A 115,343-nucleotide genomic window follows, 5' to 3' on the forward strand; every position below is an offset into this window, starting at 1 on the left:
AGCATCTTCTAAGGAAGGCTCGGTGACAAAAATGGGTTGGAAACGCCGTTCTAACGCGGCATCTTTTTCAATATACTTTTGATATTCATTCAGAGTAGTCGCCCCAATGCAATGCAAAGTCCCCCGAGCTAAAGCGGGTTTTAATAAATTTGCAGCATCCATAGCTCCGTCGGTAGCTCCAGCACCTACGAGAGTATGCACCTCATCAATAAATAAAATACTTTCCCCATCCACAGATTCTACATCTTTAAGCACACTTTTTAAGCGTTCTTCAAATTCCCCGCGATATTTTGCTCCCGCGATTAATGCCCCCATATCTAAAACATAAAGATGTTTACCTTTTAAGCTTTCGGGAATATCGCCTTGAACTATGCGTAAAGCCAAGCCTTCCGCTATTGCTGTTTTCCCTACTCCTGGTTCACCTATCAGCATGGGGTTATTCTTCGTTCTTCGTGATAGCACTTGCACTGTACGACGAATTTCTTCATCTCTGCCAATGACAGGATCCAGCTTCCCTTCTTTCGCTAATAAAGTTAAGTTCTTACAATACTTTTCTAGGCCCCGGAGATTATTTTCCGCACTAGGAGAGTCCATACGATTGCCACGCCTTATATTAATAATGAGTTTTTTAAGATCGTCTAAGGATATTTTTACCGTGTTTTTCCAAGAAGCAAACGGCTCCTTGTTGGATTTCCAAAAAGCTAATAATACATGATCTCCAGAAAGGTAAGTATCTCCGAGATCTTTTGCCTCATGTTTGGCATCTAGAAGTAAACTTTGCAGCCCTGAAGAAGGTTTCGGCATAGCGTCTCCTTCAACAACTGAAGGTTCTAACGATAGAGCCTTATCGACTGCAGAAATCAGCAATTTAGGATTGCTTTGAATCTCTTTAATAATTAAATAAAATAGTGATTCAGTATTTTCTAATAGACATTTAAGGAAATGGTTTTCGCTTACGTAAGGATTTTTTTGTGATTTCGCGAGCTCAAAAGCCTTTTCTAGAGCTTCGCTTACTGCATCCGATATCTTATCCATAAAACAGCCCTAATACTCTTTTGGAACATTTTATTCATTACATAGACAAAACAAAAAATCTATCTATTTTCCAAAGCGACTTCTTGATTCTGTAACAAGTGTTTTTTCTTATCTTTTATTTTTTGCTGTTTTTTCCATTGCGAATTGTATTGATATAATAATCCGTAATCTTTCACGATGCCGGCGATCTCCCGACAGTCACTCATTAGCCCATCGAAACGGGCAACACGCTCACCGTCTAAGCAATCCGCTAATCTGTTAGCACTTTTGTGTATAGACTCTGTGACTAACCGAGCCTGCTGGATGAATGAAGAGTCTTTATCGTCATCAATCAAGGAAGATAATTTTTCATAAATATGAACAGTTTCTGTTTCGAGTCTCCCCAAGGCTTTGTCAGCCTTATCGACAAACTGTATCAACTTCTCAATAGGATCAATATGATTACCGTAGACTAAATCCTGAGAGCACAAGCGGTTGTCTTCAGTTCTTATCTTTCCAGGAAGAATATTGACTATAGATTCTCCTATAATTTTAGGAGAGTACATAGCAAAAGTATCGTCTTTATAAAGAGTAATTCCCGAATCAATTTTCAAAACGAGTTCGTAGCAATATAACTGTCTGGTATCTCGGGAAATTCCCTTATCCATAATATTGTGCACAGAAGCTACAGAACCGATAATCTGACCTGCTAGACACACATTCATTCCTTTACTTACTCCACTGAGGTGAGTAAAGGCGACATGGATTTCTTGTTTTCCATCTCCACGACTTTTGGGAGTGAATAGCATGACAGAAAATAAACCGAGCATGCCTACACAAAGAAATACTCCAAAAAATATTGATTTACGATCTTCCTTAGACATTAGCCCTCCTTAATCAGCATTTCACCATGCTGATGACCGGCAAAGAATTGCCTAACCAAAGCATCGTTTGTCTTTATAAATTCTTCCTTTGTATAGATACGGGGTATAGTGCCTTTATCATGGATAGCAATGCGATCTGCAAGCGCTAATGCTAATGTAATATCATGAGTAATGACTATACCCCCTATTCCTTGTTCTTTTCGCAATTGGAAAATTAAGTGTGTCATTTCTCGACTCGTCATAGGATCTAAACCTGCTGTAGGCTCATCATAAAGGACAAGCTTAGGAGAATAGACTAAAGATCGGGCTAAGGCGACGCGCTTTACCATACCCCCAGATAATTTACTCGGCATAAAATCCGCAGCGTAACTTAATCCTACATTAGACAAAGCTTGATCCACCTTAGCGTTGATCTCTTGTGGGGAAAATATTTTATGCCGGTCATTATAAGCATGAAGACCGAAAGCGACATTTTCTCGAACAGAGAGAAAATCAAAGAGAGCTCCTCCCTGAAACACCATACCAATAGTAAAATCTTTTAAACGCCCTTTATGAGTCAGTTCTTTAGCATAGCGCACTTCTCCAGAGTCTGGGACCTCTAACCCTATAATATGCCGAAGAAGCACGCTTTTTCCTGTGCCTGATTTTCCTAGAATGACCAACAACTCATCAGGAAATACCTGCAAAGAAACCCCCTGCAGTACCGTATGGCCTTGACCTTCGTTATTGCAATAACTCTTATAAATGCGATCGACAGAAATCCAGGGTTCTACCATACCTCTCCCTAGTAACCTAGAACATGAAAGAATGCTGTAATCACACAATTAGCGAATAGAATAGAAATATATGAGGTTACAACTCCTGCAGTAGTCACCTTAGCCACATCTGTAATGCGGCAATGCTTCCCTAATCCCTGATAACAAGCTAAAGATGTGATAATAAATCCGAATACTAAGGACTTCACAATGACCATCACAATATCGGATATGAATACATTCCCAGAAACCATATGTAAATATACTTGTGCTGGCAATTGAAAAGCATAACGACAGAGTAAATAACCACCAAAGATCCCTGACCAGACTGCGGCAATGACCAAAGCAGGCATAGCAATAGTGCCTGCGATAATCCTGGGTAAGGCGAAGTATGCTAAAGGATTCACTCCTAAAGTTTCCATTGCGCTCACTTGTTCGGTCATACGCATAGTGCCTAAAAAAGCAGAAATAGCTCCTCCGACTCTTCCAGAAAGAGCGAGGGCGGTAAGAACAGGACCTATTTCTACTAAAATACTTTTTACTACGAAAAATCCTATAGCACAGGACAATCCATGGATTCCCAATTGATAGCAGGACTGCAAAGCCAAAACGATTCCTGTTACAGCTCCAGTAAGAATCACTACGGGTAAAGAAGCTACACCGATATCATAACCCTGAATATTTACAGATCGAAATAAGCTCTTCTTCCATGATAAGCTTTTTATCACTGCACAAGTGAACCCCATCCATCTGCCTAATTCCAAAGGAAAAACACAAAGTATTTGGAAAATACGAGCACGTTTTTTTGCCTCCATATTCCACATCCTCAAAATTTTGAGAAGCCCTTGTATTTTAAAGGCTACCGAATGTTTTCATTAAACTATCAATAAGCACATTTTGCGTATAGGCTAGATTTTCCTTACTGTGTACAGAAGAAAGAAAGCTTGCTTCCATGGGAGCTGGAGATAAATACACTCCTTGAGCAAAGACATGACGATAAAATACTCCGAACATTTGGTGATCACATTCCTGCACCTCACGGAGATTTGTCGGGGGTGTTTCTCTAAAGAAAAATGAAAACATCGACCCTGCTCTCACTAAAGATACGGGGAAACCTTGATGACAAATTACCTCTTCTATAGGAGCAAAGAAACTTTGGGCAAGATTCTCTAATTTAGGGTAAAAATCTACTTCACGGCATAACTCTAGGGAAGCTTTTCCTACAGCCATAGCAATAGGATTCCCAGAAAGTGTTCCCGCTTGGAATACCTGTCCTAAAGGAAGTAAATGATCCATAATCCTGTGGTGAGCGAGGAAAGCAGCTACCGGCATACCTCCTCCTAAGATTTTCCCATACACAGTAATATCAGAATCTACATCCATTATAGAGCGGACACCGCGGATTCCCATGCGGAATCCAGTCACGACTTCATCCATAATCGTTAGAGCTGCAAACCTGCGACTTATAGTTATCACCCCCTCAATAAATCCAGGTTTTGGGAGAACAACCCCCATATTGATAGCTATAGGTTCAAAAATTACACAGGCAACGCGTTCCCCGACCTGAAGCATAACTTCTTTGAAAATCTGTATATCGTTGTAGGGCAAGATCAAATTCAAAGGCAAATAAGGATTTCCCGAAAAGTAGGTATCTACAATATGAGGAACTTGGTGGATATTGCTCTCATCTATAGAGATACCTTTTAACAAAACATCGGCATGTCCATGATAGCATCCTAAAAATTTAATCATTATGGAACGCCCCGTAGTGGCGCAAGCAAGACGCACAGCGGTCATGGTAGCTTCCGTACCTGATGAGACAAACCGCACCTTATGGTCCTCGAACTCCAAACAGGAAAATAATGTTGCTGCTAAAGAAATTTCATTTTCTGAAGTTAGACCATACGAGGTACCTTGAGATGCTGAATTACAAATAACATCTAAAATTTTTGGATGGCCATGACCGTGTATTAATGATCCCCAAGACCCACAAAAATCTATAAATGTCTTACCAAAACTATCTATGAAAATATCACGGTGAGCACTAGAGACAATGGGAGGAAGAATCCCCACAGGAATACACGCACGTATCGGAGAATTGACTCCTCCAGGAAAATAGCGACAAGCCTCCGCGTAAGTCATAGTTGACTCTTCAATAATCGGCATATAACCCCCTAAAAAAATCCGGGGTTATTTTGAAACATGACAACTTTAAAACCTAGGAAAAGACTGAGCTTATAATAAATAAACACTAGAAGCTAATTTAACAAAAGATTCTCCGGGACTGTAGACAGCGAAGCATACTTACCCCCTAAATCTTTCAGAATCATAGACCAAAGATTTTCAGGAGAATCGGTAAAGACATATTCATAACTTGCAGGAGCTAAAAACCAATTCCCATCAAGGAATTCTCTTTCCAATTGTCCTGCTTGCCAACCACTATAACCAAAACATAGATTGATCATAGGTCCTGCCTCACTAGAAGCAATCTCTTGTAAAAAAGACAGATCCCCCCCTAAATATACGGAAGGGCAAATTTCTAAAGTTTGTTCGGGAATTTCTGAACAGGAATGCAAAAGCATCATCTGATTCGCTTGTAAGGGACCTCCCATACAAAAACGGATATTGTTATTTGATACTTTATCGACAGGAAAAATATCGTCGGATATTTCTAAACCCAAGGTCTTATTTAAAATGAGACCAAAAGAACCATTGAGGCTATGCTCACATAACAAAATTACACTACGAGCAAATACTCCCTGATCTGTATCAGGAGAAGCTAATAGTAACGAACCTTTCTCTAAAATAGCATAGGGAATTTTGGCCATAAGATACCATGGGATTTTCTTCTATTCTTCATAAGCTACAGCAGCATCAAACACCGACTTCACACAAAGAATAGGAACTTTGTGTGTCAGCGCTAAAGGGATGCTATCGCTCGGACGGGCATCAACATCGGTAATATAGAGAGAATCCCCTTGTTTTTGCTCTAAAAACATACGCGTATAAAAAATGTTATCCTTGTAATCGCTAATCACAACACGCAATACCTGAATATCAAAACCTGAAAAAACAAAATTGAGTAAATCATGGGTCAATGGTCTTGATAAAGCAAAGTGCGTGGGATCGGAATTTTGAAAAGCCTGCCCCATAGATACATGCCCATATATCGCAAATTTTTTTTCTTCGGTACCTAAGACTATTCCTGCGTAATGACAAAAGCTGACTAACTTATAAAAGTTAAGTAAAACCAAAGGGGTATCTTGGAGCAGCTCTTTTTCTATACTCATACTCTACCGGTGTTCTTTTTACCAATCTGACCGTTGGCATAACCAAACCATACTTCAACGCTCGCTATAACAAACCCGACTTCAATAATACCATGAATTTGTAGCAGCTTCAGCAGGTCTTCCTCGGGATGAGGATATACATTTGGAGTATGAATATCGTAAATATAATTTCTGTTATTGGTGATAAAAAATCCTCCATGAGAATTTTTTCTTAAATTTCCTAGATACCCCAAATTTTTCAAAGTAGCAATAATAGAAGATCTACCGAAAGGACTAATTTCTATAGGAAGACCAAACTTCCCTAAAACCTGCACATGTTTACTTTCATCTGCAAGTATCAACCGTCGCCGACTGGATTGTAATAAGATCTTCTCACGAAAAATGGCTCCACCTCCACCTTTAATCATGCGCAATTGAGGATCGATTTCATCTGCACCATCAACAGCAAGATCTATTTCCGTGAACTCTTCGTCATCAACCAAAGGAATTCCTAGACTCTTGGCTAGAGAATGCGACTCTTTTGAAGAAGCCACAGCACGAATATCTAAATTTTCTTGTTTATGCTTGTGAGCAACAGCTTTGATAAATTCTCTAGATGTCGAGCCACTCCCTAATCCCAAAAGCATTCCTGGCTCCACCAAGTTTGCCGCTTCAAGAGCTAACTGTTTTTTTACTTCTAAATAGGGATCTTTTTTCACAACACCTCTATGTGTTTTACCTTTCTCTATCCTTTAGCTAGAAAGTCTTCGTATTTTCACACAAAAACTAACCACCTAAATCATACTAATATAATTGTTTTTGTGAGGTCAAATGAGGATGTTCTCTAACAAAAAGATCAAATACACAGCCAGGTTTCCCTAAAATCTCAACAGCATAACACACCCCTGGCGAAGATCTCCCCAAGTTGTATAAGAAAGTTTAGACAGAAAATCCATACCATCCCTATCTATAATGAATCTAAAACACGATGCCAAATCTATTTTTCTGAAAATGTATTTAAGTACTGACCTTGGTGGTCACGAAGATTCTTAAATAAGAATTTAGCCGTTGTAGTTAACGAGAAAGTCTCTCAACCCACATGCAGCTAACACAACACCCTATAAACATCAGATCAAGACTGTGTTACCAAGACGTTATCTACTGAGCACATCGGCATTTCGTTTCCAGACACTATAGGGAACTCGATACCTCCCTACTTCTACAATGCTAATGAATATCGACGATTTATGAAGATGAATGAGAAGTTAACAGGCACCTATTGTGCATCGACCCACTTGAGAAACCTATCTCCCGTATCTTTATTGAGGATAGAGTAATTGAGATGCGCCCGTGAAAGGTTGCGTTTTTGTAATGTATGCCTACTACGTTTGTTAAAAAATTGCAGCACTCCTTTATGGAGACCATAAATGCGCTGGTCATCTCGATAATAGTAGTCCATCCACTCAGTCAAAGTAAGCAAGGCAATTTGGGGATCGAAATGTTCTACGTTCTCCTCATCAATGTAGCGAGAAACAACAAGCATTAATTCCATAAGCACCCCACTAACTCGTGCCCGATCAAATGCTTGAAGAAAAATTGACAAATTACAATCTATATCTCTAAATAACTGCAGTTGTGCCCAAGAAACTCCGTGTTTACACAATGCCAACAACCATGCCGTAGGAGCTTGATTTAGAGATTCTAATAACCATGTACGGTTCTCATCTTCGGTCATTTCCTCTAATGACTGCCTCATCCTCAAGTGTATCGATTGCACAAGATCGTGCACTCTATGCCAAGTCGAGTATCTTGCATGTTCTAATAATGTTGTGTATTCTTCCTCAGAAACAATGTGAGCTAATAGCCAAACACAAGGATGGAAAGCTATGAGGTTCACATCGGACAACCCCAGACGATTCACCCAATATATCTCAGGCTCGATCTGTTCTTCTGCAGGCAGTTCTCTAGAACCAAGCTGTATAAACTTATTTATGAAATATAAAGGACAATTCCTTAGCAATAGAGTTTCCAAATCAGGGATCTGCACTCCACGGCAAGCAAGTTGTACACGCTCAAAATCCAAGGCTGTTACTCTCTCCTTACAATCCTCAGGCAACATATCCAAACTCCCCGAAGACAAACATAAGAGTAGCGCTCGCAATTCTTTAAGAGTGAGTAGATTGTCAAAAACGAAATCACAAATAACTCAAGGATAGTTTTTCTCCAATACAGAGCGGAATCCTGAAGGAAGAGGATGGTTGAACTCATGCCAACAACGACGTAATACCAAAATCGCTGTTATGCTTACAATCAACAAAGAGAACACCATACCGAGAATAATCAAGGGATGAGAAAATCCATAGGCAAGTAAAAATACGAAAACGCCACTAAAGACAGAATAAACTATACTCATAATCGCCGTAGCATGGTGAGATAACTTATCTAACGGACAACGCTCTTTACTTCTCAAACTCGGAGAAATCAAAGAACTCCGAAGACGCTCATCTAGGGAGATACTATCGACACTCATAACATGTCCTATTATGATGATATTTTTAAGAAACAGAGCAAAGCCCGAAAGCTTTTAATTATATTCAAAATTAAAAACAATAAAAAACAGATCCCTTCTAAAGCTATTCCTCAATGAAACTCAAATGAAGAATACAAGAAAATGAGAAGAAAAGATGATGAAGATATAGAAAGGCAACGTGAGGGAAAAAGATGCTAATTCAGCGTTCTTTCTCCTGTCGTGCGATTTAAAGAGTAAATAGGAATATGAGAGAGACTGCGTCTCTCTACAAGCCCTTTCGTGCTTCTCTGGTTGAAGAAGGATAGCGTCTGGTTATAACAATGCCATATAGGGCTCTCTTTATTCTTCTTATAATCGTGAATCCACTCGTCCCAAGTGAGTAAAGCCAAGAAGAATCAAACTCAGGGCCTTCTTGATGCATATACGGGTATGTAGCCAGCATAAGGCGTGACAAATTCATGCCTCCATTTTCCTCATTAAATAAAGAAAGGAAGACCATATGTTGACATTCTACCTCTTGAAGTAACTGTAATTGCTCCCAAGAAACACCATGTTTACATAAGAACAGTAACCAATCTAATGGGTAGGTAGTTAAACAACAGGACACCCAACCACGATCAACATGAAAACTATCAACAAACTCATGGGGAAGAATACCTAGAAGTCGAGAACGAATGCTTTCAACTATAGGCTGCGCTTCATTCCAAGTCCCGTGGTGAGCATGATTGAATAGACTTTGGTATTCAGATTCAGTAACTACTCGAGCAAAAAGCCAAGTATAATGATGAAAAGCAGTATCTAAGCAACTAGATAATCCTGTACGACATACCCAATACACTTCAGGTTCCATGCCCTCGGCACTAGGAAACTCTCTAGAACCCAAATCGATAAACTTACCCAGAAAGTACAAAGGACAATTCTTTAATAATAATTTCTCTAAATCAGGAAGATGTCTTCCCTCACAAGCGGTTTGTAAACGCTCAAGACCAAACTTCTCTACCTTTTCTTGACACTTGTGTGATGGAAACACAAACTCTCCAGAAGATAGTCCCGATATCACTGCACGCAACTCTTGTAGAGATACCCTTTCCCTAACAACGAAATCATGAATAACCGAAGGGAATTCATGTTGAATTATAGAAGCAAAACCTTGCGGAATAGAGGGTTTAAGCTTGAACGTATCCCTACGATAAATCCATAAGCCGAAAGAGACACCTAAAAGAATGATAGAGATGACCAAACCCAGGATAATCATAGGCTGAGTCAATCCACAAATCATCAAAGTTGCGAAAGTAGTAACTAAAGCAAGAGAAACACTATTCCCTATAGCTAAAGCATGTTTACGTAAACTATCCGCAATACAAGTCTGTGCCTTACGTTCTTGTATTACTAATAGCGCAGCAGCATTAGATCCCAAATGCGAAGGTGACTGTAAAGGATGCACGCTATACTATCCAATAAAAATACATTTGAGAAAATATACGCCTGTTTAGAAACAAAAAACAATGGAGAAATCTTGGAATTTTTACGTGTAAAATAACTAGAATCAAACTCTGAAATACAATTGAATGACTCTTAACCATATAGCAATGTAAGGTTGGCCATGCTAAGGAAAAAATACATGGTTTCACACAACAGTCTTCTCAGAGTTAGAAAATGGATCCTTCCTTCTCAATGGAGGTCATAGTGTCCAGCCTCTGCGACGTTTGCATAGCAAGTTGAAGAATACATTCCTAAAATTCTGTTCGTGCATTGTGCAACACACTAGTCGGATTTCCTTCTAGCTCCTGTATTCAGGTCATAATCATAATACGGTTGTCCGACAAACAATTCATGATCCATGGTGATGGCTTCCAAAGGCTCTCGTTCATCCCGTCTACGATTTAACAATGTGACTGTTGATTCATGGGCTCTCCATCTCTGATCTCTCCTACAGCTATCCTGATAGTCTTCTATCCATTCCTCCCATGTAAGTAATGTCACATGAGGATCAAAGCTCGTTTCCGCTTCTTGGATATACCTAGAAGTGGCAATCATGCTCCTACATAGATGTCCCCCTCGACTTTGCGATTCAATTTCGCAAAGAAAATCGATATAACGACTATCTAATTTTGTAAATAACTGTAACTGCTCCCAATTGAATCCGTGTTTACATAAATGCAGGAAGGGACTAGATTTCCTTGTCTCCCATTTGACATGAGATTTTTTCAATGAGAAACTTGGTTGATACACGTTATCTATATAACTGATCATACGACTTTGCAGTTCAACAATTAGAGCCTTAGTTTGGGACCACGTTTCATTCTCAGCATGGTCAAGAAGCATGAGGTATTCTTCTTTAGATACTATTCGAGATAAAACCCAAACAAAAGGCGTGAAGATTGTATCATAACAACTCGCAAATCCCCTACGGTTTGTCCAATAAACTTCAGGAGATAATCCTTGTGATTCAGGAAATTTCCTATCTCCCCTGGCAATCAATCTATTGATAAAGTAAAAAGGACATTCTTTTAATAAAACATCATCCAGAGGGAGTAATCCAGCATGAACACATGTGCTTTGCAAATTGGGAAAGGAAAAATTCTGCAACTTTATTTTTAGGTGATTAGGGTAACTGTCAATGGAGTTTCCTTGATTGAGTCCTTCTATAAGAAGACGGAATTCTTGAATTGTGAGATTCTCCTGAACACACAATTGGTGAATCATTTCAGGGTAATGTCTACCAATTGCGCCGTGAAAGCTAGCGGGAATGAATGCTTCTGCTCTGCCATCACCCTCAGCATCAAAAGTAGCTTCCGTATCTACGGCCGATGCAGGGTCAAACAACAAACCTAAATCACAATCTACGGCGCCAGTTGCTTCTGTAATAGAGGGGGCATCCGTACTAGAATACGATAATTGAAAGGCAGTATCTAAAATAGAAGTTGACTCCTCATCTCTAGACTCCTCTCTAGCAAGATGAAAATCTGACGCAGCCTCGGCAACACTTACTAACGACTTGTCCTCAACTCTATCTAAAACTACAGGCACCTCCTCTGCCAATACGTTTCCAATAGCATCAGAATCTAATGTAAAAGTGGTCTCAGAATTTAAGCCTGCCATCATTTCTTGATTAGAGCCGCCGACCCCCCACCCGCATCTATTTCTCCATCCACTATCTGCGACACGACAGCATGAGAGCACCTAGAATAATAGACATTCACTACTAATAGCACTCCACAAAGTACTAAAGAAATAACTAAACCTAAAATCACTATCGGTGCAGAAGTCCCACTAACAAGAAAAGCCCCGCAAACAAGAGCAAGAATCGCGAAGCAAATGTTAGAAATCGCTAAAACACATCTATATAAACGCTGCGAATTACAAGTATGTGAACTATCATCAACTACAGATGATTGAGAACAACAAAAAGAAGTACTAAAGCAAGTCATGCCTCTCCCTAATCAATTTAACCATCAAGAATCATTTTCTCTTGAGCAAAGGGAGGACAATAAGTGAAATAACAAGCCCTGACACATTGGCAGAAGCAGTATATTGACAATTAATTAGTAAATCTACATTTCAATTAAACAAGTATTCCTCCTCAACCCATAATGTAAATCATTAACAAACAAAGTCGTTAAAAAATACGGATATAATAACGATGATAAATTGAAAAATCCAAGAACGCAAATACTCACTACATCGTCTGCCCCCCCGCAACCTAAGCACTGCGTAAAGATTGTCAGGAATTTTCATTTGTGAATTAATAATAAAAATAAATTCTCATAACTATTGTTATCGTACATGAAAGTTGCTGATCTTCTCGTCTACTTAAACGATCTACTCTCTCCGGAAACATTTCCTGATTACTGTCCTAATGGACTGCAAGTAGGTAGCCCAAATTCTGATATTCAGAAGATAGCCGTTGGCGTCACCGCTGATTTGTCCACGATACTCGCCACGATTGAAATGGAAGCGAATGTCTTGATTGTGCATCACGGCCTATTCTGGAAAGGCATGCCGTATCCCATCACAGGCATGCTCCATGAGCGAATACAATACTTGATCAAACATGACATACAATTATTAGCCTATCACCTCCCCCTGGATGCTCATCGCATGATTGGGAACAACTGGAAGGTAGCTCATGATTTACAATGGACCCATCTTCAACCCTTCGGGAGTTTTCTTCCCCATCTTGGAGTTCAAGGATCGTTCTCTCCTACGCCCATAAAACTATTTATAAAAAACTTATCCGACTACTACCAAACTCCAATAAAAGCTCAAGTACTTGGCGGAAAAGAAATCATTTCCTCTGCAGCACTGATTTCTGGAGGCGCTTATAAAGAGCTATCTCAAGCGATTCTTTGCAACGTAGATTGCTTTATTACGGGAAATTTTGATGAGCCCGCATGGTCTACTGCCATGGAAAATCATGTGCACTTTCTAGCTTTTGGACATACCGCAACAGAAAAAATAGGACCAAAAGCTCTTGCTCATGACTTACAAACCCACCTACAAATTTCCTCAACATTTATTGATACGGACAATCCATTTTAATCTACAGCAATGCGCGTGATCGTTCTTGGCTTTTTCTTAGAACTTATTTTATAGTAAGTTCTTTTTACTATTTCAAAAATCTATAGACTGTCATGAGCGTAGAATTCAACAAGCAACAAGTCCGTCCAAGAAGTGAAATTTCCCCTCAAGATTGTTGGGATATCACCCCCTTATATCTAAATAGAAAAGCATGGAAAGCAGATCTTGATTCTTTCGGATTAAAAACAGACGGCTCACCTACGTGGCCCGCTCTTCAAGCAACGCAATACCAACTGGACAACTCAGAATCTCTACTATCCTTATTAACTACTCTCTTCTCTATTGAGAGAAAATTAAACAAACTCTACGTTTACGCTCATCTGACTCATGATCAGGATATTACAAATCAAGAAGGCATCGCAGATCTTAAATCTATCACGCATCTACATACCTTATTTGCCGAAGAAACCTCTTGGGTACAACCCGCTTTAACCAGCCTATCGGAATCTCTCATTGCTCAGCACCTATCAGCTCCCTGTTTAGCTCCTTATAGATTCTATTTAGAGAAAATCTTTAGACTATCTATACACACAGGCACTCCTGGAGAAGAAAAAATTCTCGCTTCCGCCTTTACTCCTCTTGAAGTAGCCAGTAAGGCATTTTCTTCTTTAAGTGACTCTGAAATTCCCTTTGGGCAAGCTACAGACTCAGAAGGAAACTCTCACCCGCTTTCTCATGCACTGGCTTCATTGTATATGCAATCCACAGATCGGGAATTACGAAAAACATCCTACCTAGCACAATGTGAAAGATATCATAGTTACCGACATACCTTTGCTAACTTACTCAATGGGAAAATCCAAGCCCATGTATTTTACGCAAAAAATAAACGGTATAACTCCTGCTTACAAGCCGCGCTATACCACAATAATATCCCGACAACCGTGTACACAAACCTTATTGATATCGTGAAGAAAAATTCTTCACTAATCACGAAGTACTTTTCCATCAAACAACGATGCTTAAATCTAAAAGATTTCCATTTTTATGATGTTTATGCTCCCCTAAGTCAGTCCAAAGAGAAAAAATATACGTTCCAAGAAGCTGTGGATCTTATCTATACTAGCCTTTCTCCTCTAGGAACGGAATACATTGATACCTTAAAACAGGGGTTAACAACTCAAGGCTGGGTAGATAAATACGAAAATCTTAATAAACGCTCCGGAGCCTATTCTTCGGGATGTTACGATAGCCACCCTTATGTCCTCCTAAACTATACAGGCACCCTGTATGATGTATCCGTCATTGCCCACGAAGGCGGACACAGTATGCACTCGTATTTTAGTAGGAAGCATCAACCTTTCCATGACGCTCAATATCCTATTTTCCTTGCTGAAATTGCTTCTACCTTAAATGAAATGCTTCTTATGGATTCCATGCTGAAGGAGAGCGACTCAAAAGAAGAGAAAATCACCATTCTGACACGATGTTTGGATACCATCTTCTCTACACTATTCCGTCAGGTATTATTCGCCTCTTTTGAATACGATATTCATCACGCAGCAGAACATGGGGTTCCTCTAACTGAAGAATACCTATCCTCAACTTACAAGAATTTACAAAATGAGTTTTACGGAGAAATTATCACATTTGATGTCCTGTCGAACATAGAATGGGCAAGAATTCCTCATTTCTATTACAATTTCTACGTATACCAATATGCAACGGGCATTATAGCCGCCCTGTGCTTTTTAGAAAAAATTCTTAACAACGAAGATAACGCTCTTAACTCCTATCTCAACTTTTTAAAAAGTGGTGGATCAGATTTCCCCTTAGAAATCTTAAAAAAATCAGGATTAGATATGGGCACAGTTGAGCCAATCCAAAAAGCTTTTTGCTTTATCGAGAAAAAAATCCAGGAGCTATCATCTTTAATTTGAAACAACTAAAAAAAATGGCGCTTGATATTATTAAGTGCTAAAATCATTGCCAAAAACATGGGGCTCTGCTATCGTTTTCGAGAAACGGCAAAGTCTCTTAGAATATGAAACACAAGGAGCTTACAATATGTCAGATCAAGCAACGACCCTTAGGATTAAGCCCCTGGGTGATAGAATTTTAGTGAAAAGAGAAGAAGAAGATTCTACACCGCGCGGCGGCATCATTTTACCTGATACAGCAAAGAAAAAACAAGACCGAGCAGAAGTGCTAGCCCTAGGAACAGGGAAGCGTGATAAAGACGGTCAAGTCCTACCTTTTGAAGTTAAAGTAGGTGATACTGTTTTAATAGATAAATACGCGGGACAAGAACTTACCATCGATGGTGAGGAGTACGTCATTGTTCAAGAAAGCGAAGTTATGGCAGTTCTCAAGTAAGACTGATAATTATTTATAGATTGCAAAAAGTTAAGGAGCACAAAAAACAATGGCAGCAAAAAATATTAAATATAACGAAGACGCCAGAAAAAAAATCCACAAGGGAGTGAAAACTCTTGCAGAAGCTGTAAAAGTAACCTTAGGTCCTAAAGGACGTCATGTGGTTATCGATAAAAGCTTCGGTTCTCCTCAAGTTACAAAAGACGGTGTAACTGTCGCTAAAGAAATTGAGCTCGAAGACAAACACGAGAACATGGGAGCTCAAATGGTGAAAGAAGTTGCTAGCAAAACTGCAGATAAAGCTGGTGACGGAACTACCACAGCTACTGTTCTTGCTGAAGCTATCTACAGTGAAGGATTGAGAAATGTGACTGCAGGCGCCAATCCTATGGACCTCAAAAGAGGTATTGATAAAGCTGTCAAAGTCGTTGTAGATCAAATCAAAAAAATTAGTAAACCTGTACAGCATCACAAAGAAATCGCTCAAGTAGCGACGATTTCTGCTAACAATGATGCTGAAATTGGTAATCTCATCGCCGAAGCCATGGAAAAAGTGGGGAAAAACGGCTCTATTACTGTTGAGGAAGCTAAAGGTTTCGAAACTGTTCTCGATGTTGTTGAAGGTATGAATTTCAACCGCGGGTATCTTTCTAGCTACTTCACTACAAATCCTGAAACACAAGAATGTGTGTTAGAAGAAGCTCTTGTGCTTATCTACGACAAAAAAATTTCCGGAATTAAAGATTTCCTTCCAGTTTTACAACAGGTAGCAGAATCCGGACGTCCCCTATTAATTATTGCTGAAGATATCGAAGGCGAAGCTTTAGCAACTTTAGTCGTCAACAGACTACGTGCAGGATTCAGAGTGTGCGCAGTTAAAGCTCCTGGATTCGGTGATAGAAGAAAAGCTATGTTGGAAGACATCGCTATCTTAACCGGTGGCCAATTGATCAGCGAAGAGCTGGGTATGAAGCTGGAAAACACCACTTTATCCATGCTAGGAAAAGCTAAGAAAGTCATCGTTTCTAAAGAAGATACCACAATTGTTGAAGGCCTCGGAAACAAAGAAGATATCGAAGCTCGATGCGAAAATATCAAAAAACAAATCGAAGACAGCACCTCGGATTATGATAAAGAAAAACTCCAAGAACGGTTGGCAAAACTCTCCGGAGGCATAGCTGTAATCCGTGTAGGAGCTGCTACAGAAATTGAAATGAAAGAGAAAAAAGATAGAGTAGATGACGCTCAACACGCAACTCTTGCTGCAGTTGAAGAAGGAATCTTACCAGGTGGTGGTACAGCTTTAGTACGCTGCATCCCTACTTTAGAAGCTTTCATTCCAGTTCTTACAAATGAAGATGAGCAAATCGGAGCACGTATTGTTCTTAAAGCTCTATCCGCTCCTTTAAAACAAATCGCAGCAAATGCTGGTAAAGAAGGTGCTATCATCTGCCAGCAAGTACTTGCTCGCTCTTCTAACGAAGGCTACGATGCTTTGCGCGATGCTTACACTGATATGATCGAAGCAGGAATTCTTGACCCAACTAAAGTAACACGTTGTGCTTTAGAAAGTGCAGCTTCTGTAGCTGGACTTCTATTAACAACAGAAGCTTTAATTGCTGATATTCCTGAAGAAAAATCCTCTTCTGTTCCAGCAATGCCAGGCGCAGGAATGGATTATTAATCCACGATATAGAGAACTTTTTCTCTATTCTTACAAGGTCTCCCTTCATCTATCTCAAGAGGAAGGGAGACCTTTTTCATTTTGTAATATTTCTTTCTTCATCTATGTTAGAAACTAAGATAAACACAATCTCATCATGCATGCTTAAACTTTTAAAGAATTTATTTTTGTTAGCATTCTGCATTGCTGCCTACTTTTGGATTCGTAAAGAAAGCATTGTCGAGCACTGGTTATCTGCAAAATTACATACTCAAGTAACTGTAGGAAGGGTTTCCCCTAGAACTTCAGGAATGAAAATCCGTTACTTATGTATTCATAACCCCATGCCTTCGGAACGTTTCCCCTATGCCATGGAAATCGAATATGTAAACCTACGCTTCTCTCTTATTTCTATGCTTCTGTCGAAAAAAATAGAAATATCCGATCTTCTCATCCACGGAGCCAACTTCACTATACTTCCATATGATAGCCAATCTTCAAAAACCAACTGGTCGCTGTTATGGAAAAACTTCACTCCAGAAGCCCAAGAAAATCGCGCCCTATCTTCGTCATACTCCTTCTCATCAAGACTCGATGATATTCCTGTGCTGATCAAACGCTGCTTGTTCGTGAATACCCGCATTCATGGCATAAAATCAAACAACAAAGACATCCCCTATCTTGCTGTGCCCTCCATGGAATTCCATAGCAACATAAGTAAACATCACTCTCTTCCTAACCTAGCTACAGCACTCACCTCCATTCTTTATCTAGCTGTGGAAGAAACCCTCTACCACGTAAATATCCCCGGAGATATTGTCAAAACTCTATCTAAGCAATCACATGACTACTTCAACTCTGCCTATCCCATCTTCACACAAAAAGAAGAAGGCGAAACTACAACAACATCAAAAAAGTCCACAGATGAAATCGTCGAGTTTGTCAGAGAACTCTTCTTCCATTAAAAATGCACACACAATAAAACTCTTAGCCTTTCTCCGTGACTTCCAAGCGTGCGAATTTACCTCACTCCAACTCAAAAACATATTTATACAGAAAACCTATTGACTTTTTTGCTATTTCACTTAAAATTGTCTTTTTTTAGTGTTCCGGAGTAGCTCAGCGGTAGAGCAGTGGACTGTTAATCCATTGGTCGTTGGTTCGAACCCATCCTCCGGAGTTTTTTCTTTATTAAGGTTCGCATGACATAGAGAGGAAATAAGGTCTGTGGCCTGTAATATCCCCCAAGAAAGGATTTCTGAAAACGGGTCTCAAGGAAGTTATCTTCTTCCTGTGAAGTGTCCTATCTCTTCCTCCGTCTTGGGTGTCCTCATCAGCATAACTGCAATTTTTTCTACAGCTGTCATTACCTCTTTAAGTTTAACTTGCTCTCCGCCAATCCTTGTCATCGTCACAGCACTAGTCTCAGCTGTCCTTGCTATCCTATGCTTCCTGCAAATTGTTTTTCATATCCATGGTAAGAAAACACGTATTTTAGAACTGACACATGATGAGTCACCTCCCGCGGTTGCCAATTTACCCGCTATCTCTATAGCTCCTCAACTATCAGACACACTATCCGATGAATTACAACAACAGCTATCTAGAGAATCAGGTGTAGACACAATAGAATATATCACACATGTTAAAGCTAACGATTTCATGACAGATAGAGATGCGTGGCAGCGCGTTTTCTTAAAAAATCCTCTATTTTTGCTACAAAGCGCCCTCTCTTCATGGCAAAACGAATATGTTGTCCTCTCTAAAGATTACATAGGGTTTCGTCTTGTCTTCACGGAATGTGATTTTGAAGAACTTGAAACAGAGACTTTCATTACCCAACAACCATAACGCTGTTACATACATCAAGTTCTTGACACCGATCTACCCGAAGAAATGAATAACAATCGCGTCATAAGAACACAGTTGGACAATCTAGATTATGTGCTCCCTGTTATTCCAAATTTCGTAACAACCAATGTAGAGACTCATCCCAATAGCACGGAAAATGCGGATGCTGTTCTTTATGAAATTTTTAAAACGTTCTTCACAAACTACTATATCGCTTTAAACAGCTCTGTCACTCACAACAAAATAATCACGCTACAATTATTGCAATCTGACTATCCTGACCCCAGAACTCGTCAGTTGGAAACTCTTGCTTTACTCTGCGCCATTGAACAAATGCGTTATACACAGACTCCCCAAACTCCCATCGTTCATCAAATCAGAACAACAGAGACGCCTCTTCATCCAGCCGCAGAACATCAACAGAACTCGATACCTTTTGCTTATAGATCTAGAGAAGGTTCTATAACACCTATAACAGATAGGTATGCATCTCCCTATGGTCTACTACGATCTCTCCAACCTCAAGCTCCTCTGCACACGATGTTGAATACGCGAGATTTCCCTCCCCTAGTTCCTGGACATAGAGAAAGCGTTCCTACTCCCAGTTTTGATGAAATGCAAGAATTCTTAGTTCACCAAAGTGCAGAACGCAACATACCTTCAGATCCAAAGCAAACTTCTGTCTATATTCTATCTCCAGAAGACTATTGGCAAATATTTGTAACGAAAGACACGGCATCATTCCCCAGAGAATCATCTCCATTTGGCCTCCTTTCTCATCCTCAAGGAAGCCCAGAAAACTCCAGGTTCAATCTGAATCGGGAGCGCTTCATGGAAACACAATTCATGATCGTAGCCAACCTAACGCAGTCGGAAGTTCATGATCTCAGCAGCCTCTGCAAGGAAACAACTCCTAGACCCTCTCAGGGGGATACGGATGAACAACTTTAAGTCACACAGCGGTCAATGTTGGATTACGCAGTAAGCGTGACAAAAGAGATGTACGGTACTGATGCAACACTGCAGTATCTGCTGATAAAAGCTCGCGCGCCTCGACAACGTTCTCCTCTGACATTTGACAGCACTCAGGAAGATACTCTATATGCAATCCAGAAAGGACCACCAAACCTTTTTCTAAACGTCGGGAAATAATCGCGGCGGGTTGGTTAGGGAGATCCTCATAACGTGCTTCAATGCAAATGTCTGGGTAGGTATCGGCATGTTCAAAATAGGGGCCACCATTAAATAAAGCCCACCCACGCCTAGGAAAATTAGAGAAAAGTAGAGGGGAAGCACGAACACCTATGGGACTGGTATAAGAAAATACTTTCCCGTAAGCTGGGCCTACAGCTCTGCCAGGGAAAAAACCCAATCCTCTATCTGCTTCATAAAGAGAACCGTCAGGCTCATTAAAACTCAAGCGCCTACACGCAAAGTAAGCTCCTGCACAAATCCCTAGATAACTGCCCCCCTCACGAATATAATTATCAATTCTTGCTGTTCCTAAACCATGAAGGATCTTATGATAAGCACGATCCGCACCCCCAGGGACAATTAACAATTTCGCAGAGAGTTCCCATAGAGGATCGTAAAGAAGAAAGTTCCCATTTACTCGACAAATGTCTAGATTTTCTTCAGTAGAGAGGCTATTCCTTAACCAGCGCATCAGATGACGTAAGTAATAAGGAGAAACCCCCTCATCAGAGTAAACGAGTATTTTTGTTCTCATAACAAATAAACTAAGGATTAGTACTTGGAATAGAATCACTCAAATATTATAAAGTGTTTAATCCATTAAAATGTTGTTTCTGGTAAAATATTTATTTTATTTCCTGTACAACTACGTTATTTTTCAAAGACACCTATGTTTGTTAATCATTCTCAAACAAAACAATCGCGGAATTTCGCTCTAGGGCTATTCCACAGCCTTTTGGCGTGCCTCTACTGGGGAATCGTCTTCGTTATTCCTAATTTGTTAGAATCTTTTCAAGAGCTTGACATTGTCTTAACTCGTTATACCATTTTCGGGATTTTTTCTCTGATACCTGTTCTATGGAAACGACAAAATATCTTTAAAAATATCACTTTGAAGATTTGGGGGCAAAGCTTCCTCTGGGCTTTCCTTGTCAACGTAGTGTACTATTTCGGCATAGCGCTAGCTATCCGTTATGTAGGAGCCGCAATCACCATTATTATCGCCGGATTAGCACCCATCGCCGTTCTCTTCCACTCAAATATAAAGAAAAAAGAGCTTTCCTATAGCCTACTTTCCGCTATTAGTTGTGTGATATTCTTAGGAGTCGTCCTCACCAATCTCTCAGAGTTCCATGCCACAACAGCAACAAACCCACTACACTATTTCCTCGGCCTTGCCTGTGTCATCTTCTCTACAGGCATCTGGGTGGCTTACATCATTTGTAATTATGACTTTTTGCTAAAAAATCCTAACATTTCCCCAGAACTATGGTGCACCATGTTGGGAATATCTTCCTTGGTTATCTGCCTGCCCTTGATTATCATTTTTGATTGTCTGAATATTACACACATAGCCCAGAATTTCATCACTCATACTCCTATATCCGAACGGTTACTCTTTATCCTTCTATGTTCGGCCATGGGGATCTTGTCCTCATCTCGAGCCATTCTATCATGGAATAAGGCAAGCCTCCATCTATCCCCCGCGCTTTTAGGAGCCATATTGATCTTTGAACCCATTTTTGGTTTAATTTTATCCTATCTTTATGAAAGGAGCCTCCCCTCCCTACAGGAAGGGATCGGTATTTTCCTCATGTTAGGGGGAAGCCTAGTCTGCTTGATTCTGTTCGGAAGAAAAACAAGTCAAAAAGAAGCAGAAAATAACAAAGTACTTCCCTTTGTTGATTAAGCAATTTTTATACTCATTCTGTGTAATCTACTTTCTTATGATAAAAAACTTTTAAGACAAGAGGTCTTTTCTGTTTCTAAAAGTAAAAGCACATCTTCAAAAATACTCATCGAATAAAAAATTTATCTTCAGCTAAACTCACCTTACTATCTTAATCAATAAAACTTGATGAAGATTAAATCACGACCTCGCATTTGAAAGTGTAAAACAAAACTACATCATGCGGATTCTGGGTGAGAAAAAAACTGTATCAGTGTTCTTATGGACACATTGGAAATACTAGTGTATAGGTGTCTTTTGTTGTTACGCTTAAATACCAGAGAGTTTTCGCCTCTCCTATAGATAAAAATATTGGAGAAGGGTAACGAGCGTTCCCCAGGAGGCAAGCAACTTGAAAAAAGTTACATCCCCAAATTCCATAAAATATAACAGTGGGAATATATCAGTTCATTCTCCTGGGACACCCACCCCTCGAAATTAGATTTAAGAATTCTATGGAGAAAATTTCCGGAAAATTAGAAAGCGTGCTTTTTGAAGATCATGATTCAAAGGAAACTGCTGCACGCATGAGAATACCCTACAAGGGTACCATGATCGTTATCAAAGGACAATTCCCCGATTCTTTTTTGCAGCTCGGTATGCAACTACATCTATACGGCAAGTGGTCAGAAAATCCCCACCTAGGGAAGTACTTCCAAGTATATAGTTGTGATTCTCAAGAAATGCGGGATAATCGCGGGATAATCAACTACCTTACCTCTAGACTTATCAAAGGCATCGGGCCAAAAATTACAGAAAAAATCATCGAGAAATTCCGAAATGACACCGCAGATATTCTCGATAATCAACCCGAAAGATTAATAGAAATCCCAGGGATTAGTCAAACGCGCTGTGATAGCCTCTGCGAACAACTACGCGAACAAAAAAATCTTCGGACGACATTACTCTTCCTACAACAGTACAACATTGCCATTCATTATGGTGTAAAAATCTATAAAAAGTATAAAGAGAACTCCATAGAAAAAATATGTGAAGATCCTTTTCTTCTTGCTAGAGAAATGGAAGGGATCGGATTTAAAACTGCTGATCTTATAGCAACACGTCTTGGTGTACCTTTAAACTCACAAAGCCGATTATGTGCTGGCATACAGTATTCTCTGGAAGAACTCCAAGAAGATGGTCATACTTGCTACCCCTTACAAAGTCTGGCTCAGTTAGTAGAGAAACTACTCAATCAAGATATTCCAGAAAAACTCATACGCATTGAAGAAATCATTTCTCAAGTGTACACCATGCAAGAGAAAAATCTTCTTCACATCCAAGAGTTAGAAAACACTCCGTACGTATGGGCAAAGCATATTTACCTAGCAGAAAAAACAGTAGTTTCTGATTTAAAACGCATTTTATTTTCCTCAAGAAAAATCCGCCCTATAGATAGCAACAAAGCCATTCAATGGGTTGAGGAAAATTTAAGTATACATTTAGAGCACAACCAGAAAGAAGCTATTCGTGCGTGTTTTTCGGAAAAAATTCACATCATTACTGGAGGACCGGGAACAGGGAAAAGTACGATCACTAAGGCTATACTCAAGATATTTGAGCAAGTGACTTATAAAATCATTTTAGCGGCTCCTACAGGGAAAGCTGCAAAACGCATGACAGAAATTACTGGAAAACACTCAGTAACTATCCATGCTCTGTTACAATACGACTTTAAAACACGGTCTTTCCGTAAGAACTATGAAAACCCTATAGATTGCGATCTGATCATTGTCGATGAATCTGGAATGATGGATACCTATCTTTTGTATCATTTCTTAAAAGCTCTTCCTGATCATGTGATCGTGATATTCATTGGAGATGTACATCAACTTCCGAGTATTGGCCCTGGCAATATCCTCAAAGATATTATCAATTCTAAAAAGATTACCGTAACGCAGCTAAATAAGATTTTCCGTCAGGTCCACGACTCCAACATCATTATCAATGCCCATAAAGTCAATGAAGGTGAGTTCCCTATCTTATATTCTGAATCTGGCCGGAAAGATTTCCTATTTTTCCAAAAAGAAGATCCTCAAGAAGCTGTGGACCATATTGTCCATCTAGTGACACAGTTCATCCCTAAGAAATACCATATCTATCCCAAAGATATTCAAATTCTTGCTCCAATGAAAAAGGGTGTCCTAGGAATTCATAATCTTAATAGAGTCTTAAAATCCGCTTTAAATCCTAAGCAGGCTACTCTCCACGGGAGATTTCATTCCTATGCTGTAGGAGATAAGGTCATGCAAATCCGCAACAACTATAATAAAGAAATATTTAATGGAGATATTGGTTATATCTCTATGATTAACTTTGAAAATAAGCGCGTTGTAGTCAACATGGAAGGCAAGTATGTCGTCTATTCCTTTTCTGAGCTTGATGATCTGGTTTTAGCCTATGCTACCTCAGTGCATAAATACCAAGGAAGTGAAAGTCCGTGCATTATCCTACCTATACACACTTCACATTTTATGATGCTGTACAGGAATCTACTCTACACAGCCATCACTAGGGGGAAACAACTCGTCGTCTTAGTCGGAACGAAAAAAGCTATTGCTATAGCCACAAGAAATGATAAAGTGCAACACCGCTGTACGGGACTCTTACAAGCCCTTGAACAACTGACTCAACCCCAATCGTCAGGAACATGACCATGAAATAAACATCTAGTCCACGATCGTGAATAATAACTGAGGGGCTGTTAAGGAAAATACCTCTTCAGAAAAATTCAACAACTCTCTATTCCAAAGATCCACAACGCGATCTTTATCCAAACTGTCCAGTTGTAAAGATTTTGGAGAAAGCATGCGCCATATTTCCCAAGCTGTTCCTGGAATAATGGGATAAGAAATCAATGCCAATAACTTTTGACAATAACATGCACAAAAGAGTACGGCCTCTACACGATGGGAGAGACCTTCTTTCAGTAACTTCCACGGTGCCTGATCATTAAAGTACACATTTCCTAATGCTGCTAACTCCATAATTGCACAGCATGCCTTACGTAAGCTGTACTGACTATAGTGCTCCTGAGCATCCCGAACGATCTGCTGTGCACGATCTAAGAACTGTTTGTCTTGATCTTCTAAAAGATTTGCTGAATACGCTAATTCCTTAAATCCATTTTTCTCAGCAAATACAAGAACTCGATGAATAAAATTCCCGAACTTCCCTACAAGCTCTGAATTACATCGGGTTTTAAAATCCATAAAGGTAAATTCGCTGTCAGAGGTCTCCGGAGCTGTGGCTGCTAAAACATAACGCAGTTTATCCAGGGAATACGTATCTAAAAAAGTATCTATATCTATATAATTCCCTTCGGACTTACTAAACTGGCAACCTTCAAGCAGATAAAACTCAGAAGATACTAATGCATCCATCTTCTTGTAAGGGATACTCTGTCCTAATTCCATAGCGGGAAATATTGCCGCGTGAAAAGGAATATTATCCTTCCCGATAAACTGTACGTACTCTGTAGAGTCTTCCAACCAAAAATCTTTCCAAGCCTCAGGAGTATTCAAAGATGCAGCCCAATCCATAGTTCCGCTAATATAACCAATTGGAGCATCAAACCATACATAAAATACCTTGTTAGGAAAATCCGGAACGGGAATTCCCCAAGATAAATCTCTGGTAATCGCGCGTGGGCGTAAATTTTTTATATAATCTGTAACAAACTTACGAATATGCTCTGGTAAATAACACGTGTCTATGTATGCCAATAACGGCTCCACCATACGTTCTAAATGGAGAAACGCATGTTCGGTTTCTTTAAGAACAAGTTGAGACCCGGATAATTTAGATCGCGGATGCACTAAATCTGTAGCCTCATAGTCAGCTCCACATTTTTGACACTCATCACCACGAGCTCCATCAAATCCACATTTAGGACATGTGCCCTCTACATAACGATCAGCAAGAAAACGGTTCTCTTCTTCAGAATATAACTGAAGAGAAATCTGGTTTTCGATCAGACCTTTGGACTGCAATTCTGTATAAAAATCCTGGACTAGCTTCTTATGAAAAGGGTTGGTCGTACGGGAGAAGAAATCTATCGAAATCCCTAATTTATCAAAGGTGTCCTTATGTATCTTATGATACATATTCACATACTCTTGGTATCCCATACCTGCGCGTTCTGCATTCAATGTGATAGCTATTCCGTACTCGTCAGAACCACAAATATAAAGAACATCATCCCCTAACAATCTACGAAATCTAGCATAGACATCTGCAGGTAGGTATGCTCCAGCTATATGTCCAAAGTGCAGAGGTCCATTCGCATAAGGTAAGGCCGAGGTAATTAAGACACGCGAAGGCATTATTTCACGTCACTCCATGTATAAGCGGAAGGATCCTTTCTTCTTCCTGAAGTACCACCTTCTCGTTTCTTTTCAGGAGTTGGAGTAGGCACATGTTCGGCATCTTCTTCTATATAATCCGCTTGTACGCCTTCTTTTTCTAATAAAACTAAAGCTTCAATAGCAGCATTAGAAGAACGCACATCGCCTTTTGCTATCCTAATTTTTGCCTGCTTGATCGCGTAATTCACTAAATTAAACGGGCTATCAAACAACTGGTTTAACTTTTCATTGGTTAAACGATCTTTGTTAGTCATAATACGTTCCTATGTTCTTCTGCTATAAAAATACTTTTCAAAACCTCGTAAGATTTCTCCAAATCATCATTGATAATGACGTATTCAAATTTATCAGCTGCAGCTTGTTCAATAAGACTATGCTGCAACCGCTCTTGTCTTTGAGTATCTTGTTCTGATCCTCTTTGTTTTAGACGCCTTTCTAGCTCTTCCTGAGATGGTGCAGAAATAAAAATCGCCACTGTGGGAATTTTACTCTGTAAGACCAAAGCGCCTTCCACGTCAATGACCGCCACCGCGTGCCTTCCAGATTTCCAAATTTCATCAATCCCCAGACGACTTGTTCCGTAATACTCACCAAAAAGTGCTACCCACTCAAGAAAATCTTCATTGTCTAAGCGTCGTTGAAACTCCTCTTGAGAAACAAATTGATAATCTACTCCGGGAATTTCTTCGGGACGAGGTGCTCGTGTTGTCAGTGATAAAGTCTTCTGAAAAGAATCTGGGAATTCTCTAGCCAACATACGGACTAGCGTCGTTTTCCCAGCTCCAGCAGGAGCACTAATAGTGAATAATTTTGGTGCGCACAGGGGATGATCGGGAGAAAAAGGAACACGAACTTTATTTTTCATAAAATATTAGAATACCTGCCTTACAGGAGCAAAACTTTTTCTATGACAATCACAAGGGCCAAAAGCCTTCAATGCCGCTAAATGAGCGGCGGTACCGTATCCCTTATGCTTATCAAAACCATAATCAGGATAAAGCTGATGAAGCTCCCGCATTAAATCATCTCTATATTCTTTAGCTAGAATCGATGCCGCAGCTATAGATGCAGACTTGGAATCTCCTTTAATAATCTTCTTACACGGAATCTTATGGGGTAGATGCAAACCATCTACTAGAAGAAAATCGGGATGAATAGGTAGATTAGCTATAGCTGCTGCCATAGCTTCCTTGGTTGCTTCAAGGATATTAATCTCGTCTATTCGTTCTACAGAGACAACTCCAAGTCCATAATATACCTCAGAATCATTCACAAGAATATCGCGAATTTTGCCTCTTTCTTTAGGTGTTAGCTTTTTACTATCGTTCACTCCGGCAAACACCTTACCTCGAGGAAGAATACAAGCTCCTGCAACCACAGGTCCTGCTAGAGGGCCTCTACCGACCTCATCTATCCCAGCTATGAGAGAAAAACCTTCATGGAAAACTTCTTCTTCGAAGATAGTTTTAGATAAAAACAGCTGTTCTGCATCCATAGCTAACGTGTTCATAGATCGGTGTATCTTAAATAAAATCAGAAATCAGCTAAATTCAGTAGTTATAACTATTTCTTTGCAGATCTAGGACCAATATACTCTTTAACTTTAGCAGCTTTACCAGTTTTACCCTTCAAGTAGTACAGACGAGCCCGAGAAACCTTACCGCGTTTCACGACTTCAATGCCGACAATCTTAGGGCTGTGCAATAGAAAACTTTTTTCCATGCCTTCTCCATAAGCTACCCGATGCAAAGAAATCACTTCCCCTGCTCCTCCACCCTTACGGGCCATAACTGTACCCTGAAATGTCTGTGTTCGTTCTTTACCACCATCTACAATTTTTGTAGCTACACGAATGGTATCCCCAACACAAAAATCCGTAAGAATTTCTTTTCGAAGTTGTTCTTCTTGCAATTCCTTTATTAAGTTCCCCATATACTTCACCTACATTCTCTATTTCTATTCTGCTTGTTTGCAAGAGATAGCCCATACATGGCCGTCAAAATCACGAACTAATCTCACCTCTCCACGATCGTCAGCTTGCTCTAGAGTGCCTCCAAGCATTTTCCATCGTCCTAAAAAACTAAAAAAGTCGTCTTTACAACCTAGTCGAAGCGACAAAAGGACTATATTTTTACTTTTTAATCCTACCTCTTGCAAATGTATTGTCATTTGCGTCTTCCCAGGAATATGCAGTCTATTATTGACAGGTTGATTTAATCTAAACATCTTAGAATAAAATTTTCGCGACCGGTGGAGATCTTCAACCTCTAAAATTACCGCACTTTCCCCTTCCAACATCGACTGTTTGAGATCAGTCTCCTGCTGAGTTACTTCCTCGTTTTCCCGATCATAAAGATAACGGATATATAGATCAGGACGCCTTTCTCTGGTTCTATCTAAACTTATTTGTTTTCTCCACTTGGCAATCGCTTGGTGATCCCCATGAAGAAGCACTTCAGGGACCTCTCGTCCTTCGAATACTCGCGGACGCGTATATTGGGGTCCCTCTAATAACCCGTTTTCCATAGAGTCCTTATCCGCACTCTCCTGATTCCCTAACACGCCGGGAATAAAGCGAGATAAAGCATCAATGACAACTAAAGCCGCAATGCCTCCGTTAGTTAAAACGTAATCCCCTATACTGATTTCTTCATCAACTTCACTTTCTAAGGCTCTTTCGTCAATACCTTCGTAATGCCCGCAGAGGAATATCAAATGGGAGCATTGTGCTAATTCACGGCTCTTTTTTGCTGTTAAAAGCTGTCCTTGAGGAGAAAGATACACTACCTTCGAATCACTTCTTTTCACATGCCGGATTGCCTTGACTACAGGCTCAGCCATAAGAAGCATCCCATCGTGATTAAAAGGAGCATCATCCACCTGCTTCCACTTACCCAATCCAAACTCTCGTATATCCCTGGATTGGATGTCTAACAGCCCTCTCTTAATAGCCCTCCCTAAAATACTAGAGCGCAAAGGACTATCAAAATACTCTGGGAATAAAGAAAGTATATCAATCTTCATCCCAAGACCACAAAGTTAGTTGACGACACTTTGTTTTGCTTCAGCTCTTTTTAAAGAACGACGCTGACGATAAGCACGGCGTTTTTGGCATACAGCAGCTTTACGAGCCATTCTCTTCGCCATTAATTCACAGTAAACTCCAGGAGCTCCTTGCTTAATCAAAATAGCAGCCTTCTCTGTAAGTTCCGCTCCTTGATTTAACCAGTGAAAAATTCGGTCGCTTTTCAATTGATAATTAACTGTACTGTGAGGATCGTACCAACCCAATAATTCGATATATCTACCATCACGAGGAGACTCAACGTCAGCAAGTACTAGTCTATAGACTACGTGATTTCTTCGCCCTTGTTGTCGTAAACGAATTTTTAACGCCACAGGTTTCCTCCAGACATTTTCTTTTTCATTTGTTCTATTCTCTCTTTACTCATATTTTTAAAAAACTTTTTAGATTGCATCATACGCTTCCGGAATTGATTCACATCACCTAAAGTCAATCCACAACCAGATGCTATTCTTTTCATGCGACTCATATCTAACTCGACTTCTTCTTTTCTCTCTTGAGGAGTCATAGAAAGAATGATCGCTTCTGTTTTTTTCATATGCTCTTCGGAATCCGCTATCTCTTTCTCACTAGGTTTAGCGCCACCTAAACTTGGCATCATTCCCATGAGCTTTCTAAGCGGACCCATTCGTCGAAACGCCTTAATCTGCTTATAATAATCTTCATAAGTAAAGGTCGATTCTATTAACTTCTTCCCAAGTTCTTCGTCTTCTTCTTCAGAAATACATTCACGCATTTTTTGTACAAAATGCACGGTATCTCCCATACCTAAAATGCGATCTGCCATCGATTCTGCATTAAAAGGTCGAAGATCTTGTATTTTCTCGCCGCATCCCTCAAATTTTATGGGTTTCCCCAATAAACTTTTCATAGATAACACGGCACCGGCGCGGGCATCGCCGTCTGTCATGGAGATAATCACTCCAGTCAAGTCTAAATAATTATCAAAGGCTTTTGCCGTAGAAACAGCGTCCTGCCCCATCGCTAAATTCATAACAAAAAGCCTTTCACTTGCATGGGATACTTTTTGTATGGAGGCTAATTCTTCCATTAACACTTCATCAACATGCAAACGACCTGCTGTATCAATCAAAACAAGATCATGCCGTTCCTGTTTAGCGTAATCTAGAGCCTGAGAAACTACTTTTACAGGATCTTGTCCTTCGCTATTGTAAAGCTCAGCTTTCGTTTTTGAAATTAAATTTCTTAATTGCTCTACCGCTGCAAAGCGTTTCAAATCGCAGGGAACAACAAGTACTTTCTTTGCTTTGCGTTCCTCTAAAACATAGGCTGCGAGCTTAGCGCAGGTCGTAGTTTTTCCCGTTCCTTGTAAGCCACAAAGCAAAATTACCCCGGGATTCCCAGAAGTATTTAAATCAGTTTTATCCCCCAGTAATTCTGTCAGTTCCTCGTGTAAATAACGAATGAATTGTTGTCCGGGAGAAACGTGTTTCCAAACTTCCTCTCCAAGAACTTTTTCCTTTACCTTGGCAATAAAACTTTTAACTACATGATAATTCACATCAGCGTCTAACAACGCCAACCGAACTTCCCGGATCGCTTCAGAGATATTTTCTTCAGTAATTCTACGTGAGGCAACCAGCGAAGAAAAAATTGAGGATAGTTTTTGCGATAAAGAACTGATCATCTACTGAGCAAAAATCAAGAATAACCTCATGAGGATACAGTATCACTTGCATGATTTTCAAGAAAAAAAATCCTATCGCATGCTGAGAGATCTTGGTGTATGGAGCCATGCACGCCGTGATTAGCAAAAATTCTTTTTACTCTCTCTCCTTGACTGTAACCAATTTCCAGCCAACCTACACCTCCGGGACACAAAATAGTGTCTAAATCCCGAGCGATTCTTTCATAGAACTCCAATCCTGAACTGCCTCCCACCAAAGCTTTCCAGGGCTCATGACAACGAACTTCTGGATCTGTCTGCATAATTTCATCGAAAGAAAGATAAGGGGGGTTGCAGACAAAAGCATCAGCTGGACAAGAAAAGGGGGCGAATAAGTCCCCTTCAAGAACGTCGACTTGTAGATGATTTTTAGAAGCATTTATTTTAGCTACAGCGACGGCTTTTGGGCAAATGTCTGAAAGAATTACTTGAACATTTGGACAATATTTTTTTATAGACAACCCCAAACACCCACTACCACAACACACATCATAAAAGGTTTGGATATGAGGATGCTGTGTTAAATATTGTATAATTTTCTCAGCGAGTAACTCCGTTTCCATTCTAGGGATCAGCACCCGAGAATCTACTTCTAGATCTAGTTGTAGAAAACGTACACTACCATGAATATAGGCTGTTGGGAAACGTTCGGCTCTTTTTTGAATCCGCGTCCAATACACATGTAGAGTATCAGCATTCAAACGCACAGATAATACTTGAGCTCTTGAAGTGATGCCAAGCACATCCATCAAAATATCCACGGCTTCTCTATCTGAGAAAACTACGCCACAATATTCTAAATAAGCAGCAGCTTCTTTAAGAATTTTCTTCGTTTCCATTTTGCAAAAGCTGGTGATAAGCGTGGCTAACCAAAGCTGAGGTAATCGTATCCAAATCACCTTCCATAACTTTATCCAAGCTATAAAGGGTCAACCCTATTCTATGATCTGTCACACGATTTTGTGAGAAATTATAAGTACGAATTCTTTCTGATCGATCTCCACTACCTACTTGAGCTGACCGCATAGCCGAAGCTTCTTTATGACGGCGCTGTATTTCTGCATCACGTATACGCGCCTTCAAAATACGCATAGCCTTAGCTTTATTCTTATGCTGACTGCGTTCATCCTGGCAAGTAACAACAACGCCTGTGGGCAGGTGGGTAATTCTCACTGCAGAATCCGTAACATTGACGTGCTGTCCTCCGGCTCCCGAAGCTCTAAAGGTATCGATTTTTAAATCTTTTTCATCGATAAAAACTTCTTCATCATCTTCTGCGGGCTCTGGCAATACAGCAACAGTAATTGCAGAAGTATGCACACGACCTTGAGTTTCAGTTTCAGGGACCCTTTGAACACGATGTGTTCCTGCTTCGTATTGAAGTAAGCGCTTAACTCCGGTTCCTGAAATCCCCATGACGTATTCTTTATATCCACCGATATCTGACTCGGAAGCGGACAGCACTTCATATTTCCATCCTTTAGCAGACGCATATAGGTGATACATCCTTACGCAGTCTCCTACAAATAGGGCGGCTTCGTCTCCTCCTGTACCCGCACGTAATTCCATAATGACATTCAGATCGTCATCTGGATCAGGTGGGACCAATAAATTCTCTAAAATTTTATAAAGTTTCTCAACCTCAGCCTTTCCCGATTGAATTCCCTCTTCTAGCATAGCTATCATCTCAGGATCTTTTTCTTGAGCTAAAGCTTGTTTATCATCACTCAGAACTTTTTCCTGAGCCATAACCCTATCATAGGTATTTTTCAACTCGGAAAGCCGCGCGTGCTCTTTACTTAAGAGGCTATACTCTTTAGGGTTATTAAAAATCTCTGGATTAGAGATTTCTACTTCCACTTCCTCGAGGCGTTTCAAATACTCTAGAATCTTTTTTTGCATGTATCACTTCTCTATCAAGAGTTCCTGACATGCTTCCCGCTAAGCATATCTAGGAGCTCTTAAGTTCATTTCTTAAATTATCTACCTGATGTAAGTAGGCTATCCTTTAATGAAAACATTCTATTATAGAGCCACTATAGCCTCGGATCAAACCCACTGCAAATAAAGCCTTTGATTACTTTATCAATTGGTACTTGGGTTATAGTTTTATCATATTTTGTCAATATGCGTCACTGCAAACAAAAAAAGGTTACTAGTTACTCGATTTGTTGAATAACGATGAGTGTTCCCGATAGGGCATGAAATGACAAAACACGTTTCAATACACCCTTATCACGGGGGAAATGACAACGTGTTTACAAAAACATTGAAACTTAAAAGAAGAAATTACTTCTTTTTCTTTATGGGAGCTTTTTTCTTAGATTTAACTGCAGGAGCTTCTTCAACAGCAGCTTGGGCGGGTTGTGCGGGCTTTACATTGCTGTAACGCTTTAAGAATTTATCTACGCGACCCTCAGCGTCTACAAGTCTCTTACTTCCTGTAAAGAAAGGATGTGAAGCTGAAGACACGCTGACGTAACATACAGGGTACTCTTGTCCTTCAAACACTTCCGTTTTATCGCTTTGATATGTAGATCCGCAAACAAATTTATATCCTGTAGAAGAGTCTACAAATAAAACTTGCTGATAGTTGGGATGGGTGTTCTTTTTCATATTGACAACTCCAAAATCACCATCTTATGGTATGTGGGTAACAACATCATGAAATACTAAGGAAAAAGAGTACAGTAATACTTTATGAAAAAGCAAGAAAAAACACGTTTATTTCCTCTATTTCAAAGACTTTTCATTCTCGTTATTTTCCTTTGTCCTTGTTCAGCTTTTTCGCAGTCTCCCCACTCTCTAAAAAAAAATTTGTTTCATGCTCAAGCCGGAGATTATGCCGTCTTTAGCAAAGGGGGGCAAAAGTTTTTTTTATTTGTGAAATCCATATCAGCAGAAACTGTATGGATAGAAATGACAGAATTCCCTCATTTGTCACAACAAGACCGCGCCCTATTGAAAAATACCCCATGGAAAACGGTAATTAGCCATCTACACTCACCCAGAAGAGTGTTTGTCATTTCTCTGTCAAAGCGAGACTTGCTAATCTTCTCTTTAAATCTAAAAACTCAGCAACTGCAGCAGATCCAGACAGACGATCTGCCTCTGTTTGCTACGCTTGTACAACTTTCTTTAAACGAAGCTCCTGTGCACCTAATAAAAACACAGGGGAAAAAGAACGACCCTTGGTCCCCTAGAATTACTCTAGAAGGAAATAGTTCGGTTAACATGCCTGTGCAAGCTTGGCATGCACATTGGCCCAAAGATTCTTCTATTTTATCAGAGAAAAACGTTCTTATGTATTTTACGGCCCCGGAAATCTCTGTTTTCCCTCTATGGACAAGTATAGAAACTCCGAAAGGTTCGGTTGTCTTACGCACTATTGATGTGGGCCATCATGCTATATCTCCATATTCCTATAGCATTCCCAAAATAGAAAATCCTTTCTAAAATTATGCCTGGACGTCTTCTATAGATTCAACTTTGAATAGCGAAAAAATTCTTAAATTTATCTAGAAAATATTTTTGATTGAAAAATCTAATAGAGTAAAATGGCTATCATGGTTTTTGTTAGACGTTCACATTTTAATTTTAATACTAAAATGAAATGTGTATGACTTTCGTCTACTCTGGGTGCGCTAAGTATGGCCACAATTCCGATTAGGGAAATTCCCTTTTCGAACCTCCATATAGGATTATGGAGAAATTCAAACTCAGAAAGCAATTAAGGGTTTCACTAGGCATCTTCATGAAAGATCGGTTTTCTTTAAATAAAAGTCGTCAAGTACTTCACTCAACATATAAATTACTCAAAAGTAAAAAACTTGCTCAAGATCCCGAATCTAAACAAGAGCTACAAAAGTTATTAGAACAACTTGAAGAAGCCATTTTTCAACAAGATCAGGAAGCAGCTAGTCAACTCGCACAACAAGCTCAGCAATTCAGCAAGCGGTACCCCGCTTCTTTTGCAAAAAAATCATGGGAACTGACTAAAGCCATTCTTTTTGCTGCCCTAGCAGCTTTTCTTATTCGCCAATTTTGGTTTGAACTTTACGAAGTTCCTACAGGATCCATGCGTCCAACTATTTTAGAACAAGACCGCATGATTGTTTCTAAAACTACTTTCGGCTTACATTTCCCGTTTAAGAAAAAGCCTTGGGGATTTCGCCCGGAAGCAGTGACTCGTGGTGGTCTTGTAGTCTTTACCGTTGGTGATCTTCCAATTCCCAACTCTGATACTAAGTATTTTGGATTCATTCCAGGGAAAAAACGTTATATTAAGCGCTGTATGGGGAAGCCAGGCGACACCCTCTATTTTTATGGTGGTAAAATTTATGGCTTAGATAAAGAAGGTGCTGTTATTCACTTTCCCAATGATTTTGGTCTCGAGCATCTCTATCACGTTCCTTACATATCTTTTGATGGGTCAGTCGAGATCGTAAATAGCAATAAAACTACCGCGTATTTTAAACAAATGTACCAACCGTGTGGGAAACTTTCCTTACCTCAAGAAGGTCCCTACGGCCAATTTTTCCATCAAGGTGTTTGGCACAATGACACCCCAAGTGCATTAAAAAAACCCCACTCTTCTCCTGTGAGTTATGCTGATCTTTTTGGTATAGGCAACTATGCCATGGTGCGTATTCTGACGCATAAACAAGCGAGCTTGTATCACACATTACCTAATGCAACAACTCAGGCATACTTAGAGATATCTCATACTCCGAACGTTTCCTATCCCACACCGAATCTTCAGCATTATAACAATCAGATTGTTCCTACAATACAACCGATGAAAACACTTCTTCCCTTACGTCAGGAACATATTCACCTGATTAGGAATAATCTAACCACATCGCGCTTTGTGATTTCGGATGGTGTTGCTTGTAAATACCAACCTTTTTCCACAGATCCCGAGGGAGCCGCCAAACTCTACGGTCTTCCTTTCCCCGGGGTAGATGATGGTTGTTACGAGTATTCAAAGGGAGAAGCTTACAAAATCGGTTTTGGGGGTATGCGTTATAAACTTAAACCTACGCATCCTTTAATGCAGTTAAATGATAATCAAGTAATTGATTTATTTAACTGTGGCATGAATTTTAGTTCTTTCTTTATCCCAAAAAATCCCAAATACAATCCTTTGCCTAACCGTTATGCATTTTATAATCAGGGGAATCTTTATGTTATGGACTCTCCTATTTTCATTAAAAATGATCCCGCTTTGCAAAAGTTTGTAGAATCTGAAAAAACGAAACAGGAAGAATCTACAGAAGATCGCCCTTATATAAGCTTTATTGACAGAGGCCCTCCTCCTCAAGATCCAGAACAATTCGCAGAGTTTATTCGCAATTTTGGAATACAAATTCCTGAGAACCACGTTTTGGTTTTAGGGGATAACTACCCTATGAGTGCTGATAGCAGAGAGTTCGGCTTTGTACCTTTAGAAAACCTCTTAGGATCACCTTTATGGATTTTCTGGCCTTTGGGACATTTTGGACGTTTAAAAAATGTTCCTGCGCCAACTACACTGCCGGGATATTTAGTCAATGGTCTGGCTTTAGGATTCTTTGTTTATATATTTGGGTATATACGTTATCAACGACGCCATCGTTTGTTTCCCAAGAATCATAAGAAAAAATAAAAAAGAAGACCCTCCTAACAGAGGATCTTCTTTTCTCTATGCAGCGAGAAAGCTAGAGCTTAATGTGGTCTAGCAGCTACTTCGATAGCGATAACTGTGGGATGACCGTTAATGTCCCACTCTTCTCCCTCAAGAACATCAGCAAATTCCGATTGCGTGGTTAACGTCTCCTCACAAATATAATCTGCATAGTGTAAAAAGGCTTTTCTGACCTCTTCTGATGTTTGCATACGCAAGACAATACGATCAGAAACATGAAGTTTCTGATTGCGACGCATCGTGTTGATTTTATTCACTAATTCTCGAGAAATCGCCTCAACAACAAGCTCCTCAGTCAATTGGCAATCAAGAACAACAGTAAATAACGAAGAACTACGAGCCACATAACCCGGATCGGTTTCCCAGGAAATCAATACATCCTCCATATGTAAAACGATCTCTTCAGAACCTAAATTAAGAGAGAGATATTCCTGTGTTAACAACTGCTGTATTTGTGCTTGAGAAAGAGAAGCCAAAGCTTTTTGTATATCCTTGATCTTCTCTCCAACTCTTCTACCTAAAGAACGAAAATTCGGTTTCACCGTGGTTTTTACAAAACTTGGTGCTTCCTTATAAAATACGATATTTTTGACATTCAGTTCTTCTGAAATCAGCTGCTTAAAAGAATCTAACTGGTCTAAACGATCTTTAGGACCTACGACATAGAAATTCGCCAAGGGTTGACGTACTTTTAACTTATGCTCTTTTCTTAAAGAATGCCCTAACCCAACAATCTCTCTAGCATCACCCATGCGCTGTTCTAAATCTGGAAATACCTTAGCAAGGTCAATGTATGGGAAATCACAAAGATGTACTGACTCTAAAGAATTTTCTGTTTTTATCTGCTGGTATATATCTTCTGAGATGAAAGGAATGAAAGGAGCTATCACTCTACAGAAAACAGTCAGCACCTCATAAAGTGTCGCAAAAGCTGCTCTTCTATCTGGGGTATCTGCAGATTCCCAAAAACGTCGACGACAACGACGAATATACCAATTTGTTAGATCATCAATAAAAGTAACAAAAGGATTCACAGCGGTATTCAGGTTGTAAGAGCTCATACTTTCACGAACCTTACCAACAACGGTATAAAGATTAGAGAGAATCCATCTATCAATTTCACTGTAGCTTATCTCTTCTTTATCGTAATTATTAGCATCAAAACCGTATAAATCTGTGTAGGTTTTGAAAAATGATAATACATTTGTTAAAGGTAATAGAACTTGCTTAAGGACGGATTCCACACCTTTATCAGAAAAACGCAAATCTTCTGCTTTAACAACAACACTATCCAATAAATACAACCGCAAAGCGTCGGCACCATAAGTATTCATTATACTCATAGGGCTCGGATAGTTATTTAACCTCTTCGACATCTTATTGCCGTCTTCAGCTAAAACAATACCATTCACTATCGCATTCTTAAACACAGGCTGATCGAATAAAGCTGCTGAAATAACAGTTAAAGTATAGAACCATCCTCGTGTCTGATCTAAACCTTCAGCAATGAAATCAGCGGGAAATCCAGATTCTGTCTCTTTTTGGTTTTCAAAAGGATAATGATTCTGTGCATAAGGCATAGCTCCTGAATCAAACCAACAGTCGAATACGTAAGGCACACGATGAAATGACTTCCCATCTTTTTCTATTTTTAATTGGTCAACAAAATGACAATGTAGATCTGAAACCTTCTCTCCAGTCAGCTTCTCAAGCTCTTCTACAGAGCCTATAACTAAGATGTCTCCGTCCTTACTTTTCCAAACAGGAATTGGCGTTCCCCAATAACGATTTCTACTGATAGCCCAATCTCTAGCTCCTTCCAACCACTTACCAAAACGTCCTTCTTTAATATGTTCTGGCACCCAATGGATTTTTTTATTGGCTTGCAACATTTTATCCTTGATCTTCTCAACAGAAATAAACCAAGAATTCACTGTTTTATAAATCAATGGTGTATCTGTTCTCCAGCAGAAAGGATACCTATGCACTACAGTACCGTGATAAAAAACCTTTCCTTGGTTTTTTAAAGACTTGATAATTCCCTTATCACAACTCTTAATGTATTGTCCTTGATATTCAGGTATTTCCTCAGTGAAACAGCCATGGTTATCCACAGGACAGACCATGGGCACGTGGTGCTCTTTGCATACAAAGAAATCCGCCTCACCGAATGCAGGCGCCATATGCACAACTCCCGTGCCCTCACTCTCTTCCACAAACGAACCAGGAAGAATTGTATAAGCTCCCTCTGCACGTTTCTGCTCAAAAAAGTTAAAAGGTGGCTCATAGCTTTTCCCAATCAATGCTGTTCCTGGGAAACTTTCGATAACTTCATATGTATCGGGATCGGAAAACCACCGCGATAGACAGCCTTGCCCTAAAATCCATTGCTCACCAGAAACTTTATCAGCAACACGTACGTAGGTGATTTCAGGCCCCACAGCAACGGCCATATTCGACACTAACGTCCATGGTGTCGTGGTCCATACCAATAAAGACCCAGGATCCCCGTGTAAAGCAAACTTGATCACTACAGAAGGGTCATCAACCTCCTTGTAATTTTGACCTGCTTCAAAATTTGATAAAGGTGTGCCCAATTTCGTAGAGAAAGGCACCACCTTAACACCTTCGTAAACTAACCCCTGATCATAAAGAGAACGGAACACCCACCAGACGCTTTCCATAAATGAGGCATCCATCGTTTTCCACGTAGCAGAAAAATCTACCCAGCGGCCTACGCGATATATATAGTGCTCCCATTCATCAACATAACGGAAAACAATTTTCCTGCACTCTTCGTTAAACTTAGCAACGCCAAAATCTTCTATGGCCCCTGGGGTGGTAAGATTTAAAGATTTTTCTACTTCATACTCCACGGGAACACCATGACAATCCCAGCCAAACCTTCTAGGAACATAGTACCCATCCATAGTCGCAAAACGCCCAACAACATCTTTAATTGTTCCGGCAAGAAGATGGCCGTAATGAGGTAGACCTGTAGCAAATGGTGGACCATCATAAAAAGAATACAGGGTTCTACCCTCTCTGTTTTTTAATGATTTTTGAAAAATTTCTTGAGTTTTCCAAAAATTCAATATTCTTTCTTCTCTACTAGCAAGACTTTCCTTGCTGCCTTCCCCTTCCGTATGCATACCTGTATCCGTTGAGTGTGTATTGATATAAAATCACTCCAAAAATAAGGATTTCCTTGGTTTTCGTCCACCTTGCCCTAGAGTTTGAGAAAAATTTTCCTTCTCTTGACAACATTTAAAATAGAGAGATACTTGAGTTGTGCAAAAGCACAGGAAAGCTTACAATAGACTCCGGGGGTGTATAGGTTTCGACTTAGGAATGAAGTGTTAATCGCATGCGGAGGGCGTTGGCTGGCCTCCTAAAAAGCCGACAAAACAATAAATGCCGAACCTAAGGCTAAATGCGAAATTATCAGTTTCTCTGAACTCTCTGAGCAAAGATTAGCTGCTTAATTAGCAAAAGTTGTTATTTAGATAACCTCTAGATAACCCGGTCTTCATGGACTCTACCAGAGGTTTGTGAAGTACCGTCATCTATCTGGTTGGAATCTACCTCCTCTAATTCTCAAGGGGGTTTATTCGAGATTATTGAGAATCGTTGGTTTCCATAGATGTTCTTAGCTGAGGAAATGCAACGTTAGACTACTAGGGACTAAGCATGTAGAAGTTAGCAGGGAGTTTACTAAGGACGAGAGTTCGAGTCTCTCCACCTCCATACTTTTCTAATGATAGAAAGGTCTGGCCTCCAAGCACGTATTCTTTTTTACCTAAAGAAATACATAATCCCTTGAAGTGCACAGTAACTTCAATCACTATCTATTTGGAAACAGACTTTTGCATTATGTTTCCCAAATACAGCTAACAATTGCAGACATCTGAACACAGCATGAGAATTGTAGAACACGCAGTCTTAATCATAAATCATTGTCATACTCCTACTGGTGAACTTGATCATTATTTTGACTCAAATAAACAATACGTACTTCAAAACCCTCTATACCGCTCCTATTTTGAATTATTCCTTAGCTACTTGCCAATTTTTAGTACTTTTACTGGGGTACGTGCTTTATTAGGAATTTCAAATATTGAAAATGTTTTGCTCATTCCAACAAGAGGCTACAGTACGATATGCTCCATTGGACCTTGTGTGGATATTCATGAGGCTGTGCCCAAGATCCGCAAACACGCTTGGTTGGAAATTTTTGGAATTAAAAGCTTTGCAACTATTTTCCAAGCAATTTTTCAGATTATACGCGTAGTTATTCGATACTTCAATATAGTCTGTGGGTGTGTACCTCCGACAAGCGCAGATAGTCATCTCGTCAATCTTCCACTTCCTCCTCCAAAATCTGCACAGGAGGAACTCGAAGATTTCTTAGGACCTATGCAACTATAAAATAGTGGCAGCCGCAGCAGCAAGTTTAGAGCGCTCGGTACGCGTCAGAAACATGTGGCCGTACAAAGATAAGTGATGAAACTTGCCGACTAAGTAAGTCAGACCATTGGAATTCTCATCAAAGTACAAACTATCAATTTGTGTAGGATCCCCAGTTAAAACAATTTTTGTTCCCTTACCTGCACGAGAAATAATGGTTTTAATTTCATGAGGAGTTAGATTTTGTGCTTCATCGATAATCATAAACACCTTGGGCAAAGACCGTCCACGAATATAGGTGAGCGCTTCCATTTCTAATTTTTTAGCTTCAATTAAAGACTGTAAAACTTCGGAAAAATCCCCCATCCCACCAATACTAAAAAGAAATTCCATATTATCATAGATGGGCTGCATCCAATGAAGAAGCTTTTCTTCCTTAAGGCCTGGAAGGAATCCAATATCCTTGCCCATGGGGATAATAGGACGACTGACCAATAACTTATTATAATTTCCCTTATCAAATACCTGATGCATAGCGGCAGCTAAAGCCAATACGGTTTTCCCTGACCCCGCTTGTCCCATCAGGGTAACTAACTTTATATCGTCTCTTAAAAGAAGATCCAACGCACATTTTTGTTCATTATTTAAAGGTTTTATCCCCCAAATTTTATCTGGAAGAGCTCTTAAAGAAACAATCCTTCCCTCAGTTTCATGATAACGACCCAGGGCAAAATAATTTTCTCCTCCAGAAATGAAAAAATATTCATTAGGTGATGGAGTGATCTCCAAAGGAACATCTAAATACCCATGTGTATAAAAGTTCTCTATATCCGATGTTGATACAGTTAACTCACGATAACCACGATATAGAGATCTAAAAGAAAATCTCTTATTTTCATAATCTCTGGCTTCTATGCCAAGGGCCTCGGCTCGCACTCTACGTCCCAGGCTTTTCGTAACAAAAACCATAGGTTCTCGTTGTGCGATCACTTGAAGAAGTTCTAACGTGAGGAGTTTTCTACGTTTTTCATCATTAGCTAAATTAGCAATGGAAGATACTTCTATACGCAATTCACTGCCATTAGGTAAAGAAATGCCTTCAGCATGGCTCCCAGACCTTTCAAGCAATAAACGAATATTGCTCAAAGCGCGCGAAGCATTTTTTGCCGATTCATCACGATCTTTAGCAAATGCCTCCAGCTCTTCAATTACAGTAAAAGGAATAATGATGCGTGTATTCTCAAACGATGATAGGGCTTCAGGATCATAAATAAACACACTCGTATCAATGACCATTGTCTTCTTCATTCAGCTAACTCCTAACGCAATGGGCTCCAACCCTAATCAAATCATTTTATAACGACAAATACCCTTAGTAGTGGAACTAGGAAAATACTTAAACAAATACCTCGAGAATCTTCGTCTACCTTGACAAAAATTTATTAGAAACTTCTTGACCCTTTTATATAATTCTAAGTAAAAAAAACTCTATTCTTATTCTTGGAAAAAGAAAAAACTGCCCACATCTTTAGGAAGTTAGGTCATGAATTAGCAATCAATAACACAAATTGCTAATTCGATTGTAAAAAAAACACAGCTTCCCTACAATGACGTTAAGCAACGACAGTAGAGTTTACCCATTGGAGGTCGTCATGAAAGTGAAAATTAATGACCAATTGATTTGCATCCCTCCCTATATTTCCGCACGATGGAATCAAATCGCTTTTATCGAATCACAAGAAGGAGAAGTTCAAGGTCGGCCTACCCTTAAGCTGCATTTAATTGACGGAAAAACCATTTCTATCCCTAACTTAGATCAGGCGATTATCGACATTGCTTTCCAAGAGCATCTTCTCCACTTAGAATCTTCCCAAACAATGCGCGATGAATCTAGCCGTGAAGACGACAAACTGGGGATATTAATCAATACCCTACAACAGTTATCCAAGGATACCGATGTGCAGATATTTGCACATAAAAGTCTCATATCTCCTCTATTTTCTGGAACGAGTCCAATGGAAATGATCTTACAACATACTCCAGAACATAAGGATCATCCGGACGCTCCTGCCGATATTTTAGAAAAAATGGTTACGGTAATCCGTTCATTAGTAGGAAATAATCAAAACCTTTTTCCTAAAGCAGAGCCTCATTGTAATTGCATGCACTGTCAGATTGCTAGAGTTCTTAGTGAAGAAGAAGAAGCTACTGTATCCGAACAAGATTTATCTTTTCGCACATGGGATATCAGTCCGACAGGGAACAAACTGTATCTTGTTACCAATCCCTTAAATCCGAATGAGCAATTTAGTGTATACTTAGGCACACCTATTGGATGTACGTGTGGGCAGGTAAATTGTGAACATATCAAAGCTGTTCTCTATACTTAAAGTTCTACCTAATCTCGTTTGGTAAGATAATTGACTTTTTCACTGCAGTCGATATAATTCTTTTTTCTAGGGACTACTTCCCCTAAAGGACTAGGTCACATCCTTGTATCGATGTCTAATGTGCATACACTGTAGGAGTAAAGCATGCGAACGCTATCGATTTCTATGCTTTTGTTTACCATCGGGTCAGGAATAAGTTCAGTAAGCTTGCATGCTGCACCTTCCACATCAAAGGCTCCCGCTGCGCAAACAGACAAGGCTTCCTTTTCTCCATTTACAGGAGAGATTAAAGGAAATCGTGTTCGTCTGCGCTTAGCTCCTCATGTGGACAGTTCTATTGTGAAAGAACTGTCCAAAGGTGATTATGTCGCTGTAATTGGCGAAAGCAAGGATTACTACATTGTTGCAGCACCGGAAGGTCTCAAAGGCTATGTATTTCGGACGTTTGTTTTAGACAATGTGATTGAAGGCGAGCAAGTGAATGTGCGTTTGGAGCCTTCAACATCCGCTCCTGTTCTTGCACGATTATCCCGCGGAACAGAAATTCAAGCAACATCCAGCCAACCACAAGGCAAGTGGTTAGAGATTGCTTTACCTGACCAATGTGCTTTCTACGTTGCTAAAAACTTTGTTTCTCAGAAAGGCCCTATAGAGATTTATAAACAGATGGAGGGTCAGAAAAAAATTGCTTTAGATTTGCTAGATTCCGCTATGAATTTTGCTAAAGCAGAGTTACAGAAAACGTTAGATGCGGTTGATCTAGAAGCTATTTATAAAAAGATTAACCTTGTACAGTCTGAAGAATTTCATGATGTCCCAGGTCTACAACCTCTAATACAAAAAGCTTTAGAGGAAATTCAAGATACGTACCTATCGAAGTCCTTAACAAATCAAGAGCATACCATAGGGAAACAACAAGCCTCCAACTCTTCTAATGTTATGGATAATGTCGAGAAACCTACAACAGGGTCTTTGTTATCTCGACACATCCGCAAGCAAACAACCATCAAAACTTCTCCGAAAACTCAAGGAAGAGAAAGCTTAGAATTGTCGTTGTTTAAAATCTGGGCAAGCATGCAACCCCAAGAAAATGCTAAAAAGCTTACTCAAGAAGCCTTCTATGAAGAAGAGAAAAAGAAAAAGCAAACTTTTGTTGGCGAGCTTGAAATTTATCCTCATGTCGTAAAAAACAATCCCGGGGATTTTTTACTTAAAGATAAAGAAAATACCATAGCATTCGTCTACGCAACAAAAATAGATTTAGAGCAATGGTTAGGAAAGAGGGTTTCTGTGGAATGCCTCCCTCGCCCCAACAACCATTTTGCTTTCCCTGCCTATTACATAATTAACATCAAAGAAGTAGTTTCTTAAATTATTCTTCCGTACTCTCTTGGACATCTTCCAGTATCCAGCATGCAGGACAATTGAGAAGTAGAGTATCTTCTTTGATTCTGTAGTATTTAATGCGCTGAGTCCCTTGGGCGTCTTTACTTGTGTACACATGATGCATGCATTCTTGTCTGTCCAAATATGTACTAGGATCTATGCTATAACCAGAGTCAATAAGCTTAGGATGATTCCAAGTTATTCCCTCATTATATGATGAGAAACATGTCAGCCTCTCTCCTGCAGGAGCACTATTCGCAAAAAGGTAGAGTTTTCCATTTCTTCCGGATTGAACAGAAATACTATTGTCATAGCTCCGCCAGGGAAGGTTCTTGAGTTTTGACCAAGAGATGCCTTGGTTTGTCGATACAGACAGACAAATATAACTCTCTTCTACAGAAGCATTCCGAAAAAACAATGCAAGCTTATTCGATGTGAGTTTTACAATTGCAGGTTCTATAGGAACTTGATTTCGCGAACCTCCTAAAATAGGACCCATACGCCCTTCCCAAGATCTAGAGAAGAAATTATAAATTTCCACCCAAGAATCTCCTATCAACTCTTGATCGGGACTTTCATAAACACTAAACGAGGGAATGTATACCCGATTTCTTATTCTATCAACGTAGGGAGGATTTCTAGTTGTTCCTTCTATTCCTGGCGGCAAGAGTCTATGCTCCAACCAATGCACCCCTGAATTAAAAGAAAAAGCCACATAAGGTTTACTTATACTCTCTCCTACCTGCTGCTTTCTGTAAAACAGCCAAATTTCTTGAGAGCTAATTCTTACCAGTACGGGGTGAGAAAATAGGCCGGAAGCTTGAGGGAAAATTTCATAAGGCTCTGACCATCTTCCTTCCCTGGTCACAACGCCTTCCTATTAGCTTGTTGCTATCGCAATCTTGCCAAACAACAAGAAGACGTCCCCCAGTCTCTACAATTGTCGACATTCCTGAAGTCCTGTTATCAGAAGATAACCAGCACTCCTCACAGGGCGGATAAGTTTCTCCTGCATGTAAACCTACAGGGAAAAAGAATATGAAACCAATCCAACCCTTCCACATAAATGCCACCTAAAAATAGAAAGTAGGCAGCATGTTATAAAAATTTTAGAGTTTTTTGTAATGTGTAAAAACACACCCTCTCTACAACGTCTTAATACACAGAAGGGAAATCTGTTTTCCCTCTGAAAACACGATAAATGTACACACCATAAGCAACAATAAACGGCAAGCCCACCAGTACAATGACTAATAAGCTTTGTAAAGTTTTTGTGCTTGCTGCTGCATTATAAATCGTATAGCTATTCTCAGGGTCTACCGTAGAAAATAAGATATTTGGGAAAACCAACGTCACGGAAGATAAGATTAAAAGAAGTAAATTCAACGAAGAATAGAGAAAAGCACAGCCATAACGTTCTCGAGATAGGCAAGTTTTAGTTGCAAAACAACAACCTAAGGTCATAGCCAATAAAAGAGTCAACAGAGGATATGTAGGGACACCAGAAAAATGACCTACTTGGAAAGAGTTTCCATGTATTTGCGGTATCATGGCAAGTGTAGCACTAATTAACAGGAGATAAACCACTAAAAATGCTGACAAAACATATGGAAAGTGTTTAACAATACGCTGTTGTAATTCACCGGTAGTTTTCATTGAAACGAAAGTGATACCGTGAATTGCAAAAGCACAAACAACAAGAGCTCCACACAACAACGTGTAGGGGCGGAAAAAGAGTACCCATGATAATGAAGAATACGGAGTGGTAGGAGAGAGAGGTAATCCTAAGACCATATTCCCTACTATGACACCTAGGAAAAAGCTAATCGCTATTCCTGATATGCAGAAGGTAACATCCCAAAAAGATTTCCATTTTGCTGACTCGGTCTTACTACGAAACTCTAAAGAACATCCCCGAAAGATATAAAGCAAAACTAAAGTCCATATTGGCATATAGAAAATAGATAATAATGCGCCATAAGCTGGGGGAAATCCTGCAAAAAGTCCGCCAAAAATAATAATGAGCCAAACCTCATTACCGTCCCAAATAGGTCCTATAGAGTTAAGTAATACGCGTCGTTCTTCATCTGCACGAGAGATATAATAGATGGTACTCAAACCTAAATCAAAACCATCTCCTAAAGAATAAGCAAATACTGCAACCACCAGTATAACATACCAAGCTATGGGCAACATCGAAGCTAATGAAAATTCCATGATTATACTCCCACCTCATTAAGATCGTTTTGATCTGGTCCTCGTTGTATTTTTTTACATAAAAGAAAGAGAAATAAAGATAAGAGACAAACAAACACCAAACTAAATAAAATCAGAGACTGAATGACTTGTTCTCCGCGGATTATAGGAGAAACAGCGTCCTTAGTTTTCAATAAGCCATAAACAACCCAAGGTTGTCTTCCCATTTCTGCAGCAAACCAACCCACTTCATTACATACCTCAGGGCAGAGAACAGAAAAGGAAAGTATGGATAAAAAGAAAGGTCGTACTGCCCAACGTCGTTTCTTATAGGCGAACCAGGAAATGACCGCCAAAATAACCATAAGCCCCCAAAGCATGACCATCAGATGGTAAAATTGGAACACAAGTTGTACGTTAGGCCACTCATCTTGTGGAATTTGATCTAAACCTGTTACTGGTGTCTTAGTATTTCTATGCACTAAGAACGAAAGACCTCCGGGAATAGGCAAGCCTATCACTCTTTGGTTTTTTACATCTACGTAACCAAACAAATAAATGGGGCTATATTCTTCCGTTTTGAATAAACCTTCAAAAGCAGCTAATTTTGCAGGTTGCCTTTTAGCAACACCACGTGCTGTAACATCCGCAGACCATAACTGCAAAATGAGTACGATAATACCCACCACTGCACCTAACTTTAATCCCTTACGGGCAAATTCTATGTGGCGTTGTTTGCGCAAATAATACGCACTTACGCTGATCACTAGGAAAATACCAGAGAGCCACGTGCCCAATACCACATGAATATAGCGCTCTATACTTGAAGGCGAGAAGACGACTTGCCAAAACGAAGTCATCATAGGAACTAGTTTTCCGTTATGCATGGCCATTTCATAACCGGAAGGCGTTTGCATCCAAGAGTTAGCACACACTATCCAGAAAGCACTCATGTGCGCTCCCAAAGCGACCATACACGTAGAGAAGAAATGCATTTTCTTAGAAACTTTATGACGCCCAAATAACAATATGCCTAAAAAACCTGACTCTAAGAAAAAAGCAAAAACGCCTTCACTACCTAAAAGTGTTCCAAACACGTTCCCCGTATATTCAGAAAACCTTGACCAGTTAGATCCAAAGGAAAAAATTTGCATGATTCCAGTGACAACGCCAATAACAAATGTTAAAGCAAATATACCAATCCAAAACCAAGTCATTTGTTTGTAGATATTCTTCTTCGTAATTAGATACAGGCCCTCCATTAAAATCAGCATCATACTGAGGCCCATACTCAAAGGAACAAACAGGTAATGAAATGCAATAAATAAACCAAATTGTATTCTAGATAAAATTACTGTATCCATCATGTCCACCAGAAATCCGAGAACAAATAAAAAAAGCTGTAATGTGAAGTATATAACAAACTATTGCAACTATAAAATACTTTGCTGTTAACCTTTTTCTCTATATGCTACAGTAGTATATTACCTTCTTTATAGAAAGCAGTCCATTGCCATTAAGGTGAGAATCTCTCCGAGTATTCTTAAGAAACTAGTAAAGCTATGCCCATAGATATTACTTACTATACAACACCCTTATTAGAGATTGTTCTGATTTGGGTAGTATTAAATTATCTTTTAAAGTTCTTTTGGGGAACTCGAGCCATGGACGTTGTCTTTGGTTTGCTAGCCTTTCTATTTCTCTTTGTTCTTGCAGACAAACTACATTTTCCCATTATTCGACGATTGATGCTACATGTCGTTAATGTTGCTGCTATTGTCGTTTTTATTATTTTCCAGCCAGAAATACGGCTGGCTTTATCTCGTGTACGCTTTCATGGGAGAAAGTTTGTCATTGATTTACAGGATCAATTTATTGAGCATCTGACTTCATGCATTTATCAAATGTCAGAAAGACAAATTGGCGCTCTTGTTGTTCTAGAAAATAAAGATTCTTTCGATGAATTCTTAAGCTTTTCTTCCGTAAAAATTAATGCGGACTTTTCAGAAGAACTTCTAGAAACAATTTTTGAGCCTTCTTCTCCTCTGCATGATGGAGCTGTAATCCTCAGAGCAGAAACCATAGCCTATGCTCGTGTTGTTCTTCCCCTAGCACAAGATACAACACAGTTATCTCGTTCTATGGGGACTCGTCACCGCGCGGCGTTAGGGGCCAGCCAACGTACCGATGCATTGATCATCATTGTCTCTGAAGAGAATGGTTGTGTATCCTTATCTCGCGATGGCATTTTGACTCGTGGAGTCAAGATGGATAGATTTAAAGCTGTGCTGAGAAGTATCCTTACTCTCAAAGAACAAAAACATAAACCCTTTAGCTCATGGATTTGGAAAAAATGATCGATTTCTTTTCTCGTTTTTTCATTCGTAATTGGCTGAGGAAAGTGGTGTCTTTGGGCTTTGCCATCATCATTTGGGTTCTCGTTGGGCAGACAGTAACGGTTACTCGTACGTTAAATAATATTCCTGTGCGTATTATTGACCTCAATCCAGATCAAACTGTCTTAGGACTACAAAGTAACGGGTTATTAGATAAAAAAGTCTCGTTAACGATTACAGGAAATAAAAATACAGTTCATGATCTTCGCCCCACAAACTTGGAAGTCGTTATTAGTGCTACAGGACATTCAGAAAGTTGGATAGCCGCTATTGATAAGTACAACCTTGTCAGTCTTGATGGGGAAACTAATATCCGTCGAGATATTCAAAGTGTTTCTACTGATGATATTTTTATTCGCCTTACACAATATGTAACCGAAGATATTACCGTAACGATTACGACTCCTGTAGGTAGTCCTCCTAAAGGTTACGAATACTTAGATGTTTGGCCAAAATATCTTATTCAGAAAGTGAGCGGTCCTAAAGAATATGTCAACGCCCTTAAAGATCAAGGACTGGAGCTCACGTTCAATCTCAATAAGGTATCTTTTGAAGAATTAGAAAGGAATCGTATTGCTCAAGGGAATCATGATGAAATTATCTTTCCTATTCCTGAGGAATGGAAGAAAATTCTCATACCTTTTGGGAATACAAATACATATGAAAACCTCAATGATCCTCAAGCGGATTTTTTACGTTTATTATTTTTAAAACAGGAATTTATTCCTCTAAATCTTAATCTCCCTGTTTTACTCTTCTTCCCTGTTAAATACAGCAACACGTTCAATCCTTTAGCCTATACGTTAGAGCCTTCCCACCCCATTATTCTTAATCAGGGTATTTATCAAATTAATATCCCTCTGTATGTGAAAGATGTAAGTAAACTGTTCTTAGATGTCGTAAAAAATAACATTGCTTTAGCAGTTGTTATGGCTCCTCCACATGAGAATAACTCTGTCAATTGGGCTGTAGAGTTTATAGATGAAAAGACTCTCGAGGACACCTTCGTTCAAGCCATCATGGCGCAAGAACATGGCATTCTTCATGACTTTGCTTTGATTGACGAAACAGGAATACGTCATCGCTTCCGTGAATACCTAAGAAAACTTACCTTATTTGGCAAAGATGGATTTCCATTAAACCTTTCTGCAGAGATTTCTCATAACAAGGTGATTATTCGTTCAAAACCTACAGAAACCTCAAAACTACATAAAAAAGATTGGTAGGAATTTCGTTATCTCTACCGCGTAATATTTATAACTCACAGCTTAAATAAGCATAAAAATTATAAAAACAGTTGTCAGAGTTATTGAGACTATTATAGTGTCAATGCGAACGGCTCATTGAATTACTAAAAGAGCGTAACTTTTCATAAATAAAGAGACAGCGTTCTCATTTACCCCCAACCTCTTATTACGCTGTGTAGAGTAGGGATCCTCAATTATGTTCAACACCTTGCGTCGTGCGAAGAAAAGCTTTGTAGACTGTTGCGTTTACTATCTCGGAATCACTTTAATCGGTATTTTCAAACGTATTCCGCATTCTTGGTTACATCGCTTGGGAAAAGCTTTAGGAACTCTCGTTTTTTATACTATCTCTGACTACAAAAAAACAGCCCTGACAAATTTAGCATTAGCTTTTCCTGATAAATCTTTTAAGGAAAGACAATCCATTGCTAAACATTCAATACAACATGTAATGATTACTGTTTTAGAATTGTTAGCGGTAGAAGGACTCATTGGTCATCTTAATGATTTAATTTCCATAGCTACAGCAGAAGCGCGTCCTAGAGGATTTTCTTCGGACGAAGTACTAACACAAAAAGAATTACAAGATACATTTTCTAAGCTTAATGAAAATAAAGGCGTGATCTTATTTTGTGGCCACCAGGCAAACTGGGAACTCCCTTTTCTTTATATTACTAGAGACTATCCAGGTCTAGCCTTTGCTAAACCTATAAAAAATGCTCGGTTAAATAAAAAAATTTTTTCATTACGAGAAATCTTTAAAGGGAAAATTGTGGCTCCGAAACAAGGGATCAATTCTGCCCTTCATGCCTTACAACAAGGGCATGTGATCGGCATCGTCGGTGATCAAGCATTACTGATCTCTTCTTATACTTATCCACTCTTCGGTCATGAAGCATTTACAACAACATCCCCTGCTTTACTCGCATATAAAACAGGCAAGCCTGTGATCGCCGTATCCATATGCCGGAATACCAACGGCTATACTATTGTTCCCAGTAAAAAGCTCTATGCTGATAAATCTCTTCCTATCAAAGATGCTACAACATCACTTATGAACAAGCTCATGGGCTTCTTAGAAAAAGGCATAGCTCATCAGCCACAGCAATGGATGTGGATGCATAAACGATGGAAACGTAAATTGTCTCCTGGGTTAAAAAAGAAATATGCCTATAGCCACATACTCGTGATTGTGAACTCTAGGGATCTTGAGTACTTTGAACAATTCCTTTCTGACCTCGCACGATTATACTCAGGAGCTGCGTTAACATTAGCCTTATATAACCCTACTAAAGAAAAGATCTTTGCCACCAACCTACCGCAATATACGATACAGGAGTTTTCGTATCTTGAAACTCTATACACTCTTCCCAATAGCTTTCCTGCTGTATTTGATTTAGCTGAACTTCCCGTGTGCCTGCATAAGCATTTTAAGAAAACAGGGTCCGTGGTCCTTTATACCCGAAAAGCATTAGAAAAGAACCTATCGCAACCTACAGCTCCCTTAATTACAGCGCTCAAGAAATTTTCAAAAAATGCTGAACTTTTGAAAAAGTTTTTTTGATTTTTTTCTTGATTTACACCAGAATGTCGTTGGTGTTTTACAAATAAAAAGAATTTTATGTGCTTAACAGACTGTTTGGGATCTTCATTTGAATGTACCCTCAACTGCATCTGCAGTTGTCAAAACTCCCAGAATAATAAACGCATGCTAGCACTCATCTCAGCATTAGCCCTTGCCATATTAGCAATAGCAGCTGTTGTGGTTTTCTCATTAATATGCGCGGGTACGATTTATGTTCCTGAAACCCTTTGGGGGGTCAGCAAGTATATCATGACACCGATACTCCTGGCAATCGCCTTAGTAACGGCTTCATTATCCGCAGGGTGCTTCAAAGCAAGAAACCGCTTTTTACCTGCATAAGTCATCCTATGAGCATCAGCTTATTTGGCTGATGCTGAGATGATATCATTTACTGTTGTCAATGTCAGATTATTGGTATCTTTCATTTGTGCTCCGCGGCTTAACACTAGGACCTTATCGTAATTTGATAAAATTCCTCTTTCGATACCATAGACACAAGCTTGATGTCTCCAGACTGTACGATCCGACTCTTCAGTAAGCATAGGGTATACCCCCCACTCTAAAGCAAGTCGGTAGTATACAGATAGATTTGGTGTAACAGCAATAATGGGGAAGCGTGGACGATACTTAGAAAGGAAGATCGGAGAGCCTCCGGATTCTGTATACACGATAATGGCTTTCGCTGCTGCCTTCTCTGCAATTTGAATTCCTGACAGCCCTATAGACTGAAGATAAGGAGATACCTTAACAGCACTCTCACTATCATTAATCTCTAGGAAAGACATATAGTTGAGATTTTTTTCCGTTTCTTGAATTACAGAACGCATAATTTTCACAGCAGCTATAGGATGACTACCCGAAGCCGTTTCTCCTGATAACATCACTGCAGATGTCCCATCATAAATAGCGTTTGCTATATCTGAAACTTCCGCACGCGTTGGCAATACATTGCGAATCATCGATTCTAGCATCTGTGTAGCAGTAATACAAAAACGCCCTGTTTCACGAGAGATCTTCGCCATAAATTTTTGCAAACTAGGAAGTTCCACAACAGACAGCTCGATTCCTAAATCCCCACGGGCAATCATAATCCCATCCGCAACTTTGGCAATCTGAGGGAAATTTTCTACACCTAGGCGATTTTCTATTTTCGCAATAATCGGCATATCCCCACGCCCGCAATCTGCTAAGCACTTGCGCATGCTCTCGATATCTTCAGCACAGCGCACAAAGGAAGCCGCAATAACATCAACCCCCTGATCGACTCCAAATTTAAGATCATGGATATCCTTATCGGTCATGAAAGGAAGAGCTAAATCAATTTCTCTGATACTTAAAGACTTATGAGACTTCAGCTCTCCAGAATTAATAAATTCTAACTCTAACCAATCGTTACCAGCAGAAGTGACAACAGCTTGGAGATACCCATCGTCGATCAAAACATCAGTACCTTCACGCACAAAAGGGAATACGCATTGAGGATGTAAAGTGACTCCCCCTTCGAGAGAGCCCTCGATCTCTTTCTCTAATAAAGTGATTTTCTGACCTCGTGACACCTGAATGGGCGTGGGAATCTTGCCTAAACGAATTTCTGGACCTTTAGTGTCCAACATAATCGCTAAAGGCGCTCCTTTTTTCTCTCGCAACTCTTTAAGAAGACTGATTGTCTGACCATGACTTTCATGAGTACCATGACTAAAATTTAACCTGGCGACGTTCATACCCGCGTCTAACAGCTTCTCGAGCATTTCCGGAGTATTTGTTGCTGGACCTATAGTACAAATGATTTTCGTTCTTGCGATCATACTTCCCTAATTTATCAAACCAATCAAAAACTTTTTTTATCTTATAGCTAACGTTCTTCTCTACTCAAGACACGATACATGATTTGATCTTAATTTGTACGTTGAAATACCCAATTAAATACAATTTTATAGAATATATCGCGCCTTCCTATCCTTTAATCAGGTAAAAGGCAGGCTGGGATTTTTTTTCTTTCTATAAAGTTAAAAGTAAATCAAACTAGTTTCTATTAAGTAGTTATAATTATCCATGTAGAAAATTTCTTCTTATTTCTAAAATTATTGTGAGATCTATGCCCAGTTTACCCGTTCGTATTTCCGGTATTACCGTGAGAAATCTGAAAAATATCTCCATAGAATTTCTACCAGGAGAAATTGTCCTACTCACAGGGGTATCAGGATCTGGAAAATCTTCGTTAGCTTTTGATACTGTGTATGCCGCAGGAAGAAAACGGTATCTATCCACGCTACCTTCATTTTTTGCGACGAATTTATCTTCTTTACCTGAACCTACCGTTGAAAGCATCCAAGGCTTATCTCCAACGATTGCTGTTAAGCAAAATCATTTTGCTTATCACTCTCATGCTACTATCGGCAGTGTTACAGAACTTTCCCAACACCTTGCGTTGCTATTTTCCCTAGACGGGGAGGCTAGAGATCCCGTAAGTAACAAACCACTGCATCTACAAAGCAAAGAAAAGATTCTTGCCACACTTGCCCAGATCCCTGAGGGCACGCAAATCACACTACTTGCTCCTTTACCAGATACAAGTAGCTTAGCAATTCAAGAATGCGTCAGGCAGGGATATACTAAAATCCGCATGCATAATGAAATCTCATCCATCTATCCTTTGTTATCGTCGCCTCTGACTACTGATCACCCTATCGACATTGTTGTGGATGCTTTCATTAAAAATGAAAGTAACAATGCAAGAATGAAAGTGAGCTTATTTGCAGCTCTGCAACTAGGTCAGGGGCGCTGCTCTATACATACCGGATCCCAAGAAGAGACCTTTTCTACCCAAGTATATATACCAGAAACCCAACAAACTTATACGCCATTAACGCGACAATTGTTTTCTCCCCATAACCTAGAAGATCGTTGTTTTAAGTGCCAGGGAACAGGAGTTCTGATCACCATTGAAGACCCCTCTCTTATCCAAAATCATTTATCGATCCGAGAAAACTGTTGTAAGCTTGCTGGAAACTGCTCGACGTATTTTTACCATGCCCTTTATCAATCTCTAGCGGACACGTTAAACTTCAGCTTAGATACTCCGTGGGAAAATCTCCCTGAGCATATCCAGGACGCGTTTCTCTACGGGCAAAAATGCCTAGTTCTTCCAGTGCGCCTTTTTGATCCTGCACTTGGGAAGAAATCCCTTACCCACAAAGTGTGGAGAGGCATTCTTAATGATATTGGTGAAAAAGTACGCTATGGAGCGAAACCTTCAAAATATGTTCCTGAGGGGACCTCGGCAGTCCCGTGTCCTCAATGTCAAGGAATAGGGATCGGAGAATACGCATCTGCAGCCACTTGGCAAGGAAAAACTTTTATCGAACTGCAGAAAATGCCTCTTGATGCGTTGTTCTCTTTGACGTCTTCTATAACACCATCATCACAATCTGTGCATGAGGTACTAGAAGGTTTCAACAATCGCCTTGCCACACTTATTCAGTTGGGTCTTTCCTACCTTACCTTAGATAGAGCCTTAGCAACACTATCCGGAGGAGAGCAAGAGCGTACGGCTCTTGCTAAGCACCTTGGTGCTGAGTTATCAGGAATTACCTATATTCTTGATGAACCTTCCATAGGCCTCCATCCTCGTGATACAGATAAGCTCATACAAGTAATTCAAAAACTACGCAATCAAGGGAATTCCATTCTTCTTGTAGAACATGATGAACAGATGATCTCTTTTGCAGATCGTATTATTGATATTGGTCCGCGGGCAGGGATTTTTGGAGGTGAGGTACTATTTAACGGCACCCCTCAAGAATTTTTAAACAAAAGCAACTCTCTAACAGCAAAATATTTACGAAACGAACTCGCTATAGATATCCCCGAAAGACGCGCTAAAACACCATCCACTCTTTCCCTATCTCATGCAACAACCAACAATTTAAAAGACGTGGCTATTTCCCTACCCTTGGAAAGAATCACCGCAGTGACGGGTGTTTCAGGATCTGGAAAATCGTCTTTAATTAACGACACGTTAGTTCCTGCTATGGAACGTCTTATACAAGGAAAACCAGAACCTTACCTACGCATAGATGGAGGGGAGATTTCTCGTGTTGTACATATTACTCGGGATCTTCCTGGCCGCTCGCAACGTTCGATTTCCCTAACGTATATTAAAGCTTTTGATGATCTGCGAGAGCTATTTTCCCAACTACCTAAAAGTCAACGGCTGGGATTAACTAAAGGGCATTTTAGTTTTAACCTACCGTTAGGATCATGTACGGAATGCCAAGGCATAGGGGCGGTAACTGTAGACGATCATACCCTCATTCCCTGTCCTCTGTGTCATGGAAAACGTTTCCAACCCCAAATTTTAGAGGTACAGTATCAAAGGAAAAGTATCGCGGACATTTTAGAAATGACAGCATATGAGGCGGAGAAATTCTTTATGACTACTCCCCATATTCATGAAAAGATACACGCCTTATGTTCTCTAGGGCTTGATCACCTTCCTTTAGGACGACCTTTATCTAGCTTATCAGGAGGGGAAATTCAGAGATTAAAGCTTACCTATGAGCTTCTTTCTCCTTCTAAAAAACCTACCCTCTATATTCTTGATGAGCCGACGACAGGATTACATACTCATGACATCCATGCTCTTATCCAAGTGTTGTTTTCTCTTACACACCAGGGACATACGGTAGTGATCATAGAACATAATATGCACATTGTAAAAACGGCAGATCACGTCATTGAACTGGGTCCTGAAGGAGGCAATCTCGGTGGGTATGTCCTGGCCTCATGTTCTCCTGAAGAGCTCATTCTCTTAGACACGCCTACGGCAAAAGCTTTGCAACCATATTTTACAAAGACCCCAGCGCTCCCTCCATGTACTACACCATGCCCAAATACGCACATTCTTAGAGATATTTCCGTTAAAGATGCTTATCATCACAATCTTAAACACATTGATGTGACTTTGCCTCGCAATGCCTTAACCGCTATTTCTGGACCTTCAGCATCAGGAAAGCATACTTTAGTTTTCGATATCCTTTATGCTTCAGGAAATATCGCTTATGCCGAACTATTTCCTTATTACGTGCGTGAAGCTCTTATTAAAAAGACCCCTCTACCCAAAGTAGAAAGTGTTCGAGGATTATCTCCAGTTATTGCCATCAGAAAAACAGGAATAAAGAAAAACTCCAGACATTCCTTAGCTTCAGCTTTAGACATTACTGACGGGCTTGAAAAACTCTTTTCCCTTGTAGGCAAACCCCACTGCCCATTATCAGGAACTCTCTTAGAAAAAATCACTCCACAAACTCTTGTGGCGAAACTTCTCCATGAATATCCGCATGCTTATGTAACAATCACTGCGCCTATATCCTCAGATGAAGACCTCTCTATTACTTTAGAAGCAAAGAAAAAAGAAGGGTATCTAAAATTATTTGCCAATAAGGAAGTTTATGATCTTGAAGAACCTCTCCCTGAGATTTTAGAAGATCCGGCTATCGTTATCCAACATACAAAAATCTCCAAAAACCATGAGGCTTCGCTTTTATCTTCTTTAACTTTAGCTTTCTCCTTATCTCCCACTCCAAAATTACATATTCATAATCATCAGGGAATTGTGCATTCACTAACCTGTAATCTAGGCTGGCAAGATTCTTTAGGAAATAGCTACCCCAATGTTACACGCAAGCTGTTATCTCGGGAGCATACTGAAGGGCAATGTCAACAATGTCATGGATCCGGGACCATTTTAAAACTCTCTTTAATGGATCATAAAGAGAAAATTCTCAATTACTCTCCTATAGCTCTCTTTGAACTCTTCTTCCCTGAGCACCCCATACAACCTGTTCTTGATCTGATTCAAGAACTCAAAATTGCCAAAGCCACGCCCATCAAAAATCTTGATATGCACACTCAAGAACGCTTATTTAAAGGAACTCGCAGACATCCAGGATTAGAAAGAATCCTTCTTGACCATGGTAACCGCGTTCCCTTATGTCCTCTTTTACAACCTTTGCTCATCCAAGACGTCTGCCCAACATGCTCCGGATGGGGAATCCACACATACGCTCAACATGTACGCATAGGAAACACCTCCATTGTAGATATCTACCAACAAGACACCCATTTTCTGAAAGACTTCTTAAAAACTCTTCATGATGATCAAGCTCAGCCGATTATACAAGATTTACACAATCGTTTAACGTTCATTGATAAGGTAGGTTTAAGCTACATTACCTTAGGACAACAACAAAATACTCTCAGCGATGGTGAGTATTATCGCCTACACTTAGCAAAGAAAATCTCTACAAATCTTACTGATATTATTTATCTTCTCGAAGATCCTTTATCTGGGCTCCATCCTAAGGATGTTCCCACTCTCATACAACTGATTAAAGAGCTCATTGCTAACAACAATACCGTTATTGCTACTGATCGTAGCCATATATTACAGCATTACGCGGAGCATACAATTCATTTAGGACCAGGATCCGGGCCTCAGGGAGGGTACCTCACAACTGCTAGATCCGTATCTCTGGACAATGAGGAATATCCTCAAACTCCCTTTAAACATACTTTAGATGTGCGCCTCACGGTGCATAACATCACTGACCTCAGTGTACAAGCTCCTCTCCGCAGCCTGGTTGCCATTGCTGGTGTATCAGGATCTGGAAAGACCTCATTGCTAACTGAAGGCTTTTATCAACAAGCTCAAAAGCTTATACACAATGGTGATGCGCTATTTTCTAATGTCATATTTTTAGATTCTCATCCTCTTTCTTCTTCCCAACGTTCGGATATCAGTACGTATTTCGATATTGCTCCAAGTTTAAGAAACTTCTATGCATCGCTCACGCAGGCTAAAGCCTTAAACATCACAGCAAGTATGTTCAGTACAAATACTAAGCAAGGGCAGTGTGTAGATTGTTTAGGATTAGGTTACCATCTCATCGACAGAGCTTTCTATGCCTTGGAGAAACGTGTATGTCCGACGTGTTCAGGATACCGGATCCAACCCCTAGCTCAAGAAGCTGTTTATGAAGGGAAGCACTTTGGAAAATTACTACAAACCCCTATTGAAGAACTCCCGATACTCTTTCCTTTTCTTCAAAGGATCCAAGCTCCTTTACAAGCGCTTATACACGCAGGACTGGGCTATTTACCTTTAGGTCAAAACCTCTCTTCCCTATCGCTTAGTGAAAAGATCGCTGTGAAAATAGCGAAGTTCCTCTACTTACCTCCAAAAGAACCCACATTATTTCTGCTCGATGAGATAGCGGCTTCCTTAGATAGAAATCAGAAATCCCAACTACAAAAACTCTTCCGTACCCTGGTATCTCAAGGGCATTCAGTTATTTACGTTGATCTTGATGTGTATTTGCTAAAACAAGCAGATTATATCATAGAGTTGGGGCCTGGTTCCGGGAAATATGGAGGGAAACTGCTTTTTGCAGGAAGACCAAAAGATATCTTAGCTTCAGAATCCTCTATATTGAAAACATACATGTGTGGGTTATAAAAGACGCTCTTTCACAAGAAGATCATAGGCAACGCGACAGTTGTCACGCTCCACATCATCTCCTAAACAATGGAAAAAGATAAACTTTTGCAAGAGTAAGTTTCTTCTTTCTTGATAACTCCATTGGTTTTCACAAATTCCCAAAGGACTACAAAACAATCCTATTAATGCTCTGGGAGCTACATGATCTTCTCTACATCCCGAAAGATGTAAATAAGCTAAAGAGCTCTCTTCGGTGAGAGCTAACCAATAACCATAAAGAACGAAAGCCCAATGACTGTCCTCTATCCAGAACGACTCATCATAATGAGCAGATAAGAGCTCGTGTACTTTTTTCCCCTCTTTCATCCAAAGGTAGGCCAGGATTTCATAAGGCAAAAGATAGGTGTGCCGCTGCTGAGGGGAAACATAGGTTTCTAGTACCTGGATAGCATCAAGGATCTGCTCACCTTTGCCATGAATTAAAACGTCTTTAGCAAATAAATCGAACAAGTAAATAATCAAAACAGGATCTAAGATGTCGACATCAGAAAAAATCTTTTCTACAGGTGCATGAAGGAAAATGGCGTCTAACGCTGAAAGGAAATGTATAAGCTGATGAGGGAAAATTTCCACGATATCTTCAGTAAATGTTGTTGCCTGGATATTCTCGCGCAAAGTGTTCCCATAGACATCGATAAACTCTCGCTCTCCTAAATCAGCTGCGGTATAAAAAATATCTGCAAGAGCACGGTAATCTTTTAAATCCCAAGATCTTTGAAATAAGCCTGGGAGAAAGAGGGTAAATCCTGACCAATAGCTCAATAGCAATTCCATTTTCGATGAACGGAAATCTATAGGGGAAATATCCAAACTACAAAACAAGGTATCGTGAATTTTCCCTTGTAGATTTTTCAAGAAATGCTCTTCTTCTGAGGAATTTATAGATTCAGGAGCGACATGAAGAGCCAGCAGCATAAACACCAAGGAGACGCGATGATTACTGTATAAAGCTTCATGCAAACGATCGACTACATGATCACGAACTCGAGAAATTTCTGGACGCTGACCATAACGCTTCAATGCTAATAATAGGCTTTTTACCTCTTCGTTATACTCTTCTAGTCGTTGGTATACTAAAGCTTTGCCGAGATATTCTAATGGTGCTGCAACACTATCATGTAAAACAGAAAACTCTCTAAGTGCTTGGGAGAATCCTTCTTGATCACCTTCTTCAGCAGCTTTTTCCAATACGGCAATGCCTATACGAAATTGTGCTTCGTATCCCTCCTTACGACCAGGGAAAGATTCGACTATCCTGCGGTAAAACGTAATAGCACGATCATAAAGCTTCTCATTAAGAAAGGCATCAGGAACTGCTAAACAACTGACGTGAAGTGCTCCGCTACTTTCTAAAACAACGATATTTCCACAAACATCGGTGATATCTTGAATGATCACCCCAATACGTCCTCCACGTCCGGGAAGATAATCCATATGAATCATCCAGACTGTATGATCAATATTCAAAGATAACCGATGATTTTGCTTTTCAAAAGCGATAAAAAACTTCTCTTGATTTACATCTATATTTCCCGAGGTTTTCTGTATCTCTAAGCCATTTCTCACTAAAGAAACGGAAAGGACATTCTTCTTAATATGTAACCAGAAACCATAACCTCGGTAGAAATCCCCATGATCTACGTTTTCAGAAGGAGGCAATAAAATTCCAAATCCCCCTTCTAATCCTTTGCGTAATAACGTATATTCCAAACGCACTTCAGAAAAGCTTTCTATCTTAGAAATCGCCAAGCTATACCATAATGCTGGGGACACCTCCAACATAGGGAAGTATTTAGATAGTAAAATAGATTCATGGAATTTCCAACATTCTGCGTCTTGAGTATGTAGGGCTATCTTAGGCGTCCATTGCGGGCTACCTTGTAAATGCTGTTCTATATCCGCTTTTAATGCCTGTACAGATGTATAGCGCTCTTTAGGGTCTGTCGCTAAAGCCCGCATAACCACTTGGGAAAGAAAAGAAGGAATTTCTCGATGAGGGGCGACTTCCTCAGGAGAAATAATGTGGTTGGGAACATGAATTTTTTTCCCTTTTTTATTACGGTAAGGGAAGGATAGCGTCAACATCTGATAAAGAATGACCCCTAAAGCATAGATATCCGTACTTTCTGAAGCTGGGGCTCCTCGCAGACGTTCAGGAGCCATATAATCCGGGGTACCGACAATCTTCCCTGGCACAGTCATATTGGAAAACATCGATCCCGGCATGGGAATATCGAGATCTAAAAGAACATCTTCTTTCATTTCCTTCGATAGGGCTGCTCCCCAATCTAAAATTACAACCTCACTAAATAGCCCGAGTAAAATATTGTCAGGTTTAAGATCTCTATGGAGGATCCCTCGAGAGTGCACATATTCTATAGTGGAACAAATTTTATGAAAGATAGAAAGAAAGGTCCCTACCGACGTCTGTTCCGCAAGATCCTTAGGGAGAGAATCGCATTGCCAAACGCTCTTGAGCAAACTCTTAAGAGTATAACCTTCTATATAAGGCATAGTATAGTAAACAAGGTCACTATCACTACAAATAGTAAAAACAGGAACAACCCCGGGATGGACAAGATCCGCAGCAATTTTAGCTTCCCTAAGAAAACGCTTCTTTAATAACTCATTATCAGAAAGATCTTCGCGAATTCTTTTAAGTGCAACCTTACGCGAACATATAGGATCATAGGCTAAATAAACCTCACCCATTCCCCCTTTACCAATCATTCTGATAATATCGTAATGCTGCAAAAGTGCTTAGTCCTTTAGTTCTAAGAAAACGATGCTAGCTTATCAAGAATACTTTGTAATTCGATACGATTATTTTTTAAAGCTTCTTCCTTAGCACATACAAGATCTGGATTAGCTTTCGCACGGAAACTCTCACTACTCAATAAACGTGAGGCACTTTCGATAGCATTCTCCAAACGTGTTTTCTCTTTTTCTAGGCGTGTTTTTTCTTTAGCAATGTGTTCTACGGGAACAAATACCCCAAGACGAATACCCTCAACTACTCCCAAGCTATATATACGATCTTTAGGTTCTTCTGTAAGATTTTCTATAGAAGATATACCTCCGAGAGCGCACACCATAGGGACATAAGTCTCTATAGAGACTCCTTCAGGGCAAATAACAAACACCTCTAAAGAAGCCCTAGAATCTAATTGCATTTCCCCACGAATATTCCTAACTGTGTACACGAGCCTTTCTGCAAGAGCAAAAGATTCATGAAGATGCTCAGGAATAACGATGTCTATAGACTGAGGATAAGGAGCTACTACATAAGAATCTGCGCGCAACATAGCTAAAGCATGTGCTGTAATAGCGTCAGAACATTCTTCCTTAATTTCTCCTATAACTTCTTTTAACTTTAAAAATAGTGTTTCAGTAACAAAAGGTGCTATAGGATGTAAAACACCTAAAATATTGACTAGTAAAACAGCTAACAACTTCTGTTTGGTTAGTTGATCTTCCTTGCTTCTCTGCTTACCGTATAAAGTAGGCTTGATAATCTCTATATATGTGGAACAAAAATTATTCCTGAAGAATTCATAAGCCATCGTGGTTATCTTATCAAATGCGTAATTTTGATATGCAGAGTGCAACTCTTTTAACAAACGATTGAACCCATCAAGAATATAATAATCTTCTAATCCTAACAGGGTCGTATCTATACCACGAGCAAGATCCTGACTTGTCAAATTAGAAATATGACTGAAGATAAATCTTGCGCCATTCCATATTTTATTCGCGAAGTTCTTATATTCTTCAAATAAACGATAATCAAGATCGATTTGCTCACCACGATTCGCGCATGAACACAACGCCATACGCACGGCATCGGCACCATACTTAGCGATCATCTCCAAAGGATCAATCACATTACCTTTAGACTTAGAGAGCTTTTCCCATTTTGCTATAACCCCTTTAGGAAGAGCTTTCCCCATATCATAAGCGTATTTTTCTTCTCCTGTAATGTATGTCCATTCTCCCAGATCGTTATAACGCTTGTACGATTTTCCAAAAATTAAGCCGTGTAAAAAAACATCACTAAAAGGCTTTTTGCCAACCATAGCACTGCAAAGCAAGACCATGCGCGTCACCCAGAAAAATAGAATATCATGCCCGGTAACTAGAACTGCTGTGGGATAAAATTTTTCTAAATCTCCGCATTCGGAATCGGGCCAACCTAAACAGGTTAATGGCCACAATCCAGAAGAAAACCAAGTATCTAATACATCAGGATCTTGCTCCCAAGATTCAGGATCTTTAGCTACCTCTTCAGGAATCCCTTCACCGTCGTAGCATAACATACGATGGGCATCGCTTTTGTGATACCATACAGGGATACGATGTCCCCACCACAATTGCCGGCTAATGCACCAATCTCGGAGGTTATTCACCCAAGTGAGATAATTTTTTGTAAATTCTGGAGGGAAAATCTTTATTGCATCACTCGCTACAAACTCTCGTAATGAGTCACGGAAGCTATCTACAGAAACAAACCATTGTTTCGATAAATAGGGCTCTATAACTGCGCCTGAACGATACGAGACTCCTACTCTAAGCTTATAGGGTTCTTTCTTAACAAATAACCCAAGGGTCTCTAAAGCAGTAATGATACTTTCACGAGCTTTTTCTTTACTTAAGCCTGCGAATATGCCTCCATTCTCGTTAATTTCTCCGGTAGGGGTGAGAATATTTATCATAGGAAGGTTATGATGCATTCCGGTACGATAGTCATCTTTATCGTGAGCAGGCGTAATCTTTACAGCTCCAGTACCGAATAAAGGATCTACAGACATATCTGCAATAATAGGAATCTCGCGATCAACAAAAGGTAAATGCACCTTGGCTCCTAATAGATGGCTGTAACGCTCGTCATCAGGAGAAATAGCAATCGCTGTATCGCCTAACAATGTTTCAGGACGTGTAGTTGCTACGACAATGTGTTCAGAACTACCCACTACGCGATAACGGATGTAGTACAGCCAACCGTCTTTTTCCTCATACTCTACTTCATCATCAGCAAGCGCTGTCTGTAGAACAGGATCCCAGTTAACAAGATAATTCCCCCGATAAATATGTCCTTTATCAAAAAGTATTTTAAACGCTTTTTTTACAGCACGATTGGCTAAAGGTTCCATGGTAAAACGCAAGCGCGACCAATCGCAAGAACATCCTAACTGACGTAATTGAGAAAGAATTACGCCTTCACTTTTTTCTTTCCACTGCCACACATGCTCGAGAAATTCCTCTCTGGAGAAATCGACACGGCGCTTCCCTAAGGAGGAATATAAGTGCCTTTCCACGACTGTCTGAGTGGCAATACCGGCATGATCGGTACCCGGGACCCAACACACCTCAAACCCTGACATACGCTTATAACGAATAAGAACATCTTGAAGAGTGTTTACCAGGGCATGGCCCATATGCAAAATGCCGGTAACATTCGGTGGAGGCATGATAATCGCATAGGGAGGCTTGTCACTTGCCGCTTGTGCCGTAAACATTGTCGACTCTTCCCAAAAAGCATATAATTTCTCTTCTAATCCTTTAGGATCATAAGCTTTAGGAAATGCATCCTCTTCCATAATTCTTTATCCAAATTACTATAATATTTTAGATGTCATGTTAAAATTCGTCGGCCTAAGAAGCATCCAGGGAAATGACTTCCATCCAAAGATGATGTCGTCTACTGACTATTTCCTTATCCCCACTAGATAAAGAAACCTTGTAGGAAACAATCCCCTGGCGTTCTTTGAAATCCTCACCCTTGAGACAGTAAATACGGTAACCAGAAAGCTGACGCACCTCATACGTCAATTTTTCTATTTTCCCATCACCATAGTAAACCCAAAGATGCAAAGTCGCTGGAAGGACATACTGCATCCGATAAGGTAAATTCCAGATAACAACAACCTGTTGGCCCAATGTTTCACGTAGACAGGTTTGTTCTATACCCAGATGTGCTGCAGCTGTGTAATCATTATCTATAAATTCCGTGAATGAGGACAGGCACGGCTGCGAACATCCAGACAAACACAGTATAGACCCCAGAGAGAATAGGAGAATCCATAAGCGTCTAGAACAAGAGTAACGCAAACACAAAAGCAAAGAGTGCAAACGATTCAACTATCCCAATAGATGCAAAAGATTTACCATAAATAGCTGAAGAGCGTGCATAAGCTTGGATAGCACTTACACAACATTTCCCCTGCATTACAGCCGATATTAATAGGGCAACCCCTACAGAAAGCCCGACAGCAATCCCGCCTATAGCACTAACTTTACCATCTTTTATACCATCTCTAAGCAAAAGCATAAAAATCAATCCATAGATGGATTGCGAAGAAGGCATTGCAGATAAGCCTATAATTTTTCCATGTCCCTCATCAATTCGAGACATCACAGCATGCGAAGCCACCCCTGCCATACCACAACCCAGGGCACTGCCTATCATTGCTAAGCCCATGGCAAAAACAGGACCAACAACCGATAAATCAATCATTATGTACCTCTATACCTCATAATAATACTGCAAAAAAACTCGAGAATATATTCTTGAATTGTCTTGCTTATAACTTCATCTTTCCAAAGGTCTCGAATTCTACCAAACCACAGAATTATTACCTAAATCTATCCCTAGGAATCCGCAACCTTATGGCATATTACTTTCTTTAAGGGATGTAGGAGCTTTCCTCCTCCATCAAAACTATAGTGATACCACTCAATAAAGTTTAATCTTAGACCGTGAATCACTCCCCCCATAATAGAAAGTGCTATGTTCACGGAATGCCCAAACAGAATAATCACGAAGGCTATAGCAGGAGAAAACCGATGACTAATCTGTACTATCGTTGTTCCTACCATGGCACCGGCCAAGCCTAATGCGTATATACGCAAATAAGATAAAACATCTGAGAATACCTGAATAATCGCTGTAATCTCATCGATACCGCCAACACCACGTTGTAACACCGCACCAGAGACTGCAAGACCGATACCTACAAATATGCCATAATAACCTAAAATGCCTCCCAAATCATAAGGGACATGGAATAGGTAATGAATTAAAGATACAGACTGCAAATATAAAGGGATATACAGATAGGCACCGCACATAAAAATGATCCATCCAAGCCCTGAATAGCGCTGACGTATATAACGCAACATGCCCAGAGCCATATGAATCACTCCGACAAATAAAGCTAATTCCATGAGGATATTGTCTGTAAACTTATCATAGACAATAGCGCGTTTACCTGCATCGCCATTAGCAACTTCAGTAGCGAGGAGAAACTCTTTTGGCGTATGCTTATCTTTCAATAGAGGATATTCATTCACTAACTCTTTATATCCTTTAGGATGCTTTTCTAGATAATATTCTGCCTTTTTCAATGCCAATACATGCGTAAGAGAGAACTCTCGCAAAGGATTTGAAGGACTGACAGAAATGCCAAAAAAGGACGTGGTAGCAAATCCCCAACAAATACATCCTAATCCTAAAATAGAAAACATCTTCAGGAAACGTGCTAATGGCTTGGAACCTTTAAGTGCACGACGTGCTTTAAATGTTATGAACAACGAGGTGGCTAGGAAAACAAGACCGTAACCACCATCATTGACAATCATAGAGAAGAAGAAGAAAAAGGAGATAAATACCCATAGCGAAGGATCTTTATCTGAAGATGCTGGTGTATCATAAATATTCACTAGATCTTCCCCAATGCGTCCCAAACCCCTATTTTCTAAATAGGTAGGAACAATCTCATCTGGATTTGCAGCGACCTTGTATAGGCAAACATCAAATTCGTCGCAAAGTTTTTCTAATTCTGTGATGCGATCAGAGATTACCCATCCCGAAATAGAGAACATCCTACCATCAAAAAGCTCTTCAACACTTCCTTCGGCATGCTTGAGTTGCTGATCATTAGTATAATTACACAGTCCTTCAAGAATATCCTGACGATAAGCATAAAGCTCGCAGATTCTTGATTTTTTATGGTGGATCGTTCGTAAAAGGACAGCTTCTTGCGATTGCAGCTCATTAATAGAGTGTGGGGCATCAATCTCTGTAAATTGGTCCTTGGATAGGCCCACAACACCAATGACAGCGTAATAATCGAAATTATACGCCGTAGATAAGTAGAAAACATTCGATTGATCAACTTCTAGCTCTTGTCCATCAACATGTTTTCGATAGAAAAACCTTAGGGTTAATCCTGTTTTTTTTGTAAATTCCGCAATATCACTAGAAGAAAATGCACCTAGAGGTTTCACTCTAAGGATCTCTTTCCTTAAAGCTTTTGTCGTTTCCGTGAAAGCCAGGATTTCTTGGTGTAGAGCAAATACCTCATCTAATATCTGTTCTACGGTTAAGTCCTCAGATTTTGACAATGACAAATCAGATGCAGGATATTCTCTTTTCAAACTGTTTAGAATCTTCAAACATTCAGAAAAACGCCGCATTTTTTCTGAAGTCACGAATCTCTTATCGGAAATAAACTCGACAACTCCGAGTTCTCTGCAAGCAGTAAGAAATTCCGAGCTATTTCTCCCAATAAAAAGATACTTATCTACATTTACGCGCATTCGGATTCCTCCTTACGCTGCTGTATCTTTTTCTTAGCCATCTTGACTTGGCCAACATCTGTAATACTACGATCACTCAAGAAAATGGCGATTTTCTTAATCATACGTGTTGTCTCTGGAATCAGCTTTTTCTCGAAAAGATTTACACGAATAGAGACATTTCTTAACTCGTCCTCTAAAATTCTTTGCTTTTCCACAGCCACTTCAGAGCGCACTTTATTAACTACAAACTCTCTAGAGTAAGCGACAAGAGTGTCTACCCAAATCGGGGTATCTAAAACAGAATAAGAAGATTCTGTTAAAACGATGTTCTTTATTACAGGAACTTCGACTCCTGTGACGTTTTCATATTCTTTTTCAACTCTCTCGATCTTAAAGCTATTGACTATAGCATCAACATAGAGAGGGACACTATAGAGCTCAGCAAAGGCATATATGCTTTCTCTAGATTCTTCATATGCTTGTATACATTCACTGGCCTCTCGAATAGCATTGGTTACTTCTACTTGTAACAAGGCTTTCTTTAATTTTAGCGTGGGTAAATATGTTTCTAGACGAGAAAGTTTTACCTTTTCTAAACGATAGGCGTTCTTTGTTAACTTTACCTGTGAAGACATGACTTAGGCCAATACTTATTGATCAACTGTTCCTTTATTCCTACTTCTTCGGAATGGAAACTTTGAGCAAGAATTTTCCAACCAATATCCAAAGCTTCTTCTAAAGGAATATTTACTTCTAAACTCATTAATCGTGTTTCAAAAAGCTCTGCAAATGCCAATAACTTTTTATCCCAATTGGATAACTTAAAGCCCATGGACATTCTTTCATTAGCTTTTCTAGAATCGGCATACAGCCGTATTAATGCATTTGCTAGATCTCCATGATCTTCTCTGGTTACCTTACCAATCACCAATTGTTTCAAACGCGACAAAGAACCAAAAGGATCAATACAATTATTTTTGAGGTCAAACTGCCCTTCTGTAATGAATCCTGTATTGTCAGGAACAGGATGAGTAATATCATCACCGGGCATAGTAGTCACACTAATTAACGTAATCGATCCCCCCTGAGCTATATCCACAGCCTTTTCATAGCGTAAAGCAAGATCAGAGTACAAAGACCCAGGATACCCACGGTTTGCAGGAATTTGGTCCATGGTAATAGCGATTTCTTTTAAAGCATCTGCAAATGCCGTCATATCTGTAAGTAAGACCAAAACATTTTTATTTTGATCTACAGCAAATTTTTCAGCACATGCTAAGGCCATATCAGGAATCAATACACATTCTACAGGTGCATCTACAGCCTTATGAATAAACATTACACTTTTATCAGCAAAGCCTAACCTCTTCGACTCCTCAACAAAAAAGCTATAATCAACAAAGGTTAACCCCATGCCTCCAATAATGACGATATCCGCATCTGTTTGTGCCGCTATACGCATCAATAAGGCATTGTGCTTCTCACCTGAAGACGAGAAAATAGGAATTTTTTGTGATTTCACTAAACAATTGAATACATCAATCATAGGAATATTGGTGCGTACCATATCTCTAGGAACAACACGACACACAGGATTGAATGTAGGCGTTGATATTTCAATCGGATCGCCAAAACACTCTCCCTCACCGTCAATAGGTTTACCTACCCCGTTCAAACGTCTACCTATTAGAGATTCTCCATAAGTAACCTCCATAGAACGTCCTAAAAACACCACGCGGTCTCCTGTTGATAATCCAGAAGTCCCTCCAAAGACTTGTAGAGTCACTTTCTTAGCATCGAAACGCAAAACCGAGGCATACGAAGATCTTCCATCGACTCGTTCTATTTCTGCTAATTCGCCTAAACGTGCTCCCTCAGCTTCTACGGTTATCAAGTTTCCTTTGATATCGGTAATTTTTGTATATATTGTCTGCATAACCTTTTACGCTGTTTGTACCATCTTCGTCTCTAACAACCTAAGAACTACTTCCATCCCTTCCTTATATTCATCAGAAAGGAACTTCTGTCCATTTAAGGTTTTGATTTTACTTTGCAATTCCAGGAAGAAACTTCTCGCATTGTCGGGACTATCGAAATTAAATCTCGCATCAAAAATACGACTCATTAATGCAAATAACTCAATTTGCCGATCAAAAGGGCAATAACAATCCACGGGATCAAAAGCATTTTGTTGAAGGTAGCAGAAATCGTATAACTCAGATTTTAAGTAGATTTCCATATCCTCCATGGGGATCCCTTCTTCCCCAACCACTTCCATGCGTTTGCCAATTTCAGAGCCTTCACGAAGAAAGTAATTAGCTTTTTTTACTGCTTCTCCCCACCCTTGAACCTTATCTTCTAGTATCTCTCCAACTTGGTCTAAGTATTTTGACCATGAAATCATCGGGTCAATTGAAGGATAACGTCTCGCATCAGCACGAGCCTTAGAAAGACCACAAAAGGCACCCACTACTGATAAAGTCGCCTGAGTTACAGGTTCTTCAAAATTCCCTCCAGCAGGAGATACAGCTCCACATATCGTTAAGGAGCCTTCAGAACCATCTTTCATACGGACAGCACCACCACGTTCGTAAAATGCTGCTATTCTCGATGCCAGATAGGCTGGGAAAGCCTCTTCCCCAGGGATTTCTTCTAATCTTCCAGAAATTTCTCTTAAAGCTTGAGCCCATCGTGATGTTGAATCTGCGAGTAAAAGCACGTGCAGACCCATTTGCCTATAATATTCAGCTATAGTAATACCTAAGTAGATAGAGGATTCCCTAGCAGCCACAGGCATGGAGGATGTATTACAGATAATGCACGTCCTATGCATTAAAGATTTTCCAGTATGTGGATCTGTAAGATGAGGAAATTCTTGCAATACCTCGACCACCTCACCGGCACGCTCTCCACAAGCACAGAGAATCACAATATCCACAGCCGCATATTTAGATAAATGGTGTTGCAGAACCGTTTTCCCTGCGCCAAAAGGACCAGGAGTACAGAATGTTCCTCCTTTCAATACAGGAACTTGGGTATCTAAAATCCTGACACCCACGTCCATAATTTCATGGCAAGGAACTTTATCTCCTTGGATGAAGGCTTGCTTAATCGGCCATTTCTGAACCATAGTAAAGCTATATTCTTGACCATCAGCATCTCGAGCTTTAGCAACTACGGTGTCAACACTATATTCACCTTCTGAGATCACCCAGGTAATCGTTACCTCTTTGAAACAAGAAAATGGCACCATAATTTTATGATTAAAGTACCCTTCTTTAACCACCCCTAGAGCATCTCCACGAACAAGAACATCTCCAACAACAGCTTTGGGAGTGTATTCCCACAATGTGTTCTTACAAAGAGCATTGACATATTCTCCTCTTTTTAAGAAAAAGCTGCTCTCTGCCAACACCTGCAGACGATTTTGCAATCCGTCAAAAATCTCTTGTAATAATCCTGGCCCTAATTCCGCTTCTAGCAAGTGTCCAGAGAAAGTAACCAAAGCTCCTCGACAAACATCTTGCGTGTCTTCAAAGACTTGGATCTTAACCTCTTGACCAACAACCTCAATAACTTCAGCCTTTAACCACGCGTCATTGACATTAACGTAAGCAACTTCCCCTTGGCGCACGTGTCCATCAAAACGTACACGCAATAAATTGCCATAGGCCTCTATAACATATCCCTGAGTCGTTTGTCCCGAAGTTGTTACCATGTGATTGCCTTTTCCATAGAATTAATAATGTTTTTGCCTTTCTCTAAATCTACCATGCTATTGCGAATAGCAAATAAATACGCAGTCACCCTTGCCAAAACTGCATTTGTATCAAAATATTTGTCTCGGTACATCTCTTCAATCTTATGAAATTCGTACAAAGATAATGTACGATTCAATGTATGAGGTAAACGTCCATAGTCTTGTAACACATCACTCAAATCTGAGAATTCTTCGGGTAATTCATAATTAGGTGCATCTTTTTGCATCAACACTTGAAGCACGACAGGATTGGAACTATCTTCATCCCTTAATACATAAGAAACATCAAGCTTCATCACCCGGGAACGAAAGCCAGCTAAAATCACACGTAGGTTTTGCTTAAAAGTAAAATACGTATGAAGAAACTCAGAAGAACTCTGTTGATAATAAGATAGAAATTCCCTAACTAATGAGGAAAAGTTCTCAACACGTTCTTGAGAAGTCTTATATTGCAACAAGAAATCCTTAAAGAAATCCTCAAATTCACAATCATCAGACCATTGTTGGAGATTGACCATACTTTCGACATTCTCTTGTGTGACTACACCATAAGAATGAGGCAATGGCTTTCCTGACCAGAAAAACGCAAAATTTTCAAAATCAAAGAAGCGTTTTAAGATAACATAGTATCCTAGATCTTCTTTGGATAAGTTTAAATGTAGAAGAGCATCAAGATCATCAAAAGAATAAACAGGGCGAGACTCAGGAAGCTGAGGAAGAAAAAACGACGATAAAAAATAGTATTGAGTCATGGCAATAACTCTAAAATTGGTTAGGATCCTATGTATGAGAAAAAACTAGGAACCCTGAAATATCATTTCACGAAAATCTTTTTGCAAATAACGCATCAAAAGATCAAGCAAGGTATCTGAACTAAGATCTAAAACCCAGTTCTTATCTTCCACTCTTAATTGAACACCACCGACAAACTTCCCGATGGCGACTCCTTTACCTTTAAGTTTCGCCAAAACGGTTTTCCCTAGGAATTCATTCACGGCTCTTGTTGCCACGTGTTTACCGATATAGGCTGTAAGATCCCCGGAAATGCCTTTGTCTTCTATAGCCTGTATCAACGCTGCAACAAGTTTAGCAGACACCTCTGGATCAGCTAAAGTATTCTCTAGCCACTCCGCCAAGGACTCTTTAAAAACTTTATTTTCTACAGCTTGTTTTAAACTTTCCAAGGAACGCTTGCCTGCTTGCGCTAAAGCAGATTCTCCTTGTTTTAGTTTGTGATCAGCTTCTTCTGTAGCCGAAGTAATAATGCGACTAGCTTCTTCTTGAGCCTCGTCTATTATCCTTTTTGCCTGTTCCTTTGCATTACGCACAATAGCGTCTGCTTCATCTTCAGCAGGCTTTAAAGTTTCTATTCGTAGAGCATCGCAGATTTGCTTTAATTTATCTTCTGCACCGAGATCTGCCATATCATTGCTACCGTTAAGAAAACAGAGTTTATCTTAAAAAAAAATTCGATTATGATCCAACTAACCCAACAGATTATAGCATTTGATCATTTAAATAAAAGATTTCTATGAAACTTCATGCTCTTGTTTCTTTTCTGTTTACTAGTTTGTCTCTTACAATGAGTGCAAATCCTCAAACACAAAGTACAGCAAAACCGGCCCAAAGACATCCCTCGAGCGTTTCTCAACGAAGAGCATTGAAAAAATCACAATCTGGTATTTCTAAGGCAACGGCTTCCCGCAACGTTACAAAAAGAGCGCATAAAAGTCGAAGAACAACACAACAAACAAAAGAAAAACCCTTAGTTTCTTGGGTTACTTATTCTACAGATGAATATACTATTCGCATCCCGAGTAACTGGCAGTGCATAAATGATAAAACACAACTTCCTGAAAAACTGGATGTCGTATTTATTGGCCAAGGGACGGGCTCTTTAACCCCCACGATCAATATTTCTCAAGAAATTATATCGAAGAATCAACCTGAATACATTGAAGAGATACTGGCTTATCACAAAGCCAATGACATGACACTAGAATCTTCTGTATTCACTCATATTCAATCTCTTAATGGAGAATTCACCATTATCAAAACAGAAAAGAATTCTTCGTGGGGCAAAGTCTTTTGTCTTCAAGGCGTTGCGGTCATCAACCACAAGGCTTATATTTTTACAAGCACAGCTACCTTGGATGACTACCCCAATGTATCTTTGATTTTCTTAAAGACGGTGTCTTCCTTTAGGCTTTCAGAAAAAGAAGCTACTTCTGGGGATATGATCCTTAGAGAAGCGCTCAAAGCCTTACAAGAAGAGATAGGATAAGGTTTCAAAACTATTTAGACTAAAGATGCCCTTTCTTTATGTAAAACTTCCCTTTTGAGAGCATCAAAAATAAAACGAACTGCTATCTGTTTTCCTTCAAGAGTTAAATTAAACACGACGGGGAATCTAGAAAAGAGTAGCTGGAAAGGTATTTCTACAGCCTGATCTTTCACGGATACAGAAACTGCGGCATTTCCTAGTATAGGAGAGGCCTCGTATATCCTTAGACATAACGCAGCGAATTGACGAATAGAGTTACGCATTGCTGGGTCGAAAGTATATGTAGAAGAACAACAACTACAGGCTAGGACTTCCTCCAAGCTAAATACCGAAAAAGAAACTTCTCCTTCGCAACAGCAGGGACAGGAAAAAACAAGTAACGAGTTATGGTTCATCTTATCTTCTTTAATTTGCCTTACAGTATTATTAAAACTTTAAGGCAGTTTTTCTTACACATCTTGTGCAGCTATTTGCTTAATAAATTCTGTAACAGCGGCTTCAAGAATCTGGGTATCACCAGAAAATATACGGATTCCCTCAGCGAGTTTCTCGGTAGCCATAGCGTCTTCATTCATTAAGAAACGGAATATGCTTTCTGTTAATTCAACAGGCTGAACATCGAGTTTCTTAGCTTCGGCTGGGTCTAACTTTCTTTCGACTGGAGACTGATCCTTCTTGAGTTCGTCTAACAGTTTAGGAGAAACTGTTAATAAATCACATCCAGCTAAAGCTAACACCTGTTCTTTAGAACGAAAAGAAGCAGCCATAATTTGTGTAGTGATATCAAACTTCTTATAATATGTATAGATATTCGATACAGAAGCTACACCAGGATCTGCATCTATAGAGTACCCATCGTCTCCATAAGCTGCTATCCACCAATCATAAATGCGCCCAACAAATGGCGAAATTAAAGTGGCTTTTGCTTTTGCAGCAGCGATAGCTTGAATTAAATTAAAGATCAGGGTGACATTACAAGCAATACCTTGTTTCTCTAATAATTCTACTGCTTGTATCCCCTCCCAAGTACCGGGAATCTTAACTAAAAGACGCTTTTTATCTCCTCCAGAGGCAGCAAACAACTCGCTTAAGAAAATAGCTCGTTGTACCATAGCTTCTGTATTAAACGAAAGACGAGCATCTATTTCTAAAGAAACTCTACCTGGAATGTGTTTTAGAATTTCTAGACCAAAATTCACTTGTATTTTGTCTAAAACAAAAGTGAGGGTTTGAACATCATCACCATTCTGTCGAATTCCCCAAGCAATAGCTTCTGTTAGCAATTCTTGATACTTTGGTTCTTGTGCAACTTTGAGAATAAGAGACGGATTTGTCGTTGCATCTTGAGACTCTGAAGACTTAACTAACTCTGGATCACCAGTGTCACAAACAAGAACGCTCAAGAGTTTGAGTTGCTCGAATTGACTGGACATACGCACCCTGTTATCACTATTCGTCTTTTGCTGAGACTACCAAAAAAAAAATATTACGATCAAGGAGGTTATGGGTCTAATCTTAACCTCCTATTTTGATCATTAAAGCCTAGCTAACAAGCGCATTCAGACTCACTTACAAAGTCAAAGACAAGTTCCTCTTGTTCTTTTTCTAAGTACTGCTTAATGCGCTTATGTGTATCAAACCCTGTACCTCCAGGAATCATGTGTCCCATAATGACATTCTCTTTGAATCCTAATAGGTAGTCAGTTTTACTACTACACGCTGCATCAGTTAATACCCGCGTCGTATCTTGGAAGGATGCGGCAGAAATAAACGATTCTGTACCCAAGGAAGCTTTGGTAATTCCCAATAATACAGGAACAGCTTGTGCTGGTTTTCCACCTTCCTCTTCAGTACGTTTATTTTCTTCGTAGAATTCTTTTTTATTCACTTCTTCCCCGAAGAGTAAAGTAGTATCACCTGGGTCAGTAATGCGAACCTTCTGCAACATTTGACGAACAATGATTTCCACATGCTTATCATTAATGTCCACACCTTGTAGACGATAAACTTCTTGAACCTCATTCACTAAATATTTCTGCAATTCGCGCACACCGCAAATTTCTAGGATCTCATGTGGAACAACCAAGCCATCTGTTAGCTGCTGTCCTTTCATTACATGATCTCCACGTTGAACAATTAAGTGTTTGGTCAACGGAATCAGGTGTTCTTCTTCCATTCCTGTGATTTCGTCACGGACAACAAGAATACGTTTATTTTTCTGAATTCCTTTAAAGTCTACAACACCATCAATCTTTGCAATATCTGCAGCGTCTTCAGGCTTACGAGCTTCAACTAATTCAGCAACCCTAGGTAGCCCCCCGGTAATATCCTTAGTCTTAATGGCTCCTCGAGGTAATCTTGCTAATAACATCCCCGGATCAACTTTTTGATTTTCTTCGACAGAAACAATCGCTCCAGAAGGAATCGCGTATGTTCCAACCAATTCTGTCAAACCAGGATCAGAATAAATAGCAATTTGAGGATGTAGTTCTCCACGATGCTGTTTAACAATAAGCTCGACTAAACCTGTGTTTTTGTTAGCTACTTTTTCTGTAGAAATACCCTCTACTAAGTCTTCGTATTTTACAAAACCAGGCTTATCACAAATAATTGGAATATTATGTAATTCGACCTCAGCAATTCTTTGGCCTGCAGTTACCTTCTCCCCATCACCTACTAAAATCTTCACACCGAGCTCTACTGGATAAGTCTCTAAACTTTCTATAGACTTGGTGCTTAGAAGTTTCTTGTATTCTTCTAAACTACGTCCTTCATCACGGACAACATGGATAGCGCCTTTCTTATTCAAGACCAAGTGATTTCCATCTTGACCCACAACAACACGTAGATCTATGTATACTAGGATACCATCACAGTTTGTAACAATTTCTGGAGTTGAAGATGTCGCTGCGATACCTCCAAGGTGGAACGTTCTCATTGTTAGCTGTGTTCCAGGTTCACCAATGGATTGAGCGGCTATAATACCGACAGCTTCTCCCAAACCAATCAGGCGACCATTAGCAAGGTTTAACCCGTAACACTTAGCGCAGACACCACGGCGACTTTCACAAGTAAGTGTGGAGCGAATTTTAATACTTTCAATTCCTGCGTCATCAATCAGTTCAGCCTGAGCAGATGTAATCACATCGCCATTCTCAGCCAGAAGCTTACTTTTATCACCAGGTTGATAGATATCTTCTGATACCGTACGACCATAAATACGATCTTTTAAAGGTAACAGCTCTTCTGAACCCTGGCGAATTGCAGTAATTTCGATATGATTCAATGTTCCGCAATCTTTTTCGGTAATGATGACATCTTGAGCTACGTCAACAAGTCTTCGAGTTAAATACCCAGAATCCGCTGTTTTCAATGCAGTATCAGCTAAACCTTTTCTAGCACCGTGAGAAGAAATGGAATACTCAAGAACGGTTAATCCTTCGCGGAAATTAGAGGTAATCGGGGATTCGATAATCGCACCGTTTGGCTTCGCCATTAAACCTCGTAAAGCTCCCAACTGCTTCAACTGAGACTTGTTACCTCGAGCTCCTGAATCTATCATCAAGAACAGAGGGTTATGTTTGCTTTTAGTTTGCTTACTAATTTCAACATACAGAGCATCGGATAAGAGTTCTGAAACTTCAGTCCAAATACTAATCGTTTTAGAATGACGTTCGCCATCGGTGATAATACCATCATCGTATTGTTTCTTAACAATGGCAACCTTGTCATAAGCTTCTTTAAGAATTTCACTTTTAATCTCAGGAATTTTTACATCTTTCAATCCCATAGAGATCGCCGCTTTTGTGGCTTGGATAAATCCTAAGTCCTTGAGATCATCTAAGAAGCGTACAGTAGCTTCCAGCCCCACTTTCTTATAGCATTGTAAAATCAATTCACTGATACGCTTACTTGGCATGCTGTAGTTTTGGAACCCTAACTCTTTAGGAACAATTCTATTAAACAGAACTCTTCCTGGAGTCGTTTCAATCACTTGACCATCGATGCGTACTTTAATTTTCTCGTGAATATGAATACCACGACCTGTTTCATCGCGACGACCATCCGTATGTTCATCTAGGAATCCGCCAGAATACAAGGCTCGCAAGACTTCCGTAACGTCCTTAAAGATCTTGATTTTTCCTCCGTGATCTTCGGGAAAATATGTCGGGTCTGCCATAAGATAGTAAATACCTAAGGTCATATCCTTAGAAGGTGTAGCGACAGGCTTTCCAGAAGATGGCAAGAAGATGTTATCAGGAGCCATCATCAAAACTTTGGCTTCTAATTGCGCTTCTATAGACAGTGGCACGTGAACAGCCATTTGATCTCCATCGAAGTCCGCGTTAAATGCTGCGCAGACTAGGGGATGCACACGAATCGCTTTACCTTCAATTAATACAGGTTCAAACGCCTGTATTCCTAAGCGGTGGAGTGTAGGAGCTCGGTTAAGCAATACGGGATGGCCTTTAATAATTTCTTCTAGAACATCCCAAACTTCGGGAGCTCCGCGTTGAATCATTTTCTTAGCAGAACGAATAGTATAGACACTACCCTGATCTTTTAATCTTTTAATAATGAAGGGTTCAAACAATTCAAGAGCCATTTCTTTAGGCAAACCGCATTGATTAAACTTCAATTCTGGACCCACGATAATGACAGAACGTCCAGAATAGTCCACACGCTTACCTAAAAGATTTTGTCGGAAACGTCCATTTTTCCCTTTCAACATTTCAGAAAGGGATTTTAATGGACGGTTCCCAGCTCCCATCACAGGGTGTCCATGACGACCGTTATCAAATAGAGCGTCCACAGCTTCCTGTAGCATACGTTTTTCATTACGAACGATCACTTCAGGAGTTTTTAGCCTTAAAATAGCTTTTAGACGATTATTTCGGTTAATTACACGACGGTATAAATCATTTAAATCAGAAGTAGCAAACCTTCCACCATCTAATGGAACCAAAGGACGCAGATCGGGTGGAACAACAGGAACGCTTTTTAAAACCATCCACTCAGCGTGGTTCGAAGAAGAGACAAAACCTTCGATAATTTTCAATCGCTTAGCAAGTTTCATTCTGGCTTGCTGAGATTTGGTTTTTCGCAGACGATCCTTAAGCTCCTTTAATAAACTTTGGAGATCTTCTGATTTCAACAAATCATAGATAGCCTCTCCGCCCATTTTAGCTACAAAGGAATCTTTCCCCCACTTCTCGATGACTTCTCGATATTGAGCATCATTTAAAAGCTGCTTTTTATTTAAATCTGTTTTACCTGGATCGATAACTACATATTCTTCGTAATAAATAATCCTTTCAAGATCAGAAGCGGTCATTCCTAAGACGTTACCTATTCTTGAAGGTGTAGTCTTAAAAAACCATATATGTACGATAAGTACTGCCAACTCAATATGAGCCATACGTTCACGACGAACCTTAGAAAGAGTCACCTCTACTCCGCAGCGATCACAAACAATACCTTTATGTTTGATCTTCTTGTATTTACCACAACAGCATTCCCAGTCCTTTGTAGGACCAAAAATCTTTTCGCAAAATAGTCCACCTTTTTCAGGTTTAAACGTACGGTAATTGATTGTTTCAGGTTTCTTGATTTCCCCACAAGACCACTTATCACGAATAGTAATATCTGAGGCAATTCCAATTTCTAATTTATCAAATAGCCCCTCTTTAGATAGAGCGACATTGTCTCGAGAACCTTCTCCGAACATTATTGTTTTTCTCCAATAAGTGATTTTTTAAGCATCTACTACCATAGGACGAACATCAAGTCCTAGACCTTGCATTTCCTTGATCAAAACGTTAAACGACTCAGGTGTTCCTGACTTCAGGAGGTTTTCTCCTTTAACAATGGATTCATAAATCCTTGTTCGACCAGTAACGTCGTCTGATTTCACTGTAAGAATCTCTTGGAGCATATGCGCTACTCCATAAGCTTCTAAAGCCCAAACTTCCATCTCTCCAAATCTTTGACCTCCCATTTGAGCTTTACCTCCGAGAGGCTGCTGGGTGACCAAGGAATAAGGACCGATAGATCTAGCGTGAATTTTATCTGCAATTAAGTGGCTCAGCTTCAACATGTAAATGTAGCCGATCACCACGGTATTGTCGAATCTCTCTCCGGTCTTTCCATCATACAAGTAAGACTTACCATCTGCGGGTAAACCTTGTTCTATCATCATGTCCCAGATACGAGACTCTGGGAAGCCTTCAAATACTGGAGTTTTTACATGAATACCGGCAGTTTTTGCAGCGTAACCAAGATGAGTTTCCAATACCTGGCCTAAGTTCATCCTGGAAGGCACACCGAGAGGGTTCAAGATCATCTGTACAGTTTCACCGTTAGCAAGGTAGGGCATATCTGCTTCAGGAACAATCTTAGAAACAACTCCTTTGTTTCCGTGACGTCCCGCCATTTTATCTCCAACTTGCAGTTTTCGTTTTGAAGCGACATATACCTTAACTTGGCGGATCACACCATGATCAAGATCAGCATCGCCTTCACGAATATGTTCAACTTCAGTTTTATAATTGACTTCCAAACGTTGTAAAGATGTCTCGTAATCAGAAAGTAGAGATTTTAAAACATCATACATATCGCAGGGAGGCATAAGGAGATCGACCAAAGACTCTTGCTCGAGCAGTTCTATTGTCTCTTGATCAAACACAGTACCTTCTTGAACCAAAATATCGGCGGTACGACGATGTATAATCGAAGCTGGAGCTTTTTCATTGAGCAATAGAGCTCCTAATTTTTCACGATACTCTATTTTTAATACTGAAATCTGATTCTTATAACCTTTCTGTAGATCTTTTAAATGAACAGCTTCTTCTACAAGCTCGTCGTCACTTTTAGAAAGCCTATCTTTTCTACTGAAGACTTTCACATCCATGACAACTCCCTCTGTTCCTGGAGGTACAGTCAGAGAAGCGTCTTTAACATCAGCAGCTTTCTCTCCAAAGATTGCACGTAACAAACGTTCTTCAGGAGCTAATTCTGTTTCTGATTTTGGGGTAATTTTACCAACAAGAATATCCCCAGGCTTGACTTCAGCACCAATACGAATAATTCCGTCTTCACCTAAGTTAGCGAGGACTTCTTCAGAAACGTTAGGAATATCACGAGTAATCTCTTCTTTTCCTAATTTTGTGTCTCTAGCTGTTAATTCAAACTCTTCAATATAAATTGAGGTGTAGGCATCTTGCTTAATCAATTTTTCAGAAATGATAATCGCATCTTCGAAGTTATATCCATACCAAGGCATGAAGGCAACTAAGATGTTCTTTCCTAAAGCAAGTTCTCCCTTATCTGTAGCAGGACCATCAGCTATGACATCACCTTTGACTACAACATCTCCCACACTACATAAAGGCCGTTGATTAATGCAGGTACCAGAGTTTGATCTTAAGAACTTTTTAAGATCGTAAGTGCGTTTAAGTGTTGGGTGATGTTTAGCTGCAATGACTACTTTATAACCGTCAACATATTCCACGACCCCATCTTCTTCAGCGACAACAATAGCACCTGAATCTTTAGCGGCACGTGCTTCTAAACCTGTTCCCACAATAGGAGCTTCAGTTTTCAATAAAGGAACGGCTTGACGTTGCATGTTTGATCCCATGAGAGCACGGTTAGCGTCGTCATGTTCTAAAAATGGAATTAAACCTGTAACAATCGATACCAATTGCTTTGGAGAAACGTCCATATGCGTGACGGTACTTGTGTCTGCTTCAAAAGCTTCTCCACGATATCTTGCCCAGCATACAGGATCTACAAACATATTGTATTCATCTAAATTCGCTGAAGCCTGAGCAATCACACATTCTTCTTCGACATCGGCAGTCATGTATTCGATTTCGTCGGTAACCACTCCATCTCTAACAATGCGATAAGGAGTTTCAATGAATCCGAATTCGTTGATTTTTGCAAAAGAAGATAGAGAAGTAATCAAACCAATATTTGGTCCTTCTGGAGTCTCAATTGGGCATATACGTCCGTAATGGCTCGCATGCACGTCGCGGACTTCAAATCCAGCTCTTTCTCTATTCAAACCTCCTGGACCTAAAGCTGACAAACGTCGTTTATGCGTTAATTCGGCCACAGGGTTGGTTTGATCCATGAATTGGGAAAGCTGAGAACGACCGAAAAAGTCTTTTAAAACGCTGGCAAGACCTTTTGCGGAGATAATCTTTCCTGGAATCAATGTATCGGAAGAGAAATCAAATAAATTCATTCTTTCTCGAATGATTTTTTCCATTCTAGCCAATCCAGAGCGGCATTGGTTTTGGATAAGTTCTCCTACAGAGCGTACACGACGGTTAGCTAAGTGGTCGATATCATCAATCGAAGCTTTTTCATCACCCATTTTTAAGCGGATAAGATACTTCAAAGCACCAATTACATCTTCTTTTCTTAAAGTAACTTGTGCCAAGGACTCTTCATCCATGGGGAATCCAAGTTTTCTATTTAATTTATAACGACCTACTCTTCCCAAGTTATAACGTTTTGGGTCAAAGAATAGACGCATAATTGTAGAGCGAGCATTTGCTAAAGTCGCAGGTTCACCGGGACGTAATCTTCTATAGAAATCCTTTAAAGCAGCTTCATAAGAGTCTGTTGGATCTTTAGCCAACATTTTGATGATAGGGTGATTTTCATCAGCCTCTACAGCTATTTTTAAAGTTGAGATATTAGCATCGAGCATACGTTTTAACATAGCTGTGCTAAGTTTTTCTCCAGCCTTTCCGTAAACTAAAGAAGAAGCTTCATCTAAAACATTATCGGCTAAGATTTTACCTACTAAGAAAGAAAAATCTTTTTCACTTTTTAAAGAGTGTTCTTCTATTTGGAAAAATTCTTCGATAATGTCAGCGTCTGATGAATATCCTAGGGCACGGATAAACGTTATAGCTAAAATCTTACGGCGACGTTTCTTTCTATCAATATGGATATAAATTAAATCATTTATATCAAAAATAGCCTCTAACCAGCTACCTCGATAAGGAATGATTCTGAAAGAAAACAAAATGTTTCCCTTAGAATGTTTTTCCTGTTCGAAATTAATCCCAGGAGAACGGTGTACTTGAGAAACAACAACCCTTTCAGCCCCGTTAATAATAAAGGTTCCTTTATCCGTCATAATGGGTATAGTACCCATATAGACTTCTTCTTCCTTAATTCCTGTTTCATCAGTCAAACGGAAGCGAACTTTTAAAGTAACACTATAGGTGATTCCGCGACGGATACACTCGTCGGGAGAATACTTCGGCACACCTAAGTTATAAGATAGATACTCTAAAATGGTAGCTTCATTATAAGATTTAATTGGAAAAATCTCTCTGAAAACCTCTTCTAAGCCGATATTATCGCGCTCTTCTGCAAGCTTACCAATCTGAAGAAATTGCTTATATGACTTAATTTGAATTTCAATAAGATTTGGAAGATCTAAGATATCTTCTTTTTTTTTGACGCTAACCCGCTCCGGGCATTTGAACATGCGAGCTCTCCTAAGACTATTGTGATGCCAAAAGACTTCCCTTAAACAAGCCTACGTATGCCGTATTAAGGGAGTACTACAATTGTATACATGATAAAAAAGGAAAAGAAAAATCTTACAGATTTTTCTTTCCTATAAATTACAAGCCTTTAAAGGAAGCTTTTGCTCCAGCTTCTTGTAATTTCTTAACTGTTTCCTCAGCATCAGACTTAGAAGTCTTTTCTTTAACAACTTTAGGCAAGCCTTCTGTCATTTCTTTAGCTTCTTTTAAAGCCAATCCTGTAACTTCTCGGACTACTTTTAAAACGCCTATTTTTTTATCTGCAGGAACTTCTTCTAAAGTCACTGCAAATTCTGTAGATTCAGCAGGAGCAGCTTCAGCACCAGCGCCAGCAGCACCAGCAGCAACTGCCATCACAGGAGCAGCGGCAGTGACATCCCATTTTTCTTCTAATAATTTTTTTAAAGCGGACAGTTCTAATACTGTTAAACTGCTTAATGTCTCTACTAAAGTTTCCAAACTTTGTGTCGTCACTTTTGTCACCCTTACTTAATTTGAGAGTTTTAACATTCTTCTTAGTTTTTTTGCGTTTTCTGGTCGATACAGGAAATAACACCAGAAAGAGCTGAGCCCATAATTCCAACGACCTGAGACATCGGAGCAGCTAATAGTCCAACAATTTGCTGTCTCAGTTCTTTCATTGAAGGCAATTTGGCAACAGCCTCTACTTCTTTACCAGACAAGTTAGCGCTATCAATTCGTCCGGCAAGAAAAACTAGTGAATCGTTATATTGTTTATTAAAATCTAATACTTGCTTTGCTGCAGAAACAGCATCATCATAAGCAAAGACTACACCTAGGTGTCCGCTTGTATCCGAAGAATCTATATCAAAACCAGCGCTCTGCATAGCTTTGAAAAAAATTCTCTTTTTTAATACTTCAAATTCTGCAGAGACTCCGGAGAGTGAATTACGAAACTCTCTAGAGTGTGCTGCCGTAAATCCAAGATATCTCAATAAAATAAAACCTTGGGATGCGGAGATCTTCTCTTCTACCTCTCGAAGAAGTAATTTCTTTTCTTCTTTCATTTTCCCTCTTGAATTAAGACGCCATTAACTCTCTAGTATCGACAGAAATACCAGGTCCCATAGTGGAGGAAACTGTAAATGATACCAGATATTGCCCCTTCGCTGCAGGCGGCTTAGCTTTAATTAAAGCAGAGCATAGAGTTTCGATGTTTTCCTTAAGAAGGTGTCCATCAAACGACAGCTTACCTACACCAGCATTACATACGCCGGCGCGGTCTGCTTTAAATTCAATTTTCCCCTTACGCAACTCAGCAATAGTTTTAGTCACGTCCATGGTTACTGTTCCAGCCTTAGGTGTAGGCATAAGGTTTCTAGGTCCTAGAACCTTTCCCAACTTCCCTACTTCACGCATCATATCTGGAGTAGCAACTGCGACATCACAGTCAACCCAGCCGCCTCTAATTTTTTCAACAAGATCGTCGCTACCTACAAAATCAGCTCCAGCGTCTAAAGCTTCTTTAGCTTTTTCTCCAGCAGCAAACACAAGAATTTTTAAAGTTTTCCCTGTGCCGTGGGGCAAGGAAACAGACCCTCGAATTTGTTGATCGCTTTTCTTTGGATCTATGCCTAATTTAATAGATACATCGACAGTTTGATCAAAGCGCACTGGGGGGCATTGTTTTAAAATATCTATAGCTTCTTGCAGAGAATATGACTTTGAAAAATCATAACTTTTTAAGATGCCTCGTATACGTTTTCCATGTTTTGTCATAATTATGCAGCCCTATTACAATTTACTCGACGTCTATACCCATACTTCGGGCAGTTCCTTCTACCATACGCTTTGCAGACTCAAGAAGAACGACGTCCATATCTTTCATTTTTTGTTCGGCAATAGCTGTAACTTGCGCTTGGGTTAATTTTCCGACTTTATTTCTGTTCGGAATTTTAGACCCAGACTCTAGATTTAATGCCTTTTTGATCAAAGAAGATACGGGAGGTTGTTTGGTTATGAAAGTGAAAGTTTTATCCGAATAAACAGTAATGACTACTGGCAACAGGTCTCCAGGACGATCTTGCGTTGCAGCATTAAACTCTTTACAAAAACCCATAATATTTACACCAGCAGCACCTAAAGCTGGCCCTATTGGAGGAGCTGGGTTGGCTTTACCACCAGGAATTTGTAGTTTAATTAACTTAATCACCTTTTTATTCGACATACTAAAAACCTTACTCTATCTTGACGTCCCTCTATGAATGAAGAGGAAGAAACGAAAAACTAAAATTATAAGAAGATAGAGAATAAGAATACACAGATTTTCTTACTCTTATTCACTTTCTTGTTCTAGGGCTACCTCTTCCACTTGCCAAAACTCTAAATCATCAACACGAGTTTCTCTTCCAAAGATGGATACCATGACGCTCAAACGCCCTTTATCATGGAACACCTCAGAAACAACACCGATAAAGTTTACAAAAACGCCATCGTTAATTTTGACTCTGGAGCCAACATCGAACTTATGTTTTTGCACAACACCGGCTTTTTTCTCTTCAATGTCTTTTAAAATATTTCTCACTTCATCTTCGGATAAAGCTAGAGGTACTCCCCCACCTAAAAATTCAACAACACCTGGATTATTTTTTACGTACAACCAAGACTCATCGGTTAGATGCATTTTAATTAATAGGTATCCCGGCCAGATGAACTTCTCGACGACTTTATGTTCACCCTTTTTTACTTCCATTACGTTTTCTATAGGCAAGACAATTTCTTGTATAAAATCCGTCATTCCGGAAGATTCCTTAAAACCTTCTAAAGCTTTTTTTACTTTTTTCTCTTGAGCCGTAAAAACTTGAACGACATACCATTTAAACATGCAACTAACCAAACACAAAGCTTGTTATACCACTTAACAACGTAAGTAGCTTACGAAACACCAAATCTACACAATATATAGAAAAGCCTAAGCCAAAAATACTAGCTATTATGATTTTAACGTATCTTTTCAGATCGCGTTTACTGACCCATTCAATTTTTTTAATTTCATCTAGAAAGCCAGCACCAGCTTGCTTGTTAGCTTTAGCGATTTTCTTAGAGAGTGTCTCTTGGTGATTGCGTTGTTTCATAAGCAAATTTCTAGATCAAAAATTAAGTCTATACGGGTGCGAAGGGAGTCGAACCCCCGACCGGCGGCTTTGGAGGCCACTGCTCTACCAGCTAAGCTACACACCCAAAAAAGCATGATTAAGACTGATCATCTTAATCATGCTTATAAAATCACCTGATTTAGGCAATAATTTTTGAAATCGTTCCAGCACCGATTGTACGACCACCTTCACGAATAGCAAATCTCATACCTTCTTCTAGAGCTACAGGGCTAATCAACTGAACATCAAATTCAACGTTGTCGCCTGGCATTACCATCTCTACACCCTCAGGAAGAGTGACGACACCTGTTACATCTGTTGTACGGAAGAAGAATTGTGGTCTATATCCGGTGAAGAAAGGCTTATGACGTCCGCCTTCTTCTTTTTGCAAGATGTAAACAGTACCTTTAAATTGTGTATGGGATTTTACGCTGTTAGGTTGGCAAATCACCATACCGCGCTCAACATCATTTTTTCCAATACCTCTAAGAAGTAGGCCCACATTTTCTCCTGCCTGACCTTCTGGAAGTTCTTTTCTAAACATTTCTACGCCGGTAACAATTGTTTCTCGAGTATCTCTCAAACCAACAATTTGCACCTTATCGCCAACTTTAACGACTCCTCGTTCAATACGGCCTGTGACGACTGTACCACGACCGGAAATAGAAAATACGTCTTCGATAGGCATTAAGAAAGGTTTATCAACTTCACGTTCTGGGGTAGGGATATTATCATCCACTGCTTGCATTAGCTCGCGAATCTTTTCAACATAACTTGCATCGCCTTCTAAAGCTTTCAAAGCAGAACCACGAATGATAGGGCAGCCTTTGTAACCTTTTTCTTCTAGAAGCTCGGATAATTCCATTTCGACCAAGTCGACAAGCTCGGCATCCTCTTGAGAAATCATATCGATTTTGTTAAGGAAAACAACAATGTAAGGAACCCCTACCTGTCTTGCCAACAGAATGTGTTCTTTTGTCTGAGGCATAGCACCGTCAGTAGCGGAAACAACGAGAATCGCTCCGTCCATCTGAGCCGCACCAGTAATCATGTTTTTAACATAGTCGGCGTGACCAGGACAGTCTACGTGAGCATAGTGACGGTTAGGGGTTTCGTATTCAACGTGAGAAGCGTTGATAGTAATTCCTCTAGCTTTTTCTTCAGGAGTATTGTCAATAGAACTGTAATCACAAAAATTAGCTAACCCCTCTGCTGACAGTGCGCGTGTAATTGCAGCTGTTAGCGTAGTTTTACCGTGGTCAACGTGTCCAATGGTCCCTATGTTGATATGGGGTTTAGTACGTTGAAAAGTTTCTTTTGACATTTCAGAATCCTCATTAAATTAGTTTTACTCCAACCATTACTTCTGCCCAGAATAGGAATTGAACCTACGACCGCTTGCTTACCATGCAAGTGCTCTACCACTGAGCTATCTGGGCCTATACTTAACGTTTCATGACGGCTCAGAGAATTGCCTAGTCTATGTCACTTATTTTAAAACATCAATAGAAAATAATTAACGATGCCTGTATACAACTCTAGCTTTTGTTAGGTCATAGGCTGACATTTCAACAGTGACTCGATCTCCAACAAGCAAACGGATATTGCTCATACGCATTTTACCACATAAATGAGCGGTGACCGGCATGCCATTTTCTAGTAATATTTTGAAATGCATCCCGGGAAGGAGCTCTTTCACTCTACCCTCAAGCACGATAGTGTCTTCTTTTTTTGCCATGTATTAATTATCCTTAAACAAAATCCTCTCGGCCAAAGGCATCTCAATTAAAGACTGGCCAGACGGGCAGATTTGGTCTTTTTAAAGAATAGAGCTTATCCCTTTCCGCTCTATCCATAAATGCAGCAGCATTATATTCGGTATGTAGAAAAAGTCAAATCCCTTTCATAGATAGCCTAAATATCATAAAAAAATTATTGATTGCTTTAAGAATCAGTGGGAAAAATTACTACGACATTTACAATTAAAATCAATTTACTTTACAATGCATTAGTTTAGTTATTTTTAATAAAATAGAATGATATCTTCTGTTACTTTCAGCACTCCTCATCCTAGTAGTTTGGAGAGCATGACGGCCGTACAAGATCACGGTGGATCCGATAGTGAGTCTGTGAACACGAATGTAGAGAGCCCACAGCCACCTAGTAGCGAACTTAAGGGAATAACTATATCTTCTCGCCCTCCTCTCTCTTTGATGAATATTCTGCCTTACCGACCGGCTCCAAGAACATGCATGGACCATGCCCGATCTGTAGGGGAAAAAATTAGTACGTTTTTCAGGGATAACTGGAAATATATTTTATTGTATATCCTGGCTTGGGCATTAATATTAGCCTGTCATCATACTATGGCGGTAACATTAACGATTTGGCTGGGTATAGGATTAGGTGTTGGTGTTCTTTTTGGTATTTTCACTGCCAATGTTTTGGATAGGAAAAATAAATATAAAAACACAAACAGCCTATGGAATCTGATGAATTATGGGTTACAGCAGCTTGATCCCAATGGCACTCGCCAAATTCTTTTAGCAACAATCATTGCTTCTATTTCTTCTCTAATTTACGCTATTCCTGAGGCTGTTGGATTTACGATTGGTGCGTGCATAGGCAACCAGATCAGCATTCTCATTTCCTATGGTCTCCGCTTAGGCGATGACGACAATTATGTTGCGGATCGGCAAGCTTTTGATAAAAAGGTGGCGCACATTCAGAAAGCGATTAATCAGTACCAATTAATTAAAAATCAAATGATTATTCAGAAGCAAATTTCTGAAATTGCTGCCCAGCAAAATAATCCTCAAATGACGAATACGTTGCATACCTTGCAACTGCAAATGAATATGCCATTACCCTATGTATTTGATGCGCCCAAAACACAATTTAGGGATCATTTACATTTTAGTGATCCTGATTTTGTTATTGCCTCTGCGAATCAAAGAATTTTATCTCTATCACAAACTCTAACCCATCTAAGACAAGAGCCTAATCGTGTTGTTGAGGAATAGTTTTGAATCCCTCCGTATGTCCCCTACAACATGCTGGATGCTTGAAAAAACAGCACCGCATTGTACAGACTTTGTTTCCCGAAAAATTTCATAAAGACGTGTTATATAACACTCTTTTGGATTTCGGATCACAACCTAAGAACTTTGATAAAAGTAAAATGGCAAGGGAGAACCTTGTATTAGGTTGTCAGAGTGATTTGTATCTTTATGAAGTATATCAAGAGGGACGTTTATTCTTTTTTACGCATACGGACGCTTTGATTTCTTCTGGAATCGCGGCATTATTTGCTGAAGTGTATTCTGGGGAGACTCCGGTGACCATACTCACCTGTAAGCCGGTATTTTTTGATCAACTTAGTCCATACTTATCTTTTGGAAGAGTGAACGGAGGAGAGTCTCTGTACATGCGGATGAAACAAATTTCTGTGCAGTATCTCAAATCTTCAGATTAGAGATGGATATCACTTGCTTGTCAGAAGCTTATATGCTAACATTCGTTCTCTTAATCATGGGGCAGTAGCTCAGCGGTTAGAGCCACGGACTCATAACCCGTTGGTCACAGGTTCGAATCCTGTCTGCCCCAAGCTCTCTTTCCTATGCACAATTGTCTTTGTTTAAATCTTTCTGCAATCTAATCATTGAGCAACGAAGTAGCAGCTTCATTATAGTATTTGACTTATGAAGACGCTACGGATGCTCGGCTTCTAACATATAAAGACACCTGTTTTAAAACCCGGGAACAGCTGGGTATTGTCTAGAAGCTCTTGGAACGGACCTAATGTATCACCTTAGGTAAGCCTATATGGAGTGGAGTAACTCTCCTCTCATGCAAAGTTATTACCATCGGGATTATAGTAAATAACTCTTAGCAAAAGCCTACCTAGTGAAACGATTTTCAAGCATGTACCCCATCAACTTCAATAAAAGCGGACGTCTAACCTCTGAAGTGCAAGCGGAAGAAACGTTAAAAAATTTTAACTAAAATAGTGCTTTTGAAAAAATTGCATTGCAGACTTGCCTTGAACGACGAGAAGAATTTTTAAGGCTTCTCCGACAATAAATGGCGCCGCGCCTAATTGGAAACCCCTGACAAGATCTATGGATTCGGTGATCGACATCATATAAAAATAGTAGGAAAGCCAGAGAGATCCCATGACTAGTATTATAAGGGCTGCCGCAGTAAGGATAGAGGCCAAGACGTATCCACTGGGAGATGCAAATCGACGATAGAGCGCTGAGATAAATAGAACCGCTATAGGAAAAGCGTAAAGATATCCTGCTGTTGGGCCGTAAAACGCGGTTAAGCCGCACCCCGAGCCATAAAATACTGGCAAAAACATCCCTTCCATAAGATAAGCGAGAACGCTACCGACAGCTATCCACGGGGAGCATGCAACACCAATACAGAAAATCCCCAATGTCTGGAAAGTGACTAGAATAGGAGTGAAGGGTAGGGGTAGGGCAATTTTCGCTAGCAAGGCGAGGAAAAGCGATCCCTCCAACATTTTTACTATTGGACTGTTCAAAATCCTTAACACATGGAACTTTGTAGCTAAGCTATAACCCATATTCTTCTCCTAACTCTAATGGATATGGTTGCGTAGTTATTTTGAAGTTTCGCTCCTCTCTTGTCAATTTGTGAATTCGCAAACACATGATGAATAAGAAAAGAAAAGAAAAATTAACTAATTACAAATTATATTAATAATAAAAAATGATGATATTTAATTATAATTTATATTAAAATAGTCCAGAACATTTTTAAAAATTAACTATAAAAGCATTTTTATATAATTAAGAGACATTTTTAGGTGTCCTATTGGGTTTTCTTTGGGAGTAGTCTATATGTTATCTTTAAGTTCAGTCTGTAATACATCACAATCGCAGACAACAGTTTCACAGCAAAATCAAAATAATTTAGATCCTAGCGCGCAAAAAGTTATTAAATTATCTCGCCGGCTCGAGGGCTTTTTAGAAAAGCATGCGCCTCCACCAAGCACAGGCTATTTAACGCATCCTACAAGCTCCTCACGTGTTCGAAGTAGTGCTGATAATTTTTATCTTGACGTAGAGGAATACTCTCAAATCCACGGTACCGCTTGTGCAGCTCTTTCTTTGTTAAAATCGGATGTGCGTGCCGCTGTAAAACGTTGCCTCCCCATAATACCAGGAGCAACAAAACAAAAAATGCAACGATTCTGCCCTACTTCAATAGAAGAGTCAGATAGACAAGCTTCTCGTGTTAGCAAAAGAACAAAAGACATGCTATTTATAGCGGAGAAGGTTCGCCTATACAATATTTTTGAAGATAGGTGTGGAGTAATTTTAGACCTTTGGCATGTAGCTCCGACAGATACAAACCCTAAGGATGCTCAAAAAATTTGGATAAAAACCCCAGACGGCCATAAATCTCCATTTTGCTATGCAAAATGTTTGAATTACGCTAGAACAATCCGTTGTTACAGAACAAGCGACCCAAGTAAAGGAAGCTTTTTGCTCGACGAAAATCAAGCTAGCGTTCTTGCTTTAAGTGTAGCATATACCCTGGGAGCGACACTCAAACATCGCCGTTTCAGAGATATTGATATTCTAATTGAAAAAGAGACTTTGAATAATGGTGAGGAAATCTACGTAACGGATAGTGTATTATTACAAATCATTATCCTTATTTCCTTGGTCGCGAGGGATATGCACCCCTATACTAAAGACGTAAAACCAGAAGCTATCTTTTCAGAAGACGAAAGGAACGTCATTATACTTACATCGAATATCTTCCGAGAACAAGTCTTAGGGAAAATAACATTAAACAAAGACGGGGACGGAGTTTCAGAAACCAAACCCATAGAATTCCCTAGAATCAGCAAAAACAGCGATCCATGGCGTCGACCAAGGGTAGATCAACTAAGTTCATCTACTATTCAAGAAGAAAACTTCGATGCTTCTGTAAGAGAACAAGAGGAAGGGATATCACCCTATACAGCTGCAAAGCTACTCGCCATATCTTCGGCTATTCTAAACCCCTCTCCCTTAAAAGAAGCTCCGCCACGAACTCCGACAGCAGGCTTCTCCCCAGACTTCTTATCACCTTCCCCTTATGACGGTGAAAATAGCCGCACACTTGACGTGAACTCCGCTCCCTTAACAGATGCTCCCCCATTAACTCCCTCGCCAGGCGCCTCTCCACAACACTTATCTCCGCATGACGGTGAAAATAGCTATACATTTGGCATGACCTCCTCCCCCCTACCAGATGCTCCGCCATTAACTCCTTCGCCAACTCTTCGACAAGAAAGTATTCACCGATGGTATCCGTAATATTTACGCCGAGAGAAACTGCAGATTGTCTATTAGAAAGCTAGAGGACAGATTTACCTAACGACCTTTTTCTCTAATTGCATATTCTGTGGGTAGTGAGAGTAAGAAAAACCAGATTCTTCTGAAATCGAGGTGTTAACCTTTCTAGGGAAGGTAAAGAAAATCATGACTCCTCAGACAGGGTAGCTAGAAACTCAGGCACCTGTCTGAGGAAGCTGATTTGCGCATTTACAATCCGATGTTTTCATCATAGACAAGTCTCTGGGAGATTTTCGTAGACATTCCCCCAAACTTCACTTAAACGATAATTTGTATCTAACGAGCCGTAGACTAAGTAGTTCAAAGCAAAGTGATTGTAAATAACGACTCCACGCAAAAGGAAAAAGATACTAATAATGTAGAGACTAAAACCTATAACACCTGTGGTTATAGAACTAAGGACCATACCTATTACACTACAAATCACGCCAAAAATAACAAACACAATAGAAAGTATTATGCACACTCTCTCAGCCAAAGGAAACTCTTCCCATAGATTGATTGATTCCTGATTTTGCAAACAGAAACCTGTAGGAATTGCTGTCGCCATAACCATCATCTTCTTTAGATTTTGCAAAGCACAGTTTATCTTAACTTTAAAAAAAAAAAAGACTATGCAGCTTTTGTTTTTTAGCGGCGTCGATTTCCTCTGACCAAATTCACCATAACAATGATATTAGCGATGAACACAATCAAGCATATAAATAAGCTGATTGTCTGTGATACTGCTAAAACATCCCCTGTCTGCCATGCTAAAGAAGCATTGTGTAAATAATTAGAATACAATCCCGTATCATTTGCATCTGTTGTATTATTTCTTCCTAATGTGCTAGGGATCTGTATAACTATATTATTAAGAATCCCAACAGTAATAGATAAAAATATTCCATGAGCTACCCCCATGATCGCCTGCACAGCACCGATTCTGCCCCCATCTACAGAGCGCACAATGGTTCTAGATTCTTGAGACGAGCCTGTCAATCCTCGTAAAATACTAGTTTGGATACGTCCTCGTAATCCTCGGCCGCAATGTCTCAATACCTCCATAAAGATAACGCTACCACTTAATGTGGATGCTACTATAAATACAGCTCGTAAAATCGGGAATGGGTTGCCGTACCTTCTTACACAATTGAGATTATCCAAAACAGTGATGAGGAAAATCAGAGGTGTCAATCCATGAGCAAAAATACGTAATGACCTATACATATCGCGAAGAGCACGACGATTGGTCAACAACAAAAGAAAGTAACGCAAGAGATTCACAGTATAGCCAAAAATGATTATGTAAGAAACGTAAACATCAGGAGGGTATGTCACAGAAACGATGATGTACTCTTGCAGTAGACCACTAACTCTAAATATACAGAATATACTTGATAAAAGAATATCCGTCCTTGAGGTTGGACTAAAATTAAACTCTGCCTCAGCAGATGTGTCTCCCAATCGCAATAACTCGGCTAGTCTTTCAAAAGCCCCAGGACCACGACCAATTTCCACCAAAGAAATCTCGTTAGAAGCCTGTTGAGGCGTGCTTTCTGAGCTTAATTCACAGGAAGGAGCATGTTGTCCTGTACGTAACGCCCAAATAAAGCTAGGACAACGCACACTTGGGAAAAACAATCCCTCAGCTCCTGAAGAATAAGCCAGAGTTGTGACTTCAGAACGGGTAAATCCGCTCCAGTCAAACAGTGTAGTCACATCTCCTGACACTCTAAAATGGGCAGCGTTACTTCCTGTAACATATACTGTAGGAGCAATCCCAATGACCTTCACCCGCTCACCATAAGGCGTGTGATGCAATACCTCCTCAACTATAGCCCCGCCATCACCATAAAATATGATTATATGATGTTTATTCTCGTTGTCAGGATGAGAGAAGAAGTGTTCCAAGGAGTCGAGCAATGCCTGACATATGGGACTAGAAGAGGTAACACTAGGTCTTCGTAATAATCGAGAGCAAAACCCCCCCCCCCGTCCAGAATTATACAACAGACGTACAGGTTCACCACGGACCTCACTAAGGTACAAGGACTCACCTTGAGCTTCTAGTAAAGTTTGAGCACTCCCATTAACGTAGGTAACACACACCTCATGAGCTCTTGGTATCTCTGCATTTGGATCAAAAATACTCACAGCTTCAAAAACATCTACATCTCCCCCTATAAAAACGTCAGGTTCTCCAAACGTCAAACAATGTATGCGTTCAGCAGTCTGTTGAGACGAGGATGCCTCAGCATTACTCACAGGTGGGGGAGAATCTGCTAAACTGATATTTTCTATACTTGATCTTCCATCAAGACTGACAGTCACAACCATAACAACATTCAACTACAATATAGAGTAATAGGTATTCATAAACTTAGGTGCAGAGAAAGAAATCGTCGTCTTCTCCAGCTTTCTTCTGTACTGAGATTCTCACTTTATTCTGTAAATCAAACCTAGAAATGCGGCTATGTTTATGGCGTAGTCTTCCGTACACATAGAACCGCATTTTTTAAGAGATAATGAAGACAAAAGAACTTTATAAGCGTCATGTTATAGAAATTCGCATCTGTAAAATTGGTGCAAAGCTTTGATCTATTCTAACTATTTGATTTAGAGCTTTTTAAGCTATAGAATACATATCTGAGCGAAAATCCAAAAACTCTTATAAATTTATCAAACTGTGGTATGCATTATCTTTTATGCGTTACTATCTCTCTAGCGTATCTTTCGCGTTTCCATGCGAGTTCTCTATCTGCTTTTTCTTTCTGCCAAGAAAAGAGATCTTTTTTAAATTCTAATTCTTTTTCTCGCATTTCGAGATCTTTGTACGCATATTCTATATCTTTGGAATGTCGATAGGCGTGCCAAACATGAGCTATCTGATCAAGCTTTTGTAATAAAGAATCAAACGAAAGGTCTTCTCTATTCAAATCGTCAGCAGGCACACGTAAGGAGGAAAAAATATCGCTACATGCTTGTAGAATTCTCTTACCTGAGGGCAACTCTTTGATGAGTTCTACAGCTTGTTGACTATTTTCTAATTCTATATTTTCGTTTTTACATATAAGAACGAGATCGTGGTATAAATCTTGGCTCTCTTCTACCAATACTTGAAATAAAGAATCGAGCTGACTGGCTAGAGTTTCTCTCTCCTCATCAGTCATAGAATCAAAACAGCTATCTATACTAGAGTTCTGATGTTCAACAGATTTTTCCCTAATCGTCTCTACATCTTCAGTGGTTGTATGACTGTAGGATACTATAGGACAAAACGTGAAGGCTAAACTATAAATAAACAATCTTTTAATCATACCTACTCTTATTCTTCTTTAATCTGAACTCATTCACTCTAAGTCAACGCGCAGCATAGGGAATAAAAAACGAAAAAGCCAACCCGCAATTTATTACAAATACAACCACAGAAGTTCACACGAATATGAATGCATCCATCTACCTTATAGGTAAAACGATTAAGAACAGCTTCTTAACTCATTTCTAAATTACTATATTTTCTCTGCTTTTACTCTTTTGCCTCTAGAGGACTACACATACATAAAATATGTAGAACACAAGAAATCGATATGTACACCACTGTCATAAACATCAGCATAGAGTGATAAACGAAAGCACACATCCGCATAAGTCCTGTTCTAAATAACAACTTACTCAGTCGACCGAATTTGAGCATTTCTAAAATGAAATACAAAAAACCTGATTTGCAAGTTACCAGACTATGCTCTATTTTCAATGGGCATATCCGTTGCACAGCTTGAATAGGGAGTAGAGGGACTTTAGTGTATCGATGCATCCGTAATCAATTTAGAGGGAAAGCAATAGCAAGCAGAAAAAATGCAACACAAGTTATTTAAAATCAACAAGAAAGAGTCATGATTTTCTGCTATATAAATCACTGAAAATGAGTGCTTTTTCACTAAGAGCTAGACGTGAGCACATGAGTATTTCCATTGCGCCATTTTTTTTATAATTTCTGGTATAGATTCCGCGCATTGTAAGTCCTGAATGGATAAAGGCAAGCGCAACGTGTTATGTGCAATCACCTGCTTGTAAGCCAATAGTGCTTTAATAGCAATAGGGTTCGTTGTCTGATTCAGCCAAGAAGAAACTTCTCGCCACAAGTCCGCACGATACTGGTGATGAGGATCTTCAACCCACTCACGTGCCTCTTTTGGCCAGATATTAGATAGAACGGAAATTAATCCCCGTGCTCCACACTCATACATTTGTGGCCATAGGCCATCGTCACCACAATAAAGAACAAAGTCAGAACTCATCTGTGCGTATTCTTGACAATGTTTAATCGACCCTCCGGAGTCTTTCAAACCATAGAAAAAAGGGTGAGCAGCCAGAGAGCGTACTGTGTCCAAATATAATGTTGTTCCTGATCTAGAGGGAATGTTGTAGAGAATTGCAGGCTTGTTTGCTTTGTTTAACAGAGATTCAAACCAAAGAGTCTGACCATGTACTCCGGGCTTAGTATAAATAGGGGTAGTGATTAAAAAACCGTAAATAGGATACGACTGGCATGTATGGATCCACTCTGAAGCTTCATGTAGTGATGTTCCTGGGACACCAACAATTATGGGAACCTTCAAATTTAAAGAACATGCATAGGAAACTAAGGATTCTTTTTCCTTTGCTGTCATGGATAGGCTTTCTCCGGTACTACCAAGAAGAACAACGCCATGGCTTTCTCTCTCTTGAAAACGCAAGAGATTTTCAAAGCTTAAGAAATCTATAGAATGATCAGGTAAGAAAGGCGTAACAGAAGCTGTGAGTAATTTCATAGTAATCAGCGGTTATACTACAGAAAACTTCTGCTTAACATAATCATTATGGAGTTGTTCTACAACATTTCCTGCAAGATTTTCAGGAACGACTAAGCTTAATGCCATACAGCTTTGGCAACAGCAAAAGATTGGGGAAGGATAATGCCGTAATTTTTCCGTGACAGTCGTTACAACTTTTGTTGAAGCTAATCCGGAACCGATCATTGTGATTAACGCTAGATCATAGAGCATATGCACGGTGCCAATGCTTGATAACTGATCATAAAGCTCTCGAATCACATCGTCAGAAACGTCATCATCATCGGTGGTAAAGGATACTGTGCTATCTTGAGAAGTGATTAATCCAGGAAGAACATGATGGGTGTCTAGTATAGATAAAATCTTATCGAAGCCCACCGTACTTGAACCGCTGCAGTCTATCGACCATAAACGCTGATGCTGACGTAAAGACAATGCCTTTACACGGGGCTCATGACTCATAATTTTATCCATAGCATAGATCCACGTCCCCCCTTTAGATAAATCAAAAGTTGAGGTGACAAAAATCGGGATGCCAGAGCGCACACAAGGAGAAAGCATCGGTGGGTAAAGAATCTTGGCACCAAATGTGGCAAGATTCTGCATTTCTTCAAAACTCAACTCGGGAATCAGTTGAGCATCTTCAATAATTCTAGGATCCATGGTATAAATACCGTTCACATCGGTATAAATACGCACTTCCTTGGCGTGACTCATTTCTGCAATTAAAGCTCCGGAATAATCGCTACCCCCGCGACCCAATAGTGTGGTTTCCCCAGCAGCATTTGCTCCTATGAATCCCTGGGTAATGTAACAAACATCACTTCGGAAATTGAGAGCATGCCAATTCTCACGCATACGCGGAATGTCAGGAGTTGCGCAACTATACTCACCGTCTGTTAATATCACGGTTCTAGCTTCCAAAAACTCTAAAGAAAAATCATGACTACAACAAAAAGCATGGAATAGGGAGGCTGATATGTCCTCTCCTATAGCAAGAATTTCTGCGCGATCACGCAGGGATATTTTTTCCTTATGCATACAACGTTGTAACTTCTCCATCCAAGGAGCTATAGAGAAGGTGAGTTGTAGATCATGAATGATTTCATTATGTTTGTTTGCTATATCCAAAATGATATGTTCCCGATATTCACTAGAAACGGAACAAAACATATCCAAAAGATCCGTAATACCGGCTACAGCACTGACAACAATGAACCACGGCGTATCTTTATGAACAATATCATAAACCTTTCTGATACTTTCGGCGGTTCCTAAACTCGTCCCACCAAATTTATAGACTACTGGGGGCATGCATATTCTCCAGAATTCTGAAAACAGTAGTTCTGCATATTCATCAATAAAGCTCCCGCAGCACCTCGGACAAGATTATGTATCAATACATTCATCTTTATTGTTCGGGCATCTCCTCCATAAGTAACGGGACCTATATGCACACGCATATCATCATCTGTGAGATCTTTTCTTGCCTGTGGATGCCAAGGAGAATCGTAAAGTTGGTACGTTTCGGGAAATTCTGCATTCTTACGGTGATAAATATGAAGAATGTCTTCTATATCTACAGCATGATGAAAAGTTACGTGCAAGGTCAATGTATGCCCATAAATTACAGGAACACGATGCACAGTAACCGTTATAGGAAAATCTGCAGGTTTTTCAATACTTCCTAAAATCTTTAACGTTTCTCTTAGAATCTTTTCCTCTTCCTTGACTATGTGAGGAATTGTATTTCCTAAAATATCCATGGAAGAAATCCCGGGATACCCAGCACCACTCACGGACTGCAAAGTAACAACATGTACATGACCTATACTCAATTCCATTAAGGGAGCTAAGGCTAAGGCAATACCAGAAACACAGCAATTCGAGTTTGTTATGATGTTTCCTGGAAAAGGTTGCTTATGCACAAGTTGAAAATGCTCCGGATTTACCTCGGGGATAACTATAGGAACAGAAGGGTGCATCCTATAAGCTGATGCATTAGAAAAGATCAACTTCCCCTTAGACAAGCAGTAGGATTCTAATGATTCTGCTACAACCTCTGGCACAAAAGACACGACAATATCTGACTCGACTTCTTCAATCCTACGGACAGGTACGTACCTCATGCTTTCTGGCATGGGGCCTAACGCCTCTTGCCACACACATACAGAACCATAAGTTTGACTACATTTTGTCTCGGAGGCAACAACTTCACAAATATGCCAAGGAAACCATTTATGTAAGAGAGCTACAAACTTTTGTCCAACAAGTCCAGTAGCTCCCAAAACAGCCACACGCATGTGTTGCCTCCTGAAATCATACTATATCATCCTTGATTACGAATAAAAAAGCAGGCCAATAAACCGCTAGGAAATTTAGGTTGGCGATAATGCAAAACACAGGCTTCTTATTCAGAAATCAAAGAATCTTAGAGGCCGCATTGTAATAACCGTTTTGTTTTTTAAGCAAGAACTGTTCGTTCACATAGAAACCTTTAGCCCTACTTCAGGTCCATAACACCCGGGGGGCGGAGACTCATCGATTAACCAATCTAAAATTCTTAAAGCCCCCTCGGCAAATACTGCCCTAGAAAAGACCTTATGGTGTATACTGATGTGTTCTTTATCGCTAATAAAAGCGACTTCATGTTCGCCAGAAATGTTCCCTACACGCGATACATGCAGTTCAATATTTTTTACACTATGACAACGAGACCCGATACTATACTCCTGTTGCCAGGCCTCTTGCTTAGTATGGCAGAGAATCGAGGCTAATTCTTTAGCTGTTCCGGAGACGGGATCCTTTTTTTCTCGATGATGCACTTCAGAAATTCGGATATCGTACCTATCATCAAATACCCGAGCAAGTAGACCTACCAAACGTTTTTGCACATAGGCTCCCAGACTTGTGTTTGGGCAGACCACAACAGGAACATAAGCAGCTAAACGTTGTAGTTTCTCATCTACAGAGTAAGAGGGCTCCGGCTTTGTCGTAGCAAAAATCAGGGGTTTAGGGTTAGAAAGCAAAGCAATAAGAAGTTCCTCTGAAAAAGATGAGGAAGAAAAATCTACAAGGACATCATTACTTTCTATCACGGAGTCTAAAGAATAAGGGCTTTGTCTAGAGAACCCCGGGCCTAAAGTAAAACGGTTTGATGATCTCAACAAAGAACTCAATAACGTTCCCATTCTTCCTGAACATCCGATAATACCAACACGCATACAACCTTCTAAAAATGCAGAAAAAACACGACTATTTATATCTCTACAAGGGATTAGCTTTCTCTCGACAAAAATCCTCAAGGACCCTAGAATTTTGATCTCTTTGATTCTTTCAACACGAATTATTCTTTATAATCTGTAATAGTTTATACAAGTAGAAAGCTTTTTTAAATAGGTACTAAACTATAAACTTCTATTTATTCATGACTCATCACATCGCTGCGCTACTTTCGCATTCTGAAAGTTATGCAGATGCACTATTAAATTCTCGACTTGCTTTATGGGAGGCTTATTGTCCCCAAGTTTTTTTTGAGTACTTAGATGCTCTACATTTAACTGCAGGATCAGTGATAGATATTGATCACATTCACCACACTATCCTGTCACAAACAGGATTCACATTATCCCCAGCAAAAGATTATCTCTCACCACACGACTATTTATTTGAGTTAAGTCAGCAACGGTTTCCTATAGCTAGACATATACGCAAAATGGAGAATGACAGTTTTTCGCCTCTTCCTGATCTCATTCACGATTTATTTTGCCATGTTCCATGGTTATTGCATCAAGAATTTGTAAAATTTTTCTCTTCTATGGGGAAGCTCTTTATAAAAGCTGTAGAACGGGCAAAAGCAATCTACTCTATAGAAGACCAGCCTCGAATACTTAACAGCAATGTGCTAGCAATCTCGCGGTGTTTCTGGTTTACAGTAGAAAATGGTCTTATTGAAACACAGGGAAAGAGAAAAGCCTACGGGGCTGCGATATTAAGCTCCACAGATCAGTTATCCTATACCTTTAATAACAACGTATTCGTTTCTCCATTTAAGACCGAACACATTATACAACGCCCCTGCAATCCACAATCCTTACAGACCACTTTCTTTATCATTCGTGATTTTAGCGAATTAAATGACGTTGCAGAAAAAATGCACGGATTTCTAGAACAAGGACGTCTTGATTTTATTGTCTGTGGTCCACATGACGTATACTATCAAGATATTATCTATTTTTTAAACGAACATGTCTTTTCATAAAGATAGGGTACTTTTTAACCTATCACTCACATTTTCATTGATTTTGATCTTATCAAATCTCGTCGCAGCTTCTAGGCTTGTGATTACCTCCTACTTCACGATCCCTGGAGGATTGATACTCTATCCCGCCACCTTTGTTATCTCTAATATCGTTAATGAGGTCTTTGGCCCTGAGAAAACCCGGCGTATGGTTTTGTCTGCATTTGCTGGCAACATCTTCTCATTAGTATTCCTTCATCTTGTCTCTTTTCTTCCAGCATCTTCTCCAGATATAGAGTATGCATGGCATACCCTATTTGATATTAGCCCGATAGTATTTATAGCGTCCTTTGTTTCTTTTTCAGTTTCTCAGCAACTAGAGATTCTCTCCTTTAGCTTCCTCAAATGCCGCTTTCCTACCACTCCAGCTTGGTTACGCAACAATACTTCCACTCTGCTCTCTCAAATGATCGACACGTTTATTGTAGATTTTGGCGTCATTTACCTAGGGATGCACCTCCCCTTTACCCAAACCTTACACATCATGATGTACTCTTATTTTTATAAAGTTTTCTTTAACATTCTCACCACACCCGTCTTTTATATCGGGGTAAGAAAGTCTTATGCGTCTGCAAAGATAATGTAAAATAATAAGAAGTTAATAAAAAATAAAATGATTTTTTTCCTTTAAACAACTACAATATTTGCAAAAAAAAAAATAAAATAACAGTTTTATGGCTAACTTTCTTCTTTCTCCGCCAACTACTTACCAAAGATCTATTGATACATTATACAATCCGTATAATACCTACGTTCTCGGAGCAAGAACAGTGAGTTTCGTAAATAAAAAAACACCTATTACTGGACCAGGCTCCTTTGATAACGCTTCATTTTTAAGTAAGTTAGCTAGAGTCATGCTAGCTTCTATCTGTATTATTATTACTCTAGGGTTGGTTCTATGTTGTATGTCTACACAGAACCTCTTGGACTTAGATATCCGCTGTTCTTGTATAGATGACGCAGAATATGTATATTATTACCCACCTTACCTGTATGATCCGTCTATATTTAGTCCAAAACCGGAAATTTTATTTAGTAGCTGGGACCATCTAGAGATCTCAACTCATTTGATCAGGCTGTCTGAGAAGCATTCGGATCTATTCGTGCCCTCTCTTTATACACCATCCACCTGTTTTTCTATAGAGCGCGTGGTGTTAAAAGACTTACACTTGTATGATTCCTCTACGCAAAGTGTTTTAGACCACCCCGATAGTACTCAATGTCACCACCAAAACAATTACCAAGACTATCCTCATTTAGCGGATAGGGACTGTCAAAATTTCCGCATCTACGCTTACCCATTATGGCACCACCCTAGCGCGCATAATCCAGAGGAAATGAATTCCATGATGCTATCAACAGCACGAAGGGGTTTTGCGGGTATATCTCATTGGACACTAGTCATCGTAAACTTAGACAGAAGAGAGGTTGTTTTCTTTGACAGCCTAGCGAATTTTATAAATAATCGGCTAATTGACCCGGCACTAAACTCTATAGCTACTAGATTAGGAAATGTGTATCCCGATGCCAATGGAGCGTTGTCTCCGTTTATTGTCAAAAAAGTTATAAAAACCCCTATACAACAAGACAGTACGTCTTGCGGAATTTGGCTTTCTCTATTCCTTGATAAATACTTAGACAATCCTGACTACGTGCCTCCCTTAATGGGAGGAAGACAGGCTCAATATTTCTTACAGGAATTCTTAGAAACTATTCCCCAACGCCCAATAACCCAAGCTTCTGACTGCACTCTTAACGTTCTAGGAATTACATGCGACCAAGTAGAAAACTCATCCAATATGCTATAACCATCCTCACTGTGTTTGCCTCAACTTTTGTGTTAGCAACAACACAGGAAAACCCTCCGTGTGTCATACTGACAGGAGCTTCGGGGCAACTAGGTTCAGCAATCGCCTTGTATCTTCACGAACGAGATTATTATCTCCTACTTGTAGGAAGACAACACGATAAGCTTCGGAGACTACACGAACACAACCCTAATTCTTCGACCCTAGCTATAGACTATTCTTTCCCCGGATATCTTGCAGATTATAAAAAAACTCTTAAAGAGCTCAATCGCCCTATTCAAGGGCTGATCATTTCCACACCTCGCCCTATTTGGGGAAGCATTTTACAATCCCCGGAATCTTGGGAATCTACATTACAAATAGCTTTTATCGCACAGACGGCTCTAATTCAAGCCACACTCCCCTATATGAGTTCTCCAAGTTCTATTGTGATCATAGGAGGAACGACATCTGTACAACACCTACCCGCTTACAGCCTATCCTGTGTGATTCGTCGTATGTGGACAACGTATGCTAAAGCTCTGGCTTATGAATTAGGCCCTAAAGGCATTCGTGTAAACGTTGTCTCTCCAGGAGCTGTACTCACTCCTTTTCATAAAGGTAGAATCCAAGAAAAAGCTAGGGTAAATCAATCTAGCTATACGGAAGAATATAATAAGGAGACTGAAGAAATACCTTTACGTCGTCATTGCGAATCTGAAGAGCTAGCAAAAACTATAGAGTTTCTCCTAACACCATCCTCATCGTTTATTTCAGGGGTCAATTTACTTTTGGATGGAGGGTTTACCTCTTCTCTGAACTAACTCCAGTTTTCCCACTGTCAACTGCTGCACTCTATCTAAATCAAATAAAGTGATAGGGAAGGATCCCACCCGCAGCACGACACTTTCTGTTGAACACAGGCAACCTAGTTTTCAACGAAGAAATACACGTATTTTATTCATTCATACAGACTTCCAAAAACCCGTTGTTATTGACTTTCTAGGGATTCTATGTTAACAATTTTCCCCTTTGTCTACATTGTCAACCTTTTTCTAGGAAAGCATTACTTATGGAAACACACTCTGAATTATGGTCATTAGAAGCTATTAAAGAAGTATATAACACTCCTATTTTTGAGTTAATCCATAGGGCGAACGCTATATTAAGAAGTAATTTTCCTCACTCCGAATTACAGACATGTTATCTTGTGTCGATAAAAACAGGTGGTTGCACTGAAGATTGCGCTTATTGCGCACAGTCTTCACGTTACCAAACACATGTTAAACCAGAACCAATGATGAAAATCACAGAAGTTTTGGATAGGGCAAAACAGGCTATACGTGCTGGAGCCACGCGCGTATGTCTTGGAGCTGCTTGGAGAGAAGTCAAAGATAACCATCAATTTGATCGCACGTTAGAAATGATCAAAGGCATTACCGATATGGGTGCTGAGGTATGTTGTACTCTTGGTATGCTCACTCCAAGTCAAGCAGAAAAGCTCTTTGAAGCCGGCCTCTATGCTTATAATCACAACTTAGATTCTTCTGAAGGTTTTTACAAGACAATCATTACCACACGCAAATATGAAGATCGTTTACGCACTTTGGATATCGTTGAAAAATCTGGACTTCATGTTTGTTGTGGTGGGATTATTGGCATGGGAGAGACTGTTGAAGATCGTGTCGAGCTGCTTCATAATCTCGCACGTCGAGAACGTATGCCAGAATCGGTACCTGTCAATGTGCTTTGGCCGATAAAAGGAACTCCCCTATACGATCAAGCATCGATATCTTTTTGGGAGATCTTACGTACGATAGCTACAGCACGTATTGTGTTTCCCCAATCCATGGTACGCCTGGCCGCAGGACGTGCTTTTCTTTCTGTGGAACAACAAACTCTATGTTTCATTGCCGGAGCGAATTCGATTTTCTATGGTGAGAAACTCCTCACTGTAGATAACAACGATATGGATGCAGACACTGCCATGTTGAATTTACTTGGCATGCGCCACCGTCCATCATTTTCAATGGAAAGAGGGCAACCATGCCAATCTGTGACCTGTTAGAACAAAGATTAGAAAAACAAAAACAGAAAAAGATTCACCGCACATTAAAAACTGTCTCTGCTTCTATAGATTTCACGTCTAATGATTATCTTGGCTTTGCTAAATCTTTAGAGTTAAAACAAAGATTTTCTCATGCATGGGATTGTATGCATTCCCTGGGTTCTACAGGATCGCGTCTCCTCACAGGGCAATCTCTCCTAATAGATCGTGTAGAACACGACATTGCTGACTATCATCATATGGAAAGTGCTTTAGTTTTTAATTCTGGATACATGGCCAATCTCGGATTAATTTCAGCACTAGTTTCTAAAGAAGACCGTGTAATCTACGATATCTATATCCACGCTTCTATCCATGATGGCATTCGCCTTGCGCAAGCCCAGGGGATCCCTTTCCGTCATAATGATATGCAACATTTAGAAAAGCGTTTATCACAACCGCACGGTGGACAAACCTTTGTTTGCGTAGAATCGGTATATTCTCTTCATGGTTCAGTATCTCCCCTAAAAACTATCTGTGCTTTATGTAAAAAATACTCTGCGCATCTTCTTGTTGATGAGGCACATGCTCTAGGAGTCTTTGGCAATATAGGGGAGGGATTCGTCACTTCTTTAGGGCTTCAAAATGACGTATCTGCAACCGTATATACTTTTGGAAAAGCTTTAGGGATTCACGGTGCTGCAGTTGCCGGAAAAGCTCTGCTTAAAGACTACCTCATTAATTTCTCTCGTCCCTTTATTTATACCACGGCTCTGCCTCCCCATGCGTTTGCATTGATCCAATTAGCCTATCAATATAACGAAAAAGCGCATGTCCTTAGAGAAAATCTCCAACAACTGATCTCTTATTTCCGAGCAAAAGCACAAGACATGGGGTTACCTATGTTTAAAGACAATAGCAAGACGCCGATTCAGTCCTTATGTATACCAGGAAGCACTCAAGTACGCGAAGCAGCAAAAACACTGCAAGATTTTGGCTTTGATGTTCGTCCTATTGTCAGTCCCACTGTAAAACAAAAAGAAGAATTATTACGGATCTGTCTTCACTCGTTTAATACCCAAAGTGAAATCACAGAATTCTTGAATAAATTATACGCAGTTCAAAAAGGCTTATGCATATTATCATAGCAGGAATTGATACAGACGTCGGCAAGACATTCGTTAGCGCCATCTTAACGGTCCTACTTCAAGCAGAATATTGGAAGCCTATACAATCTGGCTCCTTAAACCACTCTGATAGTGCCATAGTTCATGCACTCTCAGGAGCCCGCTGCCACCCAGAATCTTACCGATTTTCTCATGCTCTAGCAGCCCACCAAGCAGCTCAAATCGATAATATTACTATGCATCAAGAAACGATCACTCTGCCAAAAACAGATGCTTCTCTCATTATTGAAACTTCAGGAGGATTCCTCTCCCCCTGCACACATGATTCTTTACAGGGTGATGTTTTTGCGCAATGGCCGTGCCATTGGGTGCTGGTGAGCAAAGCCTATTTAGGAAGTATCAATCACACGTGTTTAACACTAGAGGCTATGCGAGCAAGAAACCTCAGCATCTTAGGAATCATTCTCAATCAATACCCTAAGGAAGAAGAAGACTGGTTACTGCGTACGACCGGTCTGCCTTTTTTGGGACGTTTGAATTATGAAAAGAGTATTTCCAAAGCTACAGTACAAAACTACGCAAATTTATGGAAAGAAACCTGGAAATATAGAGACACACTGTTATGTTGACAGATCTAAAAAATGAGAAAAAACAATCTAAAATATGGCATCCCTTTGCTCAACCTGGTTTAGATCACAAACCTATCCACATTGTACGTGGAGAAGGTGCTTATCTCTATACACAATCGGGAACTGCTTATCTTGACGCTATTTCTTCATGGTGGTGTAATCTTCATGGTCACGCTCATCCCTATATTGCGCAAAAAATCTCAGAACAAGCATACCAACTTGAGCATGTAATTTTTTCTAATATCACACATACTCCCGCTGAAGAACTTTCTCAAAGACTTACAGAACTCCTTCCGGAGGGTTTAGAACGTTGTTTCTTCTCTGATAATGGCGCCTGTTCCATAGAAATCGCTTTAAAAATCACACTGCAATACTTGTACAATCAAGGAAGACCAAAAACACGTTTTGTGTCTTTCAAACATGGCTACCATGGGGATACTTTCGGAGCTATGTCCATAGCAGGCCCGACAGATATCAATCAACCTTTCCAATCTCTATTGTTCTCTGCGGACACTATAGATCCTCCCTACTATGGGAAAGAAGATATCTCTTTACAACAAGCAAAAGCTCTATTTTCCACAGGAGAAATTGCAGGATTTATTTACGAGCCGATCTTACAAGGTACAGGAGGCATGCGTGTGTACAATCCTGAAGGCTTAGATGCCATTTTGGCACTCGCCAAACACTATGATGTGTTGTGCATAGCCGATGAAATTCTTACAGGGTTTGGACGCACAGGACCATTGTTTGCTTCAGAGTACATGAAAACTCACCCAGATATCCTTTGTCTTTCTAAAGGATTAACAGGTGGATTTCTTCCCCTGGCTGTTACTGTAGTACGCGAAGAAATTTATCAAGCTTTTGTAGCTAAGGATCGTAGATTAGCGTTTCTACATGGCCATACCTATACAGGGAATCCCTTAGGGTGTGCTGCAGCCTTAGCATCTTTGGATCTCACATTATCTCCTCAGTGCAAACAGCAACGTGAAATGATAGAAACTTGTCATAAGCAATTCCAATCACAATACGGATCGCTATGGCAACGCTGTGATGTCTTAGGAACGGTACTCGCTGTAGATTATCCAACCAAATCTTTAGGATATTTCTCCAATTTACGTGATACCCTTTATAACTTTTTTATAGAGAATCACCTCATTCTACGCCCTTTAGGCCATACTATTTATGTCCTTCCTCCCTACTGTATCCACGAGGAAGACCTGCATCGAATTTATCATTACCTCCAGGAGATTCTATGCTTACAAATACAATAACCACCTTTGTATCTTACGCATCACGTTGGCCATCTGTCCTGAAACATATCGTTGAGGATAACGAGTTACATAGCAAGTGGGTAAATACACTATCATTTTTAGAAAACTGTGGAGCAAAAAAAATCTCCATTAGTGAGCATCCTACACAAGTAAAAAAAGAGGTATTAAAACACGCCGCTGAAGAATTCCGTCATGCGTTTTATCTAAAAACTCAAATCTCAAGAATCTCAGATCAACCTTTTCTTGATTATTCCCTAGAAAAAATGCTCGGTTCCTATAGCGTTAAGTATTACCTACATCTTCTAGATTTGCGGACATGTAAAATACTTAAAAACCGCTACCACCTTGCTGGACAAACATTGAAAACTACGGCCTACGTACTTGTGACCTCTGCTATAGAAATGCGTGCTGCTGAGCTCTACTCTATCTACCATACTATTTTGAAACAGGCAGGGAGCAAAGTCACAATAAAATCCATTATCTTGGAAGAACAAGAACACCTAGAAGAAATGGAATCAGAGTTAGCAGCATTACCACACGCCAAAGAACTGCTTTCCTATACTTGCAAAATTGAAAGCGCACTATGCTTACAGTTAGTCTCTTACTTAGAAAAACTCGTAGAGCAAACATGTAAGATTTAGTCTTCAAAAATAGAGTATATTTTCTTGGACGATAAATTAGTGTTCAGGCAAGCTTTTTGGAAAACAAAAGTAAGTTAGCCAAAATGCTTGCTTATAAGATTTCTCCCTCCTCTATATCTGGACGGGTTTCCGTCCCTCCGTCGAAGTCTCATACTCTACGAGCTATCTTTTGGGCTTCAGTAGCACAAGGTACGTCCATAATACATCATGCTCTTGCCTCTCCAGACTCAGAAGCTATGATCCAAGCCTGCAAGCAGTTGGGCGCAAAAATTCTTAAAAAATCTACACATCTTGAAATTACGGGAACACCCCACCTAATACTTCCCAAAAACACTACCATCAATGCAGGCAGTTCTGGCATCGTTTTTCGTTTCTTTACAGCACTGGCAGCAATCTTTTCCGAGAAGATCACAATTACAGAATCTTCACAATTACAACGGCGTCCCATAGCTCCCTTAATCCAAGCTCTAGAAAATTTCGGGGCTACCTTTTCCTATGAAGGAGAGCCCTATTCTCTGCCCTTCTCTGTTTTAGGGCCCATGTCTTCCGGGTATACAGAAGTTATAGGCGAGGATTCCCAATACGCCTCTGCTTTGGCTATAGCCTGTTCTTTAGCCGAAGGACCTTTTTCATTTACTATCCTCAATCCCAAAGAACGCCCTTGGTTTGCTCTTACATTGTGGTGGCTGGATTTCCTCGGTATTCCCTATGCACAATCTGAGGATACGTACTCGTTTGAAGGGAAAACTCGCCCCCAAGCATTTTCCTATACTGTCGGGGGTGATTTTAGCAGCGCTGCGTTCCTTGCAGCTGCTGCCTTACTTTCTCAATCTCCTCATCCTACCTACTTAGAAAATCTCAATATCGACGATATCCAAGGCGATAAGGAACTCTTTTTCCTTCTTAAAAAACTTGGAGCAAATATTACTTTTGAAAACAACACCATCATTATTTTCCCTTCCACATTTTCAGGAGGAAATATTGATATGGATCCTTTTATTGACGCTCTTCCTATTCTCGCTGTTCTCTGCTGTTTTGCTACTTCCTCCTCGTATCTATATAACGCTCGAAGTGCTAAAAATAAAGAAAGCGACCGCATCATTGCTATCACTCAAGAACTACAGAAAATGGGAGCTTGTATCCAACCGTGTCACGACGGTTTGCTCATCAATCCCAGCCCATTATATGGAGCTTCTATGCATTCTCATAAAGATCATAGAATTGCCATGGCCCTGTCTATAGCAGCGATGCATGCTTCTGGGGATAGCATTATCTATGATACCGATTGCGTAAAAAAAACTTTCCCGAATTTCATCCAGATTCTAAATTCCTTGCATACGAATATCCAGGAACATTATGAACATATTTCTCTGCGGCCTGCCGACAGTAGGCAAGACGTTGTTTGGCAAGGCTCTCGCTAAATATCTTTCGGTGCCTTTCTTTGATGTCGATGATTTAATCGTAAGTAACTACGGCAATAAGCTATATCCCTCGGCCTGCGAAATATTCCAGGCTATTGGAGAACAAGAGTTTACAAAATTAGAAATTGCAGCTCTCCGTTCTCCCTGCCTAGATCATAGTGTTACAGCTTTAGGTGGAGGCACTATCATGCATCAAGAAGCATGTGATATAATTAAACATCGAGGAACGCTAGTTTATCTATCCCTGCCTATGGCTCAGATTCGTGAAAGACTCTTAAAACGTGGTCTCCCTGAAAGATTAAAACGCGCTCCAAATATGGAAGAAATCTTACAACAACGTATAGAGCGTATGCAACGCATCTGTGACTATCACTTCCCTCTTGATGAGGTAAATCTTTTAGATGAACGTTCATTATTCTCTGCGTGTGAATCTTTTACTACTTTACTAAATCAATGAGAAATCGCTTTGGTTCTTTATTTTCTCTAACGACATGGGGAGAATCTCATGGACCTTGTCTTGGGGTTGTTATCGACGGGTGCCCTGCAGGGCTACAACTCTCCCCTGAAGATTTTGTTCCTGCTATGTCGCGCAGATGCCCAGGACGACCTGGAACATCTCCACGTAAAGAAGCGGACACTGTGCATATTCTTTCCGGAATCTATCAAGGCAAAACAACAGGAACACCCATTGCTCTGCAAATTTTTAATACTGATGTAAACAGCGATCCATATCGCGAACAAGACGATCGCTACCGTCCAGGACATGGACAATTTGCTTATGAGAAAAAATATGGCATTGTAGACCCCCTAGGAGGAGGCAGGTCATCCGGAAGAGAAACTGCATGCCGCGTAGCTGCCGGGGTCATCGCAGCAAAATTTCTCGCGCATTATGATATTCATTGTTTAGCTTTCTTATCTAAATTAGGACAGGTATCTATTGAGGAATATCCAAAATATTCTAAAGAATTTGCGCAAAGCATTTACAATTCGCCTTTTCTTTCTCCGCTAAACCATGACGCTATCTTTCAAATCATCACCGACCTACAAAATACACAAGACTCGTTAGGAGGTGTGGTATCTTTTATTACTTCTCCTATTCATGAAAGCCTGGGCGAACCCGTATTCAGTAAAGTACAAGCCATGTTGGCTTCTGCGTTGATGAGCATTCCGGCAGCTAAAGGATTTGAAATAGGGTTAGGATTCGCTTCTGCGGATAGGTATGGATCGGAATATATTGATCCTATTATCATCGAAGACGGAAGAATTTCCATGAGATCGAATAATTGCGGCGGATCTTTAGGAGGGATTACTATAGGAATGCCCTTAAATGGTCGGGTAGTGTTTAAACCGACATCTTCTATTCACAAACCCTGTGGCACAGTAACGAAAACTGGGGAACCTACAAGCTATGTTACGCAAAAAGGTAGTCGTCATGATCCCTGTGTTACTATAAGAGCTGTAGGTGTCGTAGAAGCCATGGTAAATCTTGTCCTAGCTGATTTGTTATTACAACAACGATGTGCGAGACTATGATCGAAAACTTGATTTCTCATCCTCATCATATCAAACTTGTGGGAGACTTCTTCAATAAAAAGTTATTTTCTTCCATATCTACAGATCATCCGCTTGTCATCCTTACCGATGTTCAAGTTGCTAAAGAAATTCTCCCTCCTATTGTAGATTTTATACATTCTTTAGACTATACGGTCGTTCCTTTATCCTTTCCTTCCGGAGAGAAAAATAAAACATGGGAAACTTTCATTTCCCTACAGAATCAGCTCATAGATCACGATATTCCTTTGGGTTCTACCATGATAGGTATTGGGGGTGGTGTAGTTTTAGACATGGTAGGATTTCTCGCTTCTACATATTGCCGGGGCATTCCGCTATTCCTAGTCCCCACAACAATGACGGCAATGATAGATGCTTGTATAGGAGGAAAAAATGGTATTAATCTACGTGGACTAAAAAATCGCTTGGGGACTTTCTATCTCCCGCAAGATGTCTGGATATGCCCTGAGTTCTTATCAACATTACCTAAGAAAGAGTGGCTCTACGGAATTTCCGAAGCGATAAAACACGGATGTATCGCTGATGCCTCTATCTGGGAGTTTCTTCATAACTACGGCGACATGCTATTTTCTTCTCGGGAAATTCTTAGTGAATTTATCAAAAGAAACTGCCTTGTTAAAGCCGCCATTGTTGCTAAAGACCCTCATGATCAACATCTAAGAAAAATACTCAATTTCGGTCATACAATTGCACACGCTATAGAAACATTATCCCAAGGCTGTCTCCCCCACGGATTGGCAGTAAGCGTAGGCATGATGATAGAAACAAAAATCTCCCTAGAATCAGGAATCATGAAGAATCCTGCTCTGCTAGAACAATTACACCATCTATCTAAACGCTTCCATTTGCCTACAACTCTTGAAGAACTACGCGATCTTATTCCTCAACATCTTCATCATGAATTTTACGATCCTGAAAATATCATCCATGCTCTTGGCTATGACAAAAAAAACCTCTCCAAAAAAGCCATCAGAATGGTTATGATGGAAGATGCAGGCAAGGCAACTTCATGTAATGGCATCTATTGTACAGTGCCAAAAATGGCTATCCTTTATGAAATTCTAAAAAGTGAATGCTATGCTATGTGCAACAATTAGTGGGCCTACGTTTGCTGAAGCTAAACAGCAACTTTTACACTCCTTACCTCTAGTCGATAGTATAGAGTTACGCATTGATTGTCTTTTATCCCTGTCTTCAAATGAACTCAAGCATCTCGTCTCCTTAGCAAAAAAACCTATTCTTACGTTAAGAAAGCACACGAGCCTTTCTGAAATAGCATGGATAGAACGTACTCTACAACTTGCAGAGTTACAGCCTGAATACCTGGATATTGACAAAGACTTCCCCAAAGAAGCTTTAGCAAAAATCCAGAAGAATTATCCGAAAATAAAAATTATTCTCTCTTATCATAGTGAAACTTCCGAACACATTCCTAATCTCTGTAAGGAAATGCTGAGGCAACAAGCCCATCATTACAAAATTGCTATTACATCAACAAAATCTACAGATACTCTCCGCTGCATACAAATAAAAAAACACCTGCCCGAAAATACCACGCTACTTTGTATGGGAAACGCAGGCATAGCCTCGCGCATCCTTTCACCATTAATGAAAAATGCGATTAATTATGCCTCTGGCATCCACGCTCCCAAAGTAGCCCCAGGACAGCTATCCATAGAAGATTTACTAGCATACAACTATACGAATCTCTCTGCAGAGGCTCGTATCTATGGTCTGATTGGTAACCCTGTAGACCGTAGCATCAGTCATCTTTCCCATAATAAATTATTTTCAGAGCTACAGCTCAACATGAGCTACATAAAAATTCTACTTGCCCCCTATGAACTGAACGAATTTTTCTCTTTAACTCGTGATCTTCCTTTTGGTGGTCTGAGTGTTACCATGCCCTTTAAAACCGCTGTTCTTGAATATATCGATATTCTTGATCCCTCTGTACAACAGTGTCAGTCTTGCAATACCTTAGTTTTCCACAATAATAAGATTGCGGGATACAACACCGATGGTTTAGGGCTACTCAATCTTTTAAAACGTAAGAACATCCCTTTACAAAACATGCATGTGGGCATAGTGGGATCTGGAGGCGCAGCAAAAGCCATAGCCACCACATTCGCGTATTCAGGAGCGCAGATTAGTATTTTCAACCGTACGAAAGCTCACGCAGAAAAACTCTCTGTGTTATGTCATGGTCAAGCTTTCCCTCTACATTCCTTATCAGAACACCACAACATCGATATTCTAATTTTAT

General features: G+C 39.8%; 93 protein-coding genes, 4 tRNA genes, 1 other RNA gene and 4 pseudogenes (2 of these 102 running past the window's edge). 40 read left to right on the forward strand and 62 right to left on the reverse strand.

Annotated elements, in window-relative coordinates:
- The 12 genes and pseudogenes from CHAB577_RS03160 to CHAB577_RS05285 form a co-directional block, all read right to left on the reverse strand.
- Positions 1 to 1,035 carry the 5' end (the start) of an ATP-dependent Clp protease ATP-binding subunit gene (locus tag CHAB577_RS03160; protein ID WP_011097192.1) on the reverse strand. It extends 1,560 nt beyond the left edge of the window, so only the first 1,035 of its 2,595 coding nucleotides appear in the window; the start codon lies at positions 1,033 to 1,035; its stop codon lies beyond the left edge, outside the window.
- A 59-nt stretch (positions 1,036 to 1,094) separates the two neighbouring features.
- Positions 1,095 to 1,898: an MlaD family protein gene (locus tag CHAB577_RS03165; protein WP_011097193.1), complete on the reverse strand. Its 804-nt coding sequence runs from the start codon at positions 1,896 to 1,898 to the stop codon at positions 1,095 to 1,097.
- Positions 1,898 to 2,674: an ABC transporter ATP-binding protein gene (locus CHAB577_RS03170; RefSeq protein WP_011097194.1), complete on the reverse strand. Its 777-nt coding sequence runs from the start codon at positions 2,672 to 2,674 to the stop codon at positions 1,898 to 1,900. Before CHAB577_RS03170 ends, CHAB577_RS03165 begins: the two co-directional genes overlap by 1 nt.
- An 8-nt stretch (positions 2,675 to 2,682) precedes the next feature.
- Complete coding sequence (locus CHAB577_RS03175) at positions 2,683 to 3,468, reverse strand: MlaE family ABC transporter permease (RefSeq protein WP_011097195.1); 786 nt, start codon at positions 3,466 to 3,468, stop codon at positions 2,683 to 2,685.
- A 37-nt stretch (positions 3,469 to 3,505) separates the two neighbouring features.
- Complete coding sequence (locus tag CHAB577_RS03180; protein ID WP_011097196.1) at positions 3,506 to 4,819, reverse strand: aspartate aminotransferase family protein; 1,314 nt, start codon at positions 4,817 to 4,819, stop codon at positions 3,506 to 3,508.
- A gap of 92 nt (positions 4,820 to 4,911) precedes the next feature.
- Positions 4,912 to 5,481 carry a YqgE/AlgH family protein gene (locus CHAB577_RS03185; RefSeq protein WP_011097197.1) on the reverse strand — a complete coding sequence of 190 codons (570 nt, stop codon included), beginning with the start codon at positions 5,479 to 5,481 and terminating at the stop codon, positions 4,912 to 4,914.
- A gap of 21 nt (positions 5,482 to 5,502) precedes the next feature.
- Complete coding sequence (locus CHAB577_RS03190) at positions 5,503 to 5,943, reverse strand: bifunctional nuclease family protein (protein ID WP_006344227.1); 441 nt, start codon at positions 5,941 to 5,943, stop codon at positions 5,503 to 5,505.
- Positions 5,940 to 6,641 (reverse strand): ribose 5-phosphate isomerase A, encoded by a 702-nt coding sequence (gene rpiA, locus CHAB577_RS03195; protein WP_011097198.1) that lies wholly within the window; start codon positions 6,639 to 6,641, stop codon positions 5,940 to 5,942. The genes CHAB577_RS03190 and rpiA overlap by 4 nt, the downstream gene beginning before the upstream one ends.
- Before the next feature lie 557 nt (positions 6,642 to 7,198).
- Positions 7,199 to 8,452 (reverse strand): annotated as a pseudogene (locus CHAB577_RS03200) (DUF1389 domain-containing protein).
- Between the two features lie 194 nt (positions 8,453 to 8,646).
- Positions 8,647 to 9,896 (reverse strand): annotated as a pseudogene (locus tag CHAB577_RS03205) (DUF1389 domain-containing protein).
- Between the two features lie 320 nt (positions 9,897 to 10,216).
- Positions 10,217 to 11,557, reverse strand: a complete 1,341-nt coding sequence (locus tag CHAB577_RS03210; protein ID WP_232500305.1) for a DUF1389 domain-containing protein — start codon at positions 11,555 to 11,557, stop codon at positions 10,217 to 10,219.
- Positions 11,554 to 11,883, reverse strand: coding sequence for a hypothetical protein (locus CHAB577_RS05285; protein WP_231908336.1), 330 nt, complete (start codon positions 11,881 to 11,883; stop codon positions 11,554 to 11,556). The genes CHAB577_RS03210 and CHAB577_RS05285 overlap by 4 nt, the downstream gene beginning before the upstream one ends.
- Positions 11,884 to 12,238: 355 nt before the next feature.
- On the opposite strand from CHAB577_RS05285, the gene CHAB577_RS03215 reads away from it, so the two are divergent.
- The 8 genes from CHAB577_RS03215 (at position 12,239) to CHAB577_RS05295 (ending at position 19,814) form a co-directional block, all read left to right on the forward strand.
- On the forward strand, positions 12,239 to 12,994 hold the full coding sequence (locus CHAB577_RS03215; RefSeq protein ID WP_011097202.1) for a Nif3-like dinuclear metal center hexameric protein: 756 nt from the start codon (positions 12,239 to 12,241) through the stop codon (positions 12,992 to 12,994).
- A 92-nt stretch (positions 12,995 to 13,086) separates the two neighbouring features.
- On the forward strand, positions 13,087 to 14,913 hold the full coding sequence (gene pepF, locus CHAB577_RS03220; RefSeq protein ID WP_011097203.1) for an oligoendopeptidase F: 1,827 nt from the start codon (positions 13,087 to 13,089) through the stop codon (positions 14,911 to 14,913).
- A gap of 127 nt (positions 14,914 to 15,040) precedes the next feature.
- Positions 15,041 to 15,349, forward strand: a complete 309-nt coding sequence (locus CHAB577_RS03225) for a co-chaperone GroES (RefSeq protein ID WP_011097204.1) — start codon at positions 15,041 to 15,043, stop codon at positions 15,347 to 15,349.
- A 49-nt stretch (positions 15,350 to 15,398) separates the two neighbouring features.
- Positions 15,399 to 17,033: a chaperonin GroEL gene (gene groL / locus CHAB577_RS03230; protein WP_011097205.1), complete on the forward strand. Its 1,635-nt coding sequence runs from the start codon at positions 15,399 to 15,401 to the stop codon at positions 17,031 to 17,033.
- A 140-nt stretch (positions 17,034 to 17,173) separates the two neighbouring features.
- Positions 17,174 to 17,977 (forward strand): AsmA family protein, encoded by an 804-nt coding sequence (locus CHAB577_RS03235; RefSeq protein WP_041461335.1) that lies wholly within the window; start codon positions 17,174 to 17,176, stop codon positions 17,975 to 17,977.
- A gap of 143 nt (positions 17,978 to 18,120) precedes the next feature.
- A tRNA-Asn gene (locus CHAB577_RS03240) sits at positions 18,121 to 18,192 on the forward strand.
- A gap of 47 nt (positions 18,193 to 18,239) precedes the next feature.
- Positions 18,240 to 18,863, forward strand: coding sequence for a hypothetical protein (locus tag CHAB577_RS05290; protein ID WP_011097207.1), 624 nt, complete (start codon positions 18,240 to 18,242; stop codon positions 18,861 to 18,863).
- Between the two features lie 45 nt (positions 18,864 to 18,908).
- On the forward strand, positions 18,909 to 19,814 hold the full coding sequence (locus tag CHAB577_RS05295) for a hypothetical protein (protein WP_011097208.1): 906 nt from the start codon (positions 18,909 to 18,911) through the stop codon (positions 19,812 to 19,814).
- A gap of 1 nt (position 19,815) precedes the next feature.
- Here the strand turns inward: CHAB577_RS05295 and CHAB577_RS03250 are convergent, their stop codons facing one another.
- Entirely contained in the window at positions 19,816 to 20,592 is a 777-nt protein-coding gene (locus tag CHAB577_RS03250; RefSeq protein ID WP_041461336.1) for a BPL-N domain-containing protein, read from the reverse strand.
- A 135-nt stretch (positions 20,593 to 20,727) separates the two neighbouring features.
- On the opposite strand from CHAB577_RS03250, the gene CHAB577_RS03255 reads away from it, so the two are divergent.
- Positions 20,728 to 21,747: a DMT family transporter gene (locus tag CHAB577_RS03255; RefSeq protein WP_011097210.1), complete on the forward strand. Its 1,020-nt coding sequence runs from the start codon at positions 20,728 to 20,730 to the stop codon at positions 21,745 to 21,747.
- A gap of 494 nt (positions 21,748 to 22,241) precedes the next feature.
- Positions 22,242 to 24,440 carry an SF1B family DNA helicase RecD2 gene (gene recD2 / locus CHAB577_RS03260; protein WP_011097211.1) on the forward strand — a complete coding sequence of 733 codons (2,199 nt, stop codon included), beginning with the start codon at positions 22,242 to 22,244 and terminating at the stop codon, positions 24,438 to 24,440.
- Between the two features lie 15 nt (positions 24,441 to 24,455).
- Here recD2 and metG read toward each other — a convergent pair whose 3' ends face one another.
- The 11 genes from metG to CHAB577_RS03315 form a co-directional block, all read right to left on the reverse strand.
- On the reverse strand, positions 24,456 to 26,111 hold the full coding sequence (gene metG / locus CHAB577_RS03265; protein ID WP_011097212.1) for a methionine--tRNA ligase: 1,656 nt from the start codon (positions 26,109 to 26,111) through the stop codon (positions 24,456 to 24,458).
- Positions 26,111 to 26,407, reverse strand: a complete 297-nt coding sequence (locus CHAB577_RS03270) for a hypothetical protein (RefSeq protein WP_006344239.1) — start codon at positions 26,405 to 26,407, stop codon at positions 26,111 to 26,113. The genes metG and CHAB577_RS03270 overlap by 1 nt, the downstream gene beginning before the upstream one ends.
- The gene (gmk, locus tag CHAB577_RS03275; RefSeq protein WP_006344240.1) at positions 26,404 to 27,018 is read right to left on the reverse strand and encodes a guanylate kinase; all 615 of its coding nucleotides are present in this window, start codon (positions 27,016 to 27,018) and stop codon (positions 26,404 to 26,406) included. Before gmk ends, CHAB577_RS03270 begins: the two co-directional genes overlap by 4 nt.
- Positions 27,019 to 27,024: 6 nt before the next feature.
- Complete coding sequence (locus CHAB577_RS03280) at positions 27,025 to 27,663, reverse strand: ribonuclease HII (protein ID WP_011097213.1); 639 nt, start codon at positions 27,661 to 27,663, stop codon at positions 27,025 to 27,027.
- A 53-nt stretch (positions 27,664 to 27,716) separates the two neighbouring features.
- Complete coding sequence (rplS, locus tag CHAB577_RS03285) at positions 27,717 to 28,085, reverse strand: 50S ribosomal protein L19 (protein ID WP_006344242.1); 369 nt, start codon at positions 28,083 to 28,085, stop codon at positions 27,717 to 27,719.
- 24 nt (positions 28,086 to 28,109) lie between these two features.
- Positions 28,110 to 29,177 carry a tRNA (guanosine(37)-N1)-methyltransferase TrmD gene (gene trmD / locus CHAB577_RS03290; RefSeq protein WP_011097214.1) on the reverse strand — a complete coding sequence of 356 codons (1,068 nt, stop codon included), beginning with the start codon at positions 29,175 to 29,177 and terminating at the stop codon, positions 28,110 to 28,112.
- 15 nt (positions 29,178 to 29,192) lie between these two features.
- A complete protein-coding gene (locus tag CHAB577_RS03295) occupies positions 29,193 to 29,552 on the reverse strand; it encodes a 30S ribosomal protein S16 (RefSeq protein WP_011097215.1) in 360 nt (119 codons plus the stop codon).
- Positions 29,543 to 30,886: a signal recognition particle protein gene (gene ffh / locus CHAB577_RS03300; protein ID WP_011097216.1), complete on the reverse strand. Its 1,344-nt coding sequence runs from the start codon at positions 30,884 to 30,886 to the stop codon at positions 29,543 to 29,545. Before ffh ends, CHAB577_RS03295 begins: the two co-directional genes overlap by 10 nt.
- A gap of 26 nt (positions 30,887 to 30,912) precedes the next feature.
- Complete coding sequence (gene prmC, locus CHAB577_RS03305; protein WP_011097217.1) at positions 30,913 to 31,764, reverse strand: peptide chain release factor N(5)-glutamine methyltransferase; 852 nt, start codon at positions 31,762 to 31,764, stop codon at positions 30,913 to 30,915.
- The gene (gene prfA, locus CHAB577_RS03310) at positions 31,742 to 32,827 is read right to left on the reverse strand and encodes a peptide chain release factor 1 (RefSeq protein WP_011097218.1); all 1,086 of its coding nucleotides are present in this window, start codon (positions 32,825 to 32,827) and stop codon (positions 31,742 to 31,744) included. The genes prmC and prfA overlap by 23 nt, the downstream gene beginning before the upstream one ends.
- A 387-nt stretch (positions 32,828 to 33,214) precedes the next feature.
- Complete coding sequence (locus tag CHAB577_RS03315; protein ID WP_006344248.1) at positions 33,215 to 33,541, reverse strand: type B 50S ribosomal protein L31; 327 nt, start codon at positions 33,539 to 33,541, stop codon at positions 33,215 to 33,217.
- An 84-nt stretch (positions 33,542 to 33,625) separates the two neighbouring features.
- On the opposite strand from CHAB577_RS03315, the gene CHAB577_RS03320 reads away from it, so the two are divergent.
- Together CHAB577_RS03320 and lepB are read left to right on the forward strand one after the other, a co-directional pair.
- On the forward strand, positions 33,626 to 34,381 hold the full coding sequence (locus CHAB577_RS03320) for a hypothetical protein (protein WP_006344249.1): 756 nt from the start codon (positions 33,626 to 33,628) through the stop codon (positions 34,379 to 34,381).
- Positions 34,382 to 34,679: 298 nt separating this feature from the next.
- Entirely contained in the window at positions 34,680 to 36,572 is a 1,893-nt protein-coding gene (lepB, locus tag CHAB577_RS03325) for a signal peptidase I (RefSeq protein ID WP_011097219.1), read from the forward strand.
- Between the two features lie 59 nt (positions 36,573 to 36,631).
- On the opposite strand, the gene ileS is transcribed toward lepB, so the two are convergent.
- Positions 36,632 to 39,763 carry an isoleucine--tRNA ligase gene (ileS, locus tag CHAB577_RS03330; RefSeq protein WP_011097220.1) on the reverse strand — a complete coding sequence of 1,044 codons (3,132 nt, stop codon included), beginning with the start codon at positions 39,761 to 39,763 and terminating at the stop codon, positions 36,632 to 36,634.
- Positions 39,764 to 39,936: 173 nt separating this feature from the next.
- Here ileS and ssrA point away from each other — a divergent pair.
- Positions 39,937 to 40,361: a transfer-messenger RNA gene (gene ssrA / locus CHAB577_RS03335) on the forward strand.
- A gap of 168 nt (positions 40,362 to 40,529) precedes the next feature.
- Positions 40,530 to 41,039, forward strand: a complete 510-nt coding sequence (locus CHAB577_RS03340; protein WP_011097221.1) for a hypothetical protein — start codon at positions 40,530 to 40,532, stop codon at positions 41,037 to 41,039.
- Here the strand turns inward: CHAB577_RS03340 and CHAB577_RS03345 are convergent.
- Positions 41,034 to 42,326: a PhoH family protein gene (locus CHAB577_RS03345; RefSeq protein ID WP_011097222.1), complete on the reverse strand. Its 1,293-nt coding sequence runs from the start codon at positions 42,324 to 42,326 to the stop codon at positions 41,034 to 41,036. The two genes, CHAB577_RS03340 and CHAB577_RS03345, sit on opposite strands and share 6 nt — an antisense overlap.
- 344 nt (positions 42,327 to 42,670) lie before the next feature.
- Between CHAB577_RS03345 and CHAB577_RS03350 the strand changes: the two genes are divergently transcribed.
- Positions 42,671 to 43,408 carry a hypothetical protein gene (locus CHAB577_RS03350; RefSeq protein WP_041461337.1) on the forward strand — a complete coding sequence of 246 codons (738 nt, stop codon included), beginning with the start codon at positions 42,671 to 42,673 and terminating at the stop codon, positions 43,406 to 43,408.
- A 144-nt stretch (positions 43,409 to 43,552) separates the two neighbouring features.
- On the forward strand, positions 43,553 to 44,779 hold the full coding sequence (locus CHAB577_RS03355; RefSeq protein ID WP_006344255.1) for an SH3 domain-containing protein: 1,227 nt from the start codon (positions 43,553 to 43,555) through the stop codon (positions 44,777 to 44,779).
- A gap of 1 nt (position 44,780) precedes the next feature.
- Here the strand turns inward: CHAB577_RS03355 and CHAB577_RS03360 are convergent.
- From CHAB577_RS03360 to CHAB577_RS03370, 3 genes and pseudogenes are all read right to left on the reverse strand, one after another.
- Positions 44,781 to 45,858: pseudogene (locus CHAB577_RS03360) on the reverse strand (exo-alpha-sialidase).
- 91 nt (positions 45,859 to 45,949) lie between these two features.
- Positions 45,950 to 47,011 carry a cytochrome d ubiquinol oxidase subunit II gene (cydB, locus tag CHAB577_RS03365; RefSeq protein WP_011097225.1) on the reverse strand — a complete coding sequence of 354 codons (1,062 nt, stop codon included), beginning with the start codon at positions 47,009 to 47,011 and terminating at the stop codon, positions 45,950 to 45,952.
- 2 nt (positions 47,012 to 47,013) lie between these two features.
- The gene (locus CHAB577_RS03370) at positions 47,014 to 48,354 is read right to left on the reverse strand and encodes a cytochrome ubiquinol oxidase subunit I (protein ID WP_011097226.1); all 1,341 of its coding nucleotides are present in this window, start codon (positions 48,352 to 48,354) and stop codon (positions 47,014 to 47,016) included.
- 198 nt (positions 48,355 to 48,552) lie between these two features.
- On the opposite strand from CHAB577_RS03370, the gene cdaA reads away from it, so the two are divergent.
- From cdaA to CHAB577_RS03390, 4 genes are all read left to right on the forward strand, one after another.
- Entirely contained in the window at positions 48,553 to 49,347 is a 795-nt protein-coding gene (gene cdaA, locus CHAB577_RS03375) for a diadenylate cyclase CdaA (protein ID WP_011097227.1), read from the forward strand.
- A complete protein-coding gene (locus CHAB577_RS03380) occupies positions 49,329 to 50,612 on the forward strand; it encodes a CdaR family protein (protein ID WP_006344260.1) in 1,284 nt (427 codons plus the stop codon). Before cdaA ends, CHAB577_RS03380 begins: the two co-directional genes overlap by 19 nt.
- A gap of 217 nt (positions 50,613 to 50,829) precedes the next feature.
- Entirely contained in the window at positions 50,830 to 52,197 is a 1,368-nt protein-coding gene (locus CHAB577_RS03385; protein WP_011097228.1) for a lipid A biosynthesis lauroyl acyltransferase, read from the forward strand.
- 144 nt (positions 52,198 to 52,341) lie between these two features.
- Positions 52,342 to 52,557, forward strand: a complete 216-nt coding sequence (locus tag CHAB577_RS03390; RefSeq protein ID WP_230456363.1) for a hypothetical protein — start codon at positions 52,342 to 52,344, stop codon at positions 52,555 to 52,557.
- A gap of 20 nt (positions 52,558 to 52,577) precedes the next feature.
- On the opposite strand, the gene pyk is transcribed toward CHAB577_RS03390, so the two are convergent.
- Positions 52,578 to 54,023 carry a pyruvate kinase gene (pyk, locus tag CHAB577_RS03395; RefSeq protein WP_011097229.1) on the reverse strand — a complete coding sequence of 482 codons (1,446 nt, stop codon included), beginning with the start codon at positions 54,021 to 54,023 and terminating at the stop codon, positions 52,578 to 52,580.
- Positions 54,024 to 54,313: 290 nt separating this feature from the next.
- Between pyk and uvrA the strand changes: the two genes are divergently transcribed.
- Entirely contained in the window at positions 54,314 to 59,734 is a 5,421-nt protein-coding gene (gene uvrA / locus CHAB577_RS03400) for an excinuclease ABC subunit UvrA (protein ID WP_086393216.1), read from the forward strand.
- On the opposite strand, the gene pknD is transcribed toward uvrA, so the two are convergent.
- From pknD to CHAB577_RS03450, 10 genes are all read right to left on the reverse strand, one after another.
- A complete protein-coding gene (gene pknD, locus CHAB577_RS03405) occupies positions 59,729 to 62,530 on the reverse strand; it encodes a serine/threonine-protein kinase PknD (RefSeq protein WP_086393215.1) in 2,802 nt (933 codons plus the stop codon). The two genes, uvrA and pknD, sit on opposite strands and share 6 nt — an antisense overlap.
- Positions 62,531 to 62,550: 20 nt before the next feature.
- Positions 62,551 to 65,373 (reverse strand): valine--tRNA ligase, encoded by a 2,823-nt coding sequence (locus tag CHAB577_RS03410; RefSeq protein ID WP_011097232.1) that lies wholly within the window; start codon positions 65,371 to 65,373, stop codon positions 62,551 to 62,553.
- Positions 65,374 to 65,428: 55 nt separating this feature from the next.
- Positions 65,429 to 65,905: a hypothetical protein gene (locus tag CHAB577_RS03415; protein ID WP_011097233.1), complete on the reverse strand. Its 477-nt coding sequence runs from the start codon at positions 65,903 to 65,905 to the stop codon at positions 65,429 to 65,431.
- A complete protein-coding gene (locus CHAB577_RS03420) occupies positions 65,865 to 66,290 on the reverse strand; it encodes an ATP synthase subunit C (RefSeq protein WP_006344267.1) in 426 nt (141 codons plus the stop codon). The genes CHAB577_RS03415 and CHAB577_RS03420 overlap by 41 nt, the downstream gene beginning before the upstream one ends.
- A gap of 134 nt (positions 66,291 to 66,424) precedes the next feature.
- Complete coding sequence (locus CHAB577_RS03425; protein ID WP_011097234.1) at positions 66,425 to 68,374, reverse strand: V-type ATP synthase subunit I; 1,950 nt, start codon at positions 68,372 to 68,374, stop codon at positions 66,425 to 66,427.
- A complete protein-coding gene (locus CHAB577_RS03430) occupies positions 68,365 to 68,991 on the reverse strand; it encodes a V-type ATP synthase subunit D (protein ID WP_011097235.1) in 627 nt (208 codons plus the stop codon). Before CHAB577_RS03430 ends, CHAB577_RS03425 begins: the two co-directional genes overlap by 10 nt.
- Entirely contained in the window at positions 68,976 to 70,292 is a 1,317-nt protein-coding gene (locus CHAB577_RS03435; protein ID WP_011097236.1) for a V-type ATP synthase subunit B, read from the reverse strand. The genes CHAB577_RS03430 and CHAB577_RS03435 overlap by 16 nt, the downstream gene beginning before the upstream one ends.
- Positions 70,293 to 70,298: 6 nt before the next feature.
- Entirely contained in the window at positions 70,299 to 72,074 is a 1,776-nt protein-coding gene (locus CHAB577_RS03440) for a V-type ATP synthase subunit A (RefSeq protein ID WP_011097237.1), read from the reverse strand.
- On the reverse strand, positions 72,068 to 72,868 hold the full coding sequence (locus CHAB577_RS03445) for a DUF2764 family protein (protein ID WP_011097238.1): 801 nt from the start codon (positions 72,866 to 72,868) through the stop codon (positions 72,068 to 72,070). The genes CHAB577_RS03440 and CHAB577_RS03445 overlap by 7 nt, the downstream gene beginning before the upstream one ends.
- 45 nt (positions 72,869 to 72,913) lie before the next feature.
- Positions 72,914 to 73,540, reverse strand: a complete 627-nt coding sequence (locus tag CHAB577_RS03450) for a V-type ATP synthase subunit E (protein WP_011097239.1) — start codon at positions 73,538 to 73,540, stop codon at positions 72,914 to 72,916.
- Positions 73,541 to 73,647: 107 nt separating this feature from the next.
- Here CHAB577_RS03450 and CHAB577_RS03455 point away from each other — a divergent pair, with 107 nt between their 5' ends.
- Entirely contained in the window at positions 73,648 to 74,400 is a 753-nt protein-coding gene (locus CHAB577_RS03455) for a hypothetical protein (RefSeq protein WP_011097240.1), read from the forward strand.
- Positions 74,401 to 74,414: 14 nt separating this feature from the next.
- Here CHAB577_RS03455 and CHAB577_RS03460 read toward each other — a convergent pair whose 3' ends face one another.
- From CHAB577_RS03460 to infA, 14 genes are all read right to left on the reverse strand, one after another.
- A complete protein-coding gene (locus CHAB577_RS03460; RefSeq protein WP_011097241.1) occupies positions 74,415 to 74,795 on the reverse strand; it encodes a hypothetical protein in 381 nt (126 codons plus the stop codon).
- 54 nt (positions 74,796 to 74,849) lie between these two features.
- Complete coding sequence (gene tal / locus CHAB577_RS03465; protein WP_011097242.1) at positions 74,850 to 75,833, reverse strand: transaldolase; 984 nt, start codon at positions 75,831 to 75,833, stop codon at positions 74,850 to 74,852.
- A gap of 113 nt (positions 75,834 to 75,946) precedes the next feature.
- Positions 75,947 to 80,128 carry a DNA-directed RNA polymerase subunit beta' gene (rpoC, locus tag CHAB577_RS03470; protein WP_011097243.1) on the reverse strand — a complete coding sequence of 1,394 codons (4,182 nt, stop codon included), beginning with the start codon at positions 80,126 to 80,128 and terminating at the stop codon, positions 75,947 to 75,949.
- A 27-nt stretch (positions 80,129 to 80,155) separates the two neighbouring features.
- Positions 80,156 to 83,914 carry a DNA-directed RNA polymerase subunit beta gene (gene rpoB / locus CHAB577_RS03475; protein WP_011097244.1) on the reverse strand — a complete coding sequence of 1,253 codons (3,759 nt, stop codon included), beginning with the start codon at positions 83,912 to 83,914 and terminating at the stop codon, positions 80,156 to 80,158.
- Between the two features lie 139 nt (positions 83,915 to 84,053).
- Positions 84,054 to 84,449, reverse strand: a complete 396-nt coding sequence (gene rplL / locus CHAB577_RS03480; RefSeq protein ID WP_011097245.1) for a 50S ribosomal protein L7/L12 — start codon at positions 84,447 to 84,449, stop codon at positions 84,054 to 84,056.
- A gap of 41 nt (positions 84,450 to 84,490) precedes the next feature.
- The gene (gene rplJ, locus CHAB577_RS03485) at positions 84,491 to 85,003 is read right to left on the reverse strand and encodes a 50S ribosomal protein L10 (RefSeq protein ID WP_006344280.1); all 513 of its coding nucleotides are present in this window, start codon (positions 85,001 to 85,003) and stop codon (positions 84,491 to 84,493) included.
- A gap of 13 nt (positions 85,004 to 85,016) precedes the next feature.
- On the reverse strand, positions 85,017 to 85,715 hold the full coding sequence (gene rplA, locus CHAB577_RS03490; RefSeq protein WP_011097246.1) for a 50S ribosomal protein L1: 699 nt from the start codon (positions 85,713 to 85,715) through the stop codon (positions 85,017 to 85,019).
- Positions 85,716 to 85,737: 22 nt separating this feature from the next.
- Positions 85,738 to 86,163: a 50S ribosomal protein L11 gene (gene rplK, locus CHAB577_RS03495; protein WP_006343361.1), complete on the reverse strand. Its 426-nt coding sequence runs from the start codon at positions 86,161 to 86,163 to the stop codon at positions 85,738 to 85,740.
- A gap of 108 nt (positions 86,164 to 86,271) precedes the next feature.
- Positions 86,272 to 86,820, reverse strand: a complete 549-nt coding sequence (gene nusG, locus CHAB577_RS03500) for a transcription termination/antitermination protein NusG (protein ID WP_006344282.1) — start codon at positions 86,818 to 86,820, stop codon at positions 86,272 to 86,274.
- Between the two features lie 4 nt (positions 86,821 to 86,824).
- A complete protein-coding gene (secE, locus tag CHAB577_RS03505; RefSeq protein ID WP_011097247.1) occupies positions 86,825 to 87,070 on the reverse strand; it encodes a preprotein translocase subunit SecE in 246 nt (81 codons plus the stop codon).
- A 33-nt stretch (positions 87,071 to 87,103) separates the two neighbouring features.
- Positions 87,104 to 87,176: transfer RNA gene (locus tag CHAB577_RS03510), tRNA-Trp, on the reverse strand.
- Between the two features lie 54 nt (positions 87,177 to 87,230).
- Entirely contained in the window at positions 87,231 to 88,415 is a 1,185-nt protein-coding gene (gene tuf, locus CHAB577_RS03515; RefSeq protein ID WP_006343364.1) for an elongation factor Tu, read from the reverse strand.
- A 43-nt stretch (positions 88,416 to 88,458) separates the two neighbouring features.
- Positions 88,459 to 88,530, reverse strand: a tRNA-Thr gene (locus CHAB577_RS03520).
- Positions 88,531 to 88,607: 77 nt separating this feature from the next.
- On the reverse strand, positions 88,608 to 88,829 hold the full coding sequence (gene infA, locus CHAB577_RS03525; RefSeq protein ID WP_011097248.1) for a translation initiation factor IF-1: 222 nt from the start codon (positions 88,827 to 88,829) through the stop codon (positions 88,608 to 88,610).
- 298 nt (positions 88,830 to 89,127) lie between these two features.
- Here infA and CHAB577_RS03530 point away from each other — a divergent pair, with 298 nt between their 5' ends.
- The 3 genes from CHAB577_RS03530 to CHAB577_RS03540 all read left to right on the forward strand — a co-directional run bounded on the left by CHAB577_RS03530 (position 89,128) and on the right by CHAB577_RS03540 (position 90,697).
- Complete coding sequence (locus CHAB577_RS03530; protein WP_006344284.1) at positions 89,128 to 90,114, forward strand: hypothetical protein; 987 nt, start codon at positions 89,128 to 89,130, stop codon at positions 90,112 to 90,114.
- 2 nt (positions 90,115 to 90,116) lie between these two features.
- A complete protein-coding gene (locus tag CHAB577_RS03535; protein WP_006344285.1) occupies positions 90,117 to 90,566 on the forward strand; it encodes a SufE family protein in 450 nt (149 codons plus the stop codon).
- A 58-nt stretch (positions 90,567 to 90,624) separates the two neighbouring features.
- A tRNA-Ile gene (locus CHAB577_RS03540) sits at positions 90,625 to 90,697 on the forward strand.
- A gap of 391 nt (positions 90,698 to 91,088) precedes the next feature.
- Here CHAB577_RS03540 and CHAB577_RS03545 read toward each other — a convergent pair.
- Positions 91,089 to 91,682: a biotin transporter BioY gene (locus tag CHAB577_RS03545; protein ID WP_011097249.1), complete on the reverse strand. Its 594-nt coding sequence runs from the start codon at positions 91,680 to 91,682 to the stop codon at positions 91,089 to 91,091.
- Between the two features lie 277 nt (positions 91,683 to 91,959).
- Between CHAB577_RS03545 and CHAB577_RS03550 the strand changes: the two genes are divergently transcribed.
- A complete protein-coding gene (locus tag CHAB577_RS03550; protein WP_011097250.1) occupies positions 91,960 to 93,429 on the forward strand; it encodes a hypothetical protein in 1,470 nt (489 codons plus the stop codon).
- A gap of 228 nt (positions 93,430 to 93,657) precedes the next feature.
- Here the strand turns inward: CHAB577_RS03550 and CHAB577_RS03555 are convergent.
- The 7 genes and pseudogenes from CHAB577_RS03555 to CHAB577_RS03590 all read right to left on the reverse strand — a co-directional run bounded on the left by CHAB577_RS03555 (position 93,658) and on the right by CHAB577_RS03590 (position 101,506).
- Positions 93,658 to 94,018 (reverse strand): annotated as a pseudogene (locus CHAB577_RS03555) (hypothetical protein).
- A gap of 80 nt (positions 94,019 to 94,098) precedes the next feature.
- Positions 94,099 to 95,787 (reverse strand): DUF687 domain-containing protein, encoded by a 1,689-nt coding sequence (locus CHAB577_RS03560; RefSeq protein WP_041461339.1) that lies wholly within the window; start codon positions 95,785 to 95,787, stop codon positions 94,099 to 94,101.
- 359 nt (positions 95,788 to 96,146) lie between these two features.
- Positions 96,147 to 96,767 (reverse strand): hypothetical protein, encoded by a 621-nt coding sequence (locus CHAB577_RS03565; protein WP_173024162.1) that lies wholly within the window; start codon positions 96,765 to 96,767, stop codon positions 96,147 to 96,149.
- Between the two features lie 627 nt (positions 96,768 to 97,394).
- Positions 97,395 to 98,261, reverse strand: a complete 867-nt coding sequence (dapA, locus tag CHAB577_RS03575) for a 4-hydroxy-tetrahydrodipicolinate synthase (RefSeq protein WP_006344292.1) — start codon at positions 98,259 to 98,261, stop codon at positions 97,395 to 97,397.
- Positions 98,262 to 98,273: 12 nt separating this feature from the next.
- A complete protein-coding gene (locus CHAB577_RS03580; protein ID WP_011097254.1) occupies positions 98,274 to 99,596 on the reverse strand; it encodes an aspartate kinase in 1,323 nt (440 codons plus the stop codon).
- A complete protein-coding gene (asd, locus tag CHAB577_RS03585; RefSeq protein ID WP_011097255.1) occupies positions 99,584 to 100,585 on the reverse strand; it encodes an aspartate-semialdehyde dehydrogenase in 1,002 nt (333 codons plus the stop codon). The genes CHAB577_RS03580 and asd overlap by 13 nt, the downstream gene beginning before the upstream one ends.
- Positions 100,586 to 100,765: 180 nt before the next feature.
- Positions 100,766 to 101,506 (reverse strand): 4-hydroxy-tetrahydrodipicolinate reductase, encoded by a 741-nt coding sequence (locus tag CHAB577_RS03590; protein ID WP_011097256.1) that lies wholly within the window; start codon positions 101,504 to 101,506, stop codon positions 100,766 to 100,768.
- Positions 101,507 to 101,709: 203 nt separating this feature from the next.
- Between CHAB577_RS03590 and CHAB577_RS03595 the strand changes: the two genes are divergently transcribed.
- From CHAB577_RS03595 to CHAB577_RS03660, 14 genes are all read left to right on the forward strand, one after another.
- A complete protein-coding gene (locus CHAB577_RS03595) occupies positions 101,710 to 102,543 on the forward strand; it encodes a phenylalanine 4-monooxygenase (RefSeq protein ID WP_011097257.1) in 834 nt (277 codons plus the stop codon).
- A complete protein-coding gene (locus CHAB577_RS03600) occupies positions 102,530 to 103,168 on the forward strand; it encodes a queuosine precursor transporter (protein ID WP_011097258.1) in 639 nt (212 codons plus the stop codon). The genes CHAB577_RS03595 and CHAB577_RS03600 overlap by 14 nt, the downstream gene beginning before the upstream one ends.
- 88 nt (positions 103,169 to 103,256) lie before the next feature.
- Positions 103,257 to 104,390, forward strand: coding sequence for a Ulp1 family isopeptidase (locus CHAB577_RS03605; protein ID WP_086393214.1), 1,134 nt, complete (start codon positions 103,257 to 103,259; stop codon positions 104,388 to 104,390).
- Entirely contained in the window at positions 104,354 to 105,193 is an 840-nt protein-coding gene (locus CHAB577_RS03610; RefSeq protein WP_041461340.1) for an SDR family oxidoreductase, read from the forward strand. Before CHAB577_RS03605 ends, CHAB577_RS03610 begins: the two co-directional genes overlap by 37 nt.
- Positions 105,194 to 105,441: 248 nt before the next feature.
- The gene (gene bioB, locus CHAB577_RS03615; RefSeq protein WP_011097261.1) at positions 105,442 to 106,437 is read left to right on the forward strand and encodes a biotin synthase BioB; all 996 of its coding nucleotides are present in this window, start codon (positions 105,442 to 105,444) and stop codon (positions 106,435 to 106,437) included.
- The gene (locus CHAB577_RS03620) at positions 106,416 to 107,564 is read left to right on the forward strand and encodes an aminotransferase class I/II-fold pyridoxal phosphate-dependent enzyme (RefSeq protein WP_045071929.1); all 1,149 of its coding nucleotides are present in this window, start codon (positions 106,416 to 106,418) and stop codon (positions 107,562 to 107,564) included. The genes bioB and CHAB577_RS03620 overlap by 22 nt, the downstream gene beginning before the upstream one ends.
- Positions 107,549 to 108,172 carry a dethiobiotin synthase gene (bioD, locus tag CHAB577_RS03625; RefSeq protein ID WP_011097263.1) on the forward strand — a complete coding sequence of 208 codons (624 nt, stop codon included), beginning with the start codon at positions 107,549 to 107,551 and terminating at the stop codon, positions 108,170 to 108,172. The genes CHAB577_RS03620 and bioD overlap by 16 nt, the downstream gene beginning before the upstream one ends.
- Positions 108,166 to 109,443 (forward strand): adenosylmethionine--8-amino-7-oxononanoate transaminase, encoded by a 1,278-nt coding sequence (gene bioA / locus CHAB577_RS03630; RefSeq protein ID WP_011097264.1) that lies wholly within the window; start codon positions 108,166 to 108,168, stop codon positions 109,441 to 109,443. Before bioD ends, bioA begins: the two co-directional genes overlap by 7 nt.
- Positions 109,425 to 110,084: a hypothetical protein gene (locus tag CHAB577_RS03635; RefSeq protein ID WP_011097265.1), complete on the forward strand. Its 660-nt coding sequence runs from the start codon at positions 109,425 to 109,427 to the stop codon at positions 110,082 to 110,084. The genes bioA and CHAB577_RS03635 overlap by 19 nt, the downstream gene beginning before the upstream one ends.
- 83 nt (positions 110,085 to 110,167) lie before the next feature.
- The gene (gene aroA, locus CHAB577_RS03640; RefSeq protein WP_011097266.1) at positions 110,168 to 111,505 is read left to right on the forward strand and encodes a 3-phosphoshikimate 1-carboxyvinyltransferase; all 1,338 of its coding nucleotides are present in this window, start codon (positions 110,168 to 110,170) and stop codon (positions 111,503 to 111,505) included.
- Positions 111,441 to 111,962: a shikimate kinase gene (locus CHAB577_RS03645; RefSeq protein WP_011097267.1), complete on the forward strand. Its 522-nt coding sequence runs from the start codon at positions 111,441 to 111,443 to the stop codon at positions 111,960 to 111,962. The genes aroA and CHAB577_RS03645 overlap by 65 nt, the downstream gene beginning before the upstream one ends.
- Positions 111,959 to 113,038, forward strand: a complete 1,080-nt coding sequence (gene aroC, locus CHAB577_RS03650) for a chorismate synthase (RefSeq protein ID WP_011097268.1) — start codon at positions 111,959 to 111,961, stop codon at positions 113,036 to 113,038. Before CHAB577_RS03645 ends, aroC begins: the two co-directional genes overlap by 4 nt.
- Positions 113,035 to 114,174 (forward strand): 3-dehydroquinate synthase, encoded by a 1,140-nt coding sequence (gene aroB, locus CHAB577_RS03655; protein WP_011097269.1) that lies wholly within the window; start codon positions 113,035 to 113,037, stop codon positions 114,172 to 114,174. Before aroC ends, aroB begins: the two co-directional genes overlap by 4 nt.
- Positions 114,155 to 115,343, forward strand: partial view of a bifunctional 3-dehydroquinate dehydratase/shikimate dehydrogenase gene (locus CHAB577_RS03660; RefSeq protein ID WP_006344307.1) — the 5' portion only. Its footprint extends 245 nt past the window's final position; the window shows 1,189 of its 1,434 coding nt (coding positions 1-1,189); it begins with the start codon at positions 114,155 to 114,157; its stop codon lies off the right edge, out of view. Before aroB ends, CHAB577_RS03660 begins: the two co-directional genes overlap by 20 nt.

This window comes from Chlamydia abortus, assembly GCF_002895085.1.
Lineage (GTDB): Bacteria > Chlamydiota > Chlamydiia > Chlamydiales > Chlamydiaceae > Chlamydia > Chlamydia abortus.

Excerpts from the sequence above, each read along its gene's own strand:
- CHAB577_RS03165 (WP_011097193.1), bottom strand. The coding sequence starts at position 1,898 with ATGTCTAAGGAAGATCGTAAATCAATATTTTTTGGAGTATTTCTTTGT.
- CHAB577_RS03170 (WP_011097194.1), bottom strand. The coding sequence starts at position 2,674 with ATGGTAGAACCCTGGATTTCTGTCGATCGCATTTATAAGAGTTATTGC.
- CHAB577_RS03175 (WP_011097195.1), bottom strand. The coding sequence starts at position 3,468 with ATGGAGGCAAAAAAACGTGCTCGTATTTTCCAAATACTTTGTGTTTTT.
- CHAB577_RS03180 (WP_011097196.1), bottom strand. The coding sequence starts at position 4,819 with ATGCCGATTATTGAAGAGTCAACTATGACTTACGCGGAGGCTTGTCGC.
- CHAB577_RS03185 (WP_011097197.1), bottom strand. The coding sequence starts at position 5,481 with ATGGCCAAAATTCCCTATGCTATTTTAGAGAAAGGTTCGTTACTATTA.
- CHAB577_RS03190 (WP_006344227.1), bottom strand. The coding sequence starts at position 5,943 with ATGAGTATAGAAAAAGAGCTGCTCCAAGATACCCCTTTGGTTTTACTT.
- CHAB577_RS03210 (WP_232500305.1), bottom strand. The coding sequence starts at position 11,557 with ATGATGGCAGGCTTAAATTCTGAGACCACTTTTACATTAGATTCTGAT.
- CHAB577_RS05285 (WP_231908336.1), bottom strand. The coding sequence starts at position 11,883 with ATGACTTGCTTTAGTACTTCTTTTTGTTGTTCTCAATCATCTGTAGTT.
- CHAB577_RS03215 (WP_011097202.1), top strand. The coding sequence starts at position 12,239 with ATGAAAGTTGCTGATCTTCTCGTCTACTTAAACGATCTACTCTCTCCG.
- pepF (WP_011097203.1), top strand. The coding sequence starts at position 13,087 with ATGAGCGTAGAATTCAACAAGCAACAAGTCCGTCCAAGAAGTGAAATT.
- CHAB577_RS03225 (WP_011097204.1), top strand. The coding sequence starts at position 15,041 with ATGTCAGATCAAGCAACGACCCTTAGGATTAAGCCCCTGGGTGATAGA.
- groL (WP_011097205.1), top strand. The coding sequence starts at position 15,399 with ATGGCAGCAAAAAATATTAAATATAACGAAGACGCCAGAAAAAAAATC.
- CHAB577_RS03235 (WP_041461335.1), top strand. The coding sequence starts at position 17,174 with ATGCTTAAACTTTTAAAGAATTTATTTTTGTTAGCATTCTGCATTGCT.
- CHAB577_RS05295 (WP_011097208.1), top strand. The coding sequence starts at position 18,909 with ATGAATAACAATCGCGTCATAAGAACACAGTTGGACAATCTAGATTAT.
- CHAB577_RS03250 (WP_041461336.1), bottom strand. The coding sequence starts at position 20,592 with ATGAGAACAAAAATACTCGTTTACTCTGATGAGGGGGTTTCTCCTTAT.
- CHAB577_RS03255 (WP_011097210.1), top strand. The coding sequence starts at position 20,728 with ATGTTTGTTAATCATTCTCAAACAAAACAATCGCGGAATTTCGCTCTA.
- recD2 (WP_011097211.1), top strand. The coding sequence starts at position 22,242 with ATGGAGAAAATTTCCGGAAAATTAGAAAGCGTGCTTTTTGAAGATCAT.
- metG (WP_011097212.1), bottom strand. The coding sequence starts at position 26,111 with ATGCCTTCGCGTGTCTTAATTACCTCGGCCTTACCTTATGCGAATGGA.
- CHAB577_RS03270 (WP_006344239.1), bottom strand. The coding sequence starts at position 26,407 with ATGACTAACAAAGATCGTTTAACCAATGAAAAGTTAAACCAGTTGTTT.
- gmk (WP_006344240.1), bottom strand. The coding sequence starts at position 27,018 with ATGAAAAATAAAGTTCGTGTTCCTTTTTCTCCCGATCATCCCCTGTGC.
- CHAB577_RS03280 (WP_011097213.1), bottom strand. The coding sequence starts at position 27,663 with ATGAACACGTTAGCTATGGATGCAGAACAGCTGTTTTTATCTAAAACT.
- rplS (WP_006344242.1), bottom strand. The coding sequence starts at position 28,085 with ATGGGGAACTTAATAAAGGAATTGCAAGAAGAACAACTTCGAAAAGAA.
- trmD (WP_011097214.1), bottom strand. The coding sequence starts at position 29,177 with ATGAAGATTGATATACTTTCTTTATTCCCAGAGTATTTTGATAGTCCT.
- ffh (WP_011097216.1), bottom strand. The coding sequence starts at position 30,886 with ATGATCAGTTCTTTATCGCAAAAACTATCCTCAATTTTTTCTTCGCTG.
- prmC (WP_011097217.1), bottom strand. The coding sequence starts at position 31,764 with ATGGAAACGAAGAAAATTCTTAAAGAAGCTGCTGCTTATTTAGAATAT.
- prfA (WP_011097218.1), bottom strand. The coding sequence starts at position 32,827 with ATGCAAAAAAAGATTCTAGAGTATTTGAAACGCCTCGAGGAAGTGGAA.
- CHAB577_RS03315 (WP_006344248.1), bottom strand. The coding sequence starts at position 33,541 with ATGAAAAAGAACACCCATCCCAACTATCAGCAAGTTTTATTTGTAGAC.
- CHAB577_RS03320 (WP_006344249.1), top strand. The coding sequence starts at position 33,626 with ATGAAAAAGCAAGAAAAAACACGTTTATTTCCTCTATTTCAAAGACTT.
- lepB (WP_011097219.1), top strand. The coding sequence starts at position 34,680 with ATGAAAGATCGGTTTTCTTTAAATAAAAGTCGTCAAGTACTTCACTCA.
- ileS (WP_011097220.1), bottom strand. The coding sequence starts at position 39,763 with ATGCATACGGAAGGGGAAGGCAGCAAGGAAAGTCTTGCTAGTAGAGAA.
- CHAB577_RS03340 (WP_011097221.1), top strand. The coding sequence starts at position 40,530 with ATGAGAATTGTAGAACACGCAGTCTTAATCATAAATCATTGTCATACT.
- CHAB577_RS03345 (WP_011097222.1), bottom strand. The coding sequence starts at position 42,326 with ATGAAGAAGACAATGGTCATTGATACGAGTGTGTTTATTTATGATCCT.
- CHAB577_RS03350 (WP_041461337.1), top strand. The coding sequence starts at position 42,671 with ATGAAAGTGAAAATTAATGACCAATTGATTTGCATCCCTCCCTATATT.
- CHAB577_RS03355 (WP_006344255.1), top strand. The coding sequence starts at position 43,553 with ATGCGAACGCTATCGATTTCTATGCTTTTGTTTACCATCGGGTCAGGA.
- cydB (WP_011097225.1), bottom strand. The coding sequence starts at position 47,011 with ATGGAATTTTCATTAGCTTCGATGTTGCCCATAGCTTGGTATGTTATA.
- CHAB577_RS03370 (WP_011097226.1), bottom strand. The coding sequence starts at position 48,354 with ATGGATACAGTAATTTTATCTAGAATACAATTTGGTTTATTTATTGCA.
- cdaA (WP_011097227.1), top strand. The coding sequence starts at position 48,553 with ATGCCCATAGATATTACTTACTATACAACACCCTTATTAGAGATTGTT.
- CHAB577_RS03380 (WP_006344260.1), top strand. The coding sequence starts at position 49,329 with ATGGATTTGGAAAAAATGATCGATTTCTTTTCTCGTTTTTTCATTCGT.
- CHAB577_RS03385 (WP_011097228.1), top strand. The coding sequence starts at position 50,830 with ATGTTCAACACCTTGCGTCGTGCGAAGAAAAGCTTTGTAGACTGTTGC.
- CHAB577_RS03390 (WP_230456363.1), top strand. The coding sequence starts at position 52,342 with ATGCTAGCACTCATCTCAGCATTAGCCCTTGCCATATTAGCAATAGCA.
- pyk (WP_011097229.1), bottom strand. The coding sequence starts at position 54,023 with ATGATCGCAAGAACGAAAATCATTTGTACTATAGGTCCAGCAACAAAT.
- uvrA (WP_086393216.1), top strand. The coding sequence starts at position 54,314 with ATGCCCAGTTTACCCGTTCGTATTTCCGGTATTACCGTGAGAAATCTG.
- CHAB577_RS03410 (WP_011097232.1), bottom strand. The coding sequence starts at position 65,373 with ATGGAAGAGGATGCATTTCCTAAAGCTTATGATCCTAAAGGATTAGAA.
- CHAB577_RS03420 (WP_006344267.1), bottom strand. The coding sequence starts at position 66,290 with ATGATTGATTTATCGGTTGTTGGTCCTGTTTTTGCCATGGGCTTAGCA.
- CHAB577_RS03425 (WP_011097234.1), bottom strand. The coding sequence starts at position 68,374 with ATGCGCGTAAATGTAGATAAGTATCTTTTTATTGGGAGAAATAGCTCG.
- CHAB577_RS03430 (WP_011097235.1), bottom strand. The coding sequence starts at position 68,991 with ATGTCTTCACAGGTAAAGTTAACAAAGAACGCCTATCGTTTAGAAAAG.
- CHAB577_RS03435 (WP_011097236.1), bottom strand. The coding sequence starts at position 70,292 with ATGCAGACAATATATACAAAAATTACCGATATCAAAGGAAACTTGATA.
- CHAB577_RS03440 (WP_011097237.1), bottom strand. The coding sequence starts at position 72,074 with ATGGTAACAACTTCGGGACAAACGACTCAGGGATATGTTATAGAGGCC.
- CHAB577_RS03445 (WP_011097238.1), bottom strand. The coding sequence starts at position 72,868 with ATGACTCAATACTATTTTTTATCGTCGTTTTTTCTTCCTCAGCTTCCT.
- CHAB577_RS03450 (WP_011097239.1), bottom strand. The coding sequence starts at position 73,540 with ATGGCAGATCTCGGTGCAGAAGATAAATTAAAGCAAATCTGCGATGCT.
- CHAB577_RS03455 (WP_011097240.1), top strand. The coding sequence starts at position 73,648 with ATGAAACTTCATGCTCTTGTTTCTTTTCTGTTTACTAGTTTGTCTCTT.
- CHAB577_RS03460 (WP_011097241.1), bottom strand. The coding sequence starts at position 74,795 with ATGAACCATAACTCGTTACTTGTTTTTTCCTGTCCCTGCTGTTGCGAA.
- tal (WP_011097242.1), bottom strand. The coding sequence starts at position 75,833 with ATGTCCAGTCAATTCGAGCAACTCAAACTCTTGAGCGTTCTTGTTTGT.
- rpoC (WP_011097243.1), bottom strand. The coding sequence starts at position 80,128 with ATGTTCGGAGAAGGTTCTCGAGACAATGTCGCTCTATCTAAAGAGGGG.
- rpoB (WP_011097244.1), bottom strand. The coding sequence starts at position 83,914 with ATGTTCAAATGCCCGGAGCGGGTTAGCGTCAAAAAAAAAGAAGATATC.
- rplJ (WP_006344280.1), bottom strand. The coding sequence starts at position 85,003 with ATGAAAGAAGAAAAGAAATTACTTCTTCGAGAGGTAGAAGAGAAGATC.
- rplA (WP_011097246.1), bottom strand. The coding sequence starts at position 85,715 with ATGACAAAACATGGAAAACGTATACGAGGCATCTTAAAAAGTTATGAT.
- rplK (WP_006343361.1), bottom strand. The coding sequence starts at position 86,163 with ATGTCGAATAAAAAGGTGATTAAGTTAATTAAACTACAAATTCCTGGT.
- nusG (WP_006344282.1), bottom strand. The coding sequence starts at position 86,820 with ATGTTTAAATGGTATGTCGTTCAAGTTTTTACGGCTCAAGAGAAAAAA.
- secE (WP_011097247.1), bottom strand. The coding sequence starts at position 87,070 with ATGAAACAACGCAATCACCAAGAGACACTCTCTAAGAAAATCGCTAAA.
- tuf (WP_006343364.1), bottom strand. The coding sequence starts at position 88,415 with ATGTCAAAAGAAACTTTTCAACGTACTAAACCCCATATCAACATAGGG.
- infA (WP_011097248.1), bottom strand. The coding sequence starts at position 88,829 with ATGGCAAAAAAAGAAGACACTATCGTGCTTGAGGGTAGAGTGAAAGAG.
- CHAB577_RS03530 (WP_006344284.1), top strand. The coding sequence starts at position 89,128 with ATGATATCTTCTGTTACTTTCAGCACTCCTCATCCTAGTAGTTTGGAG.
- CHAB577_RS03545 (WP_011097249.1), bottom strand. The coding sequence starts at position 91,682 with ATGGGTTATAGCTTAGCTACAAAGTTCCATGTGTTAAGGATTTTGAAC.
- CHAB577_RS03550 (WP_011097250.1), top strand. The coding sequence starts at position 91,960 with ATGTTATCTTTAAGTTCAGTCTGTAATACATCACAATCGCAGACAACA.
- CHAB577_RS03560 (WP_041461339.1), bottom strand. The coding sequence starts at position 95,787 with ATGGTTGTGACTGTCAGTCTTGATGGAAGATCAAGTATAGAAAATATC.
- CHAB577_RS03565 (WP_173024162.1), bottom strand. The coding sequence starts at position 96,767 with ATGATTAAAAGATTGTTTATTTATAGTTTAGCCTTCACGTTTTGTCCT.
- dapA (WP_006344292.1), bottom strand. The coding sequence starts at position 98,261 with ATGAAATTACTCACAGCTTCTGTTACGCCTTTCTTACCTGATCATTCT.
- CHAB577_RS03580 (WP_011097254.1), bottom strand. The coding sequence starts at position 99,596 with ATGCCCCCAGTAGTCTATAAATTTGGTGGGACGAGTTTAGGAACCGCC.
- asd (WP_011097255.1), bottom strand. The coding sequence starts at position 100,585 with ATGCGTGTGGCTGTTTTGGGAGCTACTGGACTTGTTGGACAAAAGTTT.
- CHAB577_RS03590 (WP_011097256.1), bottom strand. The coding sequence starts at position 101,506 with ATGCGTGTTGGTATTATCGGATGTTCAGGAAGAATGGGAACGTTATTG.
- CHAB577_RS03595 (WP_011097257.1), top strand. The coding sequence starts at position 101,710 with ATGACTCATCACATCGCTGCGCTACTTTCGCATTCTGAAAGTTATGCA.
- CHAB577_RS03600 (WP_011097258.1), top strand. The coding sequence starts at position 102,530 with ATGTCTTTTCATAAAGATAGGGTACTTTTTAACCTATCACTCACATTT.
- CHAB577_RS03605 (WP_086393214.1), top strand. The coding sequence starts at position 103,257 with ATGGCTAACTTTCTTCTTTCTCCGCCAACTACTTACCAAAGATCTATT.
- CHAB577_RS03610 (WP_041461340.1), top strand. The coding sequence starts at position 104,354 with ATGCGACCAAGTAGAAAACTCATCCAATATGCTATAACCATCCTCACT.
- bioB (WP_011097261.1), top strand. The coding sequence starts at position 105,442 with ATGGAAACACACTCTGAATTATGGTCATTAGAAGCTATTAAAGAAGTA.
- CHAB577_RS03620 (WP_045071929.1), top strand. The coding sequence starts at position 106,416 with ATGCCAATCTGTGACCTGTTAGAACAAAGATTAGAAAAACAAAAACAG.
- bioD (WP_011097263.1), top strand. The coding sequence starts at position 107,549 with ATGCATATTATCATAGCAGGAATTGATACAGACGTCGGCAAGACATTC.
- bioA (WP_011097264.1), top strand. The coding sequence starts at position 108,166 with ATGTTGACAGATCTAAAAAATGAGAAAAAACAATCTAAAATATGGCAT.
- CHAB577_RS03635 (WP_011097265.1), top strand. The coding sequence starts at position 109,425 with ATGCTTACAAATACAATAACCACCTTTGTATCTTACGCATCACGTTGG.
- aroA (WP_011097266.1), top strand. The coding sequence starts at position 110,168 with ATGCTTGCTTATAAGATTTCTCCCTCCTCTATATCTGGACGGGTTTCC.
- CHAB577_RS03645 (WP_011097267.1), top strand. The coding sequence starts at position 111,441 with ATGAACATATTTCTCTGCGGCCTGCCGACAGTAGGCAAGACGTTGTTT.
- aroC (WP_011097268.1), top strand. The coding sequence starts at position 111,959 with ATGAGAAATCGCTTTGGTTCTTTATTTTCTCTAACGACATGGGGAGAA.
- aroB (WP_011097269.1), top strand. The coding sequence starts at position 113,035 with ATGATCGAAAACTTGATTTCTCATCCTCATCATATCAAACTTGTGGGA.